The 113,832-nt window shown below is 38.7% G+C and carries 135 protein-coding genes, 1 tRNA gene and 1 riboswitch (1 of these 137 only partly in view); of the genes, 28 read left to right on the forward strand and 108 right to left on the reverse strand.

The features are described 5' to 3' along the window. From BM390_RS06000 to BM390_RS06020, 5 genes are all read right to left on the reverse strand, one after another. On the reverse strand, positions 1 to 212 hold a 212-nt coding region (locus BM390_RS06000), incomplete at its 3' end, for an Rpn family recombination-promoting nuclease/putative transposase (RefSeq protein WP_177220652.1). A 296-nt stretch (positions 213 to 508) separates the two neighbouring features. Continuing rightward, a complete protein-coding gene (locus tag BM390_RS06005; RefSeq protein ID WP_062323599.1) occupies positions 509 to 712 on the reverse strand; it encodes a hypothetical protein in 204 nt (67 codons plus the stop codon). Further along, a complete protein-coding gene (locus tag BM390_RS06010; RefSeq protein ID WP_062323601.1) occupies positions 713 to 1,375 on the reverse strand; it encodes a reverse transcriptase-like protein in 663 nt (220 codons plus the stop codon). Positions 1,376 to 1,377: 2 nt separating this feature from the next. Further along, entirely contained in the window at positions 1,378 to 2,304 is a 927-nt protein-coding gene (locus BM390_RS06015) for an MBL fold metallo-hydrolase (RefSeq protein WP_062323603.1), read from the reverse strand. A 121-nt stretch (positions 2,305 to 2,425) separates the two neighbouring features. After that, the gene (locus BM390_RS06020; protein ID WP_062323605.1) at positions 2,426 to 3,214 is read right to left on the reverse strand and encodes a sulfite exporter TauE/SafE family protein; all 789 of its coding nucleotides are present in this window, start codon (positions 3,212 to 3,214) and stop codon (positions 2,426 to 2,428) included. Positions 3,215 to 3,384: 170 nt separating this feature from the next. On the opposite strand from BM390_RS06020, the gene BM390_RS06025 reads away from it, so the two are divergent. Beyond that, a complete protein-coding gene (locus BM390_RS06025; RefSeq protein ID WP_062323607.1) occupies positions 3,385 to 3,588 on the forward strand; it encodes a hypothetical protein in 204 nt (67 codons plus the stop codon). A gap of 256 nt (positions 3,589 to 3,844) precedes the next feature. Here the strand turns inward: BM390_RS06025 and BM390_RS06030 are convergent, their stop codons facing one another. Together BM390_RS06030 and BM390_RS06035 are read right to left on the reverse strand one after the other, a co-directional pair. Further along, complete coding sequence (locus BM390_RS06030) at positions 3,845 to 4,732, reverse strand: 5'-3' exonuclease (protein ID WP_062323609.1); 888 nt, start codon at positions 4,730 to 4,732, stop codon at positions 3,845 to 3,847. A gap of 769 nt (positions 4,733 to 5,501) precedes the next feature. Then, positions 5,502 to 11,963: a pullulanase gene (locus tag BM390_RS06035; protein ID WP_177220642.1), complete on the reverse strand. Its 6,462-nt coding sequence runs from the start codon at positions 11,961 to 11,963 to the stop codon at positions 5,502 to 5,504. 262 nt (positions 11,964 to 12,225) lie between these two features. On the opposite strand from BM390_RS06035, the gene BM390_RS06040 reads away from it, so the two are divergent. Together BM390_RS06040 and BM390_RS06045 are read left to right on the forward strand one after the other, a co-directional pair. Continuing rightward, complete coding sequence (locus tag BM390_RS06040) at positions 12,226 to 13,737, forward strand: sensor domain-containing diguanylate cyclase (protein ID WP_089853362.1); 1,512 nt, start codon at positions 12,226 to 12,228, stop codon at positions 13,735 to 13,737. Further along, positions 13,734 to 14,213: a hypothetical protein gene (locus BM390_RS06045; RefSeq protein WP_062323618.1), complete on the forward strand. Its 480-nt coding sequence runs from the start codon at positions 13,734 to 13,736 to the stop codon at positions 14,211 to 14,213. Before BM390_RS06040 ends, BM390_RS06045 begins: the two co-directional genes overlap by 4 nt. A gap of 151 nt (positions 14,214 to 14,364) precedes the next feature. Here the strand turns inward: BM390_RS06045 and BM390_RS06050 are convergent, their stop codons facing one another. The 9 genes from BM390_RS06050 to BM390_RS06090 all read right to left on the reverse strand — a co-directional run bounded on the left by BM390_RS06050 (position 14,365) and on the right by BM390_RS06090 (position 26,517). After that, positions 14,365 to 15,207 (reverse strand): sugar ABC transporter permease, encoded by an 843-nt coding sequence (locus tag BM390_RS06050; RefSeq protein WP_062323621.1) that lies wholly within the window; start codon positions 15,205 to 15,207, stop codon positions 14,365 to 14,367. A 14-nt stretch (positions 15,208 to 15,221) separates the two neighbouring features. Then, positions 15,222 to 16,526 (reverse strand): sugar ABC transporter permease, encoded by a 1,305-nt coding sequence (locus BM390_RS06055; RefSeq protein ID WP_089853366.1) that lies wholly within the window; start codon positions 16,524 to 16,526, stop codon positions 15,222 to 15,224. Between the two features lie 68 nt (positions 16,527 to 16,594). Further along, positions 16,595 to 17,917: an extracellular solute-binding protein gene (locus BM390_RS06060; RefSeq protein ID WP_089853367.1), complete on the reverse strand. Its 1,323-nt coding sequence runs from the start codon at positions 17,915 to 17,917 to the stop codon at positions 16,595 to 16,597. Positions 17,918 to 18,246: 329 nt separating this feature from the next. Next, on the reverse strand, positions 18,247 to 20,013 hold the full coding sequence (locus tag BM390_RS06065; protein ID WP_231631433.1) for a methyl-accepting chemotaxis protein: 1,767 nt from the start codon (positions 20,011 to 20,013) through the stop codon (positions 18,247 to 18,249). Positions 20,014 to 20,431: 418 nt separating this feature from the next. After that, positions 20,432 to 22,117, reverse strand: a complete 1,686-nt coding sequence (gene ilvD, locus BM390_RS06070) for a dihydroxy-acid dehydratase (RefSeq protein ID WP_062321283.1) — start codon at positions 22,115 to 22,117, stop codon at positions 20,432 to 20,434. Between the two features lie 181 nt (positions 22,118 to 22,298). Beyond that, the gene (locus BM390_RS06075) at positions 22,299 to 23,057 is read right to left on the reverse strand and encodes a PHP domain-containing protein (RefSeq protein ID WP_062321281.1); all 759 of its coding nucleotides are present in this window, start codon (positions 23,055 to 23,057) and stop codon (positions 22,299 to 22,301) included. A gap of 132 nt (positions 23,058 to 23,189) precedes the next feature. Continuing rightward, positions 23,190 to 23,999: an energy-coupling factor transporter transmembrane component T family protein gene (locus BM390_RS06080; protein WP_062321278.1), complete on the reverse strand. Its 810-nt coding sequence runs from the start codon at positions 23,997 to 23,999 to the stop codon at positions 23,190 to 23,192. Continuing rightward, on the reverse strand, positions 24,000 to 25,685 hold the full coding sequence (locus tag BM390_RS06085; RefSeq protein ID WP_089853370.1) for an ABC transporter ATP-binding protein: 1,686 nt from the start codon (positions 25,683 to 25,685) through the stop codon (positions 24,000 to 24,002). 1 nt (position 25,686) lies between these two features. Continuing rightward, positions 25,687 to 26,517, reverse strand: coding sequence for a DUF8171 family membrane protein (locus BM390_RS06090; RefSeq protein ID WP_369813813.1), 831 nt, complete (start codon positions 26,515 to 26,517; stop codon positions 25,687 to 25,689). A 237-nt stretch (positions 26,518 to 26,754) separates the two neighbouring features. Between BM390_RS06090 and BM390_RS06095 the strand changes: the two genes are divergently transcribed. Beyond that, positions 26,755 to 27,567 (forward strand): MurR/RpiR family transcriptional regulator, encoded by an 813-nt coding sequence (locus BM390_RS06095; RefSeq protein WP_062321273.1) that lies wholly within the window; start codon positions 26,755 to 26,757, stop codon positions 27,565 to 27,567. Here the strand turns inward: BM390_RS06095 and BM390_RS06100 are convergent. Further along, positions 27,564 to 28,424 (reverse strand): AMP-binding protein, encoded by an 861-nt coding sequence (locus tag BM390_RS06100; RefSeq protein WP_089853373.1) that lies wholly within the window; start codon positions 28,422 to 28,424, stop codon positions 27,564 to 27,566. The two genes, BM390_RS06095 and BM390_RS06100, sit on opposite strands and share 4 nt — an antisense overlap. Positions 28,425 to 28,534: 110 nt before the next feature. Next, positions 28,535 to 28,637: riboswitch (SAM riboswitch) on the reverse strand. A gap of 53 nt (positions 28,638 to 28,690) precedes the next feature. Then, the gene (locus BM390_RS06105; RefSeq protein WP_062321267.1) at positions 28,691 to 29,089 is read right to left on the reverse strand and encodes a VOC family protein; all 399 of its coding nucleotides are present in this window, start codon (positions 29,087 to 29,089) and stop codon (positions 28,691 to 28,693) included. A gap of 225 nt (positions 29,090 to 29,314) precedes the next feature. Between BM390_RS06105 and BM390_RS06110 the strand changes: the two genes are divergently transcribed. Continuing rightward, the gene (locus BM390_RS06110) at positions 29,315 to 30,124 is read left to right on the forward strand and encodes a VLRF1 family aeRF1-type release factor (RefSeq protein WP_062321265.1); all 810 of its coding nucleotides are present in this window, start codon (positions 29,315 to 29,317) and stop codon (positions 30,122 to 30,124) included. Between the two features lie 93 nt (positions 30,125 to 30,217). Further along, complete coding sequence (locus BM390_RS06115; protein WP_089853375.1) at positions 30,218 to 31,054, forward strand: sugar phosphate isomerase/epimerase family protein; 837 nt, start codon at positions 30,218 to 30,220, stop codon at positions 31,052 to 31,054. Positions 31,055 to 31,112: 58 nt separating this feature from the next. Here BM390_RS06115 and BM390_RS06120 read toward each other — a convergent pair whose 3' ends face one another. Beyond that, positions 31,113 to 31,997, reverse strand: a complete 885-nt coding sequence (locus BM390_RS06120; RefSeq protein ID WP_089853378.1) for an immunoglobulin-like domain-containing protein — start codon at positions 31,995 to 31,997, stop codon at positions 31,113 to 31,115. A gap of 198 nt (positions 31,998 to 32,195) precedes the next feature. Here BM390_RS06120 and BM390_RS06125 point away from each other — a divergent pair, with 198 nt between their 5' ends. Then, positions 32,196 to 33,605 (forward strand): MATE family efflux transporter, encoded by a 1,410-nt coding sequence (locus tag BM390_RS06125; RefSeq protein WP_089853381.1) that lies wholly within the window; start codon positions 32,196 to 32,198, stop codon positions 33,603 to 33,605. Positions 33,606 to 33,644: 39 nt separating this feature from the next. On the opposite strand, the gene BM390_RS06130 is transcribed toward BM390_RS06125, so the two are convergent. From BM390_RS06130 to BM390_RS06140, 3 genes are read right to left on the reverse strand one after another with little or no spacing between them, the layout of a single operon-like run. Further along, a complete protein-coding gene (locus BM390_RS06130) occupies positions 33,645 to 34,361 on the reverse strand; it encodes an SDR family NAD(P)-dependent oxidoreductase (protein ID WP_062321254.1) in 717 nt (238 codons plus the stop codon). A 55-nt stretch (positions 34,362 to 34,416) separates the two neighbouring features. Then, on the reverse strand, positions 34,417 to 34,758 hold the full coding sequence (locus BM390_RS06135) for a hypothetical protein (protein ID WP_062321252.1): 342 nt from the start codon (positions 34,756 to 34,758) through the stop codon (positions 34,417 to 34,419). Continuing rightward, positions 34,755 to 36,074: a DUF1576 domain-containing protein gene (locus BM390_RS06140; RefSeq protein ID WP_218161149.1), complete on the reverse strand. Its 1,320-nt coding sequence runs from the start codon at positions 36,072 to 36,074 to the stop codon at positions 34,755 to 34,757. The genes BM390_RS06135 and BM390_RS06140 overlap by 4 nt, the downstream gene beginning before the upstream one ends. 746 nt (positions 36,075 to 36,820) lie before the next feature. Here BM390_RS06140 and BM390_RS06145 point away from each other — a divergent pair. Then, complete coding sequence (locus BM390_RS06145; protein WP_089853385.1) at positions 36,821 to 37,021, forward strand: hypothetical protein; 201 nt, start codon at positions 36,821 to 36,823, stop codon at positions 37,019 to 37,021. Between the two features lie 310 nt (positions 37,022 to 37,331). After that, positions 37,332 to 38,108, forward strand: coding sequence for a hypothetical protein (locus BM390_RS06150; protein ID WP_089853388.1), 777 nt, complete (start codon positions 37,332 to 37,334; stop codon positions 38,106 to 38,108). A gap of 55 nt (positions 38,109 to 38,163) precedes the next feature. Here the strand turns inward: BM390_RS06150 and BM390_RS06155 are convergent, their stop codons facing one another. From BM390_RS06155 to BM390_RS06400, 49 genes are all read right to left on the reverse strand, one after another. Then, a complete protein-coding gene (locus BM390_RS06155) occupies positions 38,164 to 38,955 on the reverse strand; it encodes a M23 family metallopeptidase (RefSeq protein ID WP_089853391.1) in 792 nt (263 codons plus the stop codon). Between the two features lie 24 nt (positions 38,956 to 38,979). Further along, a complete protein-coding gene (locus tag BM390_RS06160; protein ID WP_089831898.1) occupies positions 38,980 to 39,183 on the reverse strand; it encodes an Acb2/Tad1 domain-containing protein in 204 nt (67 codons plus the stop codon). Positions 39,184 to 39,225: 42 nt separating this feature from the next. Next, the gene (locus BM390_RS06165; protein WP_089853610.1) at positions 39,226 to 39,492 is read right to left on the reverse strand and encodes a holin; all 267 of its coding nucleotides are present in this window, start codon (positions 39,490 to 39,492) and stop codon (positions 39,226 to 39,228) included. Between the two features lie 5 nt (positions 39,493 to 39,497). Next, on the reverse strand, positions 39,498 to 39,800 hold the full coding sequence (locus BM390_RS06170) for a hypothetical protein (protein ID WP_089853395.1): 303 nt from the start codon (positions 39,798 to 39,800) through the stop codon (positions 39,498 to 39,500). 52 nt (positions 39,801 to 39,852) lie between these two features. Continuing rightward, on the reverse strand, positions 39,853 to 40,083 hold the full coding sequence (locus tag BM390_RS06175) for a hypothetical protein (RefSeq protein ID WP_089853397.1): 231 nt from the start codon (positions 40,081 to 40,083) through the stop codon (positions 39,853 to 39,855). Next, a complete protein-coding gene (locus tag BM390_RS06180; protein ID WP_089853400.1) occupies positions 40,080 to 40,316 on the reverse strand; it encodes a hypothetical protein in 237 nt (78 codons plus the stop codon). The genes BM390_RS06175 and BM390_RS06180 overlap by 4 nt, the downstream gene beginning before the upstream one ends. A 113-nt stretch (positions 40,317 to 40,429) precedes the next feature. Further along, entirely contained in the window at positions 40,430 to 40,840 is a 411-nt protein-coding gene (locus tag BM390_RS06185) for a DUF1617 family protein (protein WP_089853404.1), read from the reverse strand. An 11-nt stretch (positions 40,841 to 40,851) separates the two neighbouring features. Continuing rightward, a complete protein-coding gene (locus BM390_RS06190) occupies positions 40,852 to 43,899 on the reverse strand; it encodes a phage tail protein (protein WP_089853406.1) in 3,048 nt (1,015 codons plus the stop codon). Beyond that, positions 43,899 to 44,549, reverse strand: coding sequence for a hypothetical protein (locus BM390_RS15395; protein ID WP_089830422.1), 651 nt, complete (start codon positions 44,547 to 44,549; stop codon positions 43,899 to 43,901). Before BM390_RS15395 ends, BM390_RS06190 begins: the two co-directional genes overlap by 1 nt. Beyond that, a complete protein-coding gene (locus tag BM390_RS06200) occupies positions 44,546 to 46,513 on the reverse strand; it encodes a hypothetical protein (protein WP_089853409.1) in 1,968 nt (655 codons plus the stop codon). Before BM390_RS06200 ends, BM390_RS15395 begins: the two co-directional genes overlap by 4 nt. Further along, positions 46,514 to 46,753 (reverse strand): hypothetical protein, encoded by a 240-nt coding sequence (locus BM390_RS06205; protein ID WP_089853412.1) that lies wholly within the window; start codon positions 46,751 to 46,753, stop codon positions 46,514 to 46,516. Between the two features lie 50 nt (positions 46,754 to 46,803). Next, entirely contained in the window at positions 46,804 to 47,121 is a 318-nt protein-coding gene (locus tag BM390_RS06210; RefSeq protein WP_089853414.1) for a hypothetical protein, read from the reverse strand. Between the two features lie 61 nt (positions 47,122 to 47,182). Then, positions 47,183 to 47,698, reverse strand: coding sequence for a hypothetical protein (locus BM390_RS06215; RefSeq protein ID WP_089853418.1), 516 nt, complete (start codon positions 47,696 to 47,698; stop codon positions 47,183 to 47,185). Between the two features lie 11 nt (positions 47,699 to 47,709). Next, positions 47,710 to 48,081, reverse strand: a complete 372-nt coding sequence (locus tag BM390_RS06220; protein ID WP_089853421.1) for a hypothetical protein — start codon at positions 48,079 to 48,081, stop codon at positions 47,710 to 47,712. A 4-nt stretch (positions 48,082 to 48,085) separates the two neighbouring features. Then, complete coding sequence (locus tag BM390_RS06225) at positions 48,086 to 48,448, reverse strand: hypothetical protein (protein ID WP_089853424.1); 363 nt, start codon at positions 48,446 to 48,448, stop codon at positions 48,086 to 48,088. Then, entirely contained in the window at positions 48,438 to 48,749 is a 312-nt protein-coding gene (locus BM390_RS06230) for a phage head closure protein (RefSeq protein WP_089853427.1), read from the reverse strand. Before BM390_RS06230 ends, BM390_RS06225 begins: the two co-directional genes overlap by 11 nt. Further along, a complete protein-coding gene (locus BM390_RS06235; RefSeq protein WP_089853430.1) occupies positions 48,750 to 49,016 on the reverse strand; it encodes a hypothetical protein in 267 nt (88 codons plus the stop codon). 12 nt (positions 49,017 to 49,028) lie between these two features. Beyond that, positions 49,029 to 49,340, reverse strand: a complete 312-nt coding sequence (locus tag BM390_RS15840) for a fibronectin type III domain-containing protein (protein ID WP_089853432.1) — start codon at positions 49,338 to 49,340, stop codon at positions 49,029 to 49,031. After that, positions 49,282 to 50,685, reverse strand: coding sequence for a phage major capsid protein (locus BM390_RS06245; protein WP_089853437.1), 1,404 nt, complete (start codon positions 50,683 to 50,685; stop codon positions 49,282 to 49,284). The genes BM390_RS15840 and BM390_RS06245 overlap by 59 nt, the downstream gene beginning before the upstream one ends. After that, positions 50,660 to 51,250 (reverse strand): HK97 family phage prohead protease, encoded by a 591-nt coding sequence (locus BM390_RS06250; protein ID WP_089853440.1) that lies wholly within the window; start codon positions 51,248 to 51,250, stop codon positions 50,660 to 50,662. Before BM390_RS06250 ends, BM390_RS06245 begins: the two co-directional genes overlap by 26 nt. Then, positions 51,243 to 52,421 (reverse strand): phage portal protein, encoded by a 1,179-nt coding sequence (locus tag BM390_RS06255; protein WP_089853443.1) that lies wholly within the window; start codon positions 52,419 to 52,421, stop codon positions 51,243 to 51,245. The genes BM390_RS06250 and BM390_RS06255 overlap by 8 nt, the downstream gene beginning before the upstream one ends. 222 nt (positions 52,422 to 52,643) lie before the next feature. Beyond that, complete coding sequence (locus BM390_RS06265; RefSeq protein WP_089853449.1) at positions 52,644 to 54,374, reverse strand: terminase large subunit; 1,731 nt, start codon at positions 54,372 to 54,374, stop codon at positions 52,644 to 52,646. A 1-nt stretch (position 54,375) separates the two neighbouring features. Next, positions 54,376 to 54,930, reverse strand: coding sequence for a helix-turn-helix domain-containing protein (locus tag BM390_RS15630; protein WP_218161150.1), 555 nt, complete (start codon positions 54,928 to 54,930; stop codon positions 54,376 to 54,378). A 114-nt stretch (positions 54,931 to 55,044) separates the two neighbouring features. After that, positions 55,045 to 55,362 carry an endonuclease gene (locus tag BM390_RS06275; protein WP_089853454.1) on the reverse strand — a complete coding sequence of 106 codons (318 nt, stop codon included), beginning with the start codon at positions 55,360 to 55,362 and terminating at the stop codon, positions 55,045 to 55,047. 121 nt (positions 55,363 to 55,483) lie between these two features. Continuing rightward, complete coding sequence (locus BM390_RS06280) at positions 55,484 to 55,798, reverse strand: DUF898 family protein (protein WP_089853457.1); 315 nt, start codon at positions 55,796 to 55,798, stop codon at positions 55,484 to 55,486. A gap of 178 nt (positions 55,799 to 55,976) precedes the next feature. Continuing rightward, the gene (locus tag BM390_RS06285; protein WP_089853460.1) at positions 55,977 to 56,414 is read right to left on the reverse strand and encodes a DUF722 domain-containing protein; all 438 of its coding nucleotides are present in this window, start codon (positions 56,412 to 56,414) and stop codon (positions 55,977 to 55,979) included. A gap of 12 nt (positions 56,415 to 56,426) precedes the next feature. After that, complete coding sequence (locus tag BM390_RS06290; RefSeq protein ID WP_089853462.1) at positions 56,427 to 56,816, reverse strand: hypothetical protein; 390 nt, start codon at positions 56,814 to 56,816, stop codon at positions 56,427 to 56,429. Positions 56,817 to 56,836: 20 nt separating this feature from the next. Next, positions 56,837 to 57,394, reverse strand: coding sequence for a dUTP diphosphatase (locus BM390_RS06295; protein ID WP_089853464.1), 558 nt, complete (start codon positions 57,392 to 57,394; stop codon positions 56,837 to 56,839). A gap of 313 nt (positions 57,395 to 57,707) precedes the next feature. Then, positions 57,708 to 58,037, reverse strand: a complete 330-nt coding sequence (locus BM390_RS06300) for a hypothetical protein (protein WP_089853467.1) — start codon at positions 58,035 to 58,037, stop codon at positions 57,708 to 57,710. Positions 58,038 to 58,436: 399 nt separating this feature from the next. Further along, the gene (locus BM390_RS06310; protein WP_089853613.1) at positions 58,437 to 58,847 is read right to left on the reverse strand and encodes a beta-sandwich lipoprotein; all 411 of its coding nucleotides are present in this window, start codon (positions 58,845 to 58,847) and stop codon (positions 58,437 to 58,439) included. Between the two features lie 14 nt (positions 58,848 to 58,861). After that, complete coding sequence (locus tag BM390_RS06315; RefSeq protein WP_089853472.1) at positions 58,862 to 59,086, reverse strand: hypothetical protein; 225 nt, start codon at positions 59,084 to 59,086, stop codon at positions 58,862 to 58,864. After that, entirely contained in the window at positions 59,083 to 59,361 is a 279-nt protein-coding gene (locus BM390_RS06320; protein WP_143103145.1) for a hypothetical protein, read from the reverse strand. The genes BM390_RS06315 and BM390_RS06320 overlap by 4 nt, the downstream gene beginning before the upstream one ends. A 155-nt stretch (positions 59,362 to 59,516) precedes the next feature. Further along, the gene (locus BM390_RS06330; protein WP_089853483.1) at positions 59,517 to 59,918 is read right to left on the reverse strand and encodes a hypothetical protein; all 402 of its coding nucleotides are present in this window, start codon (positions 59,916 to 59,918) and stop codon (positions 59,517 to 59,519) included. A 224-nt stretch (positions 59,919 to 60,142) separates the two neighbouring features. After that, positions 60,143 to 60,283 carry a hypothetical protein gene (locus BM390_RS15400; RefSeq protein WP_177220643.1) on the reverse strand — a complete coding sequence of 47 codons (141 nt, stop codon included), beginning with the start codon at positions 60,281 to 60,283 and terminating at the stop codon, positions 60,143 to 60,145. After that, positions 60,261 to 60,827, reverse strand: coding sequence for a hypothetical protein (locus tag BM390_RS06335; protein ID WP_089853486.1), 567 nt, complete (start codon positions 60,825 to 60,827; stop codon positions 60,261 to 60,263). Before BM390_RS06335 ends, BM390_RS15400 begins: the two co-directional genes overlap by 23 nt. A 12-nt stretch (positions 60,828 to 60,839) precedes the next feature. Continuing rightward, a complete protein-coding gene (gene ssb, locus BM390_RS06340) occupies positions 60,840 to 61,253 on the reverse strand; it encodes a single-stranded DNA-binding protein (RefSeq protein ID WP_089853489.1) in 414 nt (137 codons plus the stop codon). A gap of 6 nt (positions 61,254 to 61,259) precedes the next feature. Continuing rightward, on the reverse strand, positions 61,260 to 61,718 hold the full coding sequence (locus tag BM390_RS06345; protein WP_089853492.1) for a class I SAM-dependent methyltransferase: 459 nt from the start codon (positions 61,716 to 61,718) through the stop codon (positions 61,260 to 61,262). A 122-nt stretch (positions 61,719 to 61,840) separates the two neighbouring features. Further along, the gene (locus tag BM390_RS06350) at positions 61,841 to 62,182 is read right to left on the reverse strand and encodes an HNH endonuclease (RefSeq protein ID WP_089853495.1); all 342 of its coding nucleotides are present in this window, start codon (positions 62,180 to 62,182) and stop codon (positions 61,841 to 61,843) included. 125 nt (positions 62,183 to 62,307) lie between these two features. Continuing rightward, a complete protein-coding gene (locus BM390_RS06355) occupies positions 62,308 to 63,093 on the reverse strand; it encodes an ATP-binding protein (RefSeq protein WP_177220644.1) in 786 nt (261 codons plus the stop codon). Positions 63,094 to 63,109: 16 nt separating this feature from the next. Next, positions 63,110 to 63,916: a phage replisome organizer N-terminal domain-containing protein gene (locus BM390_RS15715; RefSeq protein ID WP_089853501.1), complete on the reverse strand. Its 807-nt coding sequence runs from the start codon at positions 63,914 to 63,916 to the stop codon at positions 63,110 to 63,112. Positions 63,917 to 63,935: 19 nt separating this feature from the next. Next, on the reverse strand, positions 63,936 to 64,379 hold the full coding sequence (locus BM390_RS15250; RefSeq protein WP_089853505.1) for a hypothetical protein: 444 nt from the start codon (positions 64,377 to 64,379) through the stop codon (positions 63,936 to 63,938). A 283-nt stretch (positions 64,380 to 64,662) separates the two neighbouring features. Beyond that, positions 64,663 to 65,364 carry a hypothetical protein gene (locus BM390_RS06370; protein WP_089853509.1) on the reverse strand — a complete coding sequence of 234 codons (702 nt, stop codon included), beginning with the start codon at positions 65,362 to 65,364 and terminating at the stop codon, positions 64,663 to 64,665. Beyond that, the gene (locus BM390_RS06375; protein ID WP_246806764.1) at positions 65,364 to 65,750 is read right to left on the reverse strand and encodes a replication terminator protein; all 387 of its coding nucleotides are present in this window, start codon (positions 65,748 to 65,750) and stop codon (positions 65,364 to 65,366) included. Before BM390_RS06375 ends, BM390_RS06370 begins: the two co-directional genes overlap by 1 nt. Positions 65,751 to 65,814: 64 nt before the next feature. Further along, positions 65,815 to 65,979 (reverse strand): DUF6906 family protein, encoded by a 165-nt coding sequence (locus BM390_RS15405; protein WP_177220646.1) that lies wholly within the window; start codon positions 65,977 to 65,979, stop codon positions 65,815 to 65,817. 75 nt (positions 65,980 to 66,054) lie between these two features. After that, positions 66,055 to 66,330 carry a hypothetical protein gene (locus BM390_RS06380; RefSeq protein WP_089853512.1) on the reverse strand — a complete coding sequence of 92 codons (276 nt, stop codon included), beginning with the start codon at positions 66,328 to 66,330 and terminating at the stop codon, positions 66,055 to 66,057. Continuing rightward, positions 66,327 to 66,572, reverse strand: a complete 246-nt coding sequence (locus tag BM390_RS06385; protein ID WP_089853515.1) for a hypothetical protein — start codon at positions 66,570 to 66,572, stop codon at positions 66,327 to 66,329. The genes BM390_RS06380 and BM390_RS06385 overlap by 4 nt, the downstream gene beginning before the upstream one ends. Further along, positions 66,553 to 66,771 (reverse strand): hypothetical protein, encoded by a 219-nt coding sequence (locus BM390_RS06390; RefSeq protein WP_089853517.1) that lies wholly within the window; start codon positions 66,769 to 66,771, stop codon positions 66,553 to 66,555. The genes BM390_RS06385 and BM390_RS06390 overlap by 20 nt, the downstream gene beginning before the upstream one ends. After that, positions 66,771 to 67,019, reverse strand: coding sequence for a hypothetical protein (locus tag BM390_RS06395; protein WP_089853520.1), 249 nt, complete (start codon positions 67,017 to 67,019; stop codon positions 66,771 to 66,773). Before BM390_RS06395 ends, BM390_RS06390 begins: the two co-directional genes overlap by 1 nt. Positions 67,020 to 67,031: 12 nt before the next feature. Further along, positions 67,032 to 67,292, reverse strand: a complete 261-nt coding sequence (locus BM390_RS06400) for a hypothetical protein (RefSeq protein WP_089853524.1) — start codon at positions 67,290 to 67,292, stop codon at positions 67,032 to 67,034. 57 nt (positions 67,293 to 67,349) lie between these two features. Between BM390_RS06400 and BM390_RS06405 the strand changes: the two genes are divergently transcribed. Next, positions 67,350 to 67,661: a hypothetical protein gene (locus BM390_RS06405; protein ID WP_089853527.1), complete on the forward strand. Its 312-nt coding sequence runs from the start codon at positions 67,350 to 67,352 to the stop codon at positions 67,659 to 67,661. Here BM390_RS06405 and BM390_RS15410 read toward each other — a convergent pair. Genes BM390_RS15410 through BM390_RS06425 form a run of 5 tightly spaced genes read right to left on the reverse strand, consistent with a single transcriptional unit; the run spans position 67,645 to position 69,388 of the window. Beyond that, entirely contained in the window at positions 67,645 to 67,809 is a 165-nt protein-coding gene (locus tag BM390_RS15410) for a hypothetical protein (RefSeq protein ID WP_177220647.1), read from the reverse strand. The two genes, BM390_RS06405 and BM390_RS15410, sit on opposite strands and share 17 nt — an antisense overlap. Positions 67,810 to 67,854: 45 nt before the next feature. Continuing rightward, on the reverse strand, positions 67,855 to 68,082 hold the full coding sequence (locus BM390_RS06410) for a hypothetical protein (RefSeq protein WP_089853530.1): 228 nt from the start codon (positions 68,080 to 68,082) through the stop codon (positions 67,855 to 67,857). After that, a complete protein-coding gene (locus BM390_RS06415; protein ID WP_089853533.1) occupies positions 68,083 to 68,832 on the reverse strand; it encodes a Rha family transcriptional regulator in 750 nt (249 codons plus the stop codon). Beyond that, positions 68,833 to 69,165, reverse strand: coding sequence for a hypothetical protein (locus BM390_RS06420; RefSeq protein ID WP_089853537.1), 333 nt, complete (start codon positions 69,163 to 69,165; stop codon positions 68,833 to 68,835). Between the two features lies 1 nt (position 69,166). Then, complete coding sequence (locus tag BM390_RS06425) at positions 69,167 to 69,388, reverse strand: hypothetical protein (RefSeq protein WP_089853540.1); 222 nt, start codon at positions 69,386 to 69,388, stop codon at positions 69,167 to 69,169. A gap of 201 nt (positions 69,389 to 69,589) precedes the next feature. On the opposite strand from BM390_RS06425, the gene BM390_RS06430 reads away from it, so the two are divergent. From BM390_RS06430 to BM390_RS06435, 3 genes are all read left to right on the forward strand, one after another. Continuing rightward, on the forward strand, positions 69,590 to 70,240 hold the full coding sequence (locus BM390_RS06430) for a S24 family peptidase (protein WP_246806763.1): 651 nt from the start codon (positions 69,590 to 69,592) through the stop codon (positions 70,238 to 70,240). 72 nt (positions 70,241 to 70,312) lie between these two features. Next, positions 70,313 to 70,477: a hypothetical protein gene (locus tag BM390_RS15415; protein ID WP_177220648.1), complete on the forward strand. Its 165-nt coding sequence runs from the start codon at positions 70,313 to 70,315 to the stop codon at positions 70,475 to 70,477. A gap of 2 nt (positions 70,478 to 70,479) precedes the next feature. Beyond that, positions 70,480 to 71,607: a site-specific integrase gene (locus tag BM390_RS06435; protein ID WP_089853545.1), complete on the forward strand. Its 1,128-nt coding sequence runs from the start codon at positions 70,480 to 70,482 to the stop codon at positions 71,605 to 71,607. A gap of 17 nt (positions 71,608 to 71,624) precedes the next feature. Here BM390_RS06435 and BM390_RS06440 read toward each other — a convergent pair. Beyond that, positions 71,625 to 71,697, reverse strand: a tRNA-Val gene (locus BM390_RS06440). Between the two features lie 175 nt (positions 71,698 to 71,872). On the opposite strand from BM390_RS06440, the gene rodA reads away from it, so the two are divergent. From rodA to BM390_RS06460, 4 genes are read left to right on the forward strand one after another with little or no spacing between them, the layout of a single operon-like run. Next, positions 71,873 to 73,030, forward strand: a complete 1,158-nt coding sequence (gene rodA, locus BM390_RS06445; RefSeq protein WP_089853548.1) for a rod shape-determining protein RodA — start codon at positions 71,873 to 71,875, stop codon at positions 73,028 to 73,030. A gap of 10 nt (positions 73,031 to 73,040) precedes the next feature. Next, positions 73,041 to 74,144, forward strand: coding sequence for a putative lipid II flippase FtsW (gene ftsW, locus BM390_RS06450; protein ID WP_062321249.1), 1,104 nt, complete (start codon positions 73,041 to 73,043; stop codon positions 74,142 to 74,144). A gap of 41 nt (positions 74,145 to 74,185) precedes the next feature. Continuing rightward, positions 74,186 to 74,611 carry a GNAT family N-acetyltransferase gene (locus BM390_RS06455; protein ID WP_062321248.1) on the forward strand — a complete coding sequence of 142 codons (426 nt, stop codon included), beginning with the start codon at positions 74,186 to 74,188 and terminating at the stop codon, positions 74,609 to 74,611. A gap of 57 nt (positions 74,612 to 74,668) precedes the next feature. After that, positions 74,669 to 75,304, forward strand: coding sequence for a DUF421 domain-containing protein (locus tag BM390_RS06460; protein ID WP_089853549.1), 636 nt, complete (start codon positions 74,669 to 74,671; stop codon positions 75,302 to 75,304). Positions 75,305 to 75,315: 11 nt separating this feature from the next. Here BM390_RS06460 and BM390_RS06465 read toward each other — a convergent pair whose 3' ends face one another. Continuing rightward, a complete protein-coding gene (locus BM390_RS06465) occupies positions 75,316 to 75,588 on the reverse strand; it encodes a hypothetical protein (RefSeq protein ID WP_062321244.1) in 273 nt (90 codons plus the stop codon). A gap of 166 nt (positions 75,589 to 75,754) precedes the next feature. On the opposite strand from BM390_RS06465, the gene BM390_RS06470 reads away from it, so the two are divergent. Next, complete coding sequence (locus BM390_RS06470; RefSeq protein ID WP_089853552.1) at positions 75,755 to 76,204, forward strand: CotY/CotZ family spore coat protein; 450 nt, start codon at positions 75,755 to 75,757, stop codon at positions 76,202 to 76,204. 31 nt (positions 76,205 to 76,235) lie between these two features. On the opposite strand, the gene BM390_RS06475 is transcribed toward BM390_RS06470, so the two are convergent. The 5 genes from BM390_RS06475 to BM390_RS06495 form a co-directional block, all read right to left on the reverse strand. Further along, positions 76,236 to 76,574, reverse strand: a complete 339-nt coding sequence (locus tag BM390_RS06475; protein WP_089853554.1) for a hypothetical protein — start codon at positions 76,572 to 76,574, stop codon at positions 76,236 to 76,238. A gap of 146 nt (positions 76,575 to 76,720) precedes the next feature. Then, positions 76,721 to 77,500: an enoyl-ACP reductase FabI gene (fabI, locus tag BM390_RS06480; protein WP_062321240.1), complete on the reverse strand. Its 780-nt coding sequence runs from the start codon at positions 77,498 to 77,500 to the stop codon at positions 76,721 to 76,723. Positions 77,501 to 77,651: 151 nt separating this feature from the next. Beyond that, on the reverse strand, positions 77,652 to 79,013 hold the full coding sequence (mgtE, locus tag BM390_RS06485) for a magnesium transporter (protein WP_089853558.1): 1,362 nt from the start codon (positions 79,011 to 79,013) through the stop codon (positions 77,652 to 77,654). Positions 79,014 to 79,243: 230 nt separating this feature from the next. Beyond that, entirely contained in the window at positions 79,244 to 79,639 is a 396-nt protein-coding gene (locus tag BM390_RS06490; protein WP_062321238.1) for a DUF2177 family protein, read from the reverse strand. A 74-nt stretch (positions 79,640 to 79,713) separates the two neighbouring features. Next, complete coding sequence (locus BM390_RS06495; protein WP_177220649.1) at positions 79,714 to 81,492, reverse strand: DegV family protein; 1,779 nt, start codon at positions 81,490 to 81,492, stop codon at positions 79,714 to 79,716. A 215-nt stretch (positions 81,493 to 81,707) separates the two neighbouring features. Here BM390_RS06495 and prpE point away from each other — a divergent pair, with 215 nt between their 5' ends. Then, on the forward strand, positions 81,708 to 82,460 hold the full coding sequence (prpE, locus tag BM390_RS06500; protein ID WP_062321232.1) for a bis(5'-nucleosyl)-tetraphosphatase PrpE: 753 nt from the start codon (positions 81,708 to 81,710) through the stop codon (positions 82,458 to 82,460). 155 nt (positions 82,461 to 82,615) lie between these two features. On the opposite strand, the gene BM390_RS06505 is transcribed toward prpE, so the two are convergent. From BM390_RS06505 to yjbM, 3 genes are read right to left on the reverse strand one after another with little or no spacing between them, the layout of a single operon-like run. Beyond that, entirely contained in the window at positions 82,616 to 83,548 is a 933-nt protein-coding gene (locus tag BM390_RS06505) for an RluA family pseudouridine synthase (protein WP_246806770.1), read from the reverse strand. After that, on the reverse strand, positions 83,520 to 84,326 hold the full coding sequence (locus BM390_RS06510; protein ID WP_089853564.1) for an NAD kinase: 807 nt from the start codon (positions 84,324 to 84,326) through the stop codon (positions 83,520 to 83,522). Before BM390_RS06510 ends, BM390_RS06505 begins: the two co-directional genes overlap by 29 nt. Continuing rightward, a complete protein-coding gene (gene yjbM, locus BM390_RS06515; RefSeq protein WP_089853625.1) occupies positions 84,323 to 84,964 on the reverse strand; it encodes a GTP diphosphokinase in 642 nt (213 codons plus the stop codon). Before yjbM ends, BM390_RS06510 begins: the two co-directional genes overlap by 4 nt. Positions 84,965 to 85,105: 141 nt before the next feature. On the opposite strand from yjbM, the gene BM390_RS06520 reads away from it, so the two are divergent. Together BM390_RS06520 and BM390_RS06525 are read left to right on the forward strand one after the other, a co-directional pair. Beyond that, a complete protein-coding gene (locus BM390_RS06520; protein WP_089853567.1) occupies positions 85,106 to 85,693 on the forward strand; it encodes a CYTH domain-containing protein in 588 nt (195 codons plus the stop codon). A gap of 92 nt (positions 85,694 to 85,785) precedes the next feature. Further along, positions 85,786 to 86,682 (forward strand): ClpXP adapter SpxH family protein, encoded by an 897-nt coding sequence (locus BM390_RS06525; protein ID WP_246806768.1) that lies wholly within the window; start codon positions 85,786 to 85,788, stop codon positions 86,680 to 86,682. Between the two features lie 424 nt (positions 86,683 to 87,106). Here BM390_RS06525 and pepF read toward each other — a convergent pair whose 3' ends face one another. The 10 genes from pepF to BM390_RS06575 form a co-directional block, all read right to left on the reverse strand. Continuing rightward, positions 87,107 to 88,918: an oligoendopeptidase F gene (gene pepF / locus BM390_RS06530; protein WP_062321225.1), complete on the reverse strand. Its 1,812-nt coding sequence runs from the start codon at positions 88,916 to 88,918 to the stop codon at positions 87,107 to 87,109. A gap of 252 nt (positions 88,919 to 89,170) precedes the next feature. Continuing rightward, positions 89,171 to 89,851 carry an adaptor protein MecA gene (gene mecA, locus BM390_RS06535; protein ID WP_062321223.1) on the reverse strand — a complete coding sequence of 227 codons (681 nt, stop codon included), beginning with the start codon at positions 89,849 to 89,851 and terminating at the stop codon, positions 89,171 to 89,173. Positions 89,852 to 90,048: 197 nt separating this feature from the next. Continuing rightward, complete coding sequence (gene spxA / locus BM390_RS06540) at positions 90,049 to 90,444, reverse strand: transcriptional regulator SpxA (RefSeq protein WP_062321221.1); 396 nt, start codon at positions 90,442 to 90,444, stop codon at positions 90,049 to 90,051. A 399-nt stretch (positions 90,445 to 90,843) separates the two neighbouring features. Further along, positions 90,844 to 91,422 (reverse strand): GNAT family N-acetyltransferase, encoded by a 579-nt coding sequence (locus BM390_RS06545; RefSeq protein WP_062321219.1) that lies wholly within the window; start codon positions 91,420 to 91,422, stop codon positions 90,844 to 90,846. 222 nt (positions 91,423 to 91,644) lie between these two features. Continuing rightward, positions 91,645 to 92,865: a putative glycoside hydrolase gene (locus BM390_RS06550; RefSeq protein ID WP_246806767.1), complete on the reverse strand. Its 1,221-nt coding sequence runs from the start codon at positions 92,863 to 92,865 to the stop codon at positions 91,645 to 91,647. Positions 92,866 to 93,046: 181 nt separating this feature from the next. Next, entirely contained in the window at positions 93,047 to 93,979 is a 933-nt protein-coding gene (locus BM390_RS06555; protein ID WP_089853570.1) for an ABC transporter ATP-binding protein, read from the reverse strand. After that, complete coding sequence (locus tag BM390_RS06560; RefSeq protein WP_062321217.1) at positions 93,976 to 95,046, reverse strand: ABC transporter ATP-binding protein; 1,071 nt, start codon at positions 95,044 to 95,046, stop codon at positions 93,976 to 93,978. Before BM390_RS06560 ends, BM390_RS06555 begins: the two co-directional genes overlap by 4 nt. 16 nt (positions 95,047 to 95,062) lie before the next feature. Further along, the gene (gene opp3C, locus BM390_RS06565) at positions 95,063 to 96,208 is read right to left on the reverse strand and encodes an oligopeptide ABC transporter permease (protein ID WP_089853573.1); all 1,146 of its coding nucleotides are present in this window, start codon (positions 96,206 to 96,208) and stop codon (positions 95,063 to 95,065) included. Further along, the gene (locus BM390_RS06570; protein ID WP_062321216.1) at positions 96,208 to 97,137 is read right to left on the reverse strand and encodes an ABC transporter permease; all 930 of its coding nucleotides are present in this window, start codon (positions 97,135 to 97,137) and stop codon (positions 96,208 to 96,210) included. The genes opp3C and BM390_RS06570 overlap by 1 nt, the downstream gene beginning before the upstream one ends. A 153-nt stretch (positions 97,138 to 97,290) precedes the next feature. After that, entirely contained in the window at positions 97,291 to 99,006 is a 1,716-nt protein-coding gene (locus tag BM390_RS06575) for a peptide ABC transporter substrate-binding protein (RefSeq protein ID WP_089853576.1), read from the reverse strand. Positions 99,007 to 99,357: 351 nt separating this feature from the next. Here BM390_RS06575 and BM390_RS06580 point away from each other — a divergent pair, with 351 nt between their 5' ends. Further along, positions 99,358 to 99,711: a DUF3899 domain-containing protein gene (locus BM390_RS06580; RefSeq protein WP_062321214.1), complete on the forward strand. Its 354-nt coding sequence runs from the start codon at positions 99,358 to 99,360 to the stop codon at positions 99,709 to 99,711. A gap of 187 nt (positions 99,712 to 99,898) precedes the next feature. On the opposite strand, the gene BM390_RS06585 is transcribed toward BM390_RS06580, so the two are convergent. Genes BM390_RS06585 through BM390_RS06595 form a run of 3 tightly spaced genes read right to left on the reverse strand, consistent with a single transcriptional unit; the run spans position 99,899 to position 101,548 of the window. Continuing rightward, positions 99,899 to 100,138, reverse strand: a complete 240-nt coding sequence (locus tag BM390_RS06585) for a thioredoxin family protein (protein WP_062321211.1) — start codon at positions 100,136 to 100,138, stop codon at positions 99,899 to 99,901. Between the two features lie 58 nt (positions 100,139 to 100,196). Continuing rightward, the gene (locus BM390_RS06590) at positions 100,197 to 101,183 is read right to left on the reverse strand and encodes a permease (RefSeq protein ID WP_062321210.1); all 987 of its coding nucleotides are present in this window, start codon (positions 101,181 to 101,183) and stop codon (positions 100,197 to 100,199) included. Then, entirely contained in the window at positions 101,183 to 101,548 is a 366-nt protein-coding gene (locus BM390_RS06595) for an ArsR/SmtB family transcription factor (RefSeq protein ID WP_062321208.1), read from the reverse strand. Before BM390_RS06595 ends, BM390_RS06590 begins: the two co-directional genes overlap by 1 nt. A gap of 524 nt (positions 101,549 to 102,072) precedes the next feature. On the opposite strand from BM390_RS06595, the gene trpS reads away from it, so the two are divergent. Further along, entirely contained in the window at positions 102,073 to 103,068 is a 996-nt protein-coding gene (gene trpS / locus BM390_RS06600; protein WP_062321206.1) for a tryptophan--tRNA ligase, read from the forward strand. Positions 103,069 to 103,166: 98 nt separating this feature from the next. On the opposite strand, the gene BM390_RS06605 is transcribed toward trpS, so the two are convergent. From BM390_RS06605 to BM390_RS06620, 4 genes are all read right to left on the reverse strand, one after another. Continuing rightward, positions 103,167 to 103,895: a DUF3603 family protein gene (locus tag BM390_RS06605; protein ID WP_062321204.1), complete on the reverse strand. Its 729-nt coding sequence runs from the start codon at positions 103,893 to 103,895 to the stop codon at positions 103,167 to 103,169. 45 nt (positions 103,896 to 103,940) lie between these two features. Beyond that, the gene (locus BM390_RS06610; RefSeq protein WP_231631431.1) at positions 103,941 to 104,144 is read right to left on the reverse strand and encodes a YuzI family membrane protein; all 204 of its coding nucleotides are present in this window, start codon (positions 104,142 to 104,144) and stop codon (positions 103,941 to 103,943) included. Between the two features lie 140 nt (positions 104,145 to 104,284). Further along, positions 104,285 to 105,526, reverse strand: a complete 1,242-nt coding sequence (gene fabF / locus BM390_RS06615) for a beta-ketoacyl-ACP synthase II (RefSeq protein WP_062321202.1) — start codon at positions 105,524 to 105,526, stop codon at positions 104,285 to 104,287. A gap of 127 nt (positions 105,527 to 105,653) precedes the next feature. After that, on the reverse strand, positions 105,654 to 106,595 hold the full coding sequence (locus BM390_RS06620; protein WP_062321200.1) for a beta-ketoacyl-ACP synthase III: 942 nt from the start codon (positions 106,593 to 106,595) through the stop codon (positions 105,654 to 105,656). Positions 106,596 to 106,802: 207 nt separating this feature from the next. Between BM390_RS06620 and BM390_RS06625 the strand changes: the two genes are divergently transcribed. After that, the gene (locus BM390_RS06625) at positions 106,803 to 106,970 is read left to right on the forward strand and encodes a DUF2929 family protein (protein ID WP_082394462.1); all 168 of its coding nucleotides are present in this window, start codon (positions 106,803 to 106,805) and stop codon (positions 106,968 to 106,970) included. Between the two features lie 56 nt (positions 106,971 to 107,026). Here BM390_RS06625 and BM390_RS15795 read toward each other — a convergent pair whose 3' ends face one another. Continuing rightward, a complete protein-coding gene (locus BM390_RS15795) occupies positions 107,027 to 107,410 on the reverse strand; it encodes a hypothetical protein (protein ID WP_089853579.1) in 384 nt (127 codons plus the stop codon). A 72-nt stretch (positions 107,411 to 107,482) separates the two neighbouring features. On the opposite strand from BM390_RS15795, the gene BM390_RS06635 reads away from it, so the two are divergent. After that, the gene (locus BM390_RS06635) at positions 107,483 to 108,301 is read left to right on the forward strand and encodes an undecaprenyl-diphosphate phosphatase (RefSeq protein ID WP_089853582.1); all 819 of its coding nucleotides are present in this window, start codon (positions 107,483 to 107,485) and stop codon (positions 108,299 to 108,301) included. Between the two features lie 53 nt (positions 108,302 to 108,354). Further along, a complete protein-coding gene (locus BM390_RS06640) occupies positions 108,355 to 109,050 on the forward strand; it encodes a Crp/Fnr family transcriptional regulator (RefSeq protein ID WP_062321287.1) in 696 nt (231 codons plus the stop codon). A gap of 71 nt (positions 109,051 to 109,121) precedes the next feature. Here the strand turns inward: BM390_RS06640 and BM390_RS06645 are convergent, their stop codons facing one another. Further along, complete coding sequence (locus tag BM390_RS06645; RefSeq protein ID WP_089853585.1) at positions 109,122 to 109,433, reverse strand: metal-sulfur cluster assembly factor; 312 nt, start codon at positions 109,431 to 109,433, stop codon at positions 109,122 to 109,124. 105 nt (positions 109,434 to 109,538) lie between these two features. Then, a complete protein-coding gene (locus BM390_RS06650; protein ID WP_177220650.1) occupies positions 109,539 to 110,288 on the reverse strand; it encodes an alpha/beta fold hydrolase in 750 nt (249 codons plus the stop codon). A 165-nt stretch (positions 110,289 to 110,453) separates the two neighbouring features. Between BM390_RS06650 and BM390_RS06655 the strand changes: the two genes are divergently transcribed. Next, positions 110,454 to 111,275 carry a Cof-type HAD-IIB family hydrolase gene (locus tag BM390_RS06655; RefSeq protein WP_089853592.1) on the forward strand — a complete coding sequence of 274 codons (822 nt, stop codon included), beginning with the start codon at positions 110,454 to 110,456 and terminating at the stop codon, positions 111,273 to 111,275. Positions 111,276 to 111,279: 4 nt separating this feature from the next. Then, a complete protein-coding gene (locus BM390_RS06660) occupies positions 111,280 to 111,561 on the forward strand; it encodes a NifU N-terminal domain-containing protein (RefSeq protein ID WP_089853595.1) in 282 nt (93 codons plus the stop codon). 51 nt (positions 111,562 to 111,612) lie between these two features. Here BM390_RS06660 and BM390_RS06665 read toward each other — a convergent pair whose 3' ends face one another. Both BM390_RS06665 and BM390_RS06670 read right to left on the reverse strand, forming a co-directional pair. Next, complete coding sequence (locus tag BM390_RS06665; RefSeq protein ID WP_062321194.1) at positions 111,613 to 112,260, reverse strand: response regulator transcription factor; 648 nt, start codon at positions 112,258 to 112,260, stop codon at positions 111,613 to 111,615. 10 nt (positions 112,261 to 112,270) lie between these two features. Next, positions 112,271 to 113,832, reverse strand: partial view of an ATP-binding protein gene (locus BM390_RS06670; RefSeq protein WP_177220651.1) — the 3' portion only. It continues 724 nt past the right edge of the window; the window shows 1,562 of its 2,286 coding nt (coding positions 725-2,286); the start codon falls outside the window, past its right edge; its stop codon occupies positions 112,271 to 112,273.

Here is a 113,832-nt window from a genome sequence, read left to right on the forward strand (position 1 = left end):
TCTTCATCATGAATATTAACTTTAAACAATAGATCAGAAAAAACTTCCTTTAAATCTTGCGTGATAAAACTGTCTTTTTGCGGCTCAAGTGTATTTACATCAATCTGTTCAACAATATGAGCCGGTAAATAATACGTCACGAAATCCTTTGTCACATCTTTATGACGAAACGTTTCTTTAAAGCGTTTATCGTGTGGATTTTGAACGTGAATGTTTGCTACCTACTTTCGCTATCGTTTACTTCTATCATCTTTTTAATTCTTTTTGTCATTGTTACTGTCAACAGCAATACGGTTCCTGCCTAATTAGGTACCTACAGCATATAGCGTTCTGCCAGTCTCATCAAGTCAGTGAACGTCGGTTATTATCGAATTTCAAAGCCGTTTCAAGCATCTATTTAACGCGATACTCAACCTTATTTGATTTTGGAGCTCACTTTTTATGTGATTTTTTTAATAATCTATACAAAAAGAACACCTTTACCCACGACAGGTAAAGATGCTCTTGATCATTTGAATAATTTTTTCAACAGTTTAAACAGATCAAAACTCGTTTTGTTGTAGACTTTGTTGTAGGCATACTTTTTCGGGTTTCTAACCCAGCCATAGCCTTTTGGCATTTTAACTTTGCCGCGATGGACGATTTGTCGTTTAATTGACGTCCGGGCGCTGAGTCGTTTTTTTAAGCTTGGTTTTCGCATGCCAAACTTCATTTACTCATCTCCTTCTATGTCACGCGTCGCATCGACAAGTGTCCCTGCGAGCGCTTGTGAGGCAAGGCGATCGGCTTGTTTATTATCCTGACGGTCAATATGATGAAAGACAGGTATGAGATTTAATGATTTTAGTAAAGCTTCCACGTCATCTGCCCACTTCGCTAACGTCTCATCAAATACTGGCCACTCACCTTTTAATTGGTTAATGACTACCAAACTATCGCCATAAATCTCAATCGACTGTGGTGGGAAATCCAATTGTTTTAATTGTTCCAATCCGTGAAACAGACTATAATATTCGGCTTCATTGACTGTTTTTGCGCTAGCTGTATCAAGATTTTTTCGCTGACTTATTTTTTTGTCACCAACATCATACGTCAACACAACCCCAAGCCCACTCAGTTTTGACTGTTGATCAAAACTCGCATCAAAGTAAAGGGTTAAGTGATGAATGGATTGTCTATCACTTTCCTGTTCTTTTTGCAACTGCTTTAGCGTATACACGCTATCAGATTCATCGATGGCTTGAATGTTGTGATAGCCTTTATGTGACATCAACCGCTCAAAATAAAGCACCGCTTCGTCAAGCTCACACCAATCAGACGTCATTCTAAGCGTATGATGACCAATATGATACTCATAAGTTAATGTGTAAACCATTGTTATCGCCCGCTTTTTCGGTAATAATGGACCAATCCTTGACTTGATACGTCTAAATCATGCGTCAAATAATCAAAAATGCCTGGATCTAAAATGTAACTTTCTGTTTCAACTTTATTAAATAACGCTTCTGCGATCCACTCTATGATTCGTTCATCAGGCTCATCCTTGTGTTTATCGTAAATCCATTCACTGATCCTGATAAACCGGTTCAACCATTCAGATAACGAATGATACACATGATCTGGTTCATCGCTGTAACCGTAGTGACCAAAGTAAATCCGGTCCGGAGCTAATTCCCGCATCCGCTTCATCGATGTCATCATCGCATTAGGATCAAATTGTGTCGGTGACGTTGAAGGTAAGATGAGTTCACTACCCCCAGTAAAACGCGTTGGATAGAGTGTGCCAAGTGTGTCACCAGTAAAAATACTGTTTGTTAGTGAATCATGAATCGTTAAATGATGGTTACTATGTCCGGGTGTATCATAAAACGTTAAGGTTCGGTTTTCACCAATTTTGAGTGTCTCTTTTTCTTCTACTGAACGAATACGGTTTTCTGGTACAGGTTTAATCGGATCAAATAAGGCATCAAACTGGTCGCCATAGACCGTTTTGGCACTTTCAATCAATCGGGTTGGATCAATTAAGTGGCGCAAACCACGTGGATGGACAATCACCGTCGCATTTGGTAGTGATTCGATCAATAACCCCACACCTCCCGCATGATCTAAGTGGATATGGGTGACAATGACGTATTTTATAGATGCCCGGTCGATATTACGTCGGTCTAGTCCTTGTAGTAAAAAAGGAATCGATGGCGCAGCACTTGTTTCAATCAAAGTGGGAGCCTCACCTGGCAAATAGTAAGACGCCGTACGTTCTGGTAAATTCAAATCGAAAATATCAATCATGTCTATTTGTTTCATGTTGTCACTTCCTTTATGTATGTCTTTAATGGTTACTATACCCGTTTTTTATGCAATTACACGATGAAATAGTCTACTTCTATTTAGCGCTATACTTACTTTGGACTTATAAACACGGCATTCATGCCATGTACTGAATAAAATTATAAATATTTAGTAAAATTAATAAGAAGATGGTCACATTAAATACTTTTTCCACCGTTTCAATTGGTAAAAACTTCGCTAATCTTGACCCAATCACACCCCCACTTATTCCGCCAAGAACCATAAACAGAAGCATCGATAAATCCATTGTTGAGAGATTACCTGAGACAACGGTACTGACGAGGGAGGCGAGCTGACTAAAGAAAATAATGAAGATTGAATAAAATCCTGCCTTTTTTGTATCAAACGCAAATAATAAACTTAAGATAGCAACGTTATGCGGCCCACCGCCGATATCTAAAAAAGATGCCATTAGACCTAATATTAGACCAATAATGAGCACCATCAGACGGCTCTCGATGTGAAACTGTTTAAACTGATGTTTATGATTGACATAATACAATACAAGAGAGAAGATCACAATCAACGCGCCCGTCTGCGCCATCCCAATCCAAGGCAGATGACTAAAGGTACGGAAAATCCCTTTACCAAATAATCCACCTAAAATAGAGCCAGTCGCAAGTAAAATCGCGTGATCTAACCGCATCTCTTTTAACATTCGTCGTCTCGTATACACTGACACGACAGCCATCGCAAAGACTGTTGACGCTGATAAAAAGCCAATGGTTTTTAAATCATAATGCCCTAAAAAGTCTAAGATGGGCTTAATAAGTATGCCCCCGCCAAATCCAGCAAGTGAGCCAATAATCGTCGCCCCAAGACCAATCAGTAAATAAAGTAACGCCAAACGAATCCCTTCTTTCACTTATCGTTTACTCATTCTCTTATTAAAAGTAAACGTTTTCTCTTTTTCTATCAGTAAGTCAATTATAACACGTTCGGCTTTTCAACAAAACCTCACATATGTTTAAGATGATAACTTAAAAGGAATTCTATGTATAAAGACAGACATTCACCACTGGAGGAGGCGTGATAATGATGTTAAAAATAGGCATCCTAGTGTTATCGCTTAGCTTAACTACCGGCGGATCCGCATCTTTAGAAAGTATCGCCAAACCACACCCAACCCGTGACGTATTTTCTTATACCGAGAAGTCACTCGTTCAACTGTTACCAACACCAGAAGAACGCGTAGATGAACTTATAAGTGACATCACCTCACACATTGAGTTACTTTAAAGGAAAAATGGTCCCCTTAGCGAGAAGATGCTTGCTCAGCTAAAATAAGCGGCTACACTTATTTACTTGCCATCCTCTCCGATCGGTGGACGATTTAATGTCATGTAATCGACAGTGACCCGACTCTCACCCCATATTATATAACGAAACAAATAAGCAGGCCACTGCTTAAGCCTTAAGCAATGGCCTGCTTATACTAAAAGTGAATGGCGTCATCGATTGCAGCGTAAACACTTTAACCTCTACCATCTAGGCATTATAAGTAAAGGCCACGAATTTTTAATTCAAAATCATTCAATGCTTTCAATTGTAAATCTCGACGGGTGCGATTAAATAATGTCGCTACATCTAAAGCATGCACCTCTGTTAAGTCCGTTTCAATAGTGACGAGTTTCTTACTTAAATAGGCATCCGCTTCACCGGCGATTAATTTTTTCTTGTATCGATTAAACTTAGGATCAAGTTGATCAAGGGATTGATAGACCCCTTCAACGGAATCATACATTTGAATAAGCGGTAAGGCTGATTTTTCACCAATGCCATGGACACCCGGTACGTTATCGCCTTTATCACCGAGTAAGGCCTTCACATCAATCCATTGGGATGGTTTGATCGCATATTGATTAGTAAAGACGGTTTCTGTGAACATAAGCTCCTCTTTATTTTTTGCGATAATTTGTGTCGTTTGGGCAGATAAAAGCTGAAGTAAATCATGATCGTTACTATACATATAGCTATGACCATTAGTTTCTTGTTGCCACTTGACAGTTAAAGCGCCAATCACATCGTCAGCTTCATAAGGTGGAATGGTCAATTGTGTAAAGCCTAAATTGGTCAATAGAAAGACGAGCGATTCATATTGTTGGATGAGTGGCTCTGGCAAGGCCGCTCGGTTGGCTTTATAGGCTTGATACTCTTGTCGACGCGAGGTATCATCTCGTTTCACGTCCCAACAAATCGCTACATGACTGAAGTCATGTTTCTCAATCAGTTGATATAATTTTTGAATAAATACACGAATGCCGTTCATATATAGCCCTTGACTATTGGTCGGTAACTCATCTGGTTCCTTATTGAATGCGGTCGCAAAATAGCCTCTACTTAACAGATTAAAGCCATCGATTATTAATAATTTTTCAGTCATAATGTGCTCCTTTTTAATATTCTATTAGCTATTATATCAGAGATTCACTGTTTTTTGAGAACGGTCTTTACGTTTAAAGTGATCCGTCGCTATTTTTTAAATGATTTTTAATTTTTTTAAAAGTTTTTTAAAAAAGTGTTTAATATTTGTTAAACCGGGAATAGATAAGTACAAGGCAAATATACCACCCATTATGATTAAGACCTCACGTTACGAACGGTAACTCCAGCGCTTGATCAACATGGTAAGCCAATACGAAAGGTTATTATGTTGACTTACTAAATGGTGCGGTATGAGCTGCACAGCCTTGGCGGAAAATTTGCGCAAGAACTGGCGTCAACAACTCGTCAGGAACGTAGCAATTGAGATGACGTAACAGGAGTCAAAGAGCTATGTAAGAGAAAGTGTACGATTTTTTCGTGAAAGTGCACGTGACTAACCGTTTTAAGGCTCGTGAATCGGATGTAGTGAAGCATTTCGACAAGCAAGTGTCAGTAAGCAAGACGGTTACAAACTAAGCTTCAAGTACGACGGGTTAGCACGTCAGGAAGTAAATGTTTGGTAAGATGAACAAGTAACAAGCAAGTCGAATAAGACAAATTTTCCGCACCGTCCCATAAGGGGGACAAAGAAAGACACGTCGATTGTGGCGTGTCTTTTCTTTGTGTCTCGTCGTTTATATTTTTATTTGTTTGCATTAAAAGGCCACTAGACGTTGTCATCTTGTCTAGTGGCCTAACATGTTTGATCATGTCTATATTAATAAAGATTAGCTATTTGATGCTTCTTTTTTAAAGAGTAACACCGTCGCTGAAAGCAAGCTTAAGATAACCCCAAGCATCACGAACAGATAGATATTCGTTGCAGTTTTTGGTAACGAATCACCATTTGTTGATAATTCTTGACTCGTTTGATCACCTTCACTTGAGTCACTACCTGTTGCTGGGTCGTCAGTATTTGCATCAGAGTCATCCGCTGGCGTATCTGTCGGATCGTCTGGTGTGCCTGTTTCTGGTTCATCAACTGGTTCATCATCTACTGAAGGGTCTACTTCTGCAATGACGTAATCACTAAAGTGATGGAGTAACACAACAACTTCTCCAGTTTCTTTATTGTAACTGTCGATTGGATAGTAAGTGAGTGTACCGTCTTCCTTCACATAAACCACACGAAGGTGATCGCTATTGGTAATGGCCGATGGATCAACAGTAAAACGTACTTCTACTGGCGTATCAAATGTATCATCCAATCGCTCTTCTCCAATAAATACTTGGAAATCATAAAGAGCCGTTAATACTCTTACACCAGTCGGTTCTTTAAAGTTAGCTTTCGACTTCTGATTCACGTGTATTGTGACAGCTTTATTCGAATCAAGCGCACGTTTTAATACGTTATCAAGCGGGAAGTTCATCATGACTAACTTATCTTTTGCCTGTATTTTTAACTGGGCTTTTTCTGGTAACTTTTTCAATACGTCTAGTGATAATTTAGCGGACGAATGATCTTTCACTACAATCACTGGTAGATTGGTTTCTTCATCAATCACCACATCATCTTCTGTGATCTCATCTACTTCTTCATCACTATCTGTATCTTCATCATTGTCACCAGGAACATTTGAATCGTCTTCCTCACTTGGCTCACCTACACGAATAATGATCGCCGTGAGCGGATCAATCGTTAAGGATGTTGACGTCAATGTGACACCTGTTGGGTCATCAATGGCTTCGGTACCTGCTGTTTTCTGATCAACAATGACGTTTTCTGTTGTGTAATCAGTGCCAACAGAAAGTTCACGTGCGGTATCATCAGCATTTATGAAGACGTGGTAGCTTTCACCTGTTGACGCTTTTGCTTCATAGGCAATGACTAAGTCTTGTGCTTTAATTTCTGGTGCTTCAATTAATGACACACTCTCTGCCACTTCTTCCATCGTTTCTTTACTGAACGCATCCGTTGAACGACGGAGTTTAATTAATCCGGTCGTATACGCGCGTGTTTGCGTTTGAATAGGATAGGCTTCTTCATTCGTTGCTTTCTCCCAATCAATTCGGTTAATGATATCCGTTGAATCATATGAATCATGAATAAAGTACGGATATTCAAATGGTGTCCCATCTGCTGATTCCATATACGTTGATTTATATGGGGCTTCTGCTACTGGTTCAATATAATCTGGGTCTCTAAATTGTTTCGTCCGACCAAATTCTTGTCCGGCATGAATAAACGGTGTCCCTTGACTCGTCAGCACCATTAAGTTACCGATTCGAATCCGTTGGTGGATTTCTTCTTCAAAATCTATCGGGTCTTTTTTAATCGATTGTGCGATAACGTCATGAAGGGTTAAGTTATCATGTGCTGCGATATAAGGCACCACATCACCTGGGTCATCCGCTTCAAAGTTACCCGGATTGGCAATAATATTATTGAAAATCACATCAATATCTCTTGCCCCACCCGTTAAGAAGCGTGGCTGTCCTTCGCTACCAAACCCACTCTTCAGCTCATTTCTAAATTCATCTGAGAATGAGGCGACACTATCTGTATCTTTCATCCAGTCTTGGTCCGCTGGTTGTACGTCAGGGTCTTGATCGTCACCTGCGAATGTGCGCCAACCTTCACCAATCATGATGATATTTGGATTCAGTGCTTTTGCTTCATCATAAGCGGTTTGAATAGATTCAGCATCATGGTCCCCCATCATATCAAAGCGGAAACCATCGACTTTAAATTCATCGACCCAATATTTAATTGAATCAACTAAGACTCTGCGCGCCATTTGGTGTGTCGTCCCTAAACGCCCACCACCAAAACTTGTTTTTGCTTCGCCGTCTTTATCCATAAAATGATAGTAATTCGGCTCTAAATCTTCAAAGATATGCACGCGTGCCGTATGGTTATAAACAACGTCTAAAATAACGCCCATATCACGGTCATGGATTTCTTTGATTAAGTTTTTAAATTCCTCGATGCGTTTGGCTGGGTCACTCGGGTCCTCTGAGTACATACCGGTCAGTGAGAAGTAACTATGTGGGTCATAACCCCAATTGTAGTTATTATCTGTGGATGAATAATCAAGTAAGCGTTCATTTTTATTAAATTCATCGCTAAAGAAATAACTCATGACAGGTAATAGTTGAATATGTGTCACACCGAGTGATTCAATGTAATCTAACTTTTCTGAAAAGGCACTAAATGTACCAAACTCATGATCGAGTTCACCTTCTAATGACGGATCACTCGTAAAGTCACGCACGTGCACTTCATAAATAATCGCATCTTCGCGGTGATTAAACCCATCAATCGTTGCGTAGTCAAGGTCTGGACCAATCTCAGTGACATCAACAATCGCGGCTTTACCAACCGCATCATCATGATCGTCACTGGTCCACTGCGCCATTGATTTTGCATACGGGTCAAGGGCCAAGACGCTATCATCACCACGTGTGATCTTAAAGTGATAGTAATAACCTTTTGGACTGTCAAGTCCGGTTAAAGCTTTATCTAACGTTATGGTATATATCCCTTTATCTCCACGTGTCATCGCGTACTCACCAATCACATCGGTTGGTGTGTCTGAATCATAAAGGACAAGATCAACTGTATCAGCTGAAGGTGACCAAACCTTTATTATTGCGGATGTATCCGTTACATCTACTAAACCTAAGTCTCCGTCATAACCATAAAGGTTATCTTTTAATTTCCATCCTGCTTTTGCTTGTACCTCACGTCCTAAGTGACGCACAGTATAAGGCGCGTCTTCTGTTGTAAACGTACCGGTAAGCTTGATTTTATTGTTGGTAGGATCAATCGATGCATCATCAATCACGACAGCGTCACCTCCTTGTGTTGTTACGTCAATATCGTTTTTCACATCGTCTATTGACCAGTCGCCAATGGCACTATAAGTCAATTCAATCGTATCAAGACCGATGAGTTCTGCACCGGTTAAACCTTCTTCAGTCACAAAGTAAGGGTTGGTGTAAACTTGCTCATCTCCTGCTCTTAAGAAGATTTGCGTCGCACCGTCCATCGAATAAGACAAATCACCCGACTGATCACCGCTATTTTTATTTAAGGTCAAAAATTGGATGAGACTAGCATTTTCCTTCACCGGTAAATCAAAGAAAGCACCGTATTTACCTTGTTCGAAGTCATGTGCCCCACTTGGCCAGTTTCCTGTGGCAGCCACAACGTCACCCCATGTCCATAGGGCCCAACCAACATAATTATTGTCGTCTCGCGTGTAATTCACTCGAATGACGTTTTCATTTTCTAATGGCTCGTAGGGATACACTTGTTCATCTTCTGTCACCCATGCTTCATTCATATCAGGACTTAAAATATCAACAAACATATTATCGGTTACATTCGCACCAGCTGTATCATTGATTAAAAAGCCAATTTGTTTGGCATCCTCAATAATCGGGATATCTAAATAATAACCATAATCTGTTTGAACGGCTTCTGAAAATGACGTAGCTCCTACCGGCCAGTTTTCCGACGCGCTTTCAACATCTTCCCAAACCCAAAGACCAAGCTCACTAAGACGACTAGTATCAAGACCACGGAAGTGAAGCCGAAAAGACCCCTCCTCTACCGGTGCGACTTCTTCTGTAGGTTCATCTGGTGTGGTATGTGTAGAAAGTAAGTCACCACCTTCCACCTGAAGTAGCGCTGTCCCACCGTCTGCGGCGGCTGGTACGGTGATGGTTATCATATGTTCATCATCTGTTGTTTCTGTTTCATATGAGGCGTCTGAATAATGATCGGTTACTTTAACTACTTCATTTGATGCTTTTAAAGTAATCTCTTGACTTTCAGCACTTGGGTTAAACGCTAAGTAAACAGCTTCACCGTCATAAGCGCGTTTGACGACAAGTTGACTTAAGTCATCATCTGCGATTAATGTTTCACGCTCACCTTTACTTAATACGTCACTAAATTGTGCTCTAAAATCAAGTAACGTCTCATAATGGGCATGAAGATCATTACCCTCTACATCCTCCCAGTCAAAATCGTAACGGTTATCATACACTGGCCAATTATTCGCACCTGTTTGACCTAATTCTTCCCCGTAATAAATGACCGGTTGCCCTTTTGCGGTAAGTTGCGTACTTACTGCCACTTTGTATTTCGCTTCATCTCCACCAAGGCTATGAAGGAAACCATCTTCATCATGACTACCTAAAAACTGCCCTAGTGTATGCACGCTGTTTAAGGCCTGGTTACGCAAGACGAGTTGTTCATTGGCTCTTTCGACATTTCCATTTGCGAGTGATTGCGCTAATGTTTTAAAGCCAAAATCAAGCAAGGCATCCATCGTGCCGTCATAGAAATGACCGCCATCTTCATTGAAATTCGCCCCCCAATGCTCGCCAATTAAACGAAACGCTGGGTCAATCTTGACAAGTTCATTTTTGAAATGTTGCCACGTAGTTTGTTCGACGTGTTTCACTGTATCCACACGGTAAGCCGCAATACGGTTTCCGTTTGGTGTTGTTGATTTTTCAACCCAGGCGGTTTGCCAATCAACGAGTTGTTCGCGTACCGCTTGTTCTTCTGTCTTAAAGTCAGGTAAGCCAGATAGTGACATCTCTAAGTCACCAGCCCCACCTGATTCTCTCAGCATCCCGTCAAAACGCGCGATATCTGCTTCAGTCGGGTGGCCTTCTGGTTCAGTTCCATCTAACGTCGCATTCATACCGTAACCGGCGTGATTTAAGACAACGTCCACCATGATATCGATATCGCGAGCGGCTGCTTCATCAATTAACGTATGAAACTCATCCATCGTTCCAAGATGCGGATTTAACGCTTCGAAATCTTTAGCCCAATAACCATGATACGCATAGTAAGAGCCATCATCGGACTTAGCTTCGACATCATGACCAACGTTCTCAACGATTGGTGTAATCCAAATGGTATTCACGCCAAGCTCATCTAAATAATCTAATTTTTCGGTAACGCCTTTAAAATCCCCACCTTGATAAGTCCCGCGTGGGTTATGTGCACTCTCATAATCTAAGTCGTAAGGGTTATTATTTGATGGATCACCATCATTAAAACGATCCGTCAACATAAAGTAAATGACGGACTCATCCCAGTCGCGATCATCACTTGTTTTCTCAACGACTGTTGCCGTAACCTCTGTCTTATAGGTGCCACCATTTTCATCAATAGCCGTCACTGGAATGACTTTCTCCCCCGGTGTAACCTCACGACTAACCGATAACGTAACAGCTTGTAATGTCGGATCGATTTCTAACGGGACATCAATCCCTAACGCCGATACATCCACGCGAATCGATGAAATTCCAACGTCTGAGTTATTATTAATCGTTAATTCAAGTAACGCATGTTCATCGTAATGAAAACTTCTAGACACTTCTCCTGAAACCGTAATGTCTTCTGTGCCTTCTGTCTCATCTGGTGTCGTTGATTCTGGTTCACTAGAAACATAGTAAGGGTTGTTAAACGCTTCTTCTACCCCTTCTTTAATAAAGATTTGATTGTATGTCTCTAGCTCATCAAACGTCATATCGCCTGATTGACTTTTGCCATCGACTTTTTCTACAATCAATCCTCCCAGATATTTGGCACCTTCATTTAGTGGAACATCGACATAATAGCCATAAGGTGACATATTCTCACTAGTAAAACTATAAGCATCAGTTGGCCAAGCAGCGTCACTTCCTAATGCTGCTGGTGAATCGCCCCAGAACCAAAGTCCAGGTTCCGCAAAATTTCCGTCTGTTTCTTTAAAATGCACACGAACAGTCGGCGTATCAAAAGAAACAGGTTTAGCTAGATGAGCTTGACCATCTGAGGTGACAAAAACATGATCCATATCCGGTGAGATTAGATCAAGATTAATGTCTCCTGATAATTTTTCATCTTTAGAAGCCGCAATTAAGAAACCAACATCCGTTGCCTCTTCTTTTAACGGGACATCGGCATAGTGCGTAAATTGTTCATCTTCGATTGGTTCAAAGACTTGACCATTAGGAAACGACCCTTCAGGTTCAGCTGCCCCTCCCCAATGCCATAAGTATAGTGTATCATCAGGTTCCCCTGTATGTTCATAGAACACACGGAATGTATCTTCCCCTATTGTTTCGGTGTCAGTTTCCGCAAAAGCCGTAAGCGGTAAACTCGAGAATATCGTACTAAATAATAAGAGCCAAACAAAAAACTGAGCCACAATCGGTCGTAACGTCCTTTTCTTCAACATAATCATCCTTTCAAATGTGTGATAATTTAAAGACCTCTTACAAGATGTGGTTCCCTCCTTATTCATTTTGTGCAAACGATTGCAAAGATGTTGCGAAAAAATTGCACAACCTTAGGCGTGACAGTTATGCAATCGCTTACAAAGATAAGTGTACATGTTTTTGATAATCTTGGCAAGCGATAATTTTTGAATAGTTAAAAAGAAAGACAGCGATTACAAAACCTGTTATAATAGGACTATATAAAAAGGAGGGGTGATATTGTCTGAATTGATTGAATGGATTGTTATTATGTCTATTGTATCGATTGCACTAAATGTGATTCGTTTCTTTTTAAACGAAAAACGCAATCGTTTGCTTGTCTTTCTGTTTTTCACCTTCAGTTTTTTATCATTTCAAAGTCATCTATTAGATGAATATTACCTACTCGTTGTGCTTTATTTAATGACGGGTATGTATTCACTTCACGCGAACGGATTGATTATTTCAAGCGCGGTTGTTCTTATTCGGCATTTTTTATACTTCACACCATCTGTGACACTCTTTGGGCTTCTTATCCTTACTAATATAACCATTTATATTATTGGCACTCGGGGCATTCATCATTTTAATCAACTATCTGATTGGAAACAAAAGATGTACCAAAACACGAAACAACTGACGATTATGAAAGAAATATCGGCAGCTATCCAGCAAACGGATGAACTTGACCGGTTATTACATATCATCGTCACGACAATCACTGCCGGACACGGTCTAGGTTTTAATCGTTGTCTCGTATTTTTGAATGATCATCTGTCTAATCACATTCATGGAATGATGGGCATTGGTCCCGTAAGGGGCAAGGATGGCTTTGAGAAATGGAATGAAATTGCGGTAAAAAAATACAAATTGACTGATCTCTTGGAACGTATGGATGAAGAACATATTGATCCTGAGTTAAATGAACTCGTATCATCCTTGTCCTTCGACTTTAGGCCTTCATCGATTTTTTATCAAGCGCTTCGAGATGGTAAAGATCGTTTAATCAATGTGAAAGATGTTAATGATACTATTCTAAACGAGCTCAGCGACTACTTTCATATGGATGAGGTCTTGATCGTACCGATGGTTTACCAAAATAAAAAGATTGGCATTTTACTGATTGATAATCCCGTCACACATAAAAAAATAACACCTGAAGAAATTGATAACTTAATGCCACTTGCCTTACAAACGGCTATTTCGATTCATCAATTGAATATGTACCAGCATATTAAGACGATGTCCGTGACTGATGGCCTCACTAAGTTAAAAAACCAACGCGCTTTAAAAAACGATTTGACGCACATCTTCTCAGAAAAAGATCCGCAATTTGCGGTCGTCATGATCGATATTGATTACTTTAAACACTACAATGATACAAACGGCCACTTGTTGGGCAACGTGGCTTTAGAACAGTTGGCGACTTTACTGAAAAGTCACATGCGAAAAACCGACCAAAGCTATCGCTTTGGCGGGGAAGAGTTTTCAGTTATTTTGATGAATGTGACGCCTGAAGAAGCTTATGACATAGCTGATCGGATTCGGTTAGCTGTCTTGGCCGAACCTTTCCCTGAACAACACACACAACCCGGAGGCCACTTGACGATTAGTTTAGGTGTCTCTCATACCGATTTTATTCATGACTTAACAGAACACGCCATTTTAAAGACAAGTGACGAAGCGCTCTATGAAGCAAAAAAATCCGGTAAAAATAAAGTGGTCCTCTATCAAGGGGGGAGAAGTCGATGAATGATTATTTACTATTTATGATTCCGTTTATCCTGTTGTGGTTGACAAGCCGCAAGGCTTATCAATTTGCGATGGTGCTGTTCGCAAAAATCAAACTTAAAGCTTTACATCAATCACTGGATGAGTTGTATTATTCTTTCGAACAAGTCGTATACTTCTATAATCAAACGACGCATGTGAAAGCTATTAAAAACATGCAGCGCAAGGACATTCATTTACGTTTCGAGTACCATCCCTTTATCTTTACCGAGTTAACGGGAATCTACATTGAATTAAAAAAAGACACGACCTATACGCTTGCCTACTTACCGATTGATCAATTTATGTTGCCGTACTTAGACCAAAAGATGCAAGAAAATACATTAGATTATCACTCTAGTAAAAGAATCAGTATCGCAAAGTTGTTTCATCCAAATACAAAAGAAAAGCTGATTGATGAAGTCTATAACCAAATCACCGTTGGCCGTTATAGTTAAATCAGTTAAACAGGCAGAGCCATTAGTGGCCCTGCCTGCTTGTTAATTTCTAACGTATTTATGTCCATTGATAGAATCACGTTTAAGAAGCTTTTAGATTATGATCAAAAAAGCCACCAGACAAGGTCTGATGACTTTTGATAAACATCTATTAACCTTTTGTTGCCCCGGCTGATAGACCAGAAATCAAGTATTTCTGTAAGAACAGATACACAGTCGCAATTGGTACGGCGATTAATATCGCCCCAGCCGCAAAACGCGTGAAGTTGTTTGAGAACTGGTCATTAACGAAGTTAAACAGACCAAGTGCTAATGTGTAGTTCTCAGGGCTACGTAAAATAATACGTGGTAAAATGAAGTCCATAAATGGATTCATAAAGTTAAACAGCGCCACAACCGCAAGGATTGGCTTCGCAAGTGGTAATAGAATCTGGAAGAAGATTCTAAAGTGACCGGCACCATCCATTTTAGCTGATTCATCTAACTCTTTCGGTAACGTATCAAAGTAACCTTTAACTAGGAAAGCATTCATTGGAATATTACCACCAATATAAATGATAATCAGGCCAAGTAAGCTATCAAGTAAACCGATTGTATTAAGCAAGATGTATAACGCCACCATCGCCATCAATACTGGGAACATTTGTAGTAAAAGAAAGGCATATAAACCATACGTACGCCCTTTAAAACGATAACGACTGAAAGCATAAGCGGTAAAGCTGACAAGCAGTGTACCGACCGATGCCACTGATAAAGAAACAATCAGTGTGTTTTTATACCACGTTAAATAATTACTACGTGGATTGGTAAAGAGCCATTCATAGTGAACGAAGCTCCAATTTTCAGGAATAAGAGAGGCACCATAAAGGTTAGAACTTGGATTAAGTGACATACCTAATGCCCAGAGAAGTGGGTAAATGATGATCACAAACATAACGGCAATCACCGCATACATCACGACTAATTCTAGGGTATTTTTTGTTTTTCTACTCATTGGTTGACTAGCCATCAGTATTGTCCCTCCTCTTTAAACGAGCTTGAGCGACGGAATTGGAAGAATGCGAATGTCGCTACAATAATACCTAAAATAATAGAAATCGCAGCCGCTAAACTGTACTGTGAGTTCGTAAAGGTTAAGTTATAAATCCAGGAAATTAAAATATCTGTACCACCGGCAGATTGGCCACGTACTGGTGGACCACCACCATTAAAGAGGTAAATGATATTAAAGTTGTTAAAGTTAAAGGTGAATTGCGTGATCAAGAGTGGACCGGTCGCAAACATCAAGTGTGGGAACGTAATGAACTTGAATTTTTGCCAACGCGTCGCACCGTCCATATCCGCTGCTTCATACCAGTCGCTCGAAATTCCTTGTAAGACCCCTGTGAATAAGGCAAAAACAAATGGGAAACCAAGCCAGACTTGAATCATGATCAAGGCAACTTTTGTCCAATTGGCTTCTGTGAGCCATGGTATCGCTGTACCAAATAGCGGTTGGATAATGTCGGCATTTATCGCACCAAAGTTATCATTAAAGAGTGCGGTAAAAATAATAATTGTGACGAATCCCGGTACGGCCCAAGGTAAAATAAAGACTGTACGGATTAAACGTTTAAATTTAAGGCGCGGATCATTCACAAGGATTGATAAGAACATTGCCAGTGCAATCGATAATGTCGTTGCCATAAACGTCCAAATCAATGTCCAAGATAATACATTAAGGAATGTGCCACGTAGTTCTGTAATTGTAAAGAGATCAATAAAGTTTTTAAATCCTACCCATTCAAGTAAAGCACGAGGTGGTGCGTTATACAGCGAGTAGTTTGTGAATGCTAAGAATCCCATAAATAATAGTGGGAACAGCACGACGAAAATAAGTAAGAATAAACCAGGTCCTACGAGTAAGTACGGGAAGCCTGTATCCCAAGCATTTCTAAATCCTTCTACCACTCCAGGAACTTTCCAGCCCATTTGTAGTTTCTTTGCATCACTTCGCGCATCAAGAATGTTCAATACATAGAAAGTCGCAAAGAATGTAATAAAGATGAGCGATAGAATACCTTCACTTAAAAATACCCGTGAATCATCAACACGTTCTTCTACCCCTAAAGTAACAAGACCTGTCACGCCACTAGATAGGAAATCAAACATCGCAATCATAAATGCTGCGAAGAGGACGAAGATAACAGAGCCTTTGATAAAACGTTTATTATACATTTGACCAAGGCCAGGAATGATCGATAGAAGTGCTGCAAGTGTAGGGTTATGTTTTGTCTGTGTTGTAGCTTCGGTCTGTTTATTGTTTATAGCCATTTAGCCTTTCCCTCCTCAGTAAAAGTAAAGGGGATTGAGCGTTAGAACTCAATCCCTCTCACTCTAACTTATTGTTGCATTAATGCAATATCTTCTTTTAGTAATTCTACAGCTTCATCAAGTACTTCTTGTGGGTCTTCACCTTGAGAAATAAATGTTAAAGCATCTGCAATTGGTTCCCAAACTTTAGACATTTCAGGAATGTTTGGCATTGGGTGAGCATATTGCGTTTGATCAAAGATCGCTGCCATTAATTCATTATCAATTTCAACTTCTGTGTGTCCTGGAAGTTCACCAGCGACTTCAAAGTAAGTTGCTGAGCTGTCAGCGTTTGTTGCAAATAATGCTAATTCAGTTGCCCAATGTTGGTTCTCAGTGTAATAAGATACTAACCAACCTTTGTTACCAGAGAATGAATTTAATACTTCGCCATTGACTTCTGGTAAGATTGCGATACCTAAGTCATCGCCTAAAGCACCTTGGTAATCAGGAATAGCCCATGGTCCGTTAACAACCATACCGACTTTACCATCCATGAATAGACCGTTAATAACGTCTAAGTCAGCACCTTGTGGGATAAGACCTTCTTCAAACCATGATTGGATTGTTTCTGCACCAGCTACTGCACCTTCATTGTTTAAGCCAATATCAGATGGATCGTAGTTACCGTTATCATCTTGTGCGAAGATGTAACCACCGTCACCAGTTAAGAATGGATAGGTGAAGTAGAAGTCTAATGCGTTCATCATGAAACCATATTCATCATTAGAAGCATCTGTTAAGTCACGTGCAATTGTCATTAAGTCATCCATTGTTTTTGGTGGTTCTGGAACTAATGCTTTGTTGTAGAATAAAGCATATGTTTCAACAACGGCTGGAATACCGTATTGAATGCCTTCATAGTTGAATGCGTTGAACGCTTCTTGATTGTAACCTGATAATTGCGCTTGTTGTTCTTCAGTAAATTCTAACTCAGCTGCCACACCTTGTAAGTGAATATCTCCCATACGGTCATGTGGTTGGAAGAAAAGATCTGGACCTTGACCAGACGGACCATCTAAACCAATACCATCTAGTTGATCAAGCATGCTGTATGGTGTTACTTCAACTTCGATACCATACTCATCTGTAAAGCGAGCAAAGATTTCATCATAAGCATCTAATTGTTGCTCTTCGTCGTTTACCCAAACTTTTAATGATTCGGGTTTTTCTGGAAGATCTGATGATGCGTCATCGTCACCTTCACCTTCAGTATCTGATTGTTCTGAATCTGATCCTGTGTCTGTACCACCATCATCTGTTGCCTCGTCATCGCCACTACAAGCGACTAAAAACATTGACAATACCAACATAAGTAAAGCTGTTAACCAAAACGATTTACCTTTTAACATGTGTGTTTCCCCCTCTAAAATGAGTGATATAAGTGTGCCTGTCACCTTGCCTTCTCTATCTCCCCTTACTTACGATGAATTAAACCGTTTTCAAAAGATTTTCTAATAAACTGAAGTTTGGCAGCTTGCGTATGTAGCTTATTAGATGACGGAAGCAGGTGACCTGCTTGAACGATCCTTGCAACCTCAGTCGCTTGCGCAAATTGTGAAATCGCTTGCACCGTTCAATAAATTCATTATACTATTAAACGCTTACAAATGACAACCCCTTTTTAAAAAAAAGTTAAAAAATATTGTAAACGCTTAACGCATTGCTAATGCTAATTTTTTTATTCGACTAATCGGCCAGCTGTCGACTCTAATGAATTCACATTTGTTGTGAGTGCCTGCTGACGTTTGGCTTGATCTTCAATGATATTTGTGACTTCTTTAATCTTCTCTTGCAAACCGGTTGCACCATTCGCTAGTTCTGTCACAGACGAGGCCACATCTTCAATCGCCACGTTAATTTGTTCAACCGACTGATTAATCTCAGATTGTTCTTGTGTTAAGCGCGAATTATCGACAGCAATTGTTTCAAATAAGGCCGTGGATTGCTTTGTTTGATCCAAACTTTGATTTGTTTGGACTTCAAATGTTTCAAACGTCTTAACGACAGCTTCTACTTCTTCTAGTAAGGACGCCAGTACTTCTTTCGTTTGATCACTAAATGTATTTGTTCCTTGCGACAACTTTCTAATTTCATCTGCCACAACCGCAAAGGTCCGACCTTCTTTACCTGCTTTAGCTGCTTCAATGGACGCATTAATGGCTAATAGGTTCGTTTGATCGGCAATATCATCAATCCCTTGAATAAAGGAAGTAATGTGGTCTAACTTACTTTCAATCGAATCAATCCGTTGTTTAGTTGAATGTGTTTGTGTACTTAATGCATGCATGGTACTTTCTAATGCTGTCATTAAGTCTTTTCCATCATTTGAAATTGTTTTCACTTCTTGTAAGCGTGTGTTCATGTGATGCATGGATGTTTGAATCTCTTCAGCTGATGCGGATACTTCTTCTGTTGTAGCAGAAATCGTCCCGGTTGAATCGGCTTGTTTTTCCATTTCTTCATTAAAAGTTTGCATCATCTGTTCAATGTCTTCCATTCCTTGCATTTGTTTATTCGATTGGGTAGCTGTTGTTTTTACAACATCAATCACTTCAGCTGCAACCATTTGACTTCGTTTCATTAACTGGTCAAGCCTCTCACCCATCTCACTTAATCGTAAATCAATTAAGCCAAATTCATCGTGACGTGATTGACCTTGTGTAAAGGTAAGATCGCCTTCATGGTAATGTTTAATACGGTCCATGACATAACGAACGCCGTGTTTTAAGCTACTCGCAAAAAGCGTTAGACTTATAAGAGGGACGATAATTAACATGACTAGTGCGACCATGATAACGACACTTGATGTTTGCAGCGCTGACTCCATTTCTTCTGATACGGCTTCTCTATCTAATGCCAATTGTTCGACTATGCGGCTATTCACATTTTCAATCACTTGCAAGTTTCGCTCAATCACTGGCGTCACTCGCATCGCAATTCGGTTTTGTTCATCCCCTACAAAGATACTCGTAAAGTTCTCATCATAAATACTGCGGTAATCAGCAATCGCTGTATCTAAATTGACAAAGTAATTATGTAGCGGACTATCTTCATGAATGGTTTGATTAAGTTCATCAAAAATGACTCTTGCGTTACTGATACTAGATTCAGCATCTTCTGCCGCATTCTTATCATAGCCTGATGACACAAGCTGATAATATTTAATGCTTGTTGTGTTGAGCTCGGTGACTAAATCAGAAAATTGTTGTTGGAAGCGCGCCGATTGATCAAGTGATTGACTTGCTTCTTCCACTTTCGAAGAATACGTGAAAATTACTGCTGCTGCGATTACACAAATGAATACAATGAGTGCAATTAAACCATACAGACGATGAATCAACTTTCGATCTTTCACTTTCTTTTTTGTATTCGTTTTCATTTTGTCTTTACTAAAAAAACGAATTGGGTGCTCCTTTGTCTCTTTTTTCTTACTGAACATTGTCATTCTCTCACCCCTATGCGTGTAATAAAAGTAATCGTTTAATTATTGATGTATTTCTTTGAGTGCGCAAACGATTCCATAGGAGTAGCATACCATTTTTTTATAAAAAAGACCATACCTTTTTTACTACAACCACATCCTTTTTTCCGATAATTCCCTTCACAACGTGTGTATTGACCATAGTAACCCTTCTCATATCAACGTCTTTATAAATTATTTTAATTAACGTCTAATTAAAGTATAGGGGAATCATCTCCACATCACAATATCATATTCTACTAAGAAATCAGTGGATTCTTATATTGTCTAAACAAGCAAAAAAGCCCGCAACAAAGCGGATGAACCGCCTATTAAGACGATTCACCCGCAAGATATTCTTATACTGATTCTATTTATAATGTTTTTTAAATTCTATCTATTGTTACGCATCATGAAATCGATCGGTAACCGCACCTAACGAGCTACAGCTGACATTATGCGCATATTTACCTAAAACCCCGCGCTGATACAGTTGCGGTCGTTCCCATTTTTCGAAGCGCCGCTCAATCTCTGCTTCATCTACATGTAAGGTGAGCTCTTGTGTAACGGAATCTATGGTAATCTCATCATTCTCTTCAACGACCGCAATTAAGCCACCATCCATGAGTTCTGGTGCGATATGACCAACGACGAGGCCATGTGTTCCTCCTGAGAAGCGGCCGTCAGTGAGTAGCGCCACTTTTTCTCCTAAGCCTTTACCTACAAGAATCGCAGAAATCGACAACATCTCCGGCATACCCGGTCCGCCTTTTGGTCCGACACCACGAATGATTAAACAATCACCTGGTTTAATCTCATTATTCATCACCGCCTCAGTCGCCGCTTTTTCTGATTCAAAGACGCGCGCAGGGCCGCGGTGGTGGGTGACTTTTACCCCTGAGACTTTGGCGACTGCTCCGCGCGGAGCTAAATTACCTTTAAGTATGACAAGCGGTCCCGTTTTACGGTAAGGATGTTCAAATGGCCGGATAATATCTTGACCTGCTGCAAAATGCGGAAAATCTTCAAGGTTTTCCTTTAATGTTTTACCCGTCACAGTTAAACAATCCCCGTGGAGATAACCATGCTCAAGTAATAACTTCATCACAGCCGGTACCCCACCAATTTTAAATAAGTCTTCCATGACATATTTTCCACTCGGCTTTAAGTCAGCTAAGTGTGGGACTGTTTTTTGGAGTCGGTCAAAATCATCAATCGTAATATCGACATCAATCGTATTCGCAATCGCCAGTATGTGTAGGACCGCATTCGTTGACCCACCAAGTGCCATGACGACCGTGATCGCATTTTCAAAAGCCTCTTTTGTCATAATGTCTTTCGGATAAATGCCTTTTTCTAATAAGTGATAGACGGCTTCACCGGCACGCAAGACATCCTCATACTTTTCTTTTGATTCCGCAGGATTTGAAGAACTGCCAGGAAGGCTCATCCCCATCGCTTCTACCGCGCTCGCCATCGTATTTGCGGTATACATCCCGCCGCAACTCCCTGCACCAGGACAAGCCGCACATTCAATGCCGTGTAATTCTTCACCTGAAATATCTCCGTTATTATGTTTGCCAACCCCTTCAAAAACAGAGACAATGTCTAACTTTTCGCCATTTCGATAACCAGGAGCAATTGTACCGCCATAAACGAATACAGCTGGTACGTCCGTCCGACTGATCGCCATCATACAACCCGGTATATTTTTATCACAGCCACCAATCGCGACATAGGCATCTAAATTTTCCGCTTGAATCACCGTTTCAATTGAATCGGCAATCACATCACGACTCGGCAAACTAAAGCGCATCCCTTGGGTCCCCATGGAAATACCATCAGAGACCGTAATAGAATTGAAAATCATGCCGGTCGCACCATTTTTCACAACACCCTCCTTGGCTTTTTCAGCTAAACTATTTAAATGAATGTTACACGGGGTAACTTCGCTCCATGTACTGGCGATACCTATCATTGGTTGTTTAAAGGATTGATCGGTTAACCCAACCGCACGAAGCATGGCACGATTTGGTGCTCGTGTTGTTTCATCAAAGACATGACTCTTGATTCGTAAATCTTTCTCCATCACGTTCACTCCATTCCTTTTTCTTTAACTATAACGTGTACTGCATGAATTTTCAAACTTTTATGTCAATTCATCAGATTTTCTGTCTCTTATCATTCTCCGACTTATATTCTACCGATATAGAAAATAAATAATACACTAAAAAGACTCATCGTCACCGGTGAGTCTTTTTAGATTCATATTAAGCCGTGACTTCGACTAAACGTTTTAAATATTTCTTAGCCACTGTCGCACCTTTGACACGTACAGGTAAACTTGGATCAATAATCACTTGCACCTGATGATTAATGACCGCGTCTTTTAACGCTTCGATCGTAACGACGTCATGAAGCGTATTATAAATGACCCCGTACTGTAGAAAATGATGCGTATCACTTCCGCCAACGATTGGTAAGTTTAGCCGATGTGCTACGTCAGTTAATTTCGCTTGGTAATTCGCCATATCATAACTAAACAGGTCCTTTCCATTTAGATCTAACGCATCGAAATACTGTAGTTGTTGATCCGTTAAATGAATCAGCGGGGTTGATTCACGGTAGAAATGCGCACCAATAAATAAACAATTGTTTGCCTTTACCCATTCATTTAATTGATCAATGGAAAGGAAGTGACCTTTTGTTGTGTAAGGCTCTAACTGTTCCCGAATTGTTCGAATTGATTGGCGTTGACCAATGACAAGCGTATGTCCGCCTTCCTTTACATCGACTTCCATCCCAGGAAAGACTTTAAATCCCTTAACCTCATAATAGTCATCGATATATGGATAATGCGCATCTAAGTAATCGTACACATCAAAGAAACAAATCGTATTAAAATGTTCGGTTAAACAAATCGCGTCGAGTCCGTTTAACTTCGCCTCCTCAATCATTTGTTCAAAGTAGTCCGGATGAAAAGCTGATTTTTTTGATATTTTTACATGGCTATGAAAATCTATATGCATATGGACACGTCCTTATCATTAATATTTGATCATTTATATTATCTGTTTCCTTCTTATAGAGATTACTCAGTCCCTCATATGACTGCATCATACATTATCCGTTTGTTGATGGGATCGTAACCAAAGCATGAGCTAACTGAGCCATATCAAGGCGATAAAGTAACTGATACTTAAGCTAAAGAACAACACATCACGTCTTTTAATAGTTAAATGTTGCAGTTTTAACTGTTTTACTTTTGGGTGGTTAAATCCGTATAAACTTCCCTTTGATTCAAGTGCTTCGACCATCGTCCGCGAACGTTTCGCTACAGACAACATAAGCGGATAAAACGACTTAATTAATAGTTTGATATAATAGAAGAGATGCCGGCTATAAAAAAGCCCTTTTTTCGCAGGTTTTTTTCCTCGTAATCGGTAGGATAAAAAGATATGATGGTATTCCTCGACTAACGTCGGCAACATACGATACGCATAACCAATACTAAATGAGACTTGACCAGGGACGCCAATTTTTAACAACCCATCACTCAACTTCTCCGGTGACATGGAACAAAATACAACGATACTCGCCATCGAGATAACCGATAATTTTAGGGTGAGTTTTAACAGTGGCAACATCGCCGTGACGTTTCCACCGAAAAATAACCCGACAATGAGATAAGACCCACCTTGGGTGAGTAACCCGAGCGTTAAAATAAAAATAATGAGCGGGCTTACTTTCGCCATAATCGTTAATACGACAAGAAAAGCGGCTAACCCAATCAAGACTGGGGTTGAGTGGATAAAAAACGGCACCACGCCAAAGACTAAATACCAAAGGAATAACGTCCGCGGATCTAAGCGTTGTAAAAACGTATGGTGGTAGCCATAGGCTGTATTTAAAAGTTCTATTTTAACTTGTTCGATTGACAGTTTATCTGTCAATGTTTTTACCACATCCATTTACATCACCTCTCGTTGTAAACAATCGATAAACATTTGTTGGTTTTTCATTAAGGGCAATTTGAGTCGTCGAGACAATTCTACGATTTCTGGTAAAATAATGCCGGCTTTATTTAAGACATGATAATCACCGACTAATTGTTCTGGCAATCCGTCGAAAATAATCTGACCGTTATTTAACACGATGACACGACTGGCCCAATCAAACACGAGCGACACGTCATGCGTAGCCATCACAATCGTTTTTTCTTCCCCTGTCTGACTTTGCATGAGTCGTTTCACATGTTGTTTTGCGGCCATATCAAGTGTGGCTGTTGGTTCATCCAACAACAATAACTTTGGTGACATCCCTTCACCAATGGCTAGTGACGTGCGTCGCATCTGCCCGCCGCTAAGCAGTCGCGCATCACGCGATTTAAGTGACGTTAAATCAAACCGTTCTAATAACCTAGCGACACGTTGATCTAAATCTTTAACATGTCTCATCTTTAAAAAGTAGCCGATATCTTTTTCTACACTATCGTCAATAAACATATGTTCCGGATTTTGATGAATGTAAGTCACATACTCGGCTAATTGTTCAGGTGACTGTTGACTGATGTCTTCGTTAAATATCTCAATTTGACCGGCTTTCGGTTTCATTTGGCCGGTTAACAACTTCATTAAAGTGGATTTTCCTGCTCCGTTATTGCCGATTAAGGCCACCCGTTCTCCTTGATAGAGGGTGAGGTCGAGCTGGTCAAATACTTGATGGGTTGTTTTTTCAAGTGACTGATAATGAAACGAGACACCTTGGAGCTGAACAGCTACGTCGTTATTCTCTTCTGGAGCTATTTCAACTTTGTTTTCTTCTACTTGTTTTAATAATGGCTTAAAGTAACTTTCTGCTTCATCAATCGTCAGCGGCAGCGGCTGATCATGCCAATGCATCGCTCGAGCCATCATTGTGACCTCTGGCGGATACACACCTGCTTGTGAGAGTAAGGCATCATTTTCTAGCGCTTCCCGGACTGGTGTATGAGCTAGAACTTCACCCTCACACATTAAAATGACTTCTTCAGCATAACGGGCAACAAACGAGGCATGATGCTCAATCACAATAACCGTTTTTCCTTGTTGATGCAGCGCTTGTAATTGTTTATAGATGACCTCCGCATGAAAGGGATCGAGTTGACTGACCGGTTCATCAACAATGATAATATCCGGGTCTAAACTTAAAATCCCACTCAGCGCCAGTAAATGCTTTTGACCACCACTGAGTTGCCAAATGTAACGGTCTTTTAGATGACTTATGGCCATAAGTTCAAGCGCCCTTTCTCCTCTTCTTTTAAAGTCACTCAGCCCAAAGTGCAACGGTGCAAAACAAGCGTCATCTAATACTCTTGGACTCACCAGTTGATTCTCAAAGTCCTGATACACATACCCAACGTGTTTAGATAACTCTGACACCGACACTTTTGTTGTATCATGACCATTAACGGTTGTCTTACCCGCATAGTCGCCCACATAGTAATGAGGAATAAGACCATTCAAACATTTACAGAGCGTACTTTTCCCACTACCGTTGCCACCCATAATCGCCACAAACGTCCCTTCTTTAATCGATAGCGTCACATTTTTAAGCTGTGGACTGTTCTGCCCTGGATAAGTGAAGGTCACGTCTGTCATCGTTAATTGATGTGTCATGTTAAACAACCTCCGAATAACCGTCAGTGTCTTTTCGTCCTTTGCGTTTGACCAAATAGCTAACAACAACAAGGGCGACAATGACCGGTATAGCCATCATTGGAAAGACAATCCACTCACCAAAACGGTCCACGAGCGGGGCTTCCCACTCCCAACCAAACGTCGTTTCTGATAAATACTCAAATAAGAAACTTAAACTACCGAGAACGACCGTCGCGAGTACAAACGGTACGGTAACAATGTCTGATAAGCCAAGTTGTAAATCATTCTTTCGTGGCTTCATCCCTAACAAAGGCTCAATCTTACCGTAGAGTCTTGGTACAAGGTATAGCGTGGGGAGTAAGGCGAACAAAATACCTGAAAACAGCACGTCGTTTAAAAATGCAAGTCCTTCAATCACGACAACACTTTCTGCCAAACCTTCGACCGCTTCTAATTCTTCAACCCCCACCCATACTTTTAAAATATCAACACTCATACTTATAAACTGGTGCAGGATTACACCAACCATCGCTCCAAGCGCGACTTGTTTTTTATTTTCCGGGTTACGGACACTGACCCCTGCAATAAAAATCGCCAGTGAAAAGGCGATAAACTTCTCTAACTCACCAATCCCACCAAACTGCCCTAGCATAATCTCACCGAAGATCACCTCACCTAAACTTGCGCCAATAGCCGCGTATAAGGGATGGAAAATCATCGCTAAGCTAAGAGGAATAAAAGCAAAGTACTCAACCGACAATTCAATCGGCCCTAAGTAAAACTTCGGAATAAGTTCGGTGATCATGTTAGATAGTCCGTAAAGCGACATCGACAAAATAAACACCATCATTTTTTGTGACTGTGTTAAAGTAAAGCGTTGATGTGTATTCAAATGAAACAGCTCCTTTAATTAAGTGATACGTTAAGTATATCGGTCGGAGATGAAGCTAGTATATGAGTCATGTAAAGACGCTGTAAAATATTGTGCATCTTTAAACATTATGTAAAGTTTCTTACATTCCCGCTTTTCACTGCACGGATTTTGCTATAATGACGCTACATACCGTTATGATAAGGAGCGAAATAAATGTTTAACTTTCCAACGAAAAACTTAACACCGAATCAAATGAAAATTGCCGACTACTTTAATAGACAGGCCCAACAAGCTCTACTTAAAACGGAAGAAGAAATTGCTAATGACTTAAAGATTAGTAACGCTACAGTGTCGCGTTTTTTTAAGGTGCTTGGTTACAGAAATTACAAAACCTTTAAACAAGCGCATATTCATAAGCTTTCTTCCTCTCCACAAAACAAGTTACAACAAGCAAAAGAAACCTCGTCGATAGGACCGATGAGGTTTCAAAAGTTACTCGATTATTTATACAAAACAGAAACAGGTCTTGCAAATACGTACGTGAGCCGCTTCGTTCATTTAATCAAACAAGCCTCAACCGTTCATATTTTTAGTTTTGGGGTCACGAAAGGATTGGGCGAATTATTGTTTTATCGCCTGCGCCGCTTAGCGATTCCCGTCGAACTTCACACTGAAGGAGGTAGTGAACTCATGGAGACGTTGTTGCATTTACAACCAACCGATACAGTCATTTTTTTCAGTTTCTCAAGATTGATCAATGAGACAAAGGCGTTATTACACGTCACGGAGAAAAAAAGCATCAAGACCATCGGCTTAACTGACCAAGATAATTTAGCAGACCAGTACCCGGCACTGCTAATATTTCTCACCGATCGCGGGAAGCCGAATGAATTCCACTCGATGATCGGACCGACGTATTTAATTGAACGTTTAATAGAAGCATTAATTAAAGAAACAACAGCTGAGACAACAGCCGAGGCTTTAGTGGCGTTAAGGTCAGAATTGAAGGCATTTTTACCACGTTAACCTTGCGCACACTGGCGCAAGAGTCCGACGAGCTTTTGTTGGTCAAACGCTAGTGCTTCTAACTCACAGTCTGCTTTCACTAAGCAGCCAAAAGTATCTTCATCTATTAATGCCACAAAACCCACTAAATGTTCTACTGTCTTCGCATGAATGGGGCCGATATATACACCAGCCCGCTGGATCCATGCCAACCAGTAAAACAGTGGATGGGTGTACGTTAAAGCGGGAACGAGCACGGTTTCTTCAGTCTGAATTAAATAGTCATCTGAGAGTGTAACGAAACACTCAATATGTCCATGACAATAACACAAATGGTCCTCCCCGTCATATATAATGACCATCGGCTGACTTGCCCTTACCCAAACTACATCAAGTGCTTGATTTGTTTGGGTGAGCTGATTCATATGTTCCGTAAACATGACCTGTTGTAACGTCGTTAGTCGGTTCACTTCAATCAACCGTCTTAACGTATAGTCTGTCACAATAATCTTAATCTGTTCTTTTTCTGCGATTTGTGTCACACACGCTGTTTCGTGATCACAAACGACCGCAATCGCACCTAAACGGATAATCGCAAGCAATGTCTGGTGAAACACCTTACCTGTTTTAAGTAAGACAAGGACTTTATCATCTTTGCAGATACCATTATCTTGAAAGATCCTACTATAGTTATTTACAGCTGCTTGAAAGTCACCAAAGGACATTGACTGACTTACCGGTTCTGATTCGATCAAACACGGCACGAATCCGTGCCCTAATTCCACATGCTGATCCATTAAATGAAAAACCGCATTCGTTTTTGGCGCATCGTCAAAGCGGTGATCTAATAACGGCTCTTTTAAATCGGTTCTTACCATCTCACATCATTCCTCTCTCTATACATTCGTATGAAACATTGTGATAAGAAAGGCGATCAATGACGAAAACACGCATCCATTAATTGAATGCGTGTTAATTTCATAACGAACATTCATCATTCAAAGCCTTCTGCTTTGCTGGTTGGGGCACCTTACTCATGTAGGTTGCCGTGAAGTCTTAGAGCCAGATCTCTCGTTCACTCGTGATAAACACCTATGCAGTTGTTTTAGAAAATTATAACATAAATTCCGTAATTGTAAAGAGGTTATACGCCAAAATACACAAGTTGCCAACTCACACCAAACTGATCATTAAACCAAACCATCTGTTGATGGCATTGATACGTATCTAATGGCATTAACACTTCTCCATTAACGGCTAAGTAATCATATAATCTTTTTAATTCTTCTAATGACTCACACTCGATCACAAGTGAAGTACTTGGAGTAAACGTGAAGGGATGGTCGACAATACTATCAAAACAAAGCACGGTTTGATTATGTAAGGTGATAATCCCTCGTGATACTTTATGTTGGTCTGCTTCTCTCCCGTGGCCATAGCGCATCAATTCTAATATTTCTGCCCCTTTAAAAGCCCCCACATAGAAGCGCATCGCTTGTTCTGCCTCACCTCTAAACATTAAACACGGATAAAGTAAAGTCATAATCATTCCTCCTACAAGTTACACATGTATTCTCCTGACGTTTCATCCACATGAAAATATAAACGTCTTTCTTTCCATTATAACGTAAAATTGTCAATGCCGCTTCAGCGTTTACGATATTTTTCAGAAAGATTAGAAAGATTACCCGTAAAATGTTTAACGCTTTCATATTTCGGTTAGATACAGGGTAAGGACAGAAAAAAATGATTGAATGGAGGCTTTTACATGACCATCAAGAAAACAATCAAAAAACTCGAAAGTTTATACTTAGAAAGTCCAGAAAAATTCTTTACAATGTATTTAAACACGGATCCGGCTGACCCTGACCAACAAGGTGGCGAATGGCGGATACATTTAAAAAATGGACTCAATCGTTTTGAAAAATACTTAGACACCGAAGACAATAAAGATGAATTAAAAAAATTCCAACAAGTAAAAAAAGCCGTCAAAGATTTCTTTAAAGAAAACGAATTAGATTTAAAGAAAAGCGTCATTATTATCGCAACACCGGATGAATTTGTTTACAGTGACATCCTACAAATACCGGTTGAAACGGAATTCTTCTGGGAAGAAATCGCGAAAGTTGACCAGCTCGTCAGACTGCATCAAGAATATCCAAAAGCAGGTGTCATCCTGACCCAAAAAGAAGCGATTCGACTTGTTGAAACAGAGTTAGGTAAACTGATTGACACCGTGGTCTATGAACTGGATTTAGATACAGAAGATTGGCGTAAACACCCTGCCGTTAACCGTAACCATACCTCAGCAGGGGCAAATGCAGGTAAAAGTATCAACTTGCGCGAACAATTTATTGCCCGATTTGAAGAAAACCGGAAACGTTGGTATAAATCGATTACCCCGATGCTTGATAAACTAGCGAAAGACCGTGAATGGGAATATATTTACCTCGTCGGTCCACACGAAGAAACACATGAATTAAAAGAATTGATGAATAAGCCCATCAATGCTTGTATCGATAAGAATATGTTAGATGAACACCATGATAAAGTCATTAAAGCCGTACACGACCTGTAATCGTGAGGAACTGCAGACATGCAGTTCCTCTTCCTATGTCATAACAAAACGAATGAATGACACATACTTCGAAATATATACAGGAGGTGCCTTATGCGCTTAGGTGGCTATGTTTTTGTTGATCATTTAACCCCTGAAACATGGGTGAATAAACATCTTGAAAAAGGTTTTAACAGTGCTGTCTTACCGATTAATCACACCAGTTCACAAACAGAGAGAAACGATTATGTCTCCCTAGCAAAAGAACACGATATCTTACTGAGTGAGGTCGGCGCATGGAGTAATCCGATTAGCTCAGATCTTGAGACGCGTAAAAAAGCCATCGATTATATAAAAAAACAACTCGCCTTTAGTGATGAGATTGGCGCGCGGACGTGTGTCAACATTGCCGGTTCTCTCGGCGCAACTTGGGACGGTCCAGACTGCGAACATTACACCCAACAAACATTCGAACTGATTGCCAAAACTGTTCAGGACATCATTGATGATGTCAAACCAACACAGACAACCTATAGTCTTGAAATGATGCCTTATACTCCGCCAAGTGATGTATGGGACTATAAACAGCTCGTTGACATGATTGACCGCGACGCGTTTAAAATCCACTTTGATCCGGTCAATATGATTAATAACCCGAAACGCTATTACCGAAACCGACGTGTTATGTCTGACTTTATCGATGAATTAGGTGACTTAATTGTCAATGTTCACTTAAAAGACCTTTTACTAACGTCTGATTTAACCGTGCATTTAAAAGAAGTGTTGCCAGGTACAGGCCAACTCGATTACCCGATCTTACTGAAGAAGCTCGATACGTTAGACCCGGATTTACCTGTCATTATCGAACACTTACCTGACGAGATGAGTTATGATCTCGCCAGTCAATTCATCCGAGAAGTGGCATCAAAAAATAACCTCACATGGAAATAAGACAAGCTTAGTGCTTGTCTTATTTTTAAAAACATTTTTGTTATGGACCGACATGAAGTTACTTAATTAAAAACGGTGCTTGTAAGGTAAAAGATTCTCCGTAGTCAGGCGCCTGGATTGTTTTTACTAACCGATATTCCCCGCGAGCTAAATCTTCAACGGAAAAGTCATTGTCGTATCTCTCCCCTGCCGCGAGTTGAACAGCAATCTCAATGAAAGCTAAATCAAGCGGCACTTCGCGCCACACACCGTCATCATATTTTTCAAGCGCATAATCAACACCAAAGGTCACGCTCGTTTGACCATGATTGTGCAGCACCCACGTTGCTTCTGTACCTGTGTCGTGTTCTACTTCAAAGGCAAGGTCAAGTTTTGGTAAAACATTATAAAAGACAGACAAGACCCGGTCTGTCACCTCACCTGTAGGGGTAAGGCTTTCTAATCGATACAAATAAACACCTTCTAATTCAGGAATAGTCACGGTTGTAAGATCAAATGTATCGGCTACCTCGACATTATCAATCGTAACTTCTGTGATTACTTCTCCTTCGCTCACGTCATCACCAGATTCAAGTTGGCTGATGGTAACACGCACCGTTGTTGGTTCAGGTTCACTTTCTCCGTAAGCAAATAATTGAATAGCTTGGGTACTATTTTTCTCTTTATAACCTGAAAGTAATGTATAACCAACCTGATCATCGTTGTTGTTCATAAACCACTCCCCAGTTAACACCTCTTCCCCTAATAACTCAGCTAGCGCCTCTGGTTGATAGGCTTGGTTGATATAGGGCTCAAAACTTGCTTCGAGCGCCTCGCCTCTTTCAACGCGGCTAAACAAATCTTCCTGGTTGATGTCGCCTAGGGGCGCTCTTGTACACCCTGTAAGAATCACGACAAGCCCTATAAGTCCTAACCATCGTCGTTTAACTAAACGTCGCTTCATTTATCTCATCCTTTCTAACTCATTCATGTCTGCATCTCTCGTTATATGAGTCGTTATCTAGAAGATTTTGTTACAGTTAAACGATTCCCATTTTCGACTTGATTAAACAAAGGACGAAACAATTTACACCCATCGTTGCTCATTCTATGTTAGAATGTTAACTTGTATACAAGTAATTATGAATCAGGAGTGAATATCATGTCTCGCACATTAAAATTAGATCAAACACCGATAGGAAAATTACTCTTTACCCTTGCGCTACCCAATATTTTTGCTCAAGTCGTCAACATGTTGTATAACATCGTAGACCGTATGTACATTGGACGGATCCCCGAAGTTGGTCCCCTAGCTCTAACAGGGGTCGGCATTGCTTTTCCAATCTTTATCATTATTATGTCGTTTAGCTCATTGATTGGGATTGGGGGCGCCCCGCAAGCCGCCATTAAAATGGGCGAAGGCAATAAAGAAGAAGCTGAGAAAATATTAGGTACAGGGGTAACGACGTTATTTTTCTTATCCCTTACCCTGTCTTTTGTTTTCTTCACTTTTGGACAAGACTTCCTTCAATTGTTTGGTGCAAGTAATGAAACATTACCCTTTGCCTGGGATTATTTAAAAATTATTTCCCTTGGTGCCATTACCATTCAGTTTGCGCTCGGTTTAAATCCTTATATATCGACCCAAGGGTATGCCTTATTCAGTATGATCACCATTTTGATTGGAGCGACGTTAAACATCATTTTAGACCCGATTCTTATTTTTGTATTTGATATGGGCGTAACCGGTGCGGCCGTTGCCACTGTTATTTCTCAAGCTGTTTCCGCTCTATGGGTACTTAAGTTTTTAACCGGTAAAAAAACAGAGCTTAGAATCAGATGGTCCTACTTAAAAATTAAACCACAGTATTTAATTATGATTGTGACATTAGGCATCTCACCTTTTATCATGCAAAGTACAGAGTCATTGTTAAACATTACGTTTAACCGGTCGTTACAACTTTATGGAGGTGACCTCGCGGTCGGGGCGATGACCATCACGGCTAGCCTCATGCAGATGCTCATCTTACCCCTCATGGGCTTAAGCCAAGGGGCTCAACCTATCATGAGTTATAACTACGGTGCTGGTAACACGACGCGCGTCAAACAGACGTTCAAACTATTATTTCTCGCTTCACTCAGTTATTCGTTTCTTTTTTGGCTTTCTTTAAAATTATTCCCACATGTTTTCATTGGCATTTTCACTAACGATCAAGCCTTGATTGATATCACGACCGATACCATTAGTGTCTATATGGCTGTCGTCTTTTTATTCGGCGCGCAAATCTCTTGCCAACAAGCTTTTATCGCGTTGTCTGAAGCCCGCGTTTCACTGTTTTTAGCGCTATTACGTAAGATCCTTTTATTAATTCCACTGATTTTACTCTTACCGCGCATCATTGAAGATCAAACCTTTGCGGTGCTTGTGAGTGAACCGATTGCCGACTTCATTTCTGTCGTGACAACCGTATCTGTCTTCTTTTACTTATTCAACAGAATATTACTTAGACGAAAACAAATGCTTGTGAATGAAGTGAGTACAACACCCGCTTCACCTGATACTTTAAGTTAAATGAAAAACGGTAAAGACATATAGTCTCTACCGTTTTTTCTAGTCTTCATAAATCATTTTTTTCGTCATCCCACCGTCAATCACAATGTTTTCTCCGTTAATGAAAGCTTGATTTTCATCCGCTAAAAATAACGCAAGTCGTGCGACATCATCCGGCTTACCAACACGGTTAGACGGGTGCTGCGCATGATCGACGTCCGTTAATGCTTGATGATCACCTGTCTCAATCCAACCAGGGCTAATGGCATTGACGGTAATATTATGTGGCTGTAAGCTCATCGCCATCGCATGGGTTAATGAATGTATCGCCCCTTTTGATGCCGCATAACTTTCTGTATTCGGTTCTGACATAAAGGCACGTGTTGACCCGATATTGATAATGCGACCACCATCAGGCATTCTTCTTGCGACATGTTGACTAAACAAAAACGTGCTATACAGATTTGTTTTTAAGACGTCATCAAACTCCTGATAACTCAATTCCAAGAACGGTTGAACTTTCGTGATACCGACATTGTTGATAAGGACTGAAAATGTCACCTTCTCTTGGTCCATCTTTCGAAAGAAAGCTTCGATTGCTTCAGGTTTTGTCACATCAACATGATAGTAAGACGCATCACAAGCGATGGCAAGTGCCTCCCCTTGATGATCATCGACATCAACAAAGACAACATGAACACCCGCTTCTTTAAATGTTTGAACAAGCGCCTTACCAATCCCATTAGCGCCTCCAGTAATTAATGCGACCTGGCTCATTAACCTCTCTCCTATCTTATGATGAAAGTAATTGAATGATTTTAAAGACAAGAATTTAATCTCTAGCCCGATATACTTTAACAGTTAGATGCTCATCTTCATAGTTCACTTCACCTTTATCCACAAGTGAACCGAGTAAGTTTAATTCTGAGTAGTTGCGGTGCTCGCCGAGTAAGGACCAGTAATAATCTTCATATTCGACTTGTCGTTCTGCGTTTAGGACGTCATACAGTTCATCCACGTCATCCGGTTTCTTACTGATCTGACCGATAATCGTAATAATCACATGTTCTTTCCCATATTGGACATCAATTTGAACATCAATAATATGGTGCATAAAGAAATAACTTAACAGTTCGTTGACAATCTTAATGACTTTCATCCGTTCACGTGTCATGTTTTTCGCCTCCGTTTTTTACGATTAAGTGAATCAAAAATAGGCACAAGTAATGCCGCCACAAAGCCACCACTAAAGCCATTATTATATAAATTCATGCCACCGTGCAGCATGCCAACATTCATCACCATAGAAATATGAACAAAACCCGCAATAATACCGTATAGTGGCCCGTAAGCACCCGCGATTGGGGCCAATGTTGTCCCGAATAGAGCCGCTAAGACTGCTCCTGTCGATGAGACGTCCCATACTTTTAATAAAGAGGATAAAAAGACCCCTGTTAAAATAGGCCAGACATTATTAATATGCTTACCAAAGGCACCAAAACCAACAACGGTGAAGATGCCACCGATGGTCGGCCCATTAATTTGACCGCCAACGAGGATAATATAACCGAGTGACAAGTAACCAAGTAACGCCATATTGATTAAACTCACACCAAAACCATTTAGAAAGACAAAGTCGGTGACTAATCGACCAGAATGTTGTAGGAGCTTTTTATATGAACTCCTTCTAAATCGGTTAAATATAAGTCCTAATACTAACATAATAAAAAAGAATAGCGAGAAATAGATGAAAAAGGGCCGGTTATACCCTTCCTTTACAAGTAAAACGACCGGTGTCTCTAGATTAAAAGAACGAAAGATGGCCATCATCAACATCCCAATCATCCCAGCGGTAAAACCAATATTGTATAAGTTAAACCCTTGGTGAAACGGAATAAAGTGATTGGCGAGTGGTGGTAAAATAAACCCGACCACAATACCAAAACCGATCCCTAACGGGATGGCTAAATACGGCTCAAAACCAAAACCAAAGCTTACTTGGCTAACTAACGGACCCAGAGCCGTTCCAAATAAAGCTGGTAACAGCAGCTTGCCTAATACCGTTTTTTGGTACCGCGCCCGTAAGTAAACCCCTAATATAATAGGGATGATATTATAGACATTCTTTCCGAAGAAAGCAAAGCCCATAATCGTAAAAGCTGCCGCAATAATTGGGCCGTTCATATGTACATTATTGCGATAAGCAAGCGCAATCGTCACAAGCATCAACAGTCCCGCATTAAAAAAACTCGCCCCGATATTACCAACAACCATATAGTCGGTAATCAATATACTCGGACTCTTTAAGATTTGAATTAAACCTGTGATAATTTCCGCTGGTGTATTAAAAATAAAACCACTTGAAAGAATTAATAGCGCAAAAAAACTGATCACCGCATATTTAATTGGATCATCTACTTTAAGGCCCCGATCATTTGCTAGTTCTATGTTTTTACGCCTGAGTATTCTAAACCATCTCCAATTCTCCAATGTAAACTCCCCCTTGTTGACATGTGTCTTATCTGTTTTACCATTCCTTTTTTCATCCCATTTAAAACACGTTTTTAACACTAGTATACATGCACTTTCAGTGCTCAGTCATTAAATACGCTACCTTAATTACGCTCTAGAAATCTTATCTTTCATCATTTTCATCGTACTGATGACTACTCATCACCCCTTATTACGACGTGTTCTTAGCTAAACGTTAGCCATTTGTAAAGCCATCGTGCTTCACGGCAAAAAAATAGCCCCGTCCTTAGAAGGAGCATGGGCCTCATCGCTAAAATGTTTGTATTGTATGCAGCGTAACATTTCAGTCAAAAAATACGCGTAAAATAATACGATGCTTTACTCCATCTAGTCTAGCAATTGACTATCCAAGTGAGCAACTTAAAAGTGAAAAGTAACATTAAAATTAAAAGAACCCTTGTATATCAAGGGTTCTCGGTAGTGACTTCGACTGGGCTCGAACCAGCGACCCCCACCCTGTCAAAATAAACCTAATCCCTTTTTATTAATTCTATAATTTAAAAACCGCTATTATTGGCGGTTTTATTTTTTTTTTTAATTTAACTAACTACAATAAATTGTGGTCATGTGGTCAAAATGTGGTCAATCGTTTTACTTACTTTGTATCATAAGTGTATCACGATAAAAAATTTTTTCAATTAGCAGGAATTTAATAATATCATACAGAATATTACATCACAAGACAAAAACTGAGGAGAATTGAAATGAATCATAATTATTGGAAAGTTGGTATGTATGAGTGTAAAATGATTACGCATTGCTTTAAAGTTGATTCAGAATCTCAAGCTAAAAAGATTGCTGAAGGTTGGTCGAAATTTGATGCGCCCATGGAAATATTTATTATAACTGATAACGGTACATTTTTGAATAGAGGTGGTTATAGTCAATTGTTTAAGAGTTGGTAAATATTTAATTATGCTTTTATCTCGGAAAACTTCTATCAATCTAAAAAAGCCACTCATGTAAAGCGTAGGACTAGATCTTTACTTATCAACCAGTTTTTCAATGTTACTGTTTAATAGACTAAGCTTTCTAATAATTCTCTATTTTTTTCCTTTAACGTAATCGTAAGAGTAAGGTTAAAGCTTGGTAGGATAAAGAATTGTTAAACATCGAGTTGAGAATTAGATTGAATTATGTGGAATATTATAGGGAAGACACTTAAAAAAGTGTTATATTGTAATGGTGAAGCTATCATTAGAAAAGGTGAATTAAATGAAAAAATATAAATGGTTTTTAGTTTTGTTTATTATCTTGTGCACGCCATTAGTCATTAATCTTTTTTTCATTAATGGTGATATAGAAACAGGAAAGTATTTAGGGAATAAAGAATGGCTTGCTTTTTGGGGGAGTTATATTGGAGGGGTTACAACACTTATTGCAGTGTTATTGACATTAAATCAAAATAGAGTCGTTATAGATCAAAATAGAGTAGTTATAGATCAAAACAAAGAAATGTTGAATTTCCAAGAAGAACAATATAGAATATCAATCATGCCAGTTCTTGATGTTAGAATATCTCTTAAAGAAAGTCTACATATGGAGAAACTTCACCCTCCAAATGGCTTTATTATCTTAAATCAAGAAAGCAATACGCAAGTTTCCAGCTTACCAAAGGAATATAGCGAAGTGATTGATTCAAACATGTTAGAGGAGTCAGATGATGGCATAACTATTAGTACTTATATGGTTAATTTAACTTTTATTCGACTTGTTATCACACAAAAAACACATTTAGTCGCAATGAATGTACAATTAAGCATGTATAAAGATGAAAAAGAGTTATCTATTACACCACATTTTGTTCTAGCTTCAGAAGAAAGTGTTAAACTCCCTTTATTAATCGATAAAAACTTTCCAAGCGGTGATTATAAATTCATTTTACGCTTTCAAGATACCCAAGGTAGAAGTTATCACCAATTTTTCAATATTAAAATAGAGGGTTACGATAAATATTCTTTAAAACCAATTAGTACCCCAAACCTAAATTAGCCGCTATTATTCCATAAAGGATCGCTTTTTTTGAAGCGATCCTTTATATTAATTTTTAAATGTTTCCGTCATTAAGTCTACGTTGCATTATTTCCACAACGAATGACGGACGACTTAACTTATTGTCTTTAACAGTACCTAAATAAGCTTGCAACGCACCAATCGTGACTGGACCAAGTAAACCATCTTGCTTTACTTTAAGTAGCTTTTGTAATGCCTTAATGACTAAGCTACCTTTTTTAGCAGTACCAAACTCGACAGTCGTACCATAAAGCGCCTCGGTGATCTCGTTGCGTGACTGGTCACTCAAGATGCCATCTTGCACAGTACCAAGTGCTTTTTGCAAAGCAGTAGTTGTCACGTTACCCCATTTGCCATCTACTGCTAAGCTAGACGTTTTCGCAGGGTATAGATCTTTTTCCAAGTATTGTTCCGGATCAACAGCATTAGACTTAGCCATATTCCAAAGCCCGCCTTTGTGGATCTCAAAGTGTAAGTGCTGCCCAGTCGAATTACCCGTATTCCCCATCTGTCCGATAACATCACCTTGTTTAACTCTTTGACCTTCTCTAAATCGTCTTGATTTCTCGCGCATATGAGCATAGACTGTTTCCCACGTGTCGCCATTAATAGTATGCTCAATCATAATCGTTTCGCCGTAGCTAGACGATCTATAGCTACGTCTAACAACACCATCCGCTGCAGCTAAAATAGGACGTGACCCACTTTTAGCAATATCAATCCCGTTATGTTTAGATTTAGCTTCGCCCGTGATAGGATTTCTACGCCATCCGAATGGACTTGTTACTCGTTTTGTGTTTGTTGGCCAGATAAATGTTTTTGTCATATTAAATCTCTCCCTTTTTAAAATTTAGTTTCGTGCAATGCTAGCGTTAGCCCACATAACCGACTGTTCAAGATTGGTGACCGCTAAAGACTTTTCACGGCTGTTCGGGCACTGCGAATCAATCAGGTAAGCCAATTCTTTTGCTTTTTCTCGGATAGCTGTGTATTTTTCTGGTTGCCCTTCTTTTGGAGCATGGTACATAAAATTATTTTCAATTTGTTTATACATTTTTTATCTCCCTTGTTTTAGTTAAATTAAAAAGATGCTGCACTAAGCAACATCTTTAGTCATACCGTCACGCTTATTCATAATTTCAAACAATCCTGTACCTGCAAGACCAGCAAAACCACCGGCCCACAATCGCAATACTAATTCAAATTCTGTAAACGGATAAGCGATAGCGCCGACAATTAAACCGACAACAACACTAATCAGCGGTAAATAGTTTTTCGGTAAATTAATCGTTTTCTTCACTAATTCCACTACTGCTGTGACAATTGGCAATAATACTGTTGCAAATAATAATACTTGTTCCATCATATTTACTCTCCCTCACTTTTGATTTTGTCTATTCTTTTGTGCGCTTGTTTATTTGACTCTTCTACGCGAGTGACACGTTCACTTAATGCGCCTAATTGACGCTCGCTTGCTCGTAGATCAATGCGTATATTTTCGACACCTAAACTAATACTGTCGAGCTTAGTTTCTATTACAGCTTCTCTAGTCGCATCGTTTTTTATTGTTGTTTGATATTCAGTCGCTTGCTTTTGTTTGTTTAGTTGATAACCTAAAACAGCTATCATTACCGATGTAATTGATATAATCACACCTAACTCAATTGTCATGCTATGCCTCCAATCCATAATAAAAAGAGCCGCCAATAGGCAGACTCTTTACTTAATTTATATCGATTTCTTCCGTATCTAATTCAATTAGATTTTCATCAACGTCTAATGCTTTTGCTATTCTTTTAGTTAAGAAACGGCCTGGTATCACGAGTGATTGTTCAATTTTTTTAAATCGCTCTCTAACTTCTTTTTCCTTCTCTTTATCTTTTAAATCGATATCTAAATGAGAAATCCTGAAATAATCATCTTCGTATGAGTGATCAATTATTATTCTAATCATCTTTTTGTCTTTTTTAGAGAGGATAGAATTTTTCTCTTTTCTTCTTCATTTAAATGACTATATTCTTTTAACCACTCTACGAATAATCTAACAACGCCTTTTGATGATAAACTGATTTTATCCTCGTCATCAGGTCCTTTTCCAATGTCCAACTTCCCGTTAGATGAAACATCAAACCATAGTGATACAGCCTTATTATATTGACTTAAATCTTCAATCTTGAAATTAGCCACATTTAACACTCCCTTTTCTCGTAATAATTAACTAATTCGACAAGAGAGTGTTGAATCCCTGCAAATACTTGTAAATCTTCAAACAATTACGTCATTCGTAATCTGGATATTCATTATTCGTCACCTCCCTCAAACTGCTCACAAATATAATCATAGACAACAGCTTCTTGACCACTAAAATTTTTATCGCACTCATCAAGTACTCTTTTAATTGTTTTCAACATCTCTTGATGATCACCACCATCAATCACGAATGATTCATTTAAAAGTTCTTCGTAATCATCATGAAACGCCTGCTGATCAACGATAACGTACTTCTCGTTTTCAACTGCAGGTTTCCCATCACTATCTTTTTCTGCGTGCTCTTCAGCTAGTGCCTTTCGCTGTTCTTCAACGTCTTGTGATCGTTCAGTTAGAAGTTTAATGAATCTCGTGCGGTGTCGAGACTCTTTCCCCTTTAAAGCCAAATCAAAAAGCAGGCTAGTCACCTGCCCTAAATATGCATGTTTAATTGATACGTTCATCTTTTTTCCTCCTATACGACCATTTCTAGGTCAGATATTCTTTGTTCTAATTGATCTATTTTACTCTTTTGAACTCTCGCTATTTTCCACAAAACTGATACCATCGAATATGGATCAACGCCGTCCTCGTCTCGAATTTCTTGCGGAACCATCTCTGATAAGACACCAATTTTCGGTTTATCATATATACCAGCTTCTAAATTCGCTTTTAAGTGGTACTGGAACACGTCAGTATTATCAAGTATCCGATTAGCTTCGTATTCGTCAAAAGGAATAATATTATCTTTATACAGTAAAGATGAGCTTGTAGGGAATGACGCTGCTCTTACAGGTTTATAAGTTGATGTAGAACCCTTCTGAGTGACTCTAACCTCGCCATCACTTGCCGGTCTAACGTATAAATTTGCACCAACATCGTTATGGTCAACAACGTTCGTTTCCGGATAGGCTGTACCGTCCCAACGCACAGTCCCAGATATTGTTCCTCCTGTTTTTTCAAGGAAATCATAATAGTGATGCCCATCTAATAAATCCGCATCAAGACCCGAACCAGCACCATCATTTCTATCATGCCAGATTTTACATTTTTCTCTCCACGTGCTTCCTGTCCCAGACTGAAAATAAAAATTATCGTTTGCGCTAGTGGAAGCCGGGCCACTTATACGCCAAGCAGCATATGAACCAGACCAGCCTTTCACTAATATCCCTGATCGCCATGACTCCCCATCATCAAAATAACTGAATATGGTTTTTATTGAATTGGCAGCTAAATCACTCGGGGTTGGATAATAAGAGCTTGAGCCTGTAGAACCCGACATTGAACGACCGTCTTCAATGTGGATACTTCCATCAGAATTAATAGATTTTGTATCGTTAAAATATAGCGCAGTATTAACGTTCACTAATCCTGCTGTCAGTCTTAACTCGCTATCAGCTCTTATTTCGAATAACGATGCACCAGAAGGATTCACACCAGTTGTAATATCTCCTCTAAAAAAACCATCACTTGACCTAAACAACATACGAGCGTCTTGTAGTTCAAAATCTAACTTATACGATAAAAATCTATCGCCAGACAAATCAACAAAAGCGTCCGGCACTTCTGTGGACGTGTCATATCTTCCTACATATAAAGACGACGCATTAACGATTAGTTGACGGTCTTGTGTCGGTGATATTGAGGCGAAAGAAGACCCTCTAATATAGACCCCTTCAATGTCTATCGCGCTTAACGTGCCAGTCATAATTTTATCTGCGCTTAAACTGGATATTTTCGCATCGTCTATTGACGCATTAGCTATCTTTGCATTGGTGATTGCTGCATCGGCTATTTTTGCATTTGTAATTGATGCATCAGCAATCTTTGCGCTATCAACAGCCAAATCAGCTATCTTTAAGTTTGTAATCGCAGCGTCTTTGACTTGTAAGGTATCAACTGCCGCCGTACCGATTTTAGCGTTAGTTATCGCACCGTTTTCAATCGCTATATTCCCGACAGCCGCATTAGCTATTTTTTCAGCTGTGACAGCACTGTCCGTTAACTTACTTGCATCAACAGCCAAATCAGCGAGTATATCAGCGTTAACACTGCCAAACAGCATGTCATCTGTGATAATTTTTACTGTCGTCGCGCTCACGATCGTTGTAAAATCGCTTGGACGACCGTGATGATTAACAGCCCTTAATGTGTAGTACCACGTTTCACTCGTCTCAACAACGTGACTATACCCACTTGAGTCACCTTCAAAAATAAGGTTTTGAGGTTGTGTTATATAATCGATTGACTTAGCTGCATAAAGCTCGTATTTTTTTACGTTGATAGAGTTTGAATAATCCCATGCAATTTGAATTGTTTTAAATCCTGCAGTGACAGAAAAGCCAGTCGGGATTGCGGGCTTGACGTTAGGATAACTGTCTTCCGTGACATTTTTCCATCTGTCTCGATTAGACTCGATTGTATTAACAATCTCGTTGATCTTATTGTCTGTCGATATTTTTTGGTCTGTAAACACTCGGTATTCAGCACCAACAACAATTGTATTGTTGGCCGGATTCTCCATGTCAATCGACAGTTTTTTAATCAAGTAATAATCATCGATATCGTGTATTGCGCTTTTAACTTCGACATATTCAAAGTAGTTAAGTTCGTCAAAATTAACGTCCGCCATCGATTTGTCAATCGCTTTTAATTCGACTGTGACAGGCGTTTTAATAGCTTCAGATAGATAAGCTTCAGCTTTTGTTTTTAAATTGCTTGGTAGAGTCACGTCGCTAAATTCAACTGTTTCATAAACCCAACCATAAGCGTCAACAGCCTCTTGATTGTAGATGTAATCAACACCATCATTCACTGACGTTATGTCGACGTACGACTCGTTGCCTTCTTCATCTTCAATTCTGGCGCCTTTCGGTATAACAGCTGTTACAATCGCGCTGCCTTTTCTCGACCTTGTTAAATCCAATAGATTTTCTCTAAACTCTATTTTTTGATTACTGTAAAAAGTAGAGTCTTGTAAAAAGTCGACGTAATTGACGTTATTTTCGCGTCTAAAGTGTAAATAGCCGTTAAATGATTTAATCACTTTATTTGTGATAACATCCCATGTTTTTGTGTGAGTTGCATCTGATCTAACGATGTAGTCGTTATCATCTTGTATCGTTATGTTACCGATGTATAATTTTTTATAGTCATCAACTTGATCGTTGTGTTGCGATATAATCATGTTGATATACTCTGATACACTACCAGTAAATTCATACGGCCTTATGACAGAGTCATTTAAATACCCTAGCGCGCCTTCACACGCGACTTTTTTATCGTTGTAAAATCCGATGTCGTCATCCAAAACACGCCCATAAAAAAGAAGCGTATCATCTTGATACAATTCAATGATTGATTTGAGCTTATAAACACTCTCGTATAGTGGATGAGTTGGATAAATTGTAAAATCAAATCCACCCGTTTTATTAACTTCAAGCGTTAGTTTTTTATCGGTGATTTTAAGTTCATCGACACGTGGATCAAACAGCAGTTGACCATCACAATAAACTGTGTACATTAAATCGCCCCCTCTCTATATTCAACAGAGAGTTTTGTTCCTTCAGCACCACTGAATGTAATGTTGTTATCACCTTCAGTGAATACAATGTTAGTGATCCGGTGCGTACCTGCGTCTAGCGTGTAGCTATTACCGTTAAACGTAATTGTGATTTCACCGTCAGTCGTGATCGTCGGGATCACACGCTTACGTGAGTTTTTGCATACGATTGACTTTGTTCCGGCGCTATCTATCGTTACGTTATAGATTGTCGGTATTTTTTTGATCATATACGTGTCGCAAGTCGCGGCAACGGTCAATCTTAGTACAACTCCATCTCTTTCGAACGTTGTTTGGCACCGTCCATCTAAATAATATTCTTTTAGATTGTCGGTCTCTATAACTCTTCTTTTGCCATGCAAATGAGCTCTCACCTTTCTCTTTAAAGGCTCCCACTCTTTTTCATTTCCTATAAAAGCAAAAGAAGCTTCGAATTTTCGGTCTTTATAAGCGATGTCGCCCGTCAGAGATTCGGTTAAATCAATACTTCCGTCTCTGAATGGTATGTCGATGTAAAGTTCCTTAGGTTCCGGTTCCTCTACATTGACTGATGTACAAAAAAGACCCCAATCCGAATAAGACGCTACGCCATCAAAAATAACTTGGTTCACGGACGTCCACGCCCTCTCATTTCAGTTTCGTCGCTCAACTGACGATCTATTTCTTTTCTTAACGCTCCCACAAGAGCGCCTGTCTGCATCACAATTTGATAATCTTGATTTCTTAACAAACTAGCAATATCTTCAAGTATGTTAATCATATTTTGCATGCTCATGTTTCTTGCGATTCCATCACCAATTCCCGCTAGTGTAGATTTGTTTAAAGGTAATACTGCCTCAGGACCTGCTTCACCAACACCCTGTAATCCTCTCGCTGTGTTAAAAATCGTTGGTTTATCGAAGATACCACCTTTAGCATTCCAATTAACTTTAAGTTTTGGCACACCGTCTTTTAACCAAGTGATGGGATTCATACTTCCGCTGATGCTGAATTTCGGCATTTTAAGTTTTGGCCACTTGAAATTGAAGTTGAAGAACCCTTTAATTTTATCAATAGCGGCCTTGACTTTATCTCTCGCCCATTCAATTTTTTCTTTAATACCGTTTTTAATACCGTCAAAGAATCCTAGAACATTATCTTTTGCTGTTCTAATGCCATCAAATAACCCTTTGATTTTTTCAATCGCATTACTCACTTTGTCTCTAGCGTATTCAATTTTGTTTTGAATACCAGTCGCAATCTGACTAAACCAACCAATCACATTTTGAATGAGTGGTAAGATGTATTCGCTGAATTTATCTCGCATCCAACCAATAATTTCTGCAACCATTTCAATGTAAGGTTTTATGAGCGTATCATAAGCCCATTTGATTGTATCAGCCATTGTTTTAAACGTTGCTTCAATAACTGGCATGTGCTTTTTAAATTCACCGACAAGAACATTAATAATATCCACGATGAACATGATTGTAGGCTGTAAAATCGAATCCCAAAGTTGTTTGATATATTCAAACGCTACGCTTACAACAGTCATTATGTGTGGCCACGCGGTTTTAAATAATTCCCACGCTATATTTAGTACACCTATAATAGCTTCGAAAACCGGTCTTAGTGTCGATTCCCATATTTGTTTTATGCTAGAAAAAACATTGCCGATTGTCTCTCTGATCATCGGCATATTGACTTGTATCCAGTCGTATAAAGCGAGAAATACAGGAAGTAGGTATGCTTTAAATACATTAACTGCTGTCGTTACGACAAAGCTAATCGCATTAAATACTTTACCCATGACCGTTTGAATGGTCGGCATGTTTGCTATAACCCATTCAAGCGCTTTTTGAAACATTGGCATAACTTTAACGCCTATATTTGTTGTTACCGCGCCTAAACTACGCTTAACTTGGTCCATTGTGTCCGTAAATTTAACGCCCGCCGCAACAGAATCGCCATCAAGCACAATACCTAAGTCCTGCGCTTGTTTCTTCGCATCTTCTATTGATAGAGATCCGTCTTGTAAAGCAGGTAATAATTCACGACCTAACTTTGTACCAAAAAGCTCACTAGCTAGCGCCGCTTGCTCCTGTCCGTTCTCCATTTCAGATAATGATTGAATACTTTGCGCAAAAGCATCTTCTGTGGATAACGTACCGTTTCTCACATCGTCCATATTAACGCCGAGAGTTTCGAGCGCACCCGAATACTTTTCGTTTCCGTTCGCAGCTTCGCCCATGCGCTGATTCAAGCGTCCGACAGCTTTTTCTAAGTCAGCTTGAGATAGTCCGTTCTGACTTGCCCAGTAGTCCATTTCTTGATACGCTTCAGCGCTTACGCCCATACGTTTACTCGCCTTGTCAACATTATCAGCGACACCCGCCGCCTTATTAGACATACCTAATAAAGCACCGCCGGCAGCAGCTGCCGCGCCGACAACAGCCGTACCGATCAACGCGCCTTTTTTAGCAACGTCAGCAAACTTTTTCCCTGTTGATTTACCTTTATTATCGACTTTGTTTAACGTGTTAATTGCATCTTTATCATCTATCAGCACACTACCAAACAGCTTAAAAAGTTCCATTTAACCTACCTCCCTTCCTAAAATCTCGCTCATAATCTCATCTTTGCTACGTGTGTCGATATCAATTTTTGGCGGATGTAACTTTTCATAAAATTCTTCAAACGTTTCAAACGTATCTTCCGTATAAGATGGATATCTAACTAACCAAAGCGCGTATGTTTCTTCTTTTCGCTTTTCTTCCATCGCTTTTTTAAGTAGTTTTGATGCTCTAATCAGTGATAGAGACATCACATATTGCATATCGCTATACCTAGATAAAAAAATATCTTCGATATCTTCAGGTTTTAACGTTACTCCTGAGTAAAAAAATCAACGATATCTTCGTCATTAAATAGTTCTTGGAAAAACTCGATCAATTGTTTTAATGAATATTTCTTTACTTTTTGCATGTCATCGCCTGTTAAATCAGCGATAAATTTATACACTAACTTTTCAGCTTTGTGCACTTTCTTAACGAGTTTAAAACCTAACTCTGCTCCCATATTAACTTGCACATTACCTTCTTTTGATTTAGCTTTATCAAGCATGTTGTTCAAATCTAATTCAATGCCCATCGCGTCGATAATTTCTGATAGCTTAAATACATCTGATAGTTCTAACTTGCGCATATATACACGTCCTTTATTGTTTTTTAAACACAAAAAAGAGAGAGTATTAACTCTCTCTAAATTAAACTGCGTAATCTACTGACCAAGGCGGCGTTTCTCGACCGTCCTCTAAATAGGTTGCTGTAAATCCTAATGCAGGTACAACTTCATTCTTATCTTCAAGTGTCCACTCTAAGTTATCCATGTTAATTGCATTTTCAACTGTGATAGTGACCACTTTACCGTCTTTGGTTTTGCCTTCCCATTTGACGTCGTTGTAATCACCTTCCGCAATCTTTAACGATGATTTCATTTTTTTAATTGTTGGTGCAGGTTCAGTGATTGATTCGATTTCAATTCCTGGATAATATTTCGTCATATCGTCAGCATTAAACAATTCTAATCCATTCACTGTTAATTTTGCCACTTCTCTATCGATGACAATACGCCCCTTAACCGGACCGCGATCACCGTCAGCTTCAATCTCTCTAAATTCACGCTCAACCGAGAACGATGAGCCACCGCGAGTTAAACCAATTGGTACAGCGCCAACACTCACAACGCCATAACCAAGCAATATTTTATCAGCTGTTGCCATGTAATTACCTCCTACTTAAAATAAATTCGTGTGTTATATCTCAAAAATATAACTTGTTCACTGATTAATTCTGTACCATCAACAAACTGACGACCTTCCCTCATAAAATGAGCGTTAAAGCCGTCAGTGTTCATCACTAAATCATTTAATTCATTGTCTATGCTGTCCGCTAAATCTTCCATCACACGCACACTTTTGTTTGTATCCTCATAAATATCCACGTAGATATAAAAGTCATTGCTAGGCGTGCTGTCTGTAACTGATTCAATACGATAGACTACATACGGAAAGGTTGGTGAGCTAGGTGAACTGTTACGATATACACGCTCGTGTTTAGTTATTAAAAAGTCGTATATAGCATCTGCTATCATATTTGTATTCATTAGCTCACTCCTTCCTAATTTCATCTAACGCTTCGCCTATCATTCTTTGAATTAGTTCAGCATTTTTTGCAACGACTGGCTTCAATGGATCTTGCTCTTGTCCTGTCATCATCTTTCCGACGATACCAGGTATGGACATTTTAAAACCAATCTGTAAGTCTTTTTCTTTCTTTCTCGCCCAATAGCCTAAAGATTTATGAAGGATTTTCCGTCTTGTGTGGAATTGAGAGCGTAACGTTGTTGATCTAATCTCTCTCACTAACTGTTGACCTACCAAGTTCATGACTTTGTAAGGTTTTTCTTGTATGCGTTTAGTGATATGTTCTAAGTTTGATTCCATCGTTAGTTCTTTTCGTTTACGCGCCATTTACTTCACTTCCTACTTGAGACGAGCAGACCAATTCGCGCATATCGCCTTGTTTTGATGCTCTAACAATCGTGTATTGTTGACCGTTGTACCTAACAAAATTTTCATTGCTATATTCAAAATCATTAATTTCAAATGTTAATTCTGGCTTCAACCCACTTCTTGCAGCTTGATAAAACTCTGAACGATTATCATCTAGTTGATTGGCTAATCTTTTATGCCATTCGACAGATTGAATCACTTCGCCATGTTCAATCGTTTCAATCAGTTTTCCAATCTCGATTTCAATATCGAAGTTCATCTAATCACCACCATTCGAAATTAATAAATTGTGTAAGCGCCACTGCAAATGTCTAGGCATAGTCGGATTATCTTTGTTTGAGTAACGATACTCTGCATAATCGACTAAAAACATGAGGTGATACGAATTGTTTTCGTTCAAAGTTAAACCTTGAACTTCTGTTAATTCGCTTTTAATCCCACTAATAATTGCCGTTAAATAGGCATCACGAACATTTGTCATGATGCCTAGTTTAGCTTTTAATAAATCCAACTCTTGTGTTTCCATTTAAATCATCCTTTAAGCAGTCGTAGTGATTGTAACTACATTACTTGCCTCAGATTCTGTCTTGTGTTTATCGCTAATAGCCGTCACATAAAAATCATACTCAGTGCTAGCTGTTAATCCACTAGCTGTATGACTAGTTCCAGTGACAGTTGTCGATTTCGCTCCGTTTTTATAAATATTGTATCCGTCAGCTTGGCTAACAGCATCCCAACTTAATTCAGTTTTAGTCTTAGTTGTTGCGGATGCCGTTAGGTTGACGGGTGCATTAGGGCGTATTAGCTGTATCCGGTGCGAATGTCGCTGTTGTTGTTGGTGCGCTTCCATCGATGTTAATTGCTACGAAACCATCACCGAAGATAGGGCGACCATCATATCTAGCGGTACCTTTATAAACAGTATTATCTTCGATAAATTGTACGTGCTCAGATTGCGCGAATGAAGAACCGGCACGCTCCGCTAAGATGTAGTGAGAACCATAACCACCGACAATGTCGCCATCCGCCATAAACGGAAGAATAACTACATCACCGTTGATGATAGGCAATATATTATTAACACCAGATACAATAGCGCCCGCTGCGTTAAACTCAACTAACTTCGCTTGAATTTCAGTGTAAGTTGTTTCGTTCATCGCCCAGAACTTAGAACCGTTACCGTAATTAGCTTTTGCTTTACCAGTGAAACGAATTAAGTTAGCGTAAAACTCTTTTGCATCTGCTCCTGTAACTTGACCTACATGAGTAGTAGAAAGGTCAGTCCAGACTTTTTCGTTAGTACCCCAGTATGACGGTTCTACCGTTTCAGCAAGTCGAGTGACAATACCAACAGGCATTTTGGTACCTGTACCATATAAAATCGCTTTATCAACAGCAAGACCAATCGCTTGTCCTAAAGCATCCAAAATTTCGTTTGCAAGGTCGAAATCTGAATCTTCCAAAGTGGCATTACAAACAGGAATAAATCCACCAACTTTATAGCCGTCCATTTCCAGTTGATAGAATCGAAGATCTAATTCATTTAATGTCGCGCAAGCTTCCGTCCAAACAGCTTCTGGAATATCTCCTACAATATTAGTACGTGAAGTACCTGGAATAGCTCGTAAATTAACTTTGCTGATTAATTTAGAGTAACGATGTAAGTTATCGCGCAATAGTCCGAGAATAACATCCGGAATACCTAAATCAGCACCATTAACAGCACGTTTCTTCATTTGTGATTCTTTTAATACATTACCTTCACGAATATCAGTTAAAAACATTTTTACTTCTTCGCGTTGAACAAATTGCTCCGATGTGGAACGTTCTTGACCTTTAAAAAATCCTTTATTTACTTTCATACGAACAACTCCCTCTGTTTTTTTATCTCTTTCTTCATTTGTTTCGTCAACGTTTTTTGGTTCGTCATCTTCCATATCGTCTAACTTTGTTTCTAAATCTTTGATTTCATCCTGCAAGCGTTGCTTTTCTTTGTCATTTTCAGATTGCTCTTCTTCCAAAGTTTTAACTTCTTCTTCAACAGCTTCAACTTCTTCGTCTGTTTGAGCTTCTTCGATTGATGCTTCTAACTCTTCCGAACGCTTTTTAAAGTCTTTGTCGCGTTCTAGCACCTTTTCTAATTCACTATTACGTTGATCGATTTTTCTTTTAAGCATCAGTTGCTTTAAAGCCATTCTTAACACGCTCCTTTAATTTGTTTTTCTTAGTTTCGAGTTTCCGTTTTTGTATATCTTCATAATCTCTTTTTCTAGCTTGAACTCCTGTATCCGCATAAGCAGGAAACGTAACAACAGACACTTCGTGTAAATCAATTTCTTTTAACGTCCACTTGACTGTTCCGTCATCACGGAAATCCGTTTCTTCGCTGATGATATTAAAACCAAAAGAACACTGATCTACATCACCACGTTTTACACGCTGATAAAGATTGACAGCATCAGAATCATTTGCGTTGATTCTGATTGACCCCCACAAACCCCTACTGTCAGTTTTCAAATCTAAAGTACCCGATTTGTTTCTACCGAGAACAAGACCTGTGTCGTGATTGATAAGCGCTCTAATGTCATTACTTAATGTATCGTCAAAGGCGCCGGGAGAGATTTCTTCATAAGCACCTCTAAAAAGTTCTGTCTCTGAATTAAAAACAGCAAAGTAACCTTCAATGACCATCTCGTCATCTTCTGCTCTTGTTTTTAAATCGACAGAGATACTTCTCATTTGTCTTTTCTCTCTACTCATTAACATCACCACCTTTCAATTTGTTTTGTTCACCAATCTTATCTAACGGAATATAGTTTTCTAGAAGAACCAATTCATTTAATCCGTCTAATGGTGTGAGCCCTAATTTATTTCTCACTTCATTACCAGGAGATAAACCACGGACATAAAGATTAGAGAATACTTCCGACAGTTCTTTTAAATCATAGTCATACAGACTGTGTGGATTGAACTTAAAGTACATGTCAGAACTAAGTAAAAGTTTTCTTGTTAGTTCCTGTTCCATCCCTTTGGCGATTGGCAGTAAAGTAGAGTTGATAAAATTGTTATACTCTTCTTTTTTATAATCACCTACGCCCAAGAAGAAAGCAGGTACACCGAAAATACTAGCGACAGTCCTTTTATCAATTTCAACCGACTCGTGAATGGCTATATCTTTTAGCGATAAAGGTGTTACTTGTTGTACATCGATTAAGTCTGCAGGTATTATCCAAGGTTGTCCTGCTTCAGTAGAATTAAGATACTTTTTGTATACGCCGTTACGACCTTCCTCACTTGATAATTCAGCCGTATTTGCATCCACTTTGACGATTAATGACGGCATATATTTACCACTCATGAAACTTTTCTTTGTTTCGCTTGCTTGTTTAAGATTGTTAATAACGTCTTTTAGTACAACGCGATATCCTGTACCAATATAAGGTTTTTCTGGGTCAGGGTTAATCATAAAATGAAGTATTTCATCGTGATCATACGATTTGTTTTGATATACAACTTGATATGAGTTGTCTGCACTAACAAACCTAATTTTTGATGGATTTAATGGTATCAAGTCATCAATTAATCCATTTTTAGTTTTAGGATAAACAACGCTATTTCCTTTACCTTCAATCAACATCGTATAGACAATGTTGTAAATCCATGCTTTTCTCGTTGTTAGTGAGTAAGGATTGATGTCAATCTTTTTTGATAACTCGTTTTTCACTCTGACGTCTCCATCTTCCGAGTTTTCCATCAGATGAATCGTCATGCTTGAAATCAATTCAGCTATCTTTGATGCAGCCATCTTAACTTCTGGACTTTGCGACAATCTTGAATAGCCAGGAATCGCTAAACTTTCGTATGCGGTTTGAGTTTCTAGCCACCCTCTAGAATTTGATGGACTTCTTTGTCTTCCTAATAAAAAACCCAACTTTAAACACCTCCTTTATGAATCAATAGAGACACCCCCACTATTAAAATTCCTGTTACGATGAAACCGATAATAGTTGACCATATAAAAAAACCTACTGAGATAAAGGAAATCCCAATAAGCATTAACAAGTCGCTTGTATTCTCTTTTATAAATAAAAATACATATTTCGGTGTTGAAAAAGCCGATTTTAACATTTTTTTAATTATCTCTTTTAAAATATTAATCACCACCTAACCATTTACTTGCTGTCGTTCCTTTTTCTAAATCCTCTAACATTTGAACCGCACCAAAAACGGATGCATCAAATAAGTCAATTCTTTGCGTACCGCCATCACCATCAACTTTTTCATACTGGATCATGTCATCTGTTTTTTCGATAGCTCTCACGTTCTGAACACAATATTCAAACGCTTGATTACCTAAGTAATAAAATTCACCATTCTTAACCTTAACTTCTATTCTTCTGAATCCTTGTGATTTTTTGTGGAAATATTGCGGTTGATCAACAATGCGGAATCCACTTCTCTTCATGCCTAAAAAGAATTCTTGACCGAATTTTTTATCATAACCAATCAACTTAATCTTAAAACCTTTTCTTTTCATCGTTTTAAACCAGTTAATGATGTCATCATACGAAACTGTTGGTGTATTACTCATTGTCAACACGCCATCGTCTTTCCATCCGAATAAGGGAATGTTATCTTCTTCTGCTTTTTTGTACGCTGCTTTAATCGGGAAGAATGCGTGCGAAACAACAATGTCGATATCTTTACCTTTATATTTATAACGACCGTATAAAGCCGCTGCTGTTAAGTCGTGCAATTTAGATAAATCAGCACCGCCATACCATTGAATTGGTAATTTAGCTAACTCTTCTAGTGTCCAACTATATTTATTGTCACTCGCTCTAAACTCTTCGATGTTAAAGTAAGCGCGCATAGCACTTGTGTATATGTTCAAGGACTTAGCAAAGAAATCTTTTCGACCTTGCGGGTCATTTTGCGCTTGCTCGGCATCGTTCATAATATCTTCTGGACGAATAGTTACGCCATAGTTTGGATTAGCTTTTTCGTGTTGTTCTGCACTGGTGTAGTCTACTTCTCCATTTTCGTCTTCATCAGCTTTAGCTATAAAAACAAAGTACTCTTCTGCTGTTACCGTTTTGTCTAATATCTTTTGACAATACTTCAACCTGTTGTAGCAAAAGCTATTCATGTTGTCGCCGGCTGTCGTGATGCCAATCATTAACTTGTTTGTGTATGCTTTCATCGCTTCTTTGATGACGTTGTATTGTTTAGGTGTTCTGTATGCGTGCAATTCATCTGCTATACCTACGTTACAGTTAAGTGAGTCTTGCGCATCTGGATTAGCCGCTAAAGCTTTGATGTATACACTTCCGTCTCCAAGATCACCACTGATAGAATGCTCTTGGTTGTTATCACGAATACGGAAGTTGTCGCTCTCTCCCATTTCATCTAAGTTATACTTAATAAAGTTAAACGACTGCATAGATTGTTCAAGTGCTGCGCCTACGATGTATATGGTTGATCCAGACCTTCTTTGTAATAAAGCTAATCCCCAAGAAAGCGCAGCGATGAATCTCGTCTTACCATTTTTTCTTGGAAGGAATATAAACGCTTCTTTATATCGGCGTTTAATTGTGCCTTTTTCAAAAAAACCTAGAAGGTTATAAACAATGAATTTCTGCCATGACTCCAAAATAAAAGGCTCACCCATTAATGGTGAACCGTCTAGTCTTTCGCCTTTGTCATGAACAATTGTTCTTTCGATAATTCCTATAACAAAATCGGCATCTTTCGTTTTAAAATCATATTTAGGATTCTTTAAGTCATCTAAATAACGTTGACATGATTGCACTATTTCTTTTCCTGCTATTTTTCTTTTTTCAACAACTGATCGCGCATACTCTAACACTTCAGTCTCGTTCATGTTATTGACCAAACGCTTTCAAAGCTTCCGCTAGTTTTGATTTAGGTTTACTATCCGAAATGACATTTTGGATAGATTTTGGATTCAACGTTAGTCTGTCAGAGTATGTGATGATATCTTTTCTTAGATTTTCTATGATTAAAACCAAAGCAGGTTTTTTACCTGTTTCGTTCATATAGATATCGAGATGTTCTTTTTCTTTTTTATATTGATCCAAGGCATTGCGATATTGAACGAGAAGATCAGTGTAGATATCGATAATTTGTTCAAATTCAATTTTATACGTGTTCAGCGACTTCATGTCGCTAATTACTCGTTTTTTATACATCATCTTTAAATCTTGTTTATTTGTTAGAAACTCCACATTTTTTTGTGGCTCGCTCTTTTCTTTTTTAAATAAACTAGATGCTTTTTCTCTTAGTTCGTCACTCGCGTTCTTCTTGCTACGCTCGACTTCAGACAAATAATTTCGAGAAATATCTAGCATTTCAGCGAGTTGTTTTTGAGTAAGGTTTTTCTTTTTACGATATGATTTTAACTGCTCTCCAAAATTCAATACGCTCACCTCCTAGCGACATTCTGAAATTTTTAAAACTTGCTGGAGAGGGAAAAAGTTCCCCCCGCCGGTCCCTATGATACTGTTATTCCTATTAATAAGAGGGGGGGTTATTCATGTGCGTTCATAGAATCTATCAAACTCTTTCTTCCGTTTACTCTGCCAATAGATACCTCTATCAATGACTTCATTCGTATTTCTATCGTGGAATGTATTGTGTACACTGTTCGTTAAAGGTAGCAAGTTCCAATCTTCATAAGCTAGCTCAGGATAATATTCTAACGGATAGATGTGATGTATCATCTCTGCTTGTCTATTGTTACCGTACTGTCTACTCTCAGCGCATAGATAGTCATGCTGTTTAAGTATGTTCTCTCGTTTCCGTCTCCACCTTTTAGTCTTGTAAAAAGGATTCGTCTGTTTCGCTGTCATACATATCACCTCTCTATATCTACTCATGACAGCGCAGGAACTTAATCCTTTTTTATTGTGCGCTGTAATCAATAGACGATAAAAAAGACACCTCACTATGAGATGCCTCAGATAATACTATTTAGTTAATAAATATCGTGTGCTTAACTTTCCACTTCTCTAGATCGATGCGTACCCAGAAACCATAAATGCCTAATGTTATAAAAGTTAATAATAGCCACTTGATCCATCGGCCGAATAGACTAACAGCCGAGCCTGTAAACTTCAGTCGTCTACCCTCAATCACCGTGTGATTAATCTTCCATCCATACACTTTACATAAAGCCCACGGATACATAATGCCTATCGTTGCTACGGTGATGAGTCCGCCTAATAACGACCAACCTATCAACTGCAACAACCCTCCATCAAAATACGACTTTGTTTCTCCTGTCATACAATCACTCCTTAGTATAATTTGACATGGTTTTATTTTACCATAACAGAAAAGAAATAGAAGGGTGAAATTTAAGGACACCCGCACCGATTGCACGAATGTCCTAACTAAGGAGATGTATTCCACATTAACATAATATCACAGATTAGAAGGCCAAAAGTGACATTAAAGTGACATGTTACCTCCAACCTAGAACTTCAACTGTCGCTTGAACCATTTCATCACGCCATCTCAACGCTTGCCTCTTACTTACAGAACATTGATTCGCAACGTATTCCCAATCTTTATTATTGTCCTTACACCAGTATCTTTCATGTACTAACCGCTTCCGATCTTTAGGCAATGCGTTATACACTGTTTCAATTGCACTTGTAATCTCACGTAAGTAATTAAGTTGCTTATGTTTAGTCAGTCTGATTACTTTATCTGCTGTCGGGTCTGTTGTGTCTCTTACACTGTTCTTACCAGCTACAACTGTTGGATCGTTGTTACTATCATCGTACGGATAAAGTATCGCGTCTTCTAGCATCTTACTTTCTTGTAACGTCCGATAATAGTTAAACCACTCTGATTCAACTTTTTTAAATGTTGACTTGGTTGTCTTTAGTTCCTGCACATTATCTACCGCCTATCTGCTTGATCCGTCTTCTAAATCGATTCTAACTTTGTATTTCAATGCGTTAATTTCTTCTCGTGTTGTAATAAAAGCTGTATTCCAGCGCTTATAATTGTTGTATGCATCCGCTTCTCGTTGTCTTATATCGATAATAGCAAGCTCTGCATGTACTGCTTTGCTTTGTTTAGCTTTTAAGTACTCTGTGTTGTAAATACGCTTACGCTCAACGTATATGTTCCTATGAATCTCCGAGAATATCGCAGCCAATCGACCGATGAATACAAGCTGTTTTGATAACAAGTATATCTTGTCTACTTTATCTTCTTCCGATAGCTTCATGATCTGTTTATGATAGTTCTTCACTTCTTCTAGGTTCTCATCTATCCGCTTCTGGTTAGTCATATAATCACTCACTGACTGTTTTAATAACCATTATATTGTCTCTCGTGATTGGTTTTATTTTTGTCGTAGTAGGCTTGTTCTATCTGTTCGTCTGTAAAACCTAGCAATCTTCCTAAATTTAAAAAACCATTAAACAACATTTCATACGAACCTAACACACCCATAGACATGCAATTTTTAACCGATTCCACATGATTAAATAGTTGGTTAAATTGGTGCAAGATCGTATAATCCAATCCAGTCGGTTTAAGTGCTGTATAGACAGAAAAATGATATTCATTTCCGATAGATAACAAAAAATGCAGACAATCGACGTATTCTTCTAACAATGGATTTTCATAAAGATTAATAAAATCACCATTTTCAACCCCTGTATAGCAAACCCAGCTACCTTTCGTTCTCGGTTTTTGGTCTTCACTCCAAAACTTAAATCCTCGCCACTCATTTGCAAGTTCTCCTAATTCTGTCCTCAACGCTAAATACTTTTCTGCAAGAAGATCTTTACCTTGTAATCCTTTTTCTGCGACTATGCGTTCATCTAGTTTTCGCTGCGTTTCAAACAACTGTTTTAAATCCATGTTCACGTTCTCCTTTTAATTAAAATTGTAATATAAAGAAATACTTAATACGATCGCTACAATATCATCGACTAATCTCGGTTGTGTTTGACCATATATGATTTTCTCTAATAGCATCCATGCAATTGTTACGATTATATAAAGTATTAATATTTTAAATATCATCAAAATCAAATTCCTCTCGATTGCACTTTAATTAGTTCTTTTTGCAATTGTTCATTTTATTGTTCTAATCGTTCGTTTGTTTCTTCTAAAGCTTTTATATATGCTTCTACGTTGTGTAATATCTCAGCTAGTTCCGTATCGTGACGTTTCATAAATAATAACCTAATTTATCGTAGTCTATAGTTTCATCGTAATCAGTAATCGTCATTGCTTGGATGTTTCCTTTTAACAGCCTGTTTAGTACACTTTGTGCCTCATCGACTAATAAGGGATATCTTTTATATTTATCATAAGAACTAATATATTCATCGACTGATATCGGCTTAGGAATAACTAAACCCATACGCTTAGCAATAAAACTAACCTCTTTAGCTTGATCTGAACTATTGACTATTATGATAGCGTTGGATTCGTGAGCCATCTTAATAAGTTTCGTTGTCTTTCCGCTTTTTCTTGGTTGGCAAAATACTTTAATCATTCTAAACACGTCCTTTTTTTCATTTTTATTTAATTAGCAAAAGCTAGTAATGTGGATATCGTTATCGATATGATTAACGTGAACAATAATTCTTGTCGTTTAACATCTTCTTTTTCAGCAACTAAACCTATGAAACTAATAATAATGATAAATAATAGGGTTATTTGAAATGCTATGATCATCCCGTCACATCCTTTATCGTGTCGAATACTTCTTCAGGCGTCTCTTTAACTAGATACGAGCGCGCAACACCTTCATTTACAACGAGTATTGAAGAATGCGTTTCACAACTTTTGATAGATTCTATTAAGTCAGCTCTGATATATACTTTTTCGTATTTCGGAGATAAAGTTAAACCTGCAGGTTTATATAAATTATAAGAATTTAGTATTACGAATCTCATTCCGTCACTTCCTCCTCAGTTTTGTATTCTATATCAATCGGTACAATTTTTTCCGGCTTGAAAATCATCTTATAATCATATTCCGATACATCGGACGTTCTTAATTGTTCGACTGTATACGTCACATTGTCGCTCAGTCCTAGATAATGCTTTTGGTATTTATCAGGACCGACTTTTGCAACGACTTCAATAACGTTGTCGCGGTCAAGGTCTACACTGATGTTTCCGACCATCTCCATGATATAAGTGTCAGTAAGTGAGTTATAAAACACTACACGTCTGATTACTCTAAATTCGTCTGAATCCTTGCTGATGTTGTGTGACACCGTATCCGCTGCAGAAGAACAAGCACTCAATAACATTGTTAATAAGACCATACTTAGTAAAATCGTTTTTCGTTGTTTCATTCCTTCATCACCTTTCATTCGTTCGGTCCATGGAAACTTTCATCTATATCAAAGTGCCATAATAAAAACATTACAACCGTTGCCAATAAAATGATTATTGGTATACCGTACATAAAGACTTCACCGAGAAGTGGATCGCGTAAATATACTCCTCTAATAAAAAAACCAATAAGTATGAAAGACGCAACCGCTACAAGCGTCACAAGCAATGAAGTGAACCCTAAATCTTTTAGCTTCATTTCTTCATCTCCATTTCTAAAAATTTAACAAGTTCTCCCTGCGTTTTTCCAGTCGGTACAGCGTATTCTATTGCCATTTTTATAGCTGTTGTTATTGCTTCAAGTCTTTCTTTTGTCATGGCAACCGCATAAACCTTGTTGTTATTGTCATTTAACAATATGGTCACTCGTGTGTTTTCAATATCTAACTCCACTTCTTCATCTCCTTTGTTGTATACTGAATTTCCCTTTCGGTAGAAACAAACGTTGGTTGTCGCTTGTTCTATAGTTGACATCGCATAACTCGTTGTCATAAATAAACGTATTACCTTTAATCGATCTTACATATCCGCCTTTCACCTCAAATCCGATAAGTACAGAACAGTTACTTTTTCTTAAATACCAGACTGCTAATTTTTTTAACATCTCGCTATCTCTCCCTTAACATGTATTACGTAGTTTCACTCGAACTACGCAGTAACTTTTGGTCCAAATCATAAATAAACGATTGAATTTTAGCTTTGTTAAATTGGTAAAGTGTATCAACTGACCAATAAGGTGCTCTAATAGAAATCCCATCATCTAAAAGGGATAAATAGCCGTTATCATCATATCGGCGGTCATAGTATTCGTCATAATCAGAACCCATGCTATGGGCTTCTTTAGGCGCTATATTAGTCCAAGATTCATTTGCAATTTTTTTAATATAATCAGTAAAGACTTTAAATTCTTCTGATGAAAACCTATATACAAAACGCTCCTCTTTTTCTTTTTTGCCTTCTGCATTCTCGAAAAAAATAGCTGACTTACGATGTTTAATAACAAGTCCATTTTCGAATTCTTTAACTTTCAAAGTGTTACCTCCTTAATGAACAGTTTCTCTCAACTACGTCAGAACCATATATCGAAGGGATGATCATGATTGATGTCTGACGCTCTAAAATGAGTAAGTATACTAACAAGCTTCTCGTACGATTTATCTTGCACATCGTGATAGTCAAACTTATTAGCAAGTTCTTGTATAACGTGTATCCGCTTCTTAGCATCAAGTATTTCGGAGTATCTCATATACACACCTCATTGTTTGCTGTATTCCTTGATTAACTCTTCTACCCGCTTCAATTCTAGATAGATTGTGACAAGTTCTGCATCCGTCATCTGTTTAGCTTGGTAAATACCTAATTTATTGAGTAAGTCAATAAACTGTTTTCTTGACACGTTTATCACCAAGAATCATTTGATATTTGCTTTTAATCTTCGTGACGTTACTACTGCTCGAAACCCCCGGTACCAACTTAGCAATTTCTTTATTCGTTTTACCTTCGCGCACAAGATCAAGTACTTGCTTTTCTCTGCGTAGTATCTTTTCTTCTTTTAGCTTTTGTTCTTGATTAAAGTATTTTTTCGCACGTTCATCTGTTTTGATTAAATATCGTATCTTACCTTTTACCGCGGATGTCGTACGATTCAATTCGATAGCGATCTCTTTTGCAGTCCATTGCTTGATAAACCTTAAATCGATAATCTCTTTAAGTTCTTGGTCCGTGTATCCGTTTGCTCTCGTGTACTTAACTCCGTTCAAGTCAAAAAGATACTCACGCTCTTCTTTCGTTAATTCTTTATGTGACTTTCTCTGTAACTTCTTCCGCTTAGCAACACGCTTTGGATAAATCTTATCTAGCATTGCTTGTAATTCGTGTGTAGGTGCATCATTAGCAATCATTTTGTCTAACTCAATTAATAATCTTGTTCTTTCGTCCAAAACCATCAACTCCTAAAATGGTAAATCATCATCTGAAATATCAATCGGTTCACTTTGCGTTTGCGGTGCCGTTCTTGGATAATCAACCGCTTCTTGTTTATTGTTCTTATTAGATTCTAAAAACTGTACGGATCCAGCTAATACTTCAGTAACCTTCACACTTTTACCCTCTTTGTTATCGTATTTGCGGGTTCTTAAACTACCATCTACACCGATTAATTTACCTTTACTCATATAATTGGCGAGATTCTCCGCCGGCTTGTTCCAAATGACGCAATCAAAAAAATCTACTTTTCTTTCACCGTTTTGATTTGTGAATGGTTCATTTACTGCGATAGTAAAGTTAGCTACCGCTTTACCGCTTTGTGTGTATCTCAAATCTGGGTCCTTGACTAATCGACCTACTAAAACAACTCTGTTTAACATGTTTAATCATCCTTTCATAAATACAACCCAGTGTGTTTTTCCTCGTTTGTTACCGAAAAGAGGATTGTAATCAATTACTGATAAAATTTCTTTTAATTTAATTTGTTCTTCATTCCACTTAAAGATTAAAGTTCCATTCTGCTTTAAAACTCTCATGCTTTCATCGAATCCTTTTGTAATATCATCTTTCCATGTATCCTTGTTTAATTTTCCATATTTTTTAGCTAACCAGGATTCATCTCCTGCTCTTAATAAATGCGGTGGATCAAACACGACCAAGTGAAAAGATTCATCTTCAAAAGTCATATTTCTAAAATCACCAACTATATCCGGTGATACATTTATAACGTGGCCACTCTCTAATTCTTCGTAGTGCGTTCGGTTATCCATGTACAAAGTATCCTCATTTTCTTTATCAAACCAAAACATGCGACTACCGCAACATGCATCAAGTATTTTCTTCATTTTGATAGGCTCCTAAATAAAAATAATGTAAGTGTAACGTCTTGGTTTAGAGTAGAACATTTGTACGACTTGTAATATTTCACCGCTTCTTGTTCTGATGGTCTTTTCCAAAACGTAGATTTTCATAAATAGTTACCGTCCTGATCTAGACGTCGTTCTCGCCAACTCTCAAACCATTTACGACCTAAATGTGCAGGTTCGTGATATGGCCCTATCTTTAAACCGTGCGACCAATCATGACATGCTCTACATACCGTCACGCCATTCCGTTTCTCGCCAGTTCCGCCTTGCGACTTATAAGTGATGTGGTGCGGTACACTCTCGATGATGCCTTTACCGCACTTCACGCATTTATAGCCGTCTCGTTCGAATATTGCTTGTTTAACTGCTGGTGAGAAGTTACGGTTTGTTTTCTTGCGCTTACTTCCTAGTTGAGATTGTTTGCTGTAAGGGCTGAACGTCATGATTAAGGTCCTCCTTTGTCAATCCAACTTCCTGGCATAGAAGCGGGTACTTATCTAAAACATTTCTACAATCTTTGTTTATTCTAGGTTTGAAGTTTATAACTCCTTGCATGAAATAACCCTCCCTATTTCTTCAATCGCCGGTAATCAAAACTATCTAGCTTAACTCTCTGCGTATCGTTCATGATTCGAGAGAAAATTCTATCTCCAACCCAGTCTTTTAACTCGGCCGCTTCAAGGTTAGTCGTGAATACTGTCGGCTTACCCGCACGATCATCAATGATTTCAAATAGCCTTGATGTCGTCCATGGCGTTTTATGTTCGGCACCCAGGTCGTCAATGACCAGTAAATCAACTTGTTTCATCAGTCGGATAATTTCATCCTCGCTTACCGAGTCATTATTAAACGAATCTTTAATTTTTGTAATGAGCTTCGGGAAACTGATAAAAATACAGTTATGACCGTTATTGATTAACTCTTTTGTAATTGACACAGACAAGTGACTCTTCCCGGTGCCATAATTACCGCTAAATAGCAAGTTGCCCACGTTAGGAAAGTTCTTAACATAATTAACAGCGACACTCTTAGCTTGTGTTTGCGCTTCGTTAGTAGTTTCATAGTTTTCAAATGAAGCGGATTCCAGTGACTCGTTTATCAAGCTGTACTTAGCAAACTTATTCATCAAGTTTCTAGCCGCTTGTTTTTTATTAACATCTTTGATAAGTTTTTCGGCCATAGCTCTGTCTGCACATTTACAACCGAGTAGACCTATTTCTTTTTCGCCTTTGCGTGGTCCTGCATGGATAACCGCTTCAACTTTTCTAACTTTCTTCTCACCACAACCGTCACAGTCATACTCTTCAAGTACTTTGAAGTCAATTTCCTCCAAGAAATCTTTTAAACTCTTCACTTGTTGATCACTCCTATCAAAAGTCCATGTCATCGTACATGTCTTCGTATTTGTCTTTCTTCTCCGCTTCTTTCTTAGGCTTCTTACCGTTGCTTTCAATTTCTTCAACAGTTAGGATGTTTGAGTTTTCCCAGTTCTTCAAGATACCCTCTACATATCGTAAATTTCTTATGTTTGAAGCGGATGCAATCTCTAATGCTTTTAGGATCATGTCACTTGGTTCTTTAAATTTAGAATCATCAAGCCATTTCAGCAGTGATTCTTTTGCTTGGATGTTATTAAACCCAAATCCATTGTTATCCCAAAATGAAACAATGATGGCAACGACATTATTTTCTTTCTCTATCTCTTTCTCTTTCTCTTTCTCTATCTCTTTCTCTGTGTAACTGTCCGGTAACTCTTTAGTAACATTGTTACTCTTTTTGGTTTCTTGTTCCCCGCTCTCTATTTGATTCTTCTTTCTCTTGTTTCTCAAATTCCGCATCATTGCAGCTTTATCTGTCTCCGAGCCAAGTAAAATTGGAATATCACTTAAATAATATTCATTCTCGTCTACAACTTCTAAAAGTCCTTTTGATTGCAAGTACGCTAAAGTCATTTTTATGTTCTCGCTATCCTCGTCAATTTCTAAAGATAGTTCGTCTGAAAAGTCATCGCCTATACCATCAAAATAGATTTTTCCATCCGTGTTCATCGACTTAAGCAATAACTTTAAGTAAATGATCGTGTACGTATCTCCGCCGGCTAAACGTCTAAGGCGCTTAATTTCTTTTTGGTCAAAGAAATCTTTTTTAAGCTTCAGCCAATAATACCTTTTCGCCATGTCAAACACTCCAATCCAGTTATTTCAACGTCTCTGATAAGTAATGATGTAACAATGCTTCTAGATGCTTAGTGACGTCCGATCCACTACAATTACATTGTGTAACTTGGATGGTTTGCTGCGAACTAAGAGTTTTGTACATCTCTTTGCTGCGTTTCAATTCTTCTTGTAGTTCAGCGTTTTCTTCGGCCGTTGCGTTTATTAATCCCAACGCTTCTTCATGCTCGCTTTTAATCTTTTCGTAATCTTTCTTCAGTTGGTCGTAACCATCCTTTTTATCACTAGCTTCAGATTGATTACTTCGCTCTTTTTTGTCGGCCTTACGCAAAAACTTTTTATGTTTGTCGTATAGTGTGGTCATTTTTATTCCAAAATGTTCAGCTATTTCTCTGTATGTTTTACCTTGATCTCTTAGTGACGTAGTTTTTTCTAAGTCTTTGTCGCTCAAGTTGGTTACTGTCATTGGTTTACCGCTCCTTTGTCTCGTTATACACAACTGATTACCTAGATCGTTCAATTGTTTAAATACAGGACAACCTTTACATTGTTTTGTCGAGGATAATTGAGAGTACTCGCAATTATTGCAAAAGTTGTCATTGAGATGATCTATCTCTGACAATATTTTTAAACGACGTTGTTTTGACACTCTATCACCTCGAACTATTTTCATGTATAATCGTGTTAAGTGATGTTGTGGCATCACTATTCTTGGGTAAGGGGCTTTCAATTGAAGGCCCCTGTTTTAATTACGAGATAATATCTACATGCACATCAATATCTTTTAATTTGTACTGCAGGTGATATTTAATCGAATCCATAGCATTTAGTTGCCAAGCACCACCATCCGCTTCAAATAGAGCGCATTCGCCACCGTCACGCATACGTAAAACAAAATTTGATTCCGGTTGCGAGACTTCCGAGAACGTTCGGTATGGAGCCAATAACACTGGATTAGGTACTCTAACATCCGCTACCGTTGCAATGCCTACTTTGGCAGATACAGACTGACTAACACCGTCATCACCGATGGATTTAACGTTTTCCTCACGAAGATTGCCTACCACTTTTAAAACAATGTCTCTATCTTCGTTCTTCACGAAAACGGACTGCAGCTTAATGTTGAATGATTCCGCATCATAAAAATAATTAAAATTAAACGCAGGAACGAATGCTTTAGCTTCTAAATAAATTTGTCGATTCATATCTTCGTTATGTTCGGTCATGACACGAACGGTCTGCGGATCTACGACGTGTATTAATACTTTTTCTAGTGAATCAAAATTCGTTTCAATATAATCTACTAAACCGGATAAACTTTGCACGGTGATAGTTTTAACCGTGGGCTTACTGAGTACTTGCATAGATCCTGTTGCGTATTTTTGATTATTAACGTCTAATACCTTCTTGTTACTTAACTCTGAGATATATTGCATAGCTTGTTTAATCATTATTTACTTCCTCCCTGTGCTTTAAAGTCGATAACCCCGCCACGGTCGTCCTTGATGCGACCATCCTCTGAATCAAAATATGTCTGGTCCTTCACACCGCTTTTCAATTCCGCTGCGGTTGCATAACCCGCTTCATCTCTATCCATAACCAAGGTAGAACCTAATGACAATCTTGGTGCCGGTGTTGTTTTAACATCAATATCTACTTCAGCGATTTCACGCTTTTCATTCGATGTTAACGTTAAAACGATTTGTAACTTACGTTTCTTCTTCGGGTCCGTGTTAGGATCCGCAATGTTTTGGAGCAGGTTTTTCAATTCATAGTTAAAACGTTCTGCTAATGCTCCGTCAGCAAAGTCATTTAAATCAACAATCATTTCATCCATTGCATTTACACCCTTTCGTGTTATAATTTAGTTGGTTAAAGGCCTTACTTTGTAAGGTTCTTTTTTATTGCATAACTGACTTGCCTAACGTTCTTAATCTGCCTGTTTCACGATGACTCACGACTAACTCATCGTTTAGATTCTTAACGACTAGCCAATTACTGCTATCAATCTTGTATTTACTCATTAATAGTTTTTGCTGCCTATTTGGCTTCTTACCATGCTTCATTAGATCTCACCTCCCTTCCGCTTCATCAGTAGACTAAGTTGTTGTTTCTTGCTTAACCGCGTCCAAAACGATACTTTAATATTCATGTTTGTCCTCCTTCAGTAATTTTCTTATATCCCTGTAATTCGTTAATTGATTGACTAGTAACTTGTTAAGCGCTTCATAGTTACCTTCGATGTATTGTTTTTCAATCAATAGGTTTGTGCATTCGATGTGGGCGCCTATCTGATCTATCAATACTTTATTAATGTTGCGAGTGCTACCAATCTTCAAAGCTAGCGCAATTGTGATTGAAGCGATTATCAACGAAGCGGTAAAAGCCGTAAAAGCGATGTAAGTCATAAAGCTCATTGATTTGGCCACCGCTCTTTAGAAACTCGTTGATACAAATCCCACACTTCCGGAAATCCTACTTTAAACGCTTCTCGTTTCGCTCTGTCAGCTATCGGAATATCAAACGCACGTTCAATGTCTGTCATAAGCGCTTGAATTCGATAATCTCTAATACGTAAGTTGTTACATGCTTTTACTTCTTCAAACCTTTCTTCAAACTTTTTTAAAAATCCATCAATGTTAGTTAGTACGTTGTACATTACTTATCCCTCCGTTTTTAGCATCTTCAATTGCCGCATCAATAAAATACATAATTTGTTCTGCGCTTGCTGTATCTCCAGTGCGAGACAGAGATTCAACGAATAAAGACATCGTGCTTAATAAATGATAATGAAACATGTGTTTTTTTCTGCTGTTTAATGCGTTGAAATTATCTAAGATATCCGTGTGATCTATCATCATTTGACCCTCGTGTAATGACCTGCGTAGGCAGGATATCCGTCTTCGTCGGTAACAGTCAGTAACGTTTCATAGCTGTGCTTTTCAAATCTGTTTTCGTTAAATACTTCAATCTTGCTATCTCTGTGAATAGTGACAATCTCATCATCAGACTTACGTTGTAACTTCAATACTCCGCTTCCATCGACGACTAAATGACCGTTTTCCCATTTATCCATGCGATCAATTAAATCCTGGTATCTATTCATTTGAATAACCTCCTAATAATTTTTAACCCAATCGAGTAAAAACTCTTGTGCTTCCTTGGCGGGGAAAATCCGCTTCTTACCTACACGATGCAGTGGAAATCCCGGCTGATAAATCACATGCTTTTCTAGGTGACTGATTGACATGCTCGTCTTTTGAGCGAGTGTCTTCATATCCCAAAAGACTTTTTCAGATTCTAGCTCATCTAAACGTTTTTTAAGCGCGGCTTTAAATTCTTTCTCTATAAACTCCGGATCAACTTCAACGCGAATCATGTTTACCAACTCCTTTCTGTTATAATGTTTCTATCAAAAAAGATAGGAGGTGAAAATATGAATAAAAACGAAATAATAATGAACCAACTAATTAATTTAAGACTTGAATCAAAATCGATTAATTCTGAAAATGATTTAAGGAATTTAATCGACAAATATGACATGATCTTTGCTGGTGAAAATTCCAATAAGATTTCATCTTTAGAATTAGCTCATAGCTTAAAGTTACGAAATGTATTAGATATTGATCACGAAGAAATGCTTTTGTTAACACCTGATATTTGTAAAGAGTTAAATATGAAATATGAACCTTTATATTTATTAAAGGACAGAAGTACGTTAGCTGATTATTCTATTTATCTTTTTTAACGTATTCATCTGCAAAGTCATCTTTGATTTCTTTTAATCCGTATTTCTTTCTTTGTTCATTCAAAGTGATTTTTCCGTTTGTATACTCTTCAAAATCCTTGCTAGTTGTTCGAGCAACTTGCGAGGATTCTTTTCTGCCCTTTTCCATTTAGATCGCTTCCTTTCGTTCAATTAATGTTGGTCAACACTTTAATTAATCTTCTATAACTAAGCTGTACTCAAGCGTTCTGATAACTTCTTTGATTTGCTCTTTTTCCAATTGAACAACAGCTTTGTTTTTAATGTCGTAAGTCGTTGCGTCTCCTGTTGTCTCACTGTCATACTCGATAAGAGTAAGATTGTATACGTCGTTATTTTCATCGTAATCAATAGCTACATTTGCGTGATTTTCAAGTAATACTAGTTCAACTGTTTTAAACATTTAATTTGCCTCCTTGATAGTTACACCGTTTTTAATTGCAAACTCCTTAACCACAGCTACATAGATCTCGGTTATACGTTTGTCGTCTGCGATTACATCCACTTTGCTAAGCTTGTCACGTTTTGATTTACTAACTCCTTCATCAGCTAAACGTCTACGTTTATTGGTTAGTCTCACACTTAATTGATAACCGCCCCTGCGTTCAACTTCTTTATAAATCTCGTTATTAACTTCTTTATATGCATCGAATCCGCCGCGAGATTGAGCTATCTTACTGATTAATTGACGCGCATCTTTTCGCCAGTCTGTAGTGTTAAGCGCAACTACATCACGAATACCATCAACTTTTGTTTCTAACTGTTTCGTAGCCAGTTCTTGTTTGGCCAAAGACTGAAATAAACCATTGAACATTTGTAGTTCAGGACTTAAACTTGATGTGTTTATCTCATTTTGTTTAATGTGGTTTTCCATCTTGTTAAAACGTTCGATGTAAGCGACAGCGAATTGTGTTCCTTTCTCTCCTGTCATTCGTGTTGAATAAAGTTCGCAACCTTTTTTTGTGAGGTTGTAACATGGCAAATGTTTGTTTTGAGAATTTTGATACGTTGATTCTATAAAATAGGACAGCGCAATTTTGCTCTCTCCTATTTGACTAAGTATGTTGCGGATATCTCTCAAGACTTCTTTGTGCTCTCGATCTACCATTTCAGCTACTTCTAAACTTGTTAACGTTTTTTCTAATTGATTCATTTAATTTCCCTCCCGGTATTTATCAATAAGTTGGAATAATTCATCGTGTAGAGATTTAATCTTTGTGCCGTCAACGTCATTCAAATCTTTGATTGATCGCTTTTGAAAAGCTAATCTAAAAACCGCATAAATAGATTGTTGGTTGTTATGCCAATGACCGCAATTGTCGTTATAATCGCTATGGAATCGATTCTCCATGTCCTGTCTTACATTTATCCAAGACGGGTTGTATACTGTTCTCGGTTGAATCTCTTGAATAACTTCATCCTTAATGGATTGAATAAATTTCTTGTATTGTTCTTCATCGGAAAAATTGATACTGAAATTACTCAATTTATTTCACCTCCTCCAATTCCTTTTCAGGTTCGAATAAATAACCTAATTCTAATTCAGGGAAATACCTCTTTTTTATTTTTATCGCTTCCGATAACTGAAGGGGATATCGCCCATTTAATTTGTCGGAAACTGTAGCGGTCCGACCATTAAACAAATCTTTCGCTATGTCAGTCCGTTTGATGTTTCTTCTAGCTAGTTCTGCGTTTAAGTTTGGGTACATAAAGTTCAACTCCTTCCCATTTACGATGTGTCGTAACTTACAATTACAACATTAAACTACATGTCGTAACTTGTCAATGATATTTATTAAAAAAATTACATTTTGTCGTATTTAAATTCTTTACATCATAAACATTTAATGATAAGATTAGATTAGTTACGAAATATCGTAACGAAACACTAAAAAAAGGGAGGTGACAATATGGGTAAAGGAAAGAGATTAGAAGATATGATTTTAAGAAGTCGGTACAAAAATATAAGTCAGTTTTCTAAAGCTGCTGGAGTTCCGTATACTACAATCAAATCTTTCATTGACAGGGATTTAGAAAGAGCTTCTATAGATAGCGTTTTGAAAGTAGCTAACACATTAGGGGTAAAAATAGAAGATTTAGTAGAGGAAGGTAATAAAGTAGCTGAAAAAAAATCGGCTTACACAATATCCAGCCAATACAACTACCTACCAACATCGATAAGCGCCGGACTACCTTTGACGGTCGACGGCATAGATCACGCTGAAAAGATAAGCGTTCCAGACTCTATCATGGGAAAATGGGCAGGAGATAGCGACATTTACATGATGCGCATCAATGGAGAGTCAATGAACAAGATTATTCCACACGGCTCCATCATCGCTATTAAGCCGACTGACTGTAATTTACTGAAAGATGGCGACATTGTAGTCTACTCAGACAATCACGATTATTCGGTTAAAAAGTACTTTAGAGATGACAACAGAATCATCTTTAGACCAGATTCGCACGACAAACGTTTTTACGACTATGTCACAAGTGATAATAACGAAAACTTGGTCATACACGGTAAAGTTGTTGTTTATATTGTAGAGTTAGATTAAATTACTTAGCGCTAAATAATTTAATAAGGCAGGCTGATCACCTGCCTTTTTTAAAACAAAGGAGTAGATATTATGAGTACAAGTATTGAAAAATACAAAAGAGAAAAAGAGTATAGAAAGAAAGGTTTAGTCGAAATACCGGTATATTCAAGAGTTTACATGGAAGGTAACAAACTGATTGGAGAATTACAATGCATTGAAAAGAAAGAAGTCATCACAGTGTATAAGGAGGGCTAATCATGGCTTATATACGTAAGCGAGGTAAAACATGGTCGTACACAGTAGATACGGGTATTGATCCGGTGAATGGTAGACGACGACAGAAAACAACATCTGGATTTAAAACAAAGAAAGAAGCAGAGTTGGCAGCAGCTAAAGTAGAAAGTGAAGTTGTTGATAGTAGCTATGTAGAAGTAACAAAAGAGACGTTTGATAAGATTGCACAGGAATATTTTGAGGTTGTAGCTAAAAACAAGATGCGAGAATCAACGTATGAAAACCGTTTATCATCTTATAACAACCGAATAAAGGATCGTCTAGGTAAGATGAAAATAAAAGATATTAAACCGATTCACGTCCAAAATTTTTATAATGGACTGATTGAAGAACAACTCACAACAAGTTTTGTGCGTACGTTGCATAACTTAATATCTTCTATATTTAAATATGCGCATCGTTACGACTACATTAAAGTTAACATTATGGATAAAGTTGACGCACCGATACCAAAAGCGAAAGAAATGCATACGTGGACACTAGAAGAAGTTAATACGTTTTTGGAGTTAGCTAAAGATTATGATACGTATATCATATATTATTTGGCCATTTACACCGGCATGAGGCGAGGAGAAATATTAGGCTTGCGATGGAAAGATATTGACTTTGACAATAACAAGATACACGTCACGCAAAACTTAGTACTTGTTAACAACGAGATGAAGATTCAAGAGCCTAAAACAAAGGGGTCTAAAAGACAAATAGCCCTAACATCTGCTGAAATGTTAGAGCTAAAGAAACATCGTATTAAAAAAGCGTTTGAGACTGATTTGGTCGTCAGCACGTCGATTGGTACACCGTACCATCCGCGTAATCTCTTACGTAATTTTAACACGTTGTTAGATAAATGTAATGTGACAAAGATACGCTTCCACGATCTACGTCACACTCACGCAACTTTGATGTTAAAACTCGGTGAAAACCCTAAAGTCGTTAGTGAACGATTAGGACACAGTAAAGTATCAATCACATTAGATACGTATTCTCACGTCATGCCAGATATGCAATCGGCATCCGCTGAAAAGTTCTCAAATTATCTACGTGGTCAAAATGTGGTCAATGGGGATAAAACGAAAGCGACGAAGAAGTAAACCTCTTGTCGCTCTAGTGACTTCGACTGGGCTCGAACCAGCGACCCCCACCCTGTCAAGGTGATGCTCTCCCAACTGAGCTACGAAGTCAAAATTATAGCGGTTAAAAAAACCGTAAGTAAATCATATAAAAAGTAGACGTGTTTGTCAACAACTTTTTTAACAAAATGATTCCGATGACTCCCCACAACCCTTCACTTTTTTGGTATGATAGGTGAAGATGTATTTTTAAAACAAGCAATTCATTAGAAAATGAGGAATGGTTATGCAGAAGAAACTCCCAATCGATTATACGATTGTTTTTATTTTAGGCTGTTTATTCACGATCAGCTTACTAGCGATTTATAGCGGATCTGGTCAATATGCTTCCGGAGACCCTACTTTTTTTATTAAACGCCAACTTGTCTTTATCTTCTTAGGACTGATTGTCATGATGGTCGTCGCTTTTTTTGACTTTGAACTGTTAGAAAAATGGACATGGCTGTTTTATTTAGGCGGTATTTTCTTACTTGTTTTAGTTGAATTTATCGGCGTTGAACGTAATGGTTCACAGCGCTGGATTGATGTGAAAGTTACCGAAATTCAGCCATCTGAGTTCATGAAAATATTTCTCGTCTTACATATTGCGATGATTCTCAGTAAAATTGGAAAGTATCGGTTAGATTTCAAGCCTAGTCTTTGGGTGTTAGCTAAAATACTACTTTTTACGATGATTCCGTTGTATCTTATTTGGCAACAACCCGATTTAGGTACCACATTGATGATTCTTTTTTCAGTAACCGCGTTACTATTAATTTCTAGCTTATCACTGAAACTGTTAGGTATTCTCGTTGCGACAGGCCTTACTGGGTTCGCGGCGCTTGTCTATTTATTTCTATATCAACGAGACATATTAGAACGCTTCGTTGCTTCTCACCAAATGGCTCGAATTTATGGCTGGCTCGACCCGGAAGGTTATTCACGTGGTTTTGGTTATCAGCTTCAACAAGCCTTACTCGGTATAGGTTCCGGTCAATTATCAGGCTCAGGTTTTAAAGAAGGCTATCAAGTCCAAAGTGGACATATTCCCGAGGCGCATACGGATTTTATTTTTGCGGTCATCGGTGAAGAGTTCGGCTTTATCGGGACAAGTCTGGTCGTAGTATTATTCTTTTTACTCATTTACCGGATTATCACGATTGCTCTACATGCCAATTCATTATTTGGCATGTACATTTGTGTCGGTGTCATTGCGTTATTAACATTTCAAATCTTTCAAAACATCGGGATGACCATTGGTTTAATGCCCATTACTGGTTTAGCCTTACCTTTTGTCAGTTACGGCGGCAGTGCACTGTTGACGAATATGTTAGCGATTGGACTCGTCACGAGTGTTCATCTCCGAACGAAAACATATATGTTTGGAAATGATGGAGAAGAATAGAGGGGTGTTTATGTTAGAAAGAATAAAACAATTTGATTTTATATTAATCAGTGCCATTGTCACTTTATCCATCTTTGGACTGATCATGGTGTATACATCTAGTTATACACTAGGAGAACTTGATTACAATGACGGCTTACACTTTTTCAAACGCCAACTGATCTTTTTTATTGCCGGTCTTGTACTGATGTTTATTAGTAGCTTCGTCTCATTAAAATTTGCAGGTAGAATAAGCCCTTGGCTTATTCTCATTAGTGTCGTGTTACTTATTCTTGTCTTAACACCACAACTCGGTGTCGTTCGTAATGGTTCGAGACGTTGGGTGAATTTAGGCGTTGTCTTTCAACCATCAGAAATCGTTAAAATATTTATGGTTATCTATTTTGCCAAGTTCTACTCCCAGCGAAAAGAGTACTTTGATAAATTCTTTTACGGCGTCATGCCTCCACTTATTTTATTTGCAATTGTTGCTGGCTTTATTATGGCGCAGCCTGACCTTGGAACCACTATTCATTTACTGGCTATCTGTGGAGCCATTATTATTTTTAGCGGCGTAAAATTCAGACATATCATAGGATTAATACTGACAGGCGCTGGACTTGCTACGCTTTTCGCTATTGCTGAACCATACCGTCTCCAGCGGATCACCTCTTTCATGAAACCTTTTGAAGATTTACAAGGGGCGGGTTATCAACTCGCTAGTTCATACGTTTCCATCGCCACTGGTGGCTTATTCGGTGCTGGACTTGGAAATAGCGTTCAAAAACTCGGCTATTTACCAGAGGCTCATACCGACTTCATCATGTCCGTCATTGTAGAGGAACTCGGGGTGATCGGGATCACCATTGTTGTCGGCTGTTATCTAATCATTTTATTCCGTGGGATTAAAATCGCCAACGAAGCTCACAATGATTATTACCGGTTACTTGGGATTGGGATTACTTTTCAAATCATTATTCAAGCGATCATCAACCTTGGCGCGATGTCTGGTCTAATGCCCATTACCGGGATTCCGTTACCTTTTATCAGTTACGGCGGGACTTCTCTCGTCATTATGATGGTGGCATCAGGTCTATTAATAAATGTATCAGGACGTAAAAAAACAGTGAGCTAATGCTCGCTTTTACTACCCGATAGAGTGTGGGAGGAATAACTATGAACATCATCAAAGCTACAACTGAACAACAAAAACAAGACGGCTTCTTTGTTCGTCACGACGTATTTGTTAAAGAACAAGGCGTCGACGCATCAATTGAACGAGACGAATTAGATAAGATTGCCACACATATCGTTGGGTATGTCAACGACCAACCTGTTGCTTGTCTTAGGTTTACACCGAATAACAATAGAGGTAAGATTCAACGAATGGCCGTATTAAAAGCTTATCGTGGTCAACATCTCGGAAAAAAGCTCATGCTTAAAACAGAAACATTTATGAGAGACGCTGGGCTAACGATAAGCACCTTACATGCACAAAAACATGCGACAGGGTTTTACCAACGGCTTGGGTATACGATTACCTCTGATGTCTTTTACGAAGCAACTATTGCCCACGTTGCGATGGAAAAAACATTATCTTAATAGAAGCATATTCCCTCTCTGTCTTGGTTATAATATCAAGCTAGGGAGGGATTTTTCATGTTATGGTTCGAGCTGTTTTTAAAGACAAGCTTCGGGTTTATCTTATTACTGTTTGTCACAAAAGTTTTAGGCAAGACACAAATCAGGCAACTCACCGCCTTTGATTTTATTTCGGCTCTCATACTCGGGGAATTCGTTGGTAACGCACTGTATGATCCAGAAACGAATTTGTTACAGGTGATGTTCGCCTTATTTATCTGGGGGGGGCTGATGATGATTATCGAGATTGTTACGCAAAAATATAAGGGAACTCGTCATTTTTTAGAAGGGAAACCCGATATCATTATAGAAAATGGTAAAATCGACCGTGAGATGATGAAGCGAAATCGGCTCGATTTTAATCAACTCCAGCATTTACTTCGCATGAAAGATGTTTTTCAAATAAAAGATGTTAATGTTGCTATTTTAGAAACTGATGGGACAATATCTGTCTTAAAAAAATCAGATCCCATAAAAGTATTACCAGTTAATTTAATTAATGATGGTGAAATTATTTATAATAACTTACGCGTCCTCGGTAAAGATGACATCTGGTTAAAACGTACGCTTAAACAACAAGGCATCACTGATTACGAGAATATTTTTAGCTGTGAATATACAAAAAATGAGCCGTTAGCCATCCAGTGGCGTTAGGCTCATAGCTATTAAATAAAGGCATCAATGTATTGTCCTTTTCCAGTAAGGTCTTGTTGTAATTTCTGAAGGGGTGATTTTTTTTCACGGTCAAATACTTGCGCTTTATCTTTCTTCGCTTGATGGAAAAGATGCCGGTCAATCGATTGACCTGAGTGATGCTTTCCCTCAATCGATGGCACTCGTTCGAGTTGATCAAGCTTAAACGGCTCAACTTCTTGGCCAATGACGCGGTTATGGTAAGCTTGATAGACATATTGATCAATCGGAAGTACATAACCCATAGCTGTCATCCCCTTTTTATAGACATAAAATTTAAATCTTCTGTTAATTACATTATACCCGATTCTTTTAAAAAAGAAACTTTTTTGACTATACACACACTTCTCTGGCCACTTCATATACTATCAGTAACCTTAATGGTTAATTGAAAGAGAGAGGAGTTTTCTTATGGCTTGTGGAACTTCATTTGAAGGCGATCACTGCGTAACAAATGTCTTGCGCGAAATTGCTGAAGCACAAAATAAACTCGGTCCTTGTCATTGTGATTCGAGCTGTGAACAATCGATATCAGATTTATTCGGCTCACATCAAGAGGGCTGTCACTACGATACTGTACCCGTGTTATTATACTGCCGTAACTGTCAACCGTTCAAAGGCTATGGGGCTAAGCCGAAAAAAATTGAACATGTCTTCTCAAGCTACTACTTCCGAGTAAAATCAGTCGACCGTCATTGTTGCATATTAGAACTGTTACGTGACCAATGTCAAGAAGCACTTGATCCCGTTTCGCCTGTTGAACAAAAAACAGAAAAATTACGTGGGACTGGTGTTTGTATTACTGTGGATCCTGAGTGTTTTTGCCATATTACATGTTTACCAGCTATTCGTGCCCTTTAAGTTGAAAACCCCACAACTCAACATTGTGGGGTTATTTTATGCCTAAAATACGGCATGACTCAATATCAGATAATGGTACTGTCACCTGTTTTCTTAATGAATCGAATAGGAGTGATTTTTCGTCTAATGACACTGGTACCCCTATCATCTCCTCACCATTAAATAGCTTTAACTTGACTTCATGTTTTAAGTTTAAACGCGTCGGTTTTACTAAGGTTGCTAATTCTTGTATCACACGTTCATTTTCTAATTCAACATGATCTTTCAGTGGCCGTAAGGCTACTTCTTCCACTACCGATTCTTGATGCGACGCTTTTATATATTGATCCAATGTCTCTAATTGGTTTAATGATACCCGTTTTTTTTTCATTACCTTTCCCCTCCTCACCATCAGTCTATGCAGACTGTAAAGTGGAGATGCGGTTATTTAAAGGATTTTGTTTGATCAAACGCAAAAAGCCTAACCCAAACCGGTTAAGCTTTCTGTCTATCATTATTAAAAATAGGAAATACTTATTAAACTAAACCTAAAATGCTGTAGCCAGAATCAACATGAATAATTTCACCTGTCACACCACTAGATAAATCACTGAGTAAATAATAAGCATTTGATCCAACTTCCTCTTGAGTGACTGTCCGTCTAAGTGGCGCTTTTTCTTCAATATCTTTTAAGATTGTATTAAAGTCGCCAACACCTTTTGCTGATAAGGTACGAATAGGTCCAGCTGAAATGGCGTTAATACGAATATTTTGTTTACCTAAATCATTAGCTAAATACTTCATTGATGCATCTAGGCTCGCTTTAGCTACACCCATAATGTTATAGTTTTGAACGACACGCTCTCCACCAAGGTACGTCAGTGTCACAATACTACCGCCTTCTGTCATTAATGGCTCCGCTGCACGTGATACCGCAACCAATGAGTAGGCACTAATATTATGTGCCGTTAAAAATCCTTCTCGACTTGTTTGTTTAAATTCACCTTTTAAATCGTCTTTATCCGCAAAAGCGATACAATGCGCTAAACCATGGATAACCCCAACATCTGTTTTGATGTTCTCAAATGCTTGATCAATTGACTGATCGTCACTGACATCACATTCATAGAAATGTTGAACGTCCTGATTTAACGTTGCTGCTAGCTCGCGTACGGATTTTTCAAAGCGTGGACTTAAGTAGGTAAAGATAAGATTAGCCCCTGCCTCGTCAAGTGCCTTCGCAATTCCCCAAGCTAATGAGCGTTTATTTGCTACACCCATGATGACATAGGTGCGTCCTTCTAAAGAAAAATTCATATAAATAACCTCCGGTTTTATTACGTGTTATTAGTACCTAGTACTATATTAACGAATTCCCCGTCATTTGGCAATCTTTTTTTCTAAAAAAATAGAGGCATCCGCCTCTATTCTGAACATGGCTTATATGTTTACTTTGCTAAATCGTTGGCTAAATTAAAAATTGCATAAACATGGTCGCTAAACCGAAATATATCACGACTGAAATGATATCGTTAATCGTCGTAATAAATGGCCCTGAAGCGACAGCAGGATCGACTTTAAAGTAGTGCATCAATAGCGGGACAAGCGCACCTGAGACAGTCGCCACTAGTAGCGTCGTCATAATCGATAAACCAACAACGAACCCTAAAAAGAGTGTCCCTTGCCAGATATAGATAATCCCCCAAATTGACAAGCCGCAAGTGACACCTATAATCACACCCGTCGTTAACTCACGCATAACGATTTTAGATAGGCCCTGCTTTTGAAACTCACCTGTGGCTATACCACGTACGGCAACGGCAAGTGCTTGAGTCCCTGTATTCCCTGCCATACCGGCAATCAACGGTAAGAAAATCGCCAGAAGCGCCACTTGATCTAACGTCGCTTCGAAACGGCCAATAATACTGGCTGTAAACAATCCTAAAAACATGAGAATAATCAACCAAGGTAACCGATTCTTCGCGGCTTGAATCGAAGTTAATTCTGCGGCATCAACGTCAACACCGGCAAGTTTTGAGTAATCATCATTGGCTTCTTCTTCCATAACGTCCATAATATCATCGACGGTAATAATACCGAGTAAATGATGTTGAAAATCAACAACTGGTAGCGCTAAGAAATCATAGTCACGCATCATTTGTGCAATTTGTTCTTGGTCATCCCCAACAGAAACCGATACAATTCGGTCACTCATCAAATCTTCAATAATTTCGGCGCCATCGGCAATAATGAGATCACGCAATGAAATAACCCCTACTAGTTTGCGGTCTTGGTCAACGACATAAATATAATAAATCGTCTCAGCATCAGGTGCCTCTTGGCGTAAATGACGCATGGCTTGTTTAACATTCATCTCCGTCGTTACTACGACGAATTCTGTTGTCATAATACTACCAGCGGTTTTCTCTTCATAGTGCAACAAATCTTTAATCTCATCCGCTGCTTCTTCTTCCATAATAGTTAAGTAACTAGCGACTTTATCTTTGTCTAAGTCATTTAATATATCGACCGCATCATCCGTTGCCACTTCAGCTAAAACTTCAGCCGCATACGTCGGGTTCATTTCGGTAATCACATCTCCAACGCGGTCTTTGTCGATATGTTCAATGACATCGGCCATTTCCTCTGGTGATAAGTAGCTATAAACCAAATGCCGCTCAGTTTCATTTAACTCCTCAAATAATTCAGATTGATCATACGGGTGCATGTCCAAAAACTCATCGCGAAAGCGATGAATGTCTTCTATGGCTAGCGCCTCTTCAATCTCTGTATATAATGGTTCTTTTTCATCTTGATCTAATTTTTCCACAAGAATGCCCTCCTTACCCGTATTTCTTTATCTTTTCTAACACTTCATTTTAGCATAACTTCTAGGTTGAAAAAAAGAAAAGAAAACACTTTAACATGTTTTCCCTCTTTTTCCTACCTATAAACATCAGAGACTATTTTAATCACACTGAGGCTATCTCTACTAAGACGACAAAAGGTATACATACATAGTTGTTCATGTATACGTACCTTTCTAATCGATTAGTAAGATTATAAATATTGTGCTAACAAGAAACTGATACTTGAGACCAAACCACCTAAAGACGTCCCCCAAATTAAATCAATAATCGTAATTTTGATTGGCCATCCTTCAAGTGTCGCAAGATTTGTTAAATCGTATGTCGAGTAGGTGATAAACCCAAACAACATCCCGCGTAGTAACGCCTCGACAAAGCTACCTGAATCAAGCGCTGGATTAATGACAAAATAGACTAAACCAAAAATGAAAATGAGATAAAACACAATCGCCGCTACCCAGTTGGGCTTTTTACTCATAATAAATCCGATATGCTCTTGATACAAATTTTTTGCAATGAAGCCTAACCATATCAAATCAATCACAATAAAGACTGCAAACGTAATAAGATATATAATGAAAAAACGCATCGAATCTCTCCTTTTTTATAAGTGATTGGTGTTGCTGATACTTATGGTTTGTCTGTTGGTTCTCTTTTCTTTATTTATTCGTCTTTCGTAATATAACTAACAGCAACGGCGCCTTTACCTGCGCCCATCGCGATAATGCCTGAACTCTTTGTCATATAGACAGGTGGTCTATTTAACGTCTGAGTTAATGCTTCGGAAAAAGCTTCTCCAAGTGACCGATCATCGACATAGGTGACGGCATAATGTTGAATCCCTTTTGTCTCATCTAGATTTTTTACTTGTTTTAAAATTTTCTTTAAAGCTTTATCAGGATGGAAAGCAATTTTAAATATGCCACCATCCCCCCTATCATCTAGGGTGATAATCGGACGTAATCCGACTTTTTTCGCCAAAGAGCCAGCCCTCACACTTAAACGACCTGAAGCAATCATATTGTCGAGCGTATTGATTTTGACTAAAATTTTAGACCGTTTAATCGATTGCTTTGTCGCTGCGATTAATTGTTCAACCGGTGTTTTTTCTTTTAATCGTTGAACCGCTTCCCACACTAGCAAACCTTCTGCGACAGAGTTTTGTTTCGTATCAATCACATGAATACGTGATTGTTCATGAGTAAAGTTAGTCGCTGCTTTCTTAAACACATTGTATGTCCCACTTAAGGCACTTGCGACCGTAAAGACGATGATATTATCATAGTATGAGAGTAAATAGCGATACGTATTCTCAATACTTTTAATTGTCGGTTGAGACGACGTTGGATGGGTCTTTTTTTCTTTAGCAAGTTCAAACAGTCGTTCATTTGAAACGGTTAACTTATCTAAATACGATTCATCTCCAACAAGAATGGATAAGTGAACCACATGAACTTGCTCATCATCAATAATCTCTTGTGGTAAATCTGCGATGGAGTCTGTCACAATCACGGTTTGGTACTTTCTGTGATGGATCCGGTTATATTGACCGACCATATCATCTACTTTCTGTTCTAGTATTTTACCGTAATGACTTAACCGTTTAAACATCTCACTCGGTTCATTCGTATGAACATGCACACGCACCTTTTGTTTGCCGTTGACTTGGACAATGGAATCACCTAAGTCATGCAGAACCTTTTTTAAATCTGGTAAATCTGTTGTTTTTTCAATAAGGGCTTCGGTACAATACCGGTAATGTAGGGCTGCTTCTTCGTGTTCATGTTCGATTGCTGGTAAGACTTCTTCACTTGTCAGTGCATCATCAATGATCATTTTACCTTTTAAGCCATCTAAAAATCCTTTTACAAAATAAGCAAACCCTTTAGCGCCTGAATCAACAACGGATGATTGCTTGAGAATTTTTAGTTGATCCGTCGTATGATCGACCGCAATATCCACTTGGGCTAATGCATTTTCAATCAAGACATCAAAGGCACTGATCTGTTGATTGGCCTGGTTAAGAGCTTCATGGAACGCCTTCATAATCGTTAGCATCGTCCCTTCAACCGGTTCTTCAATCGCCTGATAGGCAAAGTCCATTCCTGCCTTACTTGCTGCAATAAAAGCTTCTTTTGTGATATCCGTATCATTTTTCATCGCTTCGCTTAGCCCTTGGAAATATTGGGCGAAAATCAAACCTGAGTTCCCTCTTGCGCCAATAATAGCTGAATCAGCAATGGATTCTAACGTTGATTTCGCATCTTCTTTTAATTCAGCATGAAAGACAATACTTTGCATCGTGGAAAAAAGATTACTGCCAGTATCACCATCTGCGACCGGAAAGACATTTATTTTATTTAGAAACATCCGGTTATGCATGACTTCTTTTGCCCCGTTAAGTAAACTCTGGTAAAGTGTTTCGTGTGTAATAGTATCCATCATCGTCCCCCTGTTAACTCTTGACGTAAAAATATTAACAAGACTGTTTAATTTTTGTAAAAACTATCTTGTTAATTCATCTAGGTTATTCCCGTTTTTATTTATTGTTAAACTACATGTTCGATCGCTCCTCGTGAATAACTCACGATAAATATGGTAAAATACTAAAGGATCGTTAGTCAAGTGATACTTAGAAAAGAAAGTGAGGCGATGATATGGCACTGGATGTCATTGGGGATGTTCACGGATGTTACGATGAGTTAGTTGAATTGATTGATCAACTCGGTTACAAAGAAATCAATGGCCGATTCACTCATAAAGACCAACGACGCTTAGCCTTTGTTGGTGACTTAACTGACAGAGGTCCCGCTTCATTAAAGGTGATTACCCTTGTGTATCAACTGGTCATCGATGATCAGATAGCGGTGTATGTCCCAGGCAATCATTGTAATAAGTTATACCGTTATTTCCTCGGCAATAACGTTGAGATTAAACATGGATTAGAAACGACCGTTGAGGAATACAACCAACTGAATAAACAGGAACAGGCCACGATTAAACAAAAATTCATGACCATTTATGACCAAGCCCCCCTCTACTACTATGACAAACACTTAAACGTGGTCGTTAGTCATGCGGGGATTCTTGATCATATGATTGGTGAGACAAATAAACATGTGAAAGCCTTTGTATTATATGGTCCTAAACCGAAAGAGCACCATCCTGACGGCCGTCCTATTAGAGTGGATTGGACACCGTATCATAGTGGTAAGACCCTCGTTATTTATGGCCACACACCTGTTATCAAACCGTATATAACTAACAATACTGTTAACATTGATCTTGGTTGTATTTTCGGGAATAAATTAATGGCTATACGTATACCAGAACAAACAATGGTGTCTGTTCCATCACGTCAACCATTTCAACCGGACCGCTTCACCGATTTTAATGACCCATCACAATAAGCTATAAGTACTACCAACAATCACTGATGAAAATAACGAGCGACATCTACTCAAAAGTAAAACGACCACTTAATCAAAAGCTTGATTGAGCGGTCGTTTAATTATCGTTAATTAAAGATTCCTATACAATGAGTACTTCTTTAATCACTTATACGTCAGTCAATAAGAGGTGCCGCCGCTAACGTTGACACATCTACTTTAATCCCTGGTAAGTCATCAGGCCACGGCGCGGTAAATGATAACGCTTCATTTGTATAAGGATGTGTAAAAGCTAGGTGGTAACAATGCAGCGCTTGTCTGTTGGCATATTGTTTCGTTCCTCCATACAATGTGTCACCAATGAGCGGATGATGTACATGACTAAAATGCACCCGGATTTGGTGGGTTCGTCCCGTTTTTAATTCAATATTTAATAAGCTCATGTTGTCTTTTTCTTCAACGACGCGGTAATCCGTTTCTGCATATTTCCCGAAATCATCCACACAGCGTTCAATAATAGAACCGTTTTTTCGGCCAATCGGTAATGTAAGGATCCCAGACTTATCTCTAAATATTCCCTCAACTAAAGCTAAATAGCGCCTTTTTACTTTCATTTCTCGGAAATAACCATGGGCGAGTTGATGTTTGGCTACGAGTACTAACCCTGAGGTATCCTGGTCAAGTCTCGTTACGATATGGACCGTGTAAGGCAACTGACTTTGATCGTAATAATGAATTAAACCGTGCGCTAGTGAAGGCGTATTGTTACCGATCGTTGGCACAACAGGCAAATGTGCTGGTTTATTAATCACGAGAATAAAGTCGTCCTCATACACAAGATCAAGCGGTAATTCCACCGGATATAAACTAGCAGACCGCTCTTCTTTTGGCAACAGACAATCAATCACATCCCCTTTTTTAACGGGCGTTCTGACATTAGACACCTCATTATTAACATAAATAGCGCCACCATGAAACTTGATCTTTTTTAATGTTTGACGTGATAGATGGACTTCCGATAATAAATAGTCACGGACATTTAACCCCTCTTTTTCTACAATAAATCGAATCATTTTGTCACTACCGTTCATCTGAAATAAAGGAATCATGTACCCGTTTCCAGAACGGGAATGTTCGAAATCGCGCAAATTTTATTTTTTCTTTGGCTACCGTACATTCAAGTAAGTTTACATGGTCAACGGATTTCGTTAAATGATCAATCGTCATCAAAAAGCTTTGCGCTTCATTGACCGGTTTAAATTGCACCACATGGTGACTCGGAAAAATAAGGGGCGAGCCAATCGTCCGGTAAACCCGATTATTAATCGATGACATTTCAGTTAATTGCATCGTTGAAAGCGATGGATGAATAATTGCCCCACCGAGCGCCTTATTATAAGCCGTACTGCCTGATGGGGTAGACATGCACAAGCCATCGCCCCTGAAACGCTCAAAAAGTTCTCCATTGATATTAATATCCATCACGACAGATCCTTCGATTTTTCGCACCGTTGCTTCATTTAAAGCTAAGTACCTTTTGTATTCTTTCGCGTGTTTTTTAAAAACTTTTACTTCTAGTAGTGGATATTCAACAAGTTCGAATTTCTCTTTTGAAATTTCAATGACTAATTTCTCGATTTCATCTGGTAACCAGTCTGCATAAAACCCTAAGTGACCGGTATGAACCCCAATAAAAGCCGTGTCTTCTAATCGGTGAAAGTATTGATGGACCGCATGTAAAAACGTCCCATCCCCACCAACGGTGATCACTAAGTCAGGTGTTTCTTCATCCATAATTAAGTCAAAGTCACTTAAGTACTGATCAAGGATGGTCTTGATTGCATTCGATTTATCATCACCTTTAGATGTTACAACAAATCGTTTCATTCCTTCTCCCCCGCCTTCCTAAATTTCGGTCTAATTTGATTAAAAATCCACTGTGCTTCTTGGACTTCATCTTTAATCTTTGCCATCTCCTCATCGAGTTGAAAGGCTGCTTCAGCTGCTTTTTTCAAACGTTTTTTTATATCCGCCGGTATTTGTCCTTTATATTTGTAGTTCAAAGAATGTTCATTAGTGGCCCAAAAGTTCATAGCTAATGTTCTAATTTGTATTTCAGCCGTCACAAACTTTTTTCCGTGAATCGTTTGGACAGGATATTTAATAATGACATGATATGAGCGGTATCCGCTGTCTTTTTTGTTTTTTATGTAGTCTTTCTCTTCAATAATATGAAAGTCATCGCGTTTTCTTAATAAGTCAACAATTGTGTAGATATCATCTACAAATTGGCAGACGACTCTGACGCCTGCGATATCTTGTAAGACCTCTTCTATTTGGTCATCGCTTAATTGTTTACGCCTAGCTTTATCCAACATACTTTGGACAGGCTTTACTCGTCCTGTCACTAGTTCAATCGGTGAGTGTTTTTTCTCGATTTCAAACTGTTTGCGCATCCCTCTTAATTTTACTTTTAGCTCATCGACCACTTGTGTATAAGGGACAAGTAGTTGATACCAATTCATTTCTTCCGTCATGTCCATCACCTCTTCGTCAATCTATGTCTCTAACCTTATTGTACCATATTCCTTTTTTACAAGCTGTAAATCTCGACAGATCACTGTATATTCCTTATACTAAGAGAAAAAGCTAAAGGGACTGACACGATGCAAGAATTAGAAATTGAACGCAAAAATTTATTAACGAAAGATGAGTACATTCGGTTAATTAACGGCTTATCACTGACCGATATCACACCTCAAAAACAAATCAATCATTATTTTGAAACGCCTGACTTTCAATTAAAACAAACGGGATCTGCTTTAAGGATTCGTGAAAAAGGCGATCAGTACGTTTTGACACTTAAAGAGCCACACGGAGATGGGTTACTCGAAACACACGCCGTGCTGACAAAAGAAGAAGCTGACCGACTCATTAACGGAACCGGTGAGCTTAAACCAACGATTGCGACGCGGCTTCTCGACCTCGGTGTTTCACTTGATGCGCTACAATTCGGCGGAACACTTGAAACTAACCGGATAGAGGTCAGAAAAGATGATGTCCTCGTCGTGCTTGATGAGAGTCATTATCTTCATCATGTTGATTATGAACTAGAAATTGAAGGGCCTACTCTAGAGTTAACAGAACAACGTCTGCAAGATATATTGACACGTTTCTCTCTTACTAAAAAAGACACGCCAAATAAAATCGCACGATTTTATGCCGTCTTAAATAACAAGGATAGGCTGTCATAATCATATTAGTTGCCTATTTTTCAATGGGACTGATACAATAAGGATATTAAACACTACTGTTTAATGATATCTTGTAGGAAAGGAGAATCGATGTGAGCGTAAACCAAACTGGGCCTAAGCATAATCACACTCAACCTAAAGAGGCACAGTATAGCTTCTTTGATCTCTTAAAAAAACCGATTGAAATTTACATGTTTACCGACCCACTCTGTCCGGAAGCTTGGTCACTTGACCCAATTATGCGTAAACTTCAATTAGAGTATGGGCGTTTCTTTACGATTAGACCGATTCTTACTGGGAAATGGTCATACATTTATCAAGATGACTTACACACACCGAAAAAATTAAAAGCTCAATGGGAAAAGACGGCTTGTGTCACAGGCGTTTGTTGCGACGGGGATCTTTGGATTGAAAATCCTGTGAGTTATCCTGTAAATGTCTCCATTGCGATCAAAACCGCGGAACTACAAGGCATTAAAGCTGGTCGTCGTTATTTAAGAAAAGTACAAGAAAAACTGTTTTTATACAAAACTGACATATCGACAGACGATGAGTTGATTCAGATTGCTCAAGATGTTCATCTAGATATCGATGAATTCAAACGCGATTTACATTCTGACACGGCAAAAAAAGCGCTTAGATGCGATTTAAATCTTACAAAAGAAATGGATGTCGATCACACTCCATCACTCGTTTTCTTTAATGAAGATGACGAAGATGAAGGGTTAAAATTATCCGGCGCCTATCCGTATGAGATTTATGTCAAAGTTTTAAAACAACTACTTGAACATGATGTCTATCCAATGGAGAAACCAGCATTACTAGATTTTATTCGTTATTTTAAATTCGTAAGCTCCGTTGAAGTAGCTATTATCTTTGATTGGCCTGTCGAAAAAGCTTGTAAAGAAATGAAAAAACTTAAGTTACAACGCATTGTTGAACATGTCCCTGTTAAGCACGGCATGTATTGGCGTTATTTAGAAAACTAAACGAAACCTCCATTTACGCTGGTAAAGCGTGTGGAGGTTTTTTAGCTAACTGAAATTACTTACCCTATTTAATATTGTTTTGACTATGAGAGACATATTGAAAACTTGATAGATGCGAAAAAAAGAAGAAAGAACAGAAGAAAAAAAGACAGAAAAAATACGCACACAATGTGTGCGTATGATGCCATGACCGATCGTCATGGGGGGATGGGAGAAAGTTTTAGATCAAACAAAGGGGTTTTGTTTGTTAAACATCTCACAAACTACTATAGCAACGTTTTCCAACTTGCGCAAGCGTTCTATAGAAATTTCACAAAATTGTCATACTTGTTATAATTATTGTGCTTTATAAGAACATGTTAAGCGTATGAAAACCAGGCGAGTCTTAGCGACTCACCTGGTTTATTCTTTCTACAAATCACACTTAGGCTTCAAGTTGTTCAAGTAACGCCTCAAAATCATTTAATTTTTCTTCAAACACATCTAACGCATGTAAAATCGGTGCTTTTTCGGTCATATTGACACCTGCTTGTTTTAAGACATTGATTGGTTCATCCGAACTTCCTGCCTTTAAAAAGCTTAAGTAGCGCTCAACCGCTGGTTCACCTTCTTTAAGAATTTGGTGAGCTAATGTTTGAGCCGCACTATAACCCGTCGCATACTGATAGACGTAGTAGTTATAGTAGAAGTGCGGAATTCTCGCCCACTCTTTACCAATATACTCATCATATACAACATCTTCCCCGAAATACTTACGGTTTAATTGATCATATTCTTTTGTGAGTCGATCTGCCGTCAGCGCTTCTCCTTGTTGGTCTAACGTATGGATCAGATGTTCAAACTCACTAAACATCGTTTGTCTAAACACGGTCGCTCTAAACCCTTCTAAGAAGTGATTCAATAAATACAATTGTTGTTTTAAATCATCGGTTTGTTGCAACATGTATTCGTTTAATAACGCTTCATTACATGTTGAGGCCACTTCTGCTACAAAGATAGAATAGTCCCCGTAACGGTACGGTTGGTTTTCTCTCGTATAGTAACTGTGGAGAGAGTGGCCAAACTCATGCGCTAACGTAAAGACATTGTTTAAGTTATCTTGCCAATTCATTAGCACATAAGGATTGGTACCGTAGGCTCCTGATGAATAAGCGCCACTACGTTTACCTTTATTCTCATACACATCTACCCAGCGGTTATTAAAGCCTTCTTTTAGTCTGGATACGTATTCTTCTCCCATTGGAGCCAAAGCGTCAATGATTAGTTTTTGTGCTTGGTCATAGGTGTATGTCACCTCAACATCTGACACAAGGGGCGTATACATGTCATACATATGCAGCTCATCAAGCTTTAAGATGCGTTTTCTTAAGGTCACGTAGCGATGTAATAAATCAAGTCGTTCATTGACCGCCTCAACGAGCTGGTCATAGACGGTCTCTGGAATATGGTTAGACGTGAGTGCTTTTTCACGAGCCGATTGATAATGTCTCACTTTCGCATAGACGTTATCTTTTTTCACTTGATTGCCTAACGTCGCACTAAATGTATTAATAAACTTCCCGTACGTCTCATACATCGCCGTATAGGCATCTTGTCGTACTTTCTGATCCTTGGACTCTAAGAAGTTGATATAACGCCCGTGCGTTAGCTCAATCGATTCTCCGTCTTCATTCGTTACTTCAGGAAACGTTAAATCTGCATTGTTTAACATACCAAACGTTTGACTGGCCCCATTTGTCACTTCACTCATATTCGCTAATAGTTTTTCTTCTGCTTCAGATAATGTATGGGGACGTTTCTTATTTAAATCACGTAAGACCTTATCATAGCCTTTTAATCCGTCATGACGCTCAATAAAACCTTTTAGTCTATTTTCATCCATCTTTAATATTTCCGGAACAATAAAGCTTGTGTCACTGACAGCTTTAGTTAACAACATTTGCGCTTTTTGGTTAAGCTCTTGATAATGCGCATTCGTTGTATCTTGGTCATAGCGCATGTGGGCATATGTATAAAGTTTTCCCATGCGCAAAGAAATCTGATCATCAAAGACAAATAACTCATACAAACGCTCCGCTGAATCACCCAGCGTTCCCTTATATACCTCATACTTATCCAGTTCTTTTTGTAGAGCTAGACGCTCTTCTTCCCATAGTTTATCGCTTTCAAAAATATCTTCTAGTCGCCACGTGTCTTGTTCTTTTTGCTGGTCACGTGTCATTAATTTTTGACTCATCCTATTCCACTCCTTCGTTTATCTTATCTACTCATTATAACAAATATACCCGCATTTATTCGACTATTGTGATTTTTTTAACACCTCACTTCTGTCATTCTTTAAGTCTCTAGACCATGATCTTAACATCCATGACTAAGCCCACTTCTTACTTCCATGACATGATAGAGAAAATAACGACCACATATAAATCACCTTATATACACAAAAATCCCCTAACAGCGACTAATAGGCACCGTTAGGGGTAATCTATCATGATAAAGTAAAAAGATGTTTCATAGCTGTTAAACCATCTTCTTCGAAGATTGGCTTGCCGTACTCTAAGATTAAAGCGATGGACTGTTTTGACTTCGTCCCGAATTCCTCTATGGTGCTCTTTAATCCATCTTGAGCGATATCATCCAAATGCACATCATCAAACGTATAAATTAAAAAGTACTTATCTTTATAGTGGTAGATCGCATGATCAATGAACTCCGCATCAATCGCATGACTTAAATGAATCACGTCTTCAAAATCTTTGAAGCTTACTAAATTCGGTAAAATCTTATAATCCTCTTGGTCTTGATCGTCATGATTAGAATGGTCACCGATATGATCTTGTTCCAATAAACTTTCGATTTTCTCTTGAATATGATCTTGAGATACCATCTGGTCGACAGGTACTTCTAAGTTTTGTCCGTCTTTAGACATTTGTGCTTTAGTCACAGTAATCTCTAATCCTTTTTCTAAAGCTTGGACTTGAATCCATAGCGGCCCTTCAATTTCAAAATCCTCTTCTGCGTGATCAGCTTCCTCCATCACCTGCCAGAAGAGTTGCTCACTGCGTTCCCGGTTGTACCAAATTTCTTCCCGATTGAAACCACGATCTTCAATATCCATATAAGAAATATAAAATTTAATCGTGTTGTCATTGATTCTTTCTATTTTCATTCTCTCTTCTCTCCCTTCTGAAAAGGTGGTGGTAAAACATGTCTCTATATATTACCATACCCGAAAAAAACCTGCCTTAAGCTAGTAGTTCTTGCTATTGAATATCTATTTTATCGTATTTATGACGACTTGTCACTCGATACACACAAAAAAACAAGACACTAACCCAAAAGGTAGCGTCTTGTTTCAACTATTCGTTAGTTGACCATTTTTTGCGCTTCACGTAATTGGAACGTTCTTACTTTACGTGGCAAGAATCGTCTGATTTCATCCTCATTATAACCTACTTGAAGACGCTTTTCATCTAAGATAATCGGACGTCGTAAAATACCAGGATAATCTTTGATGACATCAATGAGATCTTTTAATGGCATTTGATCAATATCCACGTCTAACTTTTGGAAAACTTTTGATCGTGTTGAAATAATTTCGTCCGTACCATCTTCTGTCATACGTAAAATTTCTTTAATTTCATCTACAGATAAATTATCTGAGAAAATGTTGCGCTCTTGGTAAGGAATATCATGTTCTTCTAACCATGCTTTAGCTTTACGACAAGAGGTACAGCTTGGTGAGATATAAAGTGTTACCATCAACCATCACTCCTCAATTTTATATAGTCAAATCATTTGTATACGGCTAATTATTAGATTAAAATAATTATAATCTATCTCTATACTCCTAGTATACAGCAAAGGTATACTCATTGGATAGGGTATTTCCTCACTTTACATGAAAATTACACAAATCCATGTATATAACGTGTATACTGGTATAACTATTCCCACCCTTGTGAGAGGTTAAACATATTTTTTAAAAAACTTTTTTAACCTTTTCTTATTATAAGGCAGTTAGTTGAGAAAGGCAAGGTTTTATCTTGAAATCAAGATAAGCCGCTTTATGCATTCAGTTATGGTTTTCATTGTTAACGGTGGGGAATGCTTCTATTAAAAAGCACCCTAATCCGTTTTATGATTAAGGTGCTCACTTAGTTAATTTAAGTCATCAAGGATATTTGATTTTTTAACATTATCTCCATAAGTAAGCACTTCATCCGCTTTCTGATAACTTTTACCATAGATTTCTTCATCTTTATATGTATGAATATGTTCATACATATGGCGCATTTGTTGGTAAATAGCTTCTTCACCTTGATTTGATGGTGACCAGTAAAGGATCTCAAGTGGTGCATCCTCATTCGTTGCTAAAGACCGTCGATTATAACCAATCGATGCGGCATGAGTGAAACCTTCCCGTTTATAGAAATGTAAACGTTTCTGTGTATCCGTATCACTGTAATCCACAGGTTCAACTTCTAAAATAATCGGTTTATTTTTTTGTTTTAGTTTTTCAATCAATTGGTGACCAACACCTTTACCTCTCGTATGACCAGCAACGTATAAGTAGTCGATAAAGATAAACTCATCAAATTCAGCATACATCATCACGTGATCGTCTGATTCATCTTTATAATAGACATCCCCACGTTCTTGCAATAACATTTCCATATGCTCTTTTGATTTCATTTCATGTACTGGAAAGTACTCATTTAATTTTTCAAACCAATCCATTAAAAACATCCCCTCTCTACTATCCTTTTGTATTATAACAAAAGCCTTATCATTTAAAAAACTTACTCTCACACTATATACCCCGTTAATTAGCCATTTATTCAAGCTTACATTAAAAAAGCTCCCTTTCACTTAAGAAAGGCGAGCTTTACTCTTGAATGCACAAATCAGACAGGCGAATGGCTTAAATGTCATCTCATAATCATACTCGACCAAGACACACTAATTAATTGGGGTATAATCGACACCTTCAGTGTACTTGTTACTAGAATTCCATAATAAGAATTCATTGATACCATTTTCATTCAGCGCACGAATTTGGTCTTCGACTTCTTTTTTACCGTAAGTAAAAGTTGCGCCACTATAAAGCCAAGGGGCAGAGAAGTCTTGAATCCACGGACGTGAGGTTGGTGCGTCATCACCAAGGTTTGACAACACCTCATTCTCTACTTTTGCATATTCGTCTGTTAGACGGTATGGTTCTTTATCTGGTACAGGAATATCAAAGTAATTATTTGACCAGTGACTTGGGTAAATCATCGATGAAATCACATCAACATGCTCTGAGATTCTACTAAAGTTTTGACCAATCCCTGGTGTTTCTTCAACGGTTGCGGCATAACCGAAAATATCAACGGATACATCAACACCGTAGTCATGTAATTCGTTTTTCGCATATTCTACGAAGTTAGACACAGCTTCCACACGTTTTTTAATATTATTTAATTCATGATCCTCATAATCCCCTTCAGAGTAAATGAGTTCTTCATCACGGCGCTCAAACCCTTCTGGGAAACGGACGTAATCAAATTGAATTTCCATAAAGCCCATTTCAACGGCATATTTTGCAATGTCTACATTGTACTCCCATACTTCTTTCATAAATGGATTCACAAAGGCTTCTTCACGGTTGTTTTTCCATACGCGCCCACCATCTTTAAATGATAGTTCAGGACGTTGTTCTGCCAGTACGGTATCTTTAAAAACAACGATGCGAGCAATAGGATAAATATCATTGGCTTCTAAAGCATCCATCATTGCTTTAGGATCGCCAATATAATTTCTAGCAATATCATAATACGGTGAGGATTCATCTGGTTTAAAGGTTAAGTTACCATGGTCGTCTTTTACATCAATCACCATCGCATTCAGCTCGGTGTTATTAAGCAGGTCAATCAATGTCTCAAAGCGGCTACCACCTGCTGAGTGACCCGTTAAATAAATACCACGAACAGCATCTGGGTAAGTAAATGTGTAACCAGAATCAAAGCGAAATCGTTGTAAGCTTGCTTGTTTACTCGTTTGATCTAACGTAATGGTTCGTTTAGGACTAAAGGTGACATGGAGTGATTCTGATTCTTCTGCTAAAGCAACGTCTGTGTTTGCACCCAACCAGACCCCTAAGCTGAAGACAAAAATAGCTAACATTCTTAGTTGTTTCATTATGTATAACCCCCGCAATTTATTAAGTGACTCTCTTGTCTATTTTAGCTGATTTGCCTCTGAAAAGAAACCATTGTTTAAAAATGATGTCAAAAATAGTCTAAAGTCACACCATCCGCAACCAAATAGTTAAAATAATAGAAAAACTGCGACTAACAGAAGCGTTAATCGCAGCCACACATTATTTCATTTCTTTTTTGTATTGTTCGAATTCTTTCGTTGTACAGAGTACCCAGTGTCCCTGTTTAATTTCCCTGAACTCTGGGTCCTCACTATGATCATGATCTTTTTCTGGATCATATTCCACACGACGACGTGTGCGCTCATAGTCAGGGTCTGGTAGTGGAATCGCTGAAAGTAGTGAGCGAGTATAAGGATGCATTGGATTCTTATAAAGTTCATCACTATCCGCAATCTCGACCATTTTACCGAAGTACATGACACCAATCCGATCACTAATGTATTTTACCATCGATAAATCGTGGGCAATAAATAAATACGTGTAACCGAAACGATCTTGTAAGTCTTTAAGCAAGTTAACCACTTGTGCTTGAATCGATACATCAAGTGCTGAAATAGGTTCATCAGCAATAATAAATTCAGGTTCAACCGCAAGCGCGCGGGCAATACCGATACGCTGACGCTGTCCACCACTAAATTCGTGAGGATAACGGTTCGCGTGCTCTTTATTCAAACCAACGGTTTCTAACAATTCAAAGACGCGCGCTTGACGTTCCTTAGGTGATTTCACTAAGCCGTGAATATCTAACCCTTCTGCGACAATATCCATAACTGTCATACGTGGATTAAGTGACGCGTAAGGATCTTGGAAAATCATTTGCATTTTTTGATTGAATGTTTTTAAATCCGCTTTATTTTTCTTACCGTGAACACTTTCACCTTTAAATAAGACATCACCGTCAGTCGCATTGTAAAGACGAATAATACTACGACCCGTTGTTGACTTACCACAACCAGACTCACCTACTAAACCGAAGGTTTCCCCTTTAAAAATATCAAAGGTAATCCCATCAACCGCTTTAACAACTGAGTGTCTACCGGTTTTAAAGTGTTGTTTAAGATTTCTAACTTCTAGTAATTTTTCTTTACTCATGAACGATCACCTTCCTTTTTACGTTCTTCAGGCACGTTCGCATGTAGATTGTCTTTCATACGCGATTGAACCGCTAAAGGTGGTTCCACCTTAGGGGCATGTTCATGTAACAACCATGTCGCTGCGTAATGTGTATCTGACACTTTAAACATCGGTGGTTGTTCGACAAAGTCAATTTCCATCGCATACTCATTACGAGTCGCAAAGGCATCCCCTATCGGAGGGTTCAACATGTCTGGTGGTGAACCAGGAATAGCAATCAGAGATTCTTCTTCATTATCCAGTGTTGGCATAGAGCCAAGTAACCCCCATGTGTACGGGTGTTTTGGATTATAGAAGATTTCATCAGCTGTTCCGATTTCAACAATTTTACCCGCGTACATAACCGCTACACGATCGGCTACGTTCGCAACGACACCAAGGTCGTGGGTAATAAAGATGATGGAGCTATCTACTTTTTTCTGAATATCTTTCATTAGTTCTAAGATTTGCGCTTGAATTGTGACGTCAAGTGCTGTTGTTGGCTCATCCGCAATTAAAATCTTTGGCCCACAAGCTAAAGCAATTGCAATGACAATCCGTTGACGCTGTCCACCAGAGAACTGGTGTGGATATTGATCAATACGTTTTTCTGGTTCAGGTAATCCTACAAGCTCAAGTAATTCAAGTGTACGCTTACGCGCTTCTTTTTTACTGATTTTGTTGTGCTTGAGTAACCCTTCCATGACTTGTGTGCCTATTTTCATTGTTGGGTTAAGGGATGTCATGGGATCTTGGAAAATCGTTGAAATATCTTTTCCACGAATTTTCTGCATCTCACGTTCACTTAACGTCGCAAGGTCTTTACCTTCAAATAATATTTCACCTTCTTTGATGCGTCCAGGAGGTGAAGGAATCAGTTTCGCGAGTGCACGTGTGGTCACTGATTTACCTGAACCTGACTCACCTACAATCGCGAGTGTTTCACCTTTTTTCAAATCAAAAGAAACACCACGAACCGCTTGCACTTCACCACCGTAGGTATCAAAAGAAACATGCAAATTTTTAACTTCTAAAATATTTTCCATGATTTTTTTCTACCTCCTATTCTCTCATTTTCGGATCGAGTGCATCACGTAGACCATCTGCTAGGATATTGAATCCAATCATGATGAGTGACATAACGATCGCTGGGAAAATCATGATGTATGGATTTACTTGAAGTGCTTTAAATCCATCGTTAATTAGTGTACCGAGCGATGTATCCGGCGCTTGTAGACCTAAACCGATAAAGCTTAAGAATGCTTCAAAGAAGATGGCGTTCGGAATCGTAAACATCGCATTGATAATAATTAAACCAATTGTGTTTGGAATGAGGTGTTTCGTCAAAATTCGCGTATGGCTAGCACCTAATGTACGTGAAGCAAGCACGAATTCTTGTCCTTTAAGTTTTAAGACTTGGCCACGTACAATCCGGGCCATACCTGTCCAACCTGTAATCGTTAAGGCGATAATAATCGCCACAATACCAGGGTCTAAGATCATAATCATTAAAATAACAACAACTAAGTTTGGAATCCCGATTAAGACCTCGATAATACGCTGCATAATGGTATCCGTACGTCCACCAAAGTAAGCAGAAATACCACCATAAGCAACCCCAACAAGCATATCAATGAACGCTGCAACTAGGGCAATTAATAGCGAGATACGTGTTCCTAACCACACCCGTGTGAATAAGTCACGACCAAGTGTATCGGTACCAAACCAGAAGTACTCGTCGACACCTTGAGCCGCATATTTATCAAACGCATACTCAACAACAGCCAGTTCACCTGTTTCATTGTTCGGCTCTTGTTTCACTTCAGCTTCAATAAACTCTGTATCTGGCTGTTGGAAACGGGCTAACGCGCGTTGTTCCGCTAATTCAATCGTATCAGCTTCAAATGTTTCTCGATTTTTACCATCAAGTCCCAACCAAGAGAAGTTCTCTAATCCTTGCACTTTAGGTGGCATTCTTGAGAGAGATAAGTCTTGATCATCTAAGCCGTGTGAACTAAAGATAGGGCCAAAGATGGCCATTAAGACGATTAAAATTAAGACAATCATGCCAAATAAGGCACCTTTATTTTTTCTTAATCGCATCCAAGAATCTTGCCAGAAGGTCAAACTTGGACGATTAATTTTCTCACTTGTATCCTCACGGTCTTTCGCCATGACAAACAAGTCTTTATTTGGTTCGTTACTCATCAATCGTCACCTCCAGCTAAACGGATACGTGGATCGACTATACCGTAAAGTAAATCGATAATTAAAATAACTAAGATGAAGAAGAACGCAAAGAATAACGTTGTCCCCATAATAATTGAATAATCGTTTGTTAAAACACCACGTGTAAATTGTTCCCCTAAACCAGGAACCGAGAAAATCTGTTCAATAACAAGTGTCCCTGTCATTAAACTCACCGCCATTGGTCCCATGACGGTAATCAGTGGGATCAAAGCGTTACGTAACGCATGCTTAAAGATTAAAGCAAAATTTGATACACCTTTCGCTTTCGCAGTGACCATATAGTCTGATCCCAATACCTCAATCATTTCTGTCCGTAAGAATCGTGAAGAAATGGCCATTGGGAAAATCGAAAGCGAAATGATTGGCATAATCATTTGCTCTGGTGTACCCCAGAATGCAATCGGGAGTAATCCCCATTTCACTCCGACAAAGTATTGCAGTAATCCTGCAAAAATAAATGAGGGAATTGAAATCCCTAATACGGAAACAATGTTTGCTCCATAATCAAAAATCGTATTGTGCTTAATTGATGCCAATAATCCTAATAACATTCCAAAGAATGTTCCAATAAATAACGCCCAAATACCTAATTGCGCGGATACGGGAACACCGGCCATTAGAATACTCGTTACAGGTTGGTTTTTCAGTTGGAATGAGACCCCTAAATCACCTTGCACTAAGTTACCGATATATTTGAAATACTGAATTAGGATTGGCTGATCTAATCCATACTTCGCTTCAATGATCGCACGTTGTGCGGCTGTCACCTTTTGTTCGGCAGTTAGTGGAGAACCTGGGAGCAACTTCATGAGGATAAATGAAAATGTGGCGATAATAAATAAAGTAATCAGCATGTATCCTGCTCGTTTTGCAATGTACTTACCCATAAATTTCCCTCCTAATCAATTTTATTGATTATTCTACAAGAAAGTTCAAACAATTCAAACTTTATCTTAACACGGAAAAAGAGAGTATATGCCCTAAAAAGGCAGTACACTCTCTTCCAAGAACAAGTCTTGGCCTTCCGCAGCTGTTATTTTTTACTCTTCAATGTAAGCGTATTTATATGTGAAATCTGCTCCCATTGGGTTAGAAATAACACCTTTTACAGATGGACGCCATAGATATGCACGAGAACGTTGGTATAGAGGTGCAATAGCTGCATCTTCCATTAATACTTTCTCAGCCTCTAAGAAGTTTTCATAGCGTGCTGTTAAATCTGTAATTAATTCATTATTTGCTTCGTGAACTAACGTATCGTATTCTTCATTGTTGTAGTTCATTGTCATGTAAGGTGAATCTGATGTCCACATGTTCAACCATGTACTTGGATCAAGGTAGTCAGGACCCCAACCAGAGTTTTGGATATCATACTCACTGTTTTCATCACGTGAAATACGTTCTTCAAATGGTACAGATGTTACTTCAACAGTTAAACCTTCTAAGTTACCTTCAAGTTGGTTTTTGATGTAAGCATCCATTTCCTGTGCAACTTCACTGTCACCACCAAGGTAACCAAGTTCTACAGTATCAGTGCCTAACTCTTCAAGTGCTGTTGCCCAGTATTCTTTTGCTGCTTCTTTATCTTCTACAATAAGATCGCCATTGATTTCACGGAAATCTTCACCAGTATCTGGGTGAGAAGTAAAGCTTGATGGTACCGCACCATTTGAAACTAATGAACCGTTTGCTAAGATAACATCAACAAGACCTTGCTTACCAATAGTCATCGCAATCGCTTTACGTACATTAATGTTTGATAAAAATTCGTTGTCATGGTTAAACTTCAAGTAGAATAATACCGCTTCACCAAGTGTTCTGTAATCTTCAGTACCAGCATACTGTGCTACATACTCAGCAGATAAACCTGCGCGGTCAATTTCTCCCGTATTGTATAAGTTTACACCAGTACTAGTCTCTTTTACAATACTAACGTTGATATTTTCTAATTTTACATTATCTTTATCCCAGTAATCTTCGTTTTTAACAAGTGTCCATTGGTTAGCATTTTCACCTGTTGGATTCCATTCAGTTAACACGAATGGTCCGTTATACAATAAGTTCTCTGAGTTAAGTGCGTAATCTGAACCCTTTTCAGTTACGAATGCTTCGTTCTGAGGTAGGTAAGTACCGAATGTTAATAAACTGTGGAAGTAAGGTACTGGCTTTTCTAAAGTAATTTTAAGTTCGTAATCACTTGTAGCCTCAACACCTAAAGTATCCACTTCTGCTTCGCCGTTTGAAATGGCTTCAGCATTTTTAAGCACACCGTTCATCATGAATGGACCGTATTCAGAACCAGTTTCTGGGTTCACGGCACGGCGCCATGCAAAAACGAAATCATGTGCTGTCACTGGGTCACTATTTGACCATACAGCATCTTCACGTAGTGTGACTGTCCACTCTAAACCGTCTTCAGAAACAACTGGGTCACCATCAGCAATCGCTGGAACTGGTGTTGTGTTTTCATCTAAACGATATAGACCTTCCATTGTTTCATTTAACCATTGGAATGCCACTGCATCCGTTGCCATAACAGAATCCATTGTTGGGATCTGTGATGCTTCGATTAAATTAAGTACTTGTTCTCCACTAGCTGAGCCAGCGTCATCAGAACCTGAATCGTCTTGTTCTGAATCTGAACCTCCATCATTTCCACTATTGTCGCTGTCTGATGTATCATCTCCACCACACGCAACTAAAAACATACTCATGACTAATCCGAGGATTAGCAGCAATAAGCTCTTTTTCTTCATCTTGGAAAGACCTCCCCTATTTTTAATTTTCTAAATATTCCGCAGATGAATAATACTGCAATTTGAATTATACTACCTTTTTTCAAATAATGCACTGATTTTTTAGAAAATTATAAACATACAATATCAAAAGTGTTGATATAACAACTTTTACCGAAAATAAAATAGTCCTTTTTTACTATTGAACGTTCGGGTTTGAACTTGAATATAATGGCATTACTTATCTTTTCATTGGATGAATCCAATGCCATCAAGGGATTATTGATGACAGTCTTACATTTGTGTCTGTCTGTTTACGAATGATAACTTGTGGTATAATGAGTCTAGTTTTATTGAAGATGGAGGTAACAAATGAAAAAACACATACAAGGCATTGCATTTTTATTACAACTGATAGGTTTAGTTTTGTTTAGTCTTACAACTAGTGAATCGTTCTTAACCTTGTTTAATACGACCACATACATCTTTTTGTTTCATTTATTGATTTATTTATCTCTTGTTACACTGCATGCGCGGTTTTTTGACGGTTTTCTTTATGGCATGCATCGCGTTTTTAGAAGTAAAAACAGACCAGGATCAATGGAGACTGAGTTTCAACCTGTATCTGAAAAAATTAAACGGCCCGTTGTTCATTTTTTTAAATATCAAACCCTCTTCTTTCTGTTAAGTAATCTATTACTGTTAGTCTTTTATTTGCTTAATTAGTTTAGAAATGATGTTTCTATAGGGCAACAACTTCATTAACATAATCCGTGATTAAAAGATAATTTAAATTTCGAACAAAAAAATAAAAAATGGCTCGGTCGTATCAACTACGACCGAGCCTTTCTATATTGTGACCGTCGTCTTCTTGCAATACAAAGTCAACAACTAGCCTTATTTAAGCATGCGTTTATCTCTTGTCTACAATCAATTTTTTAATTGATTTGGCGGCAATAACTTTCCCTTCACTCACAACGTCGCCATCAATCACCAGTCCTGGTGTCTTTAATACACCTAACCGCGCAATTTCACCGTAATCTTCCACTTTTTCAATGGTTGCCTCTACATTCAAATCTCTAACAGCCTCTTCTGTGTTCTCCATTAATTTCTTGCAGTTTTTACAACCTGGTCCTAAAATTTTAATGTTCATCTGTCATTCTCCTTTTGTATATATATTTACCACACCTATTGATACGTGTGGATGTCGCTTACACATTTAAAAAGTTAAATAAGTAGCCTATCAATATAATCCCAACAAACATGATGAAAACAAACGCCACCATTAATTTACCTTTAACAACTTTACTTAACATAATCAGTGATGGCAATGATAAGGCAACAACCGACATCATAAAGCTAAGAATCGTCCCAACACTTACCCCTTTTGCAATTAAAGCCTCAGCAATGGGTAGTGTACCAAAAATATCAGCATAAATCGGCATACCGATCACTGTCGCAATCACTACGGCAAATGGATTGTCTTCACCTAAGATTGAGGTAATCAAGCTCTCTGGAATCCAGTTATGAATAAGAGCCCCAATGAATACCCCTCCTAATACATACAGCCACACCCGTTGAAAGATTTCTTTCACTTGTTGAATAGAAAAATCAATCCGGTCTTTTAGCGTTAATTCATCAAGCGGTTTATCCGACGCTGTTTCGTAACGCACAACGTCACGCCCAAGGTCTAATCGGTCAATAATATAACCACCAACAACAGCCAGTATTAATCCCACGACAACATATATGACGGAAAATTTAAGACCAAAGAAACTCATCAACATAATGAATGAAGCTAAATCAACCATAGGTGAGGATATAAGAAAACTAAACGTGACCCCAACAGGTAGACCACTTGACGTAAACCCAATAAAAATAGGGATGCTGGAACAACTACAAAATGGTGTGAGTGTTCCGAGTAACGCCCCTATCACATAGCCTAAAAAACCTTTTACATTTCCAAGTAAACGCTTCGTTCGTTCTGGTGGAAAATAGCTCTGAATATAAGAGATAAAAAAGATAACGGCCGTCAACAATATGAAAATCTTGACCGTATCATATATAAAGAAATGGACACTTTCACCTATACGTGATGACATTGATAAACCAAAAACACCCTCAACGAGCCACTCAACAAGGTCGTATAACCACGTCATTTTAAATAATTGATCATTCATCCACTGAAAGAAAACCATTATCTTCCCTCCTCCTGCTTTAATAAGTGAAGTAAGGCCTTAACTAATGGCTTGTCCGCTAATTCATAAACGGTGAATTTGCCTCTTTTTTCTTTTTGTACAACACCGCCACGTTCTAAAATTTTTAAGTGATGTGAAATCGTCGAGTTCGCAATGTCTAACGCATCGACCATCTCACAAAGACAGGCAGGCGCGATCGTTAAAAAGCTAATCAATCGCAGGCGCGTGTCATCGCCAAAGGCTTTAAATGTCTTGGCAAACAGCTGTCGAGTCGTTTCATCTTCTACGACTGATAATGTCTGTAATCCCGCTATGTAATCGATCGCTAACTGGTCATTTTCTCTAATAACATGTTGATTTCCCAAATCATCATCCCCTCTCTTTTTAGAAAGTATATCACCATGTGAAGCATAACACAACTACTTTTTTAGTTTTGTAGTTTTGACTTTTTGATAACGCGACACTTTTTTGCTTCTCTAAAAAGCTTGTAACCTCTAGCGGTGTCTTAGCCACTTTGCCTTCACTTTATCTCCCTTCATGTTTTCTGTTATTTTCTTTTGTCATCGGTTGTGCTATAATTTTGTCATTGAAAGATAACTCTGAATCTCAGAGCGATAATTGTTATGACAAAGTTGGTTTATTATCCAAAGGAAACGTTAGCGAGCCTGGACGGTGTAAGCAGGTGTTTTAGGATGATAATGTGGGAACTTTTGAACATGTGTTTAGAAATAAGCACCGTATTTCTGGCGTTAACAGACAAGTTGATCTCATGCATTTAGAGGTAACAAGGGTGGTACCGCGGTTTTATCGTCCCTTGGATACTTTTAGGCATGTTTTTTTGTTTTTATTTTTATCACAACAATTTGATACAAAGGAAAGGTGAACAGGTATGGAAACTATTTTTTCAGGGATTCAACCAAGTGGCACATTAACACTTGGCAATTATTTAGGCGCGATGAAACAGTTCGTTGAACTACAGGAGGATTATGACTGTTATTTTTGTATTGTGGACGAACATGCGATCACCGTTCCACAAGACAGACTAAAACTTCGCGAAAACATTCGCTCACTGGCCGCACTTTATCTCGCGAGTGGCATCGACCCAGACAAAGCGACGTTATTTATTCAATCAGAAGTGTCCGCGCATACTCAACTCGGTTGGATTATGCAAACCCAAAGTTATATCGGTGAATTAGAACGCATGACCCAATTTAAAGATAAATCAGCAGGTAAAGAAGGCGTCTCTTCTGCTCTACTCACTTATCCACCATTGATGGCGGCGGACATTCTATTATATAATACCAATCTTGTGCCTGTTGGGAATGACCAAAAACAGCATTTAGAATTAACGCGTGACTTAGCTGAGCGATTCAACCGGAAATATAACGCTATCTTTACTGTTCCTGAAGTGAAAATTTCTGAAGTTGGTGCTCGGATCATGTCACTCCAAGAGCCAACGAAGAAGATGAGTAAGTCTGACGAAAATCAAAAAGCAACGATCTACATGTTAGATGAACCGAAAAAAATCATTAAAAAAATTAAAAGTGCCGTCACTGACTCAGAAGGCGTTGTCCGTTTTGATCCAACGGATAAGCCAGGCGTATCGAACTTGTTGACAATCCTTTCAAGCGCAACAAATACACCGATAAAAGATTTAGAACAACAGTACGCGGGCGTTGGGTATGGTCAATTTAAGCAAGACGTCGCTGATGCGGTAGTCAACGTACTTGAACCTATCCAACAACGTTACAGTGACATCATTACCTCCGACACCCTAGATGAGGTTCTCGACCAAGGGCGAGATGCCGCTAGTCGTGTCGCTGATAAAACTTTAGCAAAAGCTAAAAAAGCTATGGGGCTCGGTCGCGTCAGAAAAAGTAAGTAGGCAATAAGCTAATTATCTAGCCTGACACTATAACGGCAATGCGACAGTCAATATGAAGAACGGACCGAGACAACGCTCTCGGTCCGTTCTTTTTAACGTTAATATTGAAAATGCTCAAAAGTTTCTTCAACGACCGCCTCTTCGTATAACTCTTGGTAACAGGCATCAAGTGGCAACATGTTTTTAACTAATTCCTCGTGTACTGCTGTATACCCTGTCTTTAACTCTTCTAGAAAGCTTGGCCCGAAATCTTTTGCTGGTCGCTTTTTTAGTCGATAATACAGCGTCGTAAAATAAGTGAGCGCCTCATACTGTTCATTTAAGGTTAATTGTTCCAACATAAACAGCAACAAACTTTTTATTTCTCTTTCTTTACGCGTTAAGCCAACAAGGTGCGGATGCGTTAAATGATAAATCGAAGGCGTCTCTCGCTGTTTTTCTATTTGGTATTGACAAGGTTTAAGCGTTTGACACATGGTAAGGACTTGTTTTTCTTTAATCGGCGTGAGCCTCGATTTTAATAACGGGAAGTCATAACCTAACGTATCTATCGCCAATACCGCCGTTTGATCACAAATAATCGCACCAAAATCATAGCGATGGTGATGCTTATAGCTCGATTGAAACATACGCCGCATCAATTCTTTTGGAAGAGGCGCCAGACTCGTTTCAATAAGGTGAAAGGTCGAGGGTTCAAGACATAGGACGGGCAATGTCTGATACGTATCTAAAAAATCTCTTTTTCGCCATTCGTAATATGGACTGATCATTAATGGTTCTGTTTCCGCTTCAAACCAATTCACTTTGACGTGATGCACACAGGACATGACAAGTTCCTCCCTTTAGTCGTAGTATTTACAAGTTGGAGGTTTTTAATCCGAAAAATAGCGATCCAATCGTTTAATTCCAATGAGTACCATAAGTAAGCCAACGAAAAATAATTGGCAGGTCGTTTGTTGCACCATAAATGTGACATACGTTTTTAGATCAAACGGTTGTGGCATGAGATTCAAATATAAAATAGCCATCACCCCACCTTGAACCATAAAACCAAACCCTATTAAAAAGACCACCACTTTTCCTAACTCCTTTAATCATTAGTGACTCACTTGCTGTATCTTATGACCAGAACGCCTAGACTATGCAAAAAAAGTGTCCCGCTCATCTTAATCAAGACGAGAGACACTTTTTTCGTTAAAATCATCCTATCATTTCATTAATCATTAAATTTCTTAAAGACGAGACAAGCGTTATGCCCACCAAAACCGAGTGAATTACTCAGAGCATACGTGATGTCTTTTTTGCGTTTTGTATTGGCAACGTAATCGAGATCACAGTCTGGGTCTGGTGTTTCCAGATTAATTGTTGGTGGGATGACACTATCCGTAATGGCCTTGATTGAGGCAATGGCTTCCACCGCACCAGCTGCCCCGAGTAAGTGACCGGTCATCGATTTCGTTGATGAAATCAATAACTGTTGACTGTGCTCACCAAACGCGCCTTTTATCGCTTCTGTTTCAAACTTGTCATTTAGCGGTGTACTCGTGCCGTGGGCATTAATATACTGAATATCTGACGGCAGAATACCTGCATCATTGATGGCCTGAAGCATGGCGCGCTTTGCCCCTTCACCATGTGGTGCTGGTGCCGTAATATGATACGCATCTGCTGTTGCCCCGTAACCGACAATTTCTGCGTAAATGTGGGCCCCACGCTTTTTCGCATGTTCAAGTGACTCTAACACAAGAATACCCGCGCCTTCTCCAATGACGAAACCATCTCGGTTTTGATCAAAGGGACGACTTGCCGTTTTTGGATCTGGGTTTGACGATAAAGCTTTTGCACTCGCAAAACCAGCGACGGCTAGGTTCGTAATCGGCGCTTCAGCACCACCTGTAATCATGACATCACTGTCACCACGCTCGATTACTTTAAATGCATCACCAATCGAATTGGTCCCAGTTGCACAAGCAGTTACTGTACATGAATTGATCCCTTTTGCTCCTAAGTGGATGGATATCTGACCAGCGGCCATATCAGGAATTAACATCGGTACGAGGAATGGGCTTACGCGACGATACCCTTTATCAACAAACTTGTGGAACTGTTCTTCATATGTCGTTAGTCCTCCGATACCCGAACCAACCCATACACCCACACGTTCAGCATTTGTATCATCAATCGTTAATTTTGCATCTTCTACCGCTACCGTTGCTGCTGCGAGCGCATACTGAGTAAATAAATCCATTCGTTTGGCATCTTTTTTATCCATATATATTGTCGGATCAAAGTCGGTTAACTCCGCCCCCACTTTTGATGGGAAATCATCTGGGTTCACTTTCGTGAGTGGACCAACACCACTTACACCCGCGAGTAAATTCGACCATAACGTTTCAATTGTTGAGCCAATCGGTGTCATGGCTCCCATACCTGTTATAACTACACGATTTTTCGTCATTGATTAATCCATCCTTTACTATCGAATTATTCTGTTACGCTCATTACATATAAAAGGGGTCGTTTATTCAGAACTGTTTAGATACGCTTTTATCGAAAGAACACGTCAATGTAAACTTATGTTGAAATCAGTCTCCACGACCATATGTTAAGAGCACGGCACCCCATGTTAAACCGCCACCAAAGCCAACTAATACAACATTGTCACCTGAGGTAATCTTGTTATTTTGCACTTCTTCTGATAACGCAATTGGAATCGATGCAGCTGAGGTATTGCCGTATTTGTTAATCGAGTACGCCATTTTCTCTTTTGGAATATCAAGACGCGTACGCGCCGCTTCCATAATCCGGACATTAGCTTGATGTGGAACTAAAAAGTCAACATCATCTTTTGTTAAGCCGGCTTTTAAGACAACATTCTCACTTGATTCAGGCATTTGACGTACGGCAAACTTAAAGACTTCACGGCCATTCATTCGAATCAATTCATTTTCTTGATAAAGAGCAGTGTCTCCTGTACCATCTGCGCCTAATTCAAATGACTTAATTCCGTAACCTTCTGCCACTTGCCCCATAACACAAGCACCGGCACCATCACCGAATAATACACACGTATTACGATCGGTCCAATCGGTAATTTTAGATAGTTTTTCTGCTCCAACAACAAGCACTTTTTCATAGCCGCCGTTTTCAATAAACTGAGCAGCGGTGATCATCCCGTACATAAAACCAGCACAGGCAGCTCCGACATCCATTGCTGCGGCCTTTGTCGCACCTAGCCGTTTTTGTAATTGACACGCTACAGAAGGAAACGCCATATCCCCGGTAATCGTCGCTACTAAAATTAAGTCTAACGCTTCCCCATCTATACCTGCATCACTTAAGGCCCGTACACTCGCTTCATAGGCTAAATCTGATGTTTCTTCATTCTCACTTGCAATATGTCTTGTTTCTATACCTGTTCGTGATTGAATCCACTCATCTGATGTTTCCACTATTTTCTCTAAATCCTTATTTGTCATGATGCGTTCAGGCACATAATGCCCTAACCCTAAAATCCCAGCTGTCATATCTAAATACTCCTCACTTATATTTATAATCAAATATTAAGACTTGGTACTAATATATATAATAACGAGAGTAAAATCAAGCTTTTTTAAGCAGTTTCTCGCATATTCTTCATTAAACAATGAAATTGTTAAACGGAAACATTTCATTTTCATTAAAAGTTTGCTAGAATATATTAGTTATAATCTTTATATAAATGAGGTGACAACATGCGGGTAATTATTTTAATGGTTTGGTCATTTTTTATTTCTGTTCTACTTGGTTACGTTTTATCAAGCATGGCCGGCTCTTCATTTGAATGGTGGCCAGTCCTTATTTTGACGGCTGTATTTACGCTCATCGGCTTCTTTATTGGTGAGAAATACATTGAAGACTAGCGCTAGAGATGATTATTTTAGTCAAAGGCCAAAGCTAGTAGCTTTGGCCTTTTTGATTAAAATAATAATCCAATAGCGGTTAAGGCTGCAAGCGGCAAAAGAAACGGCGCAAAAGGTGATTGTTGATAATACGGCGGCCGGTGATAAGGCGAACCATAAGGTGGTCGGTGATACGGTGGCCGGTGGTATGGCGGTCTGTTATAGGGTGGATTATACGGTGGTCGGTGGTACGGTTGCCACGGTTGGTTAGGTGGTCGGTGATACGGTGGTCGATTTCTCTCCCACCCATCGTTAGACGGATTATCCTCCATAATAACCAATTCAACGAATTGGTCATCAACAGCTTGCACATAAGCTTGTAACCTATTCCCCTCAGTTGTTTCAACCCATACGTAGCGATTTACATACGGTTCAAGATCAAACTTAGAATATTGATGCATCACATGTCACTCCTCTCATATACATTAGAATATGACGAGGCCAAAAACATGTGACACTATGGAGGAATAATTATGACGATATTTTCATTAGTTTTGTTTTACTTGTTTTTTGGTTTAGTCCAAGGATTGACTGAACCTATCCCCATTTCATCGAGTGGCCATTTGGTCATTATACAAGACTTATTCAATTTAAAAATGGAGAGCTTAACCTTTGAGGTCCTCGTTAATTTCGCCTCATTACTAGCTGTCTTAGTCATTTATCGACACGATATTATTCGACTAGCAACGAATGGTTTAGCCTTCATGTTCAGCAAAACGAAAAAAACGACGGCAATGAAACAAGATTTTATGTTTATTGTGTATGTAATCATCGCCACCATCCCTGCGGGTGTGATTGGTTTATTATTTGAAGATGTCATCGCAGAAACGTTCGCCGGCGCCAACATGGTCGGTCTGACGTTAATCATCACCGGGATTGCATTATTTATTATTCGTAACTTAAAGGGGCAAAAATCAGATCGTGATCTCAGTCTAAAAGATGCAATTATCGTTGGTTTAAGCCAGTCAGTGGCTTTGATTCCAGGTATTAGTCGCAGTGGCGCGACTATTGTTGCGGCTATGTTACTCGGGATGAAACAAGAAACCGCCTTACGCTTTTCTTTCTTGCTTTACATCCCTGTCTCGCTTGGCACCTTCATTTTAAAAGTCTCTGATATCTTTAGCGAAGGTGCAGGGGCAATGGTTTTACCTTATACAGCTGCATTTATCGCCGCACTTATTGCCACGTATTTCTCGTTACGTTGGTTTATGCATATAATGGAACGTGGTAACTTAATTTATTTCTCTATCTATTGTTTCATTGTCGGTTCATTTGCCTTTTTCATGCTGTAAGACGCTTATTCATTCACACAACTACCAAATAAGAGGAGGGAGCGTCATTGGCCATGTGTCCACGCATAAATAATCTCCATACAGATACAACAGTGTATTTCAATCAGCCTGATCATACACTTGATTTATCTAAAGACCAATATTTATTTCGACAAGGCGATGCGGTGACCGACCTTTATCTTATTCGAACCGGCCAAGTGCTCATCACAAAAACAACACCTGACGGTCGAGAATTATCTTTACGGTTTTTAGGACCGGGTGATTTAATTGGAGAAGTCCTCGTCACCGATGCCTCGACCCAGTATTTAGTCGACGCAAAAGTGACAGAAGCAGCGACATTAGCTGTCTATAGACAAGATGTGTTAAAACAAGCATTAAAACAAGACGCTGATGCCTTACTGGACTTACTAAACTATACACAACTCATGTATAGGAAAGATCAAACAAAATTTCGCGACCTCGTCTTGCATGGAAAAAAAGGAGCCCTTTATTCAATATTGATTCGTTTAAGCAACAGCTATGGTCAAGAACAAGCAGATGGCATTCACCTAACGCAGTCATTTACGAATCAAGAATTGGCCAACTTTTGTGCCACTTCACGCGAATCGGTCAATCGCCTATTGAGTGATTTAAAGAAGCAAAGGGTTATTTCTGAAAAGAACCAACAACTGATCATTCATGACTTGGACTTTTTAAAGCAAGCCATTAATTGCGATCAATGTCCTGTCGTCCTATGCACGATCAATTAATCTCGCATCATCAACCTGATTTTTTATACGTCCATAAAAAAGAGAACCCAAATCGGGTTCTCTTTATTCAATCAATCCGGTATACCTAAGGCAATCTTAGCATAACGTGACATCCGGTCTTTACTCCATGGTGGCGACCAAACAATATTCACTTCTGTGTCTTTAACTTCTGGTAATTCCATTAGCGCACGCTTCACATCCGCTTCAATGTGTCCAGCGAGTGGACATCCCATGGCTGTTAATGTCATCGTCACAACCGCTGTTCCTTCCTCATTTAAGTCCACGCCATATACAAGACCTAAATTAACAATATCTATTCCTAGCTCAGGGTCAATGACATTTTCCAATGCGCCCAGCATATTTTCTTGTAGTGCCTCATCCATTGTTAGATCCCTCCATCTTTCTTTACTTTTTGTTTGAAAAACTTATCTTTAGTATATACAATTTCTTATCAAATTTAAATGACTTTCGCTTAATTCATCCGATCCTTATGATTGCGTAAAGAATTGACAACACGCTTCTCTGGCTAAACGACTGACTCTATGACCTTGATTTGGTTCTTTTACATAGGTCAGATGACCTTTATAGTCAGTATGGTCATTTAACTCCTGCGCAAATTGATCGGTTAAATGAAACGGGACATAGTCATCCGCTTGACCGTGCCAAATGAAAAGGTCCCGGTGGCCCAGCGCAGCAATATTTTGACTCAAGTCGCGTGTGGCTAAATGCCGTAATAACTGTTGTTCTTCTGTTTCAGACAGGGGAAAATCACCCTTCTTTAATTCAGCGGTAATATAATGATAGAAGTCAACCAGTTTTGCGCTCCCCATCAACATCGCTGCCTTCTTAATAAACGGGTACTGTGTCAGACTCATGGCGGTAATGATGCCACCCATACTTGTCCCGCCGACATATAACGTGGGTTCATCCTTTCCTGTCTTCTCTTTGATCCAATCATAAATCACCGCAAGGCGTTGACTGGTCACATCGATAATCTCAAAAAAACGCGCGTTTTGTGTCGAGCGAGAAGCCCGATTAGCTCGACTATGTAAATAAGCATCAGGTAAAATCACACGATACCCTTGTTTGACTAATTGATACGCCAGAGGCAACTCATCGATACCTTCACCGCCAACACCGTGGTAATAGACAATGGTTTCAATCGGCATCATATGATTGACGTTAGGCTGACACACTGTAAGTTTTTGATCTTTTAGTTCGATTGTTTCAACACGCATCAACATCCCTCTTTCATCTGTTTGTCCTTTTATATTGCTCTTTTTCTCTCTTACTTTATCACGCCCTCATAAAAATTACCACTTATAACCTTTTACGAGATATTTACTTTACAGGCGGCCTTTTTTTCTTTACACTTATGTCTAGAAGTGGAGAGTGAAAAAAATATGAAAAAACATTTAATAGCCTTAGATTTAGATGGAACGTTACTAACATCAACACAAACCATCAGCACCAGAAATAAACGCGCGATTGATCAAGTGCGTGCCCTTGGTCATACTGTTGTTATTGCGACAGGTCGACCACACCGGGCCAGCATTGATTACTATCATGAACTCGGACTTGATACACCAATGGTGAATTTTAATGGTGCCCTGTTACACCACCCAACAGATAAAAATTGGGAAGCTTTGCATTCCCCATTAGGGATAAGAACCGCGAAGAAAATCATTCAAACATGTTACGAATTTGAAGTCAATAATATTATGGCTGAAGTAAAAGATGACGTCTATCTCGACCGCTATGATGAAGAGATTATGACCATCCTGCACACCCAAAAAGAAAAAGATCCGATTAAAATTGGTAGCTTAAAAAATAGCTTAACGAGTGATCCAACATCAATCTTAATTCATCCGAAAGATCACCACGTTGAAGCGTTGCGCAAGCGTCTTGATGATGATCACGCGGACGTTATTGAACATCACCGATGGGGTGCGCCTTGGAATATGATTGAAATCGTCCGTGAAGGCATGAATAAAGCGGTCGGTTTAAAGCGAATCGCCCACTATTACCATGTGGACCAAGCTAATGTCATTGCTTTTGGCGATGAGGATAACGATATAGAGATGCTTGATTACGCTGGCATTGGTGTGAAAATGGCTAATGGTAATGATTGTCTTAATGCCGTCATCAATGAAACGACCGACACAAATGACAATGATGGTGTAGCACAATTCTTAGAAGCTTATTTTGAGTTTGATAAGGAGTGATTGTATGTCCATTTTGATTGAAAAGACCCCTAATCCACTCGCGATGAAATTCACGTCCCCGAACCAAATATTTGACGGAACAGATAGTTATCCCGTCCATAAAGGTGAGGTCAGTGATTATCAGATTCTCAACGACCTCCTCACACTTGACGGGGTCAACCATGTTTTCGGTTACCAAACGTTTATTACCATCATTAAAGAACCAAATGTACATTGGGATCAATTAATCCCTAGTGTAACGGCTGTGATGACGGCATTTGGTTTGGCAGGCGAGGAAACCGACTAATACGTTTCCAAACAAAGGACTAAGATGCTTGTCTTAGTCCTTTGTTAATATTTAAAAATCCAGTTCAACTAATATCCCTAATCGTTTACCTTCTGTAATCGCATCGGCACGTGAGGTGACGTGCATTTTTTGGAAAATTTTCGTTAAATAACGCTCAACGGTTCGTTTACTCACATGAATTTCTGAGGCGATCTCATCATTTGAGTAACCTTTCTCAACATAGCGTAAGACGTCATGCTCAACTTCAGTTAAAGACACGCGTCGACCACTACCAACCATCACTTTTTGCCCATCTCGCTTTAACGCATTTAACCATTCCTGTGGAATAACAGCCAAATCATTCAGCGCACACATCACAGCATAAATCAGTTGATCATTGGAAAAGTTCTTACTAATAAATCCAACGGCACCTAACTGAACAAGTTTATTAAAGTAAGCGGTCGTATCATAGCCGGTATAGATTAAAATACGGGCACTTGAATGATAATCTTTAATACTTTGAGTTAATTCGATGCCATTCATCTGAGGCATATGCAAGTCGACAATATATAAATCATATAAACAGGTCGTCATTTTCAACAAGGCCGCTTCACCTGTTGAGACATAGTCTATCATTAAATCTCCTGTTTCTTCTAATAAACGTTTCGTTCCTTCACCGACAATCTTATGATCATCGACTAGTAAGATATGATATGGCATAGCTTCTCTCCTAACTATATGGAATATAAATGTGCACAGTGACGCCTTTACCTACCGTTGATTCAAATTCAAACGTCCCCTTAAAACTTTTAATACGTTCATTTAATGCAAATAAACCTAAGTGATGAACCCCATCGGATGACTGTTTTTTTAAATCAACACCGACGCCGTCATCTTTATAATCAATCTTTATACCTGTTTGTTCATGCTTAATAGTTAAGTTAACTTTACTTGCTTTTGCATGCTTATTGGCATTTGTTAAGAGCTCTTGGACCGCACGATACACAAGTAATTGAATAAAACGAGACTGATAAAAAGAGGGCTCTAAATTGGTGTCCAAGTATAGTTTGCTATTGCACTGAAGCTCGAATTTCTCGATCAGTTCTTTGATTGCTTCAAGCAACCCAACTTCATCAAGAATGGTTGGATATAGATGACGCGTTGTTTCTCTCATATCAAAAATAATGTCTTGCATCCGCTCTTCCATCGCTTTGTATTCTTCGGTACGACTTCTATTTGATTTACGCAAGCTTTCTAAGTCGCGCTTGAGTACAATTAAATCTTGTAAAAAAGTATCATGTAAATCGAGCGCGAGTTGTTTACGTTCAAGTTCGGACCATTCAAATAGCAATCGCGATAACCACTCCATATTATCATGATGTTTCGCTTGTTCGAGTTCTTCTAATAAATCTTCGATTTTTGTTCTGTTTTTAAGTGCTAAATCTACAAATTGCACGAGGGTCGTGACATAGTTTAATTGTTCCTGATTTAACACTTGTTTTGGCTGGAAGAAAAAGATAAACAATTCGCCCTTATAGTTATTGATAGGAATCGCATAAAGACCAAAACGGCCATTAAGTCGACCAACAACGAGGCGCTGATTAACATAAAAGTTAAGCAGTGGTATATAACGGTCTGGTAAGCGATGCGTCTTAATATGAGGCATCGTCATCGATCGGTGTTTAAGTACTTTAAAATGTTCAAGCGGGATGACTTCTTTTATTTCTCTCACAAAGCTTTGAATCACATCTCCCCTTGTATGATGCGTTTGTAGTTGTGTACTGAAACGGTAATAACTCGCTTGAAAATCGTTTGCCGAGACGAACAGTTGTGGTTTAAAGTAATGTTCTAATTGTTTCTTCGCAAAAAATAATCCTAAAATAATGATCAAAGTGTATGAAAATAAACTAAATTCTTTTCTAAATTGAAAGGAACTTTCAAACAACATTAAATGAAGTAAAGTAATGACGGCAGATAAAAATGTCGACAAAATCAGATAATATGGCAGCTTTTTGATTTGTACCCGTAATAAATAAAGTTGATTGGTTAAAATCATATACATTAGACCCATTGGAATAAAGAAGAAAAACACATTGACATATTCAAAAGGGATAATGCCTTCACCTAGCACAAAGTAAGGAATGATATAAAAGAAGATATAGGGCAAGACGCCAAGACCAATCGCATAAAATAAGCCATAAAGCGTATCCTTATCCGATTCTTTTTTTAATTGCGTGAGACCAGTGATCATTTGAACGAGAATCCAGAATACGCTGATACTAAAGGCCGGTA

The organism is Halolactibacillus miurensis, from assembly GCF_900116255.1.
In the GTDB taxonomy this organism is placed as follows: domain Bacteria; phylum Bacillota; class Bacilli; order Bacillales; family Amphibacillaceae; genus Halolactibacillus; species Halolactibacillus miurensis.

Excerpts from the sequence above, each read along its gene's own strand:
- BM390_RS06430 (WP_246806763.1), top strand. The coding sequence starts at position 69,590 with ATGGGTAAAGGAAAGAGATTAGAAGATATGATTTTAAGAAGTCGGTAC.
- BM390_RS06560 (WP_062321217.1), bottom strand. The coding sequence starts at position 95,046 with ATGGAAAATATTTTAGAAGTTAAAAATTTGCATGTTTCTTTTGATACC.
- BM390_RS06215 (WP_089853418.1), bottom strand. The coding sequence starts at position 47,698 with ATGGCAACAGCTGATAAAATATTGCTTGGTTATGGCGTTGTGAGTGTT.
- BM390_RS06605 (WP_062321204.1), bottom strand. The coding sequence starts at position 103,895 with ATGTCCTGTGTGCATCACGTCAAAGTGAATTGGTTTGAAGCGGAAACA.
- BM390_RS06400 (WP_089853524.1), bottom strand. The coding sequence starts at position 67,292 with ATGATTCGCGTTGAAGTTGATCCGGAGTTTATAGAGAAAGAATTTAAA.
- BM390_RS06380 (WP_089853512.1), bottom strand. The coding sequence starts at position 66,330 with ATGAGCTTTATGACTTACATCGCTTTTACGGCTTTTACCGCTTCGTTG.
- BM390_RS06295 (WP_089853464.1), bottom strand. The coding sequence starts at position 57,394 with ATGGATTTAAAACAGTTGTTTGAAACGCAGCGAAAACTAGATGAACGC.
- BM390_RS15250 (WP_089853505.1), bottom strand. The coding sequence starts at position 64,379 with ATGACAGTAACCAACTTGAGCGACAAAGACTTAGAAAAAACTACGTCA.
- BM390_RS06315 (WP_089853472.1), bottom strand. The coding sequence starts at position 59,086 with ATGAAGCTAAAAGATTTAGGGTTCACTTCATTGCTTGTGACGCTTGTA.
- BM390_RS06385 (WP_089853515.1), bottom strand. The coding sequence starts at position 66,572 with ATGTACAACGTACTAACTAACATTGATGGATTTTTAAAAAAGTTTGAA.
- BM390_RS06085 (WP_089853370.1), bottom strand. The coding sequence starts at position 25,685 with ATGACACATCAATTAACGATGACAGACGTGACCTTCACTTATCCAGGG.
- prpE (WP_062321232.1), top strand. The coding sequence starts at position 81,708 with ATGGCACTGGATGTCATTGGGGATGTTCACGGATGTTACGATGAGTTA.
- BM390_RS06275 (WP_089853454.1), bottom strand. The coding sequence starts at position 55,362 with ATGACAGCGAAACAGACGAATCCTTTTTACAAGACTAAAAGGTGGAGA.
- ssb (WP_089853489.1), bottom strand. The coding sequence starts at position 61,253 with ATGTTAAACAGAGTTGTTTTAGTAGGTCGATTAGTCAAGGACCCAGAT.
- BM390_RS06575 (WP_089853576.1), bottom strand. The coding sequence starts at position 99,006 with ATGAAGAAAAAGAGCTTATTGCTGCTAATCCTCGGATTAGTCATGAGT.
- fabF (WP_062321202.1), bottom strand. The coding sequence starts at position 105,526 with ATGACGAAAAATCGTGTAGTTATAACAGGTATGGGAGCCATGACACCG.
- BM390_RS06225 (WP_089853424.1), bottom strand. The coding sequence starts at position 48,448 with ATGGCGCGTAAACGAAAAGAACTAACGATGGAATCAAACTTAGAACAT.
- BM390_RS06370 (WP_089853509.1), bottom strand. The coding sequence starts at position 65,364 with ATGATTAAACAAGCTATGCAATATATCTCAGAGTTAAGTAACAAGAAG.
- BM390_RS06095 (WP_062321273.1), top strand. The coding sequence starts at position 26,755 with ATGTTTAACTTTCCAACGAAAAACTTAACACCGAATCAAATGAAAATT.
- BM390_RS06080 (WP_062321278.1), bottom strand. The coding sequence starts at position 23,999 with ATGGATGTGGTAAAAACATTGACAGATAAACTGTCAATCGAACAAGTT.
- BM390_RS06250 (WP_089853440.1), bottom strand. The coding sequence starts at position 51,250 with ATGAGTAGAGAGAAAAGACAAATGAGAAGTATCTCTGTCGATTTAAAA.
- BM390_RS06635 (WP_089853582.1), top strand. The coding sequence starts at position 107,483 with ATGACGATATTTTCATTAGTTTTGTTTTACTTGTTTTTTGGTTTAGTC.
- BM390_RS06345 (WP_089853492.1), bottom strand. The coding sequence starts at position 61,718 with ATGAAGAAAATACTTGATGCATGTTGCGGTAGTCGCATGTTTTGGTTT.
- BM390_RS06640 (WP_062321287.1), top strand. The coding sequence starts at position 108,355 with ATGTGTCCACGCATAAATAATCTCCATACAGATACAACAGTGTATTTC.
- BM390_RS06390 (WP_089853517.1), bottom strand. The coding sequence starts at position 66,771 with ATGATAGATCACACGGATATCTTAGATAATTTCAACGCATTAAACAGC.
- BM390_RS06075 (WP_062321281.1), bottom strand. The coding sequence starts at position 23,057 with ATGCATATAGATTTTCATAGCCATGTAAAAATATCAAAAAAATCAGCT.
- BM390_RS06030 (WP_062323609.1), bottom strand. The coding sequence starts at position 4,732 with ATGACTGAAAAATTATTAATAATCGATGGCTTTAATCTGTTAAGTAGA.
- BM390_RS06120 (WP_089853378.1), bottom strand. The coding sequence starts at position 31,997 with ATGAAGCGACGTTTAGTTAAACGACGATGGTTAGGACTTATAGGGCTT.
- rodA (WP_089853548.1), top strand. The coding sequence starts at position 71,873 with ATGCAGAAGAAACTCCCAATCGATTATACGATTGTTTTTATTTTAGGC.
- BM390_RS06455 (WP_062321248.1), top strand. The coding sequence starts at position 74,186 with ATGAACATCATCAAAGCTACAACTGAACAACAAAAACAAGACGGCTTC.
- BM390_RS06290 (WP_089853462.1), bottom strand. The coding sequence starts at position 56,816 with ATGACTAACCAGAAGCGGATAGATGAGAACCTAGAAGAAGTGAAGAAC.
- BM390_RS06175 (WP_089853397.1), bottom strand. The coding sequence starts at position 40,083 with ATGATTAGAATAATAATTGATCACTCATACGAAGATGATTATTTCAGG.
- BM390_RS06220 (WP_089853421.1), bottom strand. The coding sequence starts at position 48,081 with ATGAATACAAATATGATAGCAGATGCTATATACGACTTTTTAATAACT.
- BM390_RS06135 (WP_062321252.1), bottom strand. The coding sequence starts at position 34,758 with ATGACACGTGAACGGATGAAAGTCATTAAGATTGTCAACGAACTGTTA.
- BM390_RS06300 (WP_089853467.1), bottom strand. The coding sequence starts at position 58,037 with ATGATTAAAGTATTTTGCCAACCAAGAAAAAGCGGAAAGACAACGAAA.
- BM390_RS06165 (WP_089853610.1), bottom strand. The coding sequence starts at position 39,492 with ATGGAACAAGTATTATTATTTGCAACAGTATTATTGCCAATTGTCACA.
- trpS (WP_062321206.1), top strand. The coding sequence starts at position 102,073 with ATGGAAACTATTTTTTCAGGGATTCAACCAAGTGGCACATTAACACTT.
- BM390_RS15410 (WP_177220647.1), bottom strand. The coding sequence starts at position 67,809 with ATGGAAAAGGGCAGAAAAGAATCCTCGCAAGTTGCTCGAACAACTAGC.
- BM390_RS06145 (WP_089853385.1), top strand. The coding sequence starts at position 36,821 with ATGAATCATAATTATTGGAAAGTTGGTATGTATGAGTGTAAAATGATT.
- BM390_RS06235 (WP_089853430.1), bottom strand. The coding sequence starts at position 49,016 with ATGGAAACACAAGAGTTGGATTTATTAAAAGCTAAACTAGGCATCATG.
- BM390_RS06495 (WP_177220649.1), bottom strand. The coding sequence starts at position 81,492 with ATGGATACTATTACACACGAAACACTTTACCAGAGTTTACTTAACGGG.
- BM390_RS15840 (WP_089853432.1), bottom strand. The coding sequence starts at position 49,340 with ATGGAAGCGCACCAACAACAACAGCGACATTCGCACCGGATACAGCTA.
- BM390_RS06395 (WP_089853520.1), bottom strand. The coding sequence starts at position 67,019 with ATGAATAGATACCAGGATTTAATTGATCGCATGGATAAATGGGAAAAC.
- ftsW (WP_062321249.1), top strand. The coding sequence starts at position 73,041 with ATGTTAGAAAGAATAAAACAATTTGATTTTATATTAATCAGTGCCATT.
- BM390_RS06405 (WP_089853527.1), top strand. The coding sequence starts at position 67,350 with ATGAATAAAAACGAAATAATAATGAACCAACTAATTAATTTAAGACTT.
- BM390_RS06105 (WP_062321267.1), bottom strand. The coding sequence starts at position 29,089 with ATGACTTTACTTTATCCGTGTTTAATGTTTAGAGGTGAGGCAGAACAA.
- BM390_RS06115 (WP_089853375.1), top strand. The coding sequence starts at position 30,218 with ATGCGCTTAGGTGGCTATGTTTTTGTTGATCATTTAACCCCTGAAACA.
- yjbM (WP_089853625.1), bottom strand. The coding sequence starts at position 84,964 with ATGAATTGGTATCAACTACTTGTCCCTTATACACAAGTGGTCGATGAG.
- BM390_RS06025 (WP_062323607.1), top strand. The coding sequence starts at position 3,385 with ATGATGTTAAAAATAGGCATCCTAGTGTTATCGCTTAGCTTAACTACC.
- BM390_RS15415 (WP_177220648.1), top strand. The coding sequence starts at position 70,313 with ATGAGTACAAGTATTGAAAAATACAAAAGAGAAAAAGAGTATAGAAAG.
- BM390_RS15795 (WP_089853579.1), bottom strand. The coding sequence starts at position 107,410 with ATGCATCAATATTCTAAGTTTGATCTTGAACCGTATGTAAATCGCTAC.
- BM390_RS06410 (WP_089853530.1), bottom strand. The coding sequence starts at position 68,082 with ATGTTTAAAACAGTTGAACTAGTATTACTTGAAAATCACGCAAATGTA.
- BM390_RS06550 (WP_246806767.1), bottom strand. The coding sequence starts at position 92,865 with ATGAAACAACTAAGAATGTTAGCTATTTTTGTCTTCAGCTTAGGGGTC.
- BM390_RS15405 (WP_177220646.1), bottom strand. The coding sequence starts at position 65,979 with ATGAAGCATGGTAAGAAGCCAAATAGGCAGCAAAAACTATTAATGAGT.
- BM390_RS06090 (WP_369813813.1), bottom strand. The coding sequence starts at position 26,517 with ATGATGGTGTTTATTTTGTCGATGTCGCTTTACGGACTATCTAACATG.
- BM390_RS06210 (WP_089853414.1), bottom strand. The coding sequence starts at position 47,121 with ATGCGCAAGTTAGAACTATCAGATGTATTTAAGCTATCAGAAATTATC.
- BM390_RS06645 (WP_089853585.1), bottom strand. The coding sequence starts at position 109,433 with ATGGATGAGGCACTACAAGAAAATATGCTGGGCGCATTGGAAAATGTC.
- BM390_RS06130 (WP_062321254.1), bottom strand. The coding sequence starts at position 34,361 with ATGAGCCAGGTCGCATTAATTACTGGAGGCGCTAATGGGATTGGTAAG.
- BM390_RS06490 (WP_062321238.1), bottom strand. The coding sequence starts at position 79,639 with ATGCGTTTTTTCATTATATATCTTATTACGTTTGCAGTCTTTATTGTG.
- BM390_RS06620 (WP_062321200.1), bottom strand. The coding sequence starts at position 106,595 with ATGACAGCTGGGATTTTAGGGTTAGGGCATTATGTGCCTGAACGCATC.
- BM390_RS06265 (WP_089853449.1), bottom strand. The coding sequence starts at position 54,374 with ATGAACGAGACTGAAGTGTTAGAGTATGCGCGATCAGTTGTTGAAAAA.
- BM390_RS06625 (WP_082394462.1), top strand. The coding sequence starts at position 106,803 with ATGCGGGTAATTATTTTAATGGTTTGGTCATTTTTTATTTCTGTTCTA.
- BM390_RS06200 (WP_089853409.1), bottom strand. The coding sequence starts at position 46,513 with ATGGAACTTTTTAAGCTGTTTGGTAGTGTGCTGATAGATGATAAAGAT.
- BM390_RS06065 (WP_231631433.1), bottom strand. The coding sequence starts at position 20,013 with ATGACAATGTTCAGTAAGAAAAAAGAGACAAAGGAGCACCCAATTCGT.
- BM390_RS06475 (WP_089853554.1), bottom strand. The coding sequence starts at position 76,574 with ATGAAAAAAAAACGGGTATCATTAAACCAATTAGAGACATTGGATCAA.
- BM390_RS15715 (WP_089853501.1), bottom strand. The coding sequence starts at position 63,916 with ATGGCGAAAAGGTATTATTGGCTGAAGCTTAAAAAAGATTTCTTTGAC.
- BM390_RS06470 (WP_089853552.1), top strand. The coding sequence starts at position 75,755 with ATGGCTTGTGGAACTTCATTTGAAGGCGATCACTGCGTAACAAATGTC.
- BM390_RS06555 (WP_089853570.1), bottom strand. The coding sequence starts at position 93,979 with ATGAGTAAAGAAAAATTACTAGAAGTTAGAAATCTTAAACAACACTTT.
- BM390_RS06050 (WP_062323621.1), bottom strand. The coding sequence starts at position 15,207 with ATGAGTAGAAAAACAAAAAATACCCTAGAATTAGTCGTGATGTATGCG.
- BM390_RS06585 (WP_062321211.1), bottom strand. The coding sequence starts at position 100,138 with ATGAACATTAAAATTTTAGGACCAGGTTGTAAAAACTGCAAGAAATTA.
- BM390_RS06375 (WP_246806764.1), bottom strand. The coding sequence starts at position 65,750 with ATGGATGAAATGATTGTTGATTTAAATGACTTTGCTGACGGAGCATTA.
- BM390_RS06465 (WP_062321244.1), bottom strand. The coding sequence starts at position 75,588 with ATGGGTTATGTACTTCCGATTGATCAATATGTCTATCAAGCTTACCAT.
- BM390_RS06655 (WP_089853592.1), top strand. The coding sequence starts at position 110,454 with ATGAAAAAACATTTAATAGCCTTAGATTTAGATGGAACGTTACTAACA.
- BM390_RS06320 (WP_143103145.1), bottom strand. The coding sequence starts at position 59,361 with ATGTCAACTATAGAACAAGCGACAACCAACGTTTGTTTCTACCGAAAG.
- BM390_RS06010 (WP_062323601.1), bottom strand. The coding sequence starts at position 1,375 with ATGGTTTACACATTAACTTATGAGTATCATATTGGTCATCATACGCTT.
- BM390_RS06160 (WP_089831898.1), bottom strand. The coding sequence starts at position 39,183 with ATGTATAAACAAATTGAAAATAATTTTATGTACCATGCTCCAAAAGAA.
- mecA (WP_062321223.1), bottom strand. The coding sequence starts at position 89,851 with ATGAAAATAGAAAGAATCAATGACAACACGATTAAATTTTATATTTCT.
- BM390_RS06415 (WP_089853533.1), bottom strand. The coding sequence starts at position 68,832 with ATGAATCAATTAGAAAAAACGTTAACAAGTTTAGAAGTAGCTGAAATG.
- BM390_RS06590 (WP_062321210.1), bottom strand. The coding sequence starts at position 101,183 with ATGGTTTTCTTTCAGTGGATGAATGATCAATTATTTAAAATGACGTGG.
- BM390_RS06055 (WP_089853366.1), bottom strand. The coding sequence starts at position 16,526 with ATGGCTATAAACAATAAACAGACCGAAGCTACAACACAGACAAAACAT.
- BM390_RS06230 (WP_089853427.1), bottom strand. The coding sequence starts at position 48,749 with ATGAACTTCGATATTGAAATCGAGATTGGAAAACTGATTGAAACGATT.
- BM390_RS06015 (WP_062323603.1), bottom strand. The coding sequence starts at position 2,304 with ATGAAACAAATAGACATGATTGATATTTTCGATTTGAATTTACCAGAA.
- BM390_RS06045 (WP_062323618.1), top strand. The coding sequence starts at position 13,734 with ATGAATGATTATTTACTATTTATGATTCCGTTTATCCTGTTGTGGTTG.
- BM390_RS06425 (WP_089853540.1), bottom strand. The coding sequence starts at position 69,388 with ATGTACCCAAACTTAAACGCAGAACTAGCTAGAAGAAACATCAAACGG.
- opp3C (WP_089853573.1), bottom strand. The coding sequence starts at position 96,208 with ATGAGTAACGAACCAAATAAAGACTTGTTTGTCATGGCGAAAGACCGT.
- BM390_RS06570 (WP_062321216.1), bottom strand. The coding sequence starts at position 97,137 with ATGGGTAAGTACATTGCAAAACGAGCAGGATACATGCTGATTACTTTA.
- ilvD (WP_062321283.1), bottom strand. The coding sequence starts at position 22,117 with ATGGAGAAAGATTTACGAATCAAGAGTCATGTCTTTGATGAAACAACA.
- BM390_RS06650 (WP_177220650.1), bottom strand. The coding sequence starts at position 110,288 with ATGCGTGTTGAAACAATCGAACTAAAAGATCAAAAACTTACAGTGTGT.
- BM390_RS06170 (WP_089853395.1), bottom strand. The coding sequence starts at position 39,800 with ATGACAATTGAGTTAGGTGTGATTATATCAATTACATCGGTAATGATA.
- spxA (WP_062321221.1), bottom strand. The coding sequence starts at position 90,444 with ATGGTAACACTTTATATCTCACCAAGCTGTACCTCTTGTCGTAAAGCT.
- BM390_RS06110 (WP_062321265.1), top strand. The coding sequence starts at position 29,315 with ATGACCATCAAGAAAACAATCAAAAAACTCGAAAGTTTATACTTAGAA.
- BM390_RS06520 (WP_089853567.1), top strand. The coding sequence starts at position 85,106 with ATGCAAGAATTAGAAATTGAACGCAAAAATTTATTAACGAAAGATGAG.
- BM390_RS06310 (WP_089853613.1), bottom strand. The coding sequence starts at position 58,847 with ATGAAACAACGAAAAACGATTTTACTAAGTATGGTCTTATTAACAATG.
- BM390_RS06190 (WP_089853406.1), bottom strand. The coding sequence starts at position 43,899 with ATGTACACAGTTTATTGTGATGGTCAACTGCTGTTTGATCCACGTGTC.
- BM390_RS06510 (WP_089853564.1), bottom strand. The coding sequence starts at position 84,326 with ATGAAACGATTTGTTGTAACATCTAAAGGTGATGATAAATCGAATGCA.
- BM390_RS06665 (WP_062321194.1), bottom strand. The coding sequence starts at position 112,260 with ATGCCATATCATATCTTACTAGTCGATGATCATAAGATTGTCGGTGAA.
- BM390_RS06350 (WP_089853495.1), bottom strand. The coding sequence starts at position 62,182 with ATGACGTTCAGCCCTTACAGCAAACAATCTCAACTAGGAAGTAAGCGC.
- BM390_RS06435 (WP_089853545.1), top strand. The coding sequence starts at position 70,480 with ATGGCTTATATACGTAAGCGAGGTAAAACATGGTCGTACACAGTAGAT.
- BM390_RS06245 (WP_089853437.1), bottom strand. The coding sequence starts at position 50,685 with ATGGCTTTAAAGCAACTGATGCTTAAAAGAAAAATCGATCAACGTAAT.
- BM390_RS06100 (WP_089853373.1), bottom strand. The coding sequence starts at position 28,424 with ATGGTAAGAACCGATTTAAAAGAGCCGTTATTAGATCACCGCTTTGAC.
- BM390_RS06125 (WP_089853381.1), top strand. The coding sequence starts at position 32,196 with ATGTCTCGCACATTAAAATTAGATCAAACACCGATAGGAAAATTACTC.
- BM390_RS06005 (WP_062323599.1), bottom strand. The coding sequence starts at position 712 with ATGAAGTTTGGCATGCGAAAACCAAGCTTAAAAAAACGACTCAGCGCC.
- BM390_RS06185 (WP_089853404.1), bottom strand. The coding sequence starts at position 40,840 with ATGAACGTATCAATTAAACATGCATATTTAGGGCAGGTGACTAGCCTG.
- BM390_RS06580 (WP_062321214.1), top strand. The coding sequence starts at position 99,358 with ATGAAAAAACACATACAAGGCATTGCATTTTTATTACAACTGATAGGT.
- BM390_RS06460 (WP_089853549.1), top strand. The coding sequence starts at position 74,669 with ATGTTATGGTTCGAGCTGTTTTTAAAGACAAGCTTCGGGTTTATCTTA.
- fabI (WP_062321240.1), bottom strand. The coding sequence starts at position 77,500 with ATGAATTTTTCTTTAGAAGGACGCACCTATGTCATCATGGGTGTAGCA.
- BM390_RS06155 (WP_089853391.1), bottom strand. The coding sequence starts at position 38,955 with ATGACAAAAACATTTATCTGGCCAACAAACACAAAACGAGTAACAAGT.
- pepF (WP_062321225.1), bottom strand. The coding sequence starts at position 88,918 with ATGAGTCAAAAATTAATGACACGTGACCAGCAAAAAGAACAAGACACG.
- BM390_RS06660 (WP_089853595.1), top strand. The coding sequence starts at position 111,280 with ATGTCCATTTTGATTGAAAAGACCCCTAATCCACTCGCGATGAAATTC.
- BM390_RS06150 (WP_089853388.1), top strand. The coding sequence starts at position 37,332 with ATGAAAAAATATAAATGGTTTTTAGTTTTGTTTATTATCTTGTGCACG.
- BM390_RS06545 (WP_062321219.1), bottom strand. The coding sequence starts at position 91,422 with ATGGATTGGTTTGAAAAATTAAATGAGTACTTTCCAGTACATGAAATG.
- BM390_RS06060 (WP_089853367.1), bottom strand. The coding sequence starts at position 17,917 with ATGTTAAAAGGTAAATCGTTTTGGTTAACAGCTTTACTTATGTTGGTA.
- BM390_RS06505 (WP_246806770.1), bottom strand. The coding sequence starts at position 83,548 with ATGATTCCTTTATTTCAGATGAACGGTAGTGACAAAATGATTCGATTT.
- BM390_RS06205 (WP_089853412.1), bottom strand. The coding sequence starts at position 46,753 with ATGCAATATGTGATGTCTCTATCACTGATTAGAGCATCAAAACTACTT.
- BM390_RS06280 (WP_089853457.1), bottom strand. The coding sequence starts at position 55,798 with ATGACAGGAGAAACAAAGTCGTATTTTGATGGAGGGTTGTTGCAGTTG.